This is a genomic window from Rhodococcus sp. MALMAid1271 (assembly GCF_049195265.1).
Classification (GTDB): domain Bacteria; phylum Actinomycetota; class Actinomycetes; order Mycobacteriales; family Mycobacteriaceae; genus Rhodococcoides.
Genome location: NZ_JBMIRQ010000126.1, coordinates 54992 through 137099, shown reverse-complemented (window position 1 = coordinate 137099; position 82108 = coordinate 54992). Strand labels below are relative to the sequence as shown.

General features: G+C 63.9%; 86 protein-coding genes and 2 pseudogenes (1 of these 88 only partly in view). 42 read left to right on the top strand and 46 right to left on the bottom strand.

Translation table 11 applies throughout. The features are described from left to right. Positions 1–974: 974 nt before the first annotated feature. From ACOQFP_RS24835 to ACOQFP_RS24805, 7 genes are all read left to right on the top strand, one after another. Entirely contained in the window at positions 975–1763 is a 789-nt protein-coding gene (locus ACOQFP_RS24835) for a ParA family protein (protein WP_037107062.1), read from the top strand. After that, on the top strand, positions 1763–2113 hold the full coding sequence (locus ACOQFP_RS24830; RefSeq protein WP_037107059.1) for a hypothetical protein: 351 nt from the start codon (positions 1763–1765) through the stop codon (positions 2111–2113). Before ACOQFP_RS24835 ends, ACOQFP_RS24830 begins: the two co-directional genes overlap by 1 nt. Continuing rightward, the gene (locus tag ACOQFP_RS24825) at positions 2110–2985 is read left to right on the top strand and encodes a DUF2637 domain-containing protein (RefSeq protein WP_052059186.1); all 876 of its coding nucleotides are present in this window, start codon (positions 2110–2112) and stop codon (positions 2983–2985) included. Before ACOQFP_RS24830 ends, ACOQFP_RS24825 begins: the two co-directional genes overlap by 4 nt. 439 nt (positions 2986–3424) lie before the next feature. Beyond that, positions 3425–3991 (top strand): hypothetical protein, encoded by a 567-nt coding sequence (locus ACOQFP_RS24820; protein ID WP_094650936.1) that lies wholly within the window; start codon positions 3425–3427, stop codon positions 3989–3991. A gap of 176 nt (positions 3992–4167) precedes the next feature. Beyond that, positions 4168–4473 (top strand): hypothetical protein, encoded by a 306-nt coding sequence (locus ACOQFP_RS24815; protein ID WP_037107053.1) that lies wholly within the window; start codon positions 4168–4170, stop codon positions 4471–4473. A 109-nt stretch (positions 4474–4582) separates the two neighbouring features. Next, positions 4583–5116 (top strand): DnaB-like helicase N-terminal domain-containing protein, encoded by a 534-nt coding sequence (locus ACOQFP_RS24810; RefSeq protein ID WP_037107051.1) that lies wholly within the window; start codon positions 4583–4585, stop codon positions 5114–5116. Positions 5117–5445: 329 nt separating this feature from the next. Further along, positions 5446–5781, top strand: coding sequence for a hypothetical protein (locus ACOQFP_RS24805; protein ID WP_037107045.1), 336 nt, complete (start codon positions 5446–5448; stop codon positions 5779–5781). A gap of 206 nt (positions 5782–5987) precedes the next feature. On the opposite strand, the gene ACOQFP_RS24800 is transcribed toward ACOQFP_RS24805, so the two are convergent. The 8 genes from ACOQFP_RS24800 to ACOQFP_RS24765 all read right to left on the bottom strand — a co-directional run bounded on the left by ACOQFP_RS24800 (position 5988) and on the right by ACOQFP_RS24765 (position 14542). Beyond that, a complete protein-coding gene (locus ACOQFP_RS24800) occupies positions 5988–6245 on the bottom strand; it encodes a DUF4229 domain-containing protein (RefSeq protein WP_052057734.1) in 258 nt (85 codons plus the stop codon). 116 nt (positions 6246–6361) lie between these two features. After that, complete coding sequence (locus ACOQFP_RS24795) at positions 6362–7324, bottom strand: cytochrome c oxidase assembly protein (RefSeq protein WP_421585789.1); 963 nt, start codon at positions 7322–7324, stop codon at positions 6362–6364. A gap of 10 nt (positions 7325–7334) precedes the next feature. Continuing rightward, a complete protein-coding gene (locus ACOQFP_RS24790) occupies positions 7335–7934 on the bottom strand; it encodes a copper resistance CopC family protein (RefSeq protein WP_421585788.1) in 600 nt (199 codons plus the stop codon). Between the two features lie 94 nt (positions 7935–8028). Further along, positions 8029–9801, bottom strand: coding sequence for a cytochrome c oxidase subunit I (gene ctaD, locus ACOQFP_RS24785; RefSeq protein ID WP_421585787.1), 1773 nt, complete (start codon positions 9799–9801; stop codon positions 8029–8031). A gap of 84 nt (positions 9802–9885) precedes the next feature. Continuing rightward, positions 9886–10842, bottom strand: coding sequence for a M56 family metallopeptidase (locus ACOQFP_RS24780; protein ID WP_206498359.1), 957 nt, complete (start codon positions 10840–10842; stop codon positions 9886–9888). Beyond that, on the bottom strand, positions 10839–11192 hold the full coding sequence (locus ACOQFP_RS24775) for a BlaI/MecI/CopY family transcriptional regulator (protein ID WP_032382574.1): 354 nt from the start codon (positions 11190–11192) through the stop codon (positions 10839–10841). Before ACOQFP_RS24775 ends, ACOQFP_RS24780 begins: the two co-directional genes overlap by 4 nt. Positions 11193–11217: 25 nt before the next feature. Then, a complete protein-coding gene (locus ACOQFP_RS24770) occupies positions 11218–12015 on the bottom strand; it encodes a M23 family metallopeptidase (protein ID WP_421585790.1) in 798 nt (265 codons plus the stop codon). 502 nt (positions 12016–12517) lie between these two features. Next, the gene (locus ACOQFP_RS24765) at positions 12518–14542 is read right to left on the bottom strand and encodes a cytochrome c oxidase assembly protein (RefSeq protein ID WP_121872701.1); all 2025 of its coding nucleotides are present in this window, start codon (positions 14540–14542) and stop codon (positions 12518–12520) included. 191 nt (positions 14543–14733) lie between these two features. Between ACOQFP_RS24765 and ACOQFP_RS24760 the strand changes: the two genes are divergently transcribed. Further along, positions 14734–15657: a cation diffusion facilitator family transporter gene (locus tag ACOQFP_RS24760; protein WP_121872700.1), complete on the top strand. Its 924-nt coding sequence runs from the start codon at positions 14734–14736 to the stop codon at positions 15655–15657. Positions 15658–15834: 177 nt separating this feature from the next. Here ACOQFP_RS24760 and lspA read toward each other — a convergent pair whose 3' ends face one another. Continuing rightward, complete coding sequence (gene lspA / locus ACOQFP_RS24755; RefSeq protein ID WP_259468030.1) at positions 15835–16401, bottom strand: signal peptidase II; 567 nt, start codon at positions 16399–16401, stop codon at positions 15835–15837. A 106-nt stretch (positions 16402–16507) separates the two neighbouring features. On the opposite strand from lspA, the gene lnt (ACOQFP_RS24750) reads away from it, so the two are divergent. The 3 genes from lnt (ACOQFP_RS24750) to ccsB (ACOQFP_RS24740) are packed head-to-tail and all read left to right on the top strand — an operon-like array spanning position 16508 to position 20741. Further along, entirely contained in the window at positions 16508–18121 is a 1614-nt protein-coding gene (gene lnt / locus ACOQFP_RS24750) for an apolipoprotein N-acyltransferase (protein ID WP_121870986.1), read from the top strand. Positions 18122–18148: 27 nt separating this feature from the next. Then, on the top strand, positions 18149–19774 hold the full coding sequence (resB, locus tag ACOQFP_RS24745) for a cytochrome c biogenesis protein ResB (protein ID WP_183130250.1): 1626 nt from the start codon (positions 18149–18151) through the stop codon (positions 19772–19774). Positions 19775–19778: 4 nt separating this feature from the next. Continuing rightward, positions 19779–20741, top strand: coding sequence for a c-type cytochrome biogenesis protein CcsB (gene ccsB, locus ACOQFP_RS24740; protein ID WP_121870985.1), 963 nt, complete (start codon positions 19779–19781; stop codon positions 20739–20741). Between the two features lie 9 nt (positions 20742–20750). Here ccsB (ACOQFP_RS24740) and ACOQFP_RS24735 read toward each other — a convergent pair whose 3' ends face one another. The 3 genes from ACOQFP_RS24735 to ACOQFP_RS24725 are packed head-to-tail and all read right to left on the bottom strand — an operon-like array spanning position 20751 to position 23697. After that, the gene (locus ACOQFP_RS24735; RefSeq protein WP_259468029.1) at positions 20751–21092 is read right to left on the bottom strand and encodes a DUF3703 domain-containing protein; all 342 of its coding nucleotides are present in this window, start codon (positions 21090–21092) and stop codon (positions 20751–20753) included. Positions 21093–21098: 6 nt separating this feature from the next. After that, the gene (locus ACOQFP_RS24730; RefSeq protein ID WP_121870984.1) at positions 21099–23306 is read right to left on the bottom strand and encodes a heavy metal translocating P-type ATPase; all 2208 of its coding nucleotides are present in this window, start codon (positions 23304–23306) and stop codon (positions 21099–21101) included. After that, positions 23299–23697 (bottom strand): ArsR/SmtB family transcription factor, encoded by a 399-nt coding sequence (locus ACOQFP_RS24725; protein WP_121870983.1) that lies wholly within the window; start codon positions 23695–23697, stop codon positions 23299–23301. The genes ACOQFP_RS24730 and ACOQFP_RS24725 overlap by 8 nt, the downstream gene beginning before the upstream one ends. Before the next feature lie 136 nt (positions 23698–23833). On the opposite strand from ACOQFP_RS24725, the gene ACOQFP_RS24720 reads away from it, so the two are divergent. From ACOQFP_RS24720 to ACOQFP_RS24695, 6 genes are all read left to right on the top strand, one after another. Next, a complete protein-coding gene (locus tag ACOQFP_RS24720; protein WP_032370897.1) occupies positions 23834–24493 on the top strand; it encodes a DsbA family protein in 660 nt (219 codons plus the stop codon). Next, positions 24468–25115, top strand: a complete 648-nt coding sequence (locus ACOQFP_RS24715; RefSeq protein WP_421585786.1) for a vitamin K epoxide reductase family protein — start codon at positions 24468–24470, stop codon at positions 25113–25115. The genes ACOQFP_RS24720 and ACOQFP_RS24715 overlap by 26 nt, the downstream gene beginning before the upstream one ends. 55 nt (positions 25116–25170) lie before the next feature. Continuing rightward, on the top strand, positions 25171–25800 hold the full coding sequence (locus ACOQFP_RS24710; RefSeq protein ID WP_121870981.1) for a TlpA family protein disulfide reductase: 630 nt from the start codon (positions 25171–25173) through the stop codon (positions 25798–25800). Then, a complete protein-coding gene (locus tag ACOQFP_RS24705; RefSeq protein WP_121870980.1) occupies positions 25797–26429 on the top strand; it encodes a TlpA disulfide reductase family protein in 633 nt (210 codons plus the stop codon). Before ACOQFP_RS24710 ends, ACOQFP_RS24705 begins: the two co-directional genes overlap by 4 nt. Beyond that, a complete protein-coding gene (locus ACOQFP_RS24700; RefSeq protein ID WP_135047279.1) occupies positions 26426–27259 on the top strand; it encodes a cytochrome c biogenesis CcdA family protein in 834 nt (277 codons plus the stop codon). The genes ACOQFP_RS24705 and ACOQFP_RS24700 overlap by 4 nt, the downstream gene beginning before the upstream one ends. A 99-nt stretch (positions 27260–27358) precedes the next feature. Then, on the top strand, positions 27359–28600 hold the full coding sequence (locus tag ACOQFP_RS24695) for an Nramp family divalent metal transporter (protein WP_206498352.1): 1242 nt from the start codon (positions 27359–27361) through the stop codon (positions 28598–28600). 226 nt (positions 28601–28826) lie between these two features. Here the strand turns inward: ACOQFP_RS24695 and ACOQFP_RS24690 are convergent, their stop codons facing one another. From ACOQFP_RS24690 to ACOQFP_RS24680, 3 genes are all read right to left on the bottom strand, one after another. Beyond that, positions 28827–29726 (bottom strand): nucleotidyl transferase AbiEii/AbiGii toxin family protein, encoded by a 900-nt coding sequence (locus ACOQFP_RS24690; RefSeq protein WP_206498351.1) that lies wholly within the window; start codon positions 29724–29726, stop codon positions 28827–28829. Next, positions 29723–30769: a type IV toxin-antitoxin system AbiEi family antitoxin domain-containing protein gene (locus ACOQFP_RS24685; protein ID WP_219520307.1), complete on the bottom strand. Its 1047-nt coding sequence runs from the start codon at positions 30767–30769 to the stop codon at positions 29723–29725. The genes ACOQFP_RS24690 and ACOQFP_RS24685 overlap by 4 nt, the downstream gene beginning before the upstream one ends. 518 nt (positions 30770–31287) lie before the next feature. Next, positions 31288–32067, bottom strand: coding sequence for a hypothetical protein (locus tag ACOQFP_RS24680; RefSeq protein ID WP_219520308.1), 780 nt, complete (start codon positions 32065–32067; stop codon positions 31288–31290). Between the two features lie 533 nt (positions 32068–32600). On the opposite strand from ACOQFP_RS24680, the gene ACOQFP_RS24675 reads away from it, so the two are divergent. Further along, complete coding sequence (locus ACOQFP_RS24675; protein WP_206498896.1) at positions 32601–32828, top strand: hypothetical protein; 228 nt, start codon at positions 32601–32603, stop codon at positions 32826–32828. On the opposite strand, the gene ACOQFP_RS24670 is transcribed toward ACOQFP_RS24675, so the two are convergent. From ACOQFP_RS24670 to ACOQFP_RS24650, 5 genes are all read right to left on the bottom strand, one after another. After that, on the bottom strand, positions 32804–34078 hold the full coding sequence (locus tag ACOQFP_RS24670) for a hypothetical protein (protein ID WP_141215153.1): 1275 nt from the start codon (positions 34076–34078) through the stop codon (positions 32804–32806). The genes ACOQFP_RS24675 and ACOQFP_RS24670 overlap by 25 nt on opposite strands. Before the next feature lie 125 nt (positions 34079–34203). After that, a complete protein-coding gene (locus ACOQFP_RS24665; protein WP_032400201.1) occupies positions 34204–34551 on the bottom strand; it encodes a helix-turn-helix domain-containing protein in 348 nt (115 codons plus the stop codon). After that, entirely contained in the window at positions 34551–35681 is a 1131-nt protein-coding gene (locus ACOQFP_RS24660; protein ID WP_241258386.1) for a tyrosine-type recombinase/integrase, read from the bottom strand. Before ACOQFP_RS24660 ends, ACOQFP_RS24665 begins: the two co-directional genes overlap by 1 nt. A 77-nt stretch (positions 35682–35758) precedes the next feature. Next, positions 35759–36223 (bottom strand): VOC family protein, encoded by a 465-nt coding sequence (locus tag ACOQFP_RS24655; protein ID WP_052047650.1) that lies wholly within the window; start codon positions 36221–36223, stop codon positions 35759–35761. Between the two features lie 148 nt (positions 36224–36371). Beyond that, positions 36372–36695, bottom strand: a complete 324-nt coding sequence (locus ACOQFP_RS24650; RefSeq protein WP_037190622.1) for a hypothetical protein — start codon at positions 36693–36695, stop codon at positions 36372–36374. A gap of 145 nt (positions 36696–36840) precedes the next feature. Between ACOQFP_RS24650 and ACOQFP_RS24645 the strand changes: the two genes are divergently transcribed. The 3 genes from ACOQFP_RS24645 (at position 36841) to ACOQFP_RS24635 (ending at position 41072) form a co-directional block, all read left to right on the top strand. Next, entirely contained in the window at positions 36841–37344 is a 504-nt protein-coding gene (locus ACOQFP_RS24645) for an ArdC family protein (protein WP_421585785.1), read from the top strand. A gap of 238 nt (positions 37345–37582) precedes the next feature. Further along, positions 37583–38614: a tyrosine-type recombinase/integrase gene (locus tag ACOQFP_RS24640; RefSeq protein ID WP_421585784.1), complete on the top strand. Its 1032-nt coding sequence runs from the start codon at positions 37583–37585 to the stop codon at positions 38612–38614. Beyond that, on the top strand, positions 38607–41072 hold the full coding sequence (locus ACOQFP_RS24635) for a tyrosine-type recombinase/integrase (RefSeq protein WP_421585783.1): 2466 nt from the start codon (positions 38607–38609) through the stop codon (positions 41070–41072). The genes ACOQFP_RS24640 and ACOQFP_RS24635 overlap by 8 nt, the downstream gene beginning before the upstream one ends. A 191-nt stretch (positions 41073–41263) precedes the next feature. Here the strand turns inward: ACOQFP_RS24635 and ACOQFP_RS24630 are convergent, their stop codons facing one another. From ACOQFP_RS24630 to ACOQFP_RS24620, 3 genes are read right to left on the bottom strand one after another with little or no spacing between them, the layout of a single operon-like run. Beyond that, on the bottom strand, positions 41264–41908 hold the full coding sequence (locus tag ACOQFP_RS24630; protein ID WP_421585782.1) for a response regulator: 645 nt from the start codon (positions 41906–41908) through the stop codon (positions 41264–41266). Further along, positions 41905–42888 carry a sensor histidine kinase gene (locus tag ACOQFP_RS24625; RefSeq protein WP_421585781.1) on the bottom strand — a complete coding sequence of 328 codons (984 nt, stop codon included), beginning with the start codon at positions 42886–42888 and terminating at the stop codon, positions 41905–41907. Before ACOQFP_RS24625 ends, ACOQFP_RS24630 begins: the two co-directional genes overlap by 4 nt. A gap of 10 nt (positions 42889–42898) precedes the next feature. Next, the gene (locus ACOQFP_RS24620) at positions 42899–44365 is read right to left on the bottom strand and encodes a serine hydrolase domain-containing protein (protein WP_421585780.1); all 1467 of its coding nucleotides are present in this window, start codon (positions 44363–44365) and stop codon (positions 42899–42901) included. 266 nt (positions 44366–44631) lie between these two features. On the opposite strand from ACOQFP_RS24620, the gene ACOQFP_RS24615 reads away from it, so the two are divergent. The 7 genes from ACOQFP_RS24615 to ACOQFP_RS24585 all read left to right on the top strand — a co-directional run bounded on the left by ACOQFP_RS24615 (position 44632) and on the right by ACOQFP_RS24585 (position 47773). Further along, positions 44632–44919: a hypothetical protein gene (locus tag ACOQFP_RS24615; protein ID WP_421585779.1), complete on the top strand. Its 288-nt coding sequence runs from the start codon at positions 44632–44634 to the stop codon at positions 44917–44919. 371 nt (positions 44920–45290) lie between these two features. Next, positions 45291–45527, top strand: coding sequence for a hypothetical protein (locus tag ACOQFP_RS24610; protein ID WP_032401325.1), 237 nt, complete (start codon positions 45291–45293; stop codon positions 45525–45527). Between the two features lie 45 nt (positions 45528–45572). Continuing rightward, entirely contained in the window at positions 45573–45872 is a 300-nt protein-coding gene (locus ACOQFP_RS24605; protein ID WP_032401326.1) for a hypothetical protein, read from the top strand. 71 nt (positions 45873–45943) lie between these two features. Next, positions 45944–46273 carry a hypothetical protein gene (locus tag ACOQFP_RS24600; RefSeq protein ID WP_032401360.1) on the top strand — a complete coding sequence of 110 codons (330 nt, stop codon included), beginning with the start codon at positions 45944–45946 and terminating at the stop codon, positions 46271–46273. Then, positions 46270–46434 (top strand): hypothetical protein, encoded by a 165-nt coding sequence (locus ACOQFP_RS24595; RefSeq protein ID WP_155288773.1) that lies wholly within the window; start codon positions 46270–46272, stop codon positions 46432–46434. The genes ACOQFP_RS24600 and ACOQFP_RS24595 overlap by 4 nt, the downstream gene beginning before the upstream one ends. A gap of 257 nt (positions 46435–46691) precedes the next feature. Then, positions 46692–46895, top strand: coding sequence for a hypothetical protein (locus ACOQFP_RS24590; RefSeq protein ID WP_141215061.1), 204 nt, complete (start codon positions 46692–46694; stop codon positions 46893–46895). A 77-nt stretch (positions 46896–46972) separates the two neighbouring features. Beyond that, positions 46973–47773, top strand: coding sequence for a DUF6924 domain-containing protein (locus tag ACOQFP_RS24585; protein ID WP_052061711.1), 801 nt, complete (start codon positions 46973–46975; stop codon positions 47771–47773). A gap of 51 nt (positions 47774–47824) precedes the next feature. Here ACOQFP_RS24585 and ACOQFP_RS24580 read toward each other — a convergent pair whose 3' ends face one another. From ACOQFP_RS24580 to ACOQFP_RS24545, 8 genes and pseudogenes are all read right to left on the bottom strand, one after another. Further along, entirely contained in the window at positions 47825–48598 is a 774-nt protein-coding gene (locus ACOQFP_RS24580; protein WP_141216253.1) for a hypothetical protein, read from the bottom strand. A gap of 58 nt (positions 48599–48656) precedes the next feature. Beyond that, positions 48657–49655 carry a NucA/NucB deoxyribonuclease domain-containing protein gene (locus ACOQFP_RS24575; RefSeq protein WP_363799449.1) on the bottom strand — a complete coding sequence of 333 codons (999 nt, stop codon included), beginning with the start codon at positions 49653–49655 and terminating at the stop codon, positions 48657–48659. 505 nt (positions 49656–50160) lie between these two features. Continuing rightward, positions 50161–50829, bottom strand: coding sequence for a hypothetical protein (locus ACOQFP_RS24570; protein ID WP_141215302.1), 669 nt, complete (start codon positions 50827–50829; stop codon positions 50161–50163). Positions 50830–51278: 449 nt separating this feature from the next. Next, the gene (locus ACOQFP_RS24565; RefSeq protein ID WP_032401329.1) at positions 51279–52088 is read right to left on the bottom strand and encodes a F510_1955 family glycosylhydrolase; all 810 of its coding nucleotides are present in this window, start codon (positions 52086–52088) and stop codon (positions 51279–51281) included. 383 nt (positions 52089–52471) lie between these two features. Next, positions 52472–53311 (bottom strand): hypothetical protein, encoded by an 840-nt coding sequence (locus tag ACOQFP_RS24560; protein ID WP_094656082.1) that lies wholly within the window; start codon positions 53309–53311, stop codon positions 52472–52474. A 238-nt stretch (positions 53312–53549) separates the two neighbouring features. Then, positions 53550–55892 (bottom strand): annotated as a pseudogene (locus ACOQFP_RS24555) (transglycosylase domain-containing protein). Next, entirely contained in the window at positions 55892–56722 is an 831-nt protein-coding gene (locus ACOQFP_RS24550) for a GNAT family N-acetyltransferase (RefSeq protein ID WP_363799451.1), read from the bottom strand. The pseudogene ACOQFP_RS24555 and the gene ACOQFP_RS24550 overlap by 1 nt, the downstream one beginning before the upstream one ends. 91 nt (positions 56723–56813) lie before the next feature. Beyond that, entirely contained in the window at positions 56814–57191 is a 378-nt protein-coding gene (locus tag ACOQFP_RS24545; RefSeq protein ID WP_155288774.1) for a hypothetical protein, read from the bottom strand. A gap of 115 nt (positions 57192–57306) precedes the next feature. Between ACOQFP_RS24545 and ACOQFP_RS24540 the strand changes: the two genes are divergently transcribed. The 3 genes from ACOQFP_RS24540 (at position 57307) to ccsB (ACOQFP_RS24530) (ending at position 60445) form a co-directional block, all read left to right on the top strand. Next, the gene (locus ACOQFP_RS24540; protein WP_155288775.1) at positions 57307–57474 is read left to right on the top strand and encodes a hypothetical protein; all 168 of its coding nucleotides are present in this window, start codon (positions 57307–57309) and stop codon (positions 57472–57474) included. 342 nt (positions 57475–57816) lie between these two features. After that, positions 57817–59469 carry a cytochrome c biogenesis protein ResB gene (resB, locus tag ACOQFP_RS24535; protein WP_052061714.1) on the top strand — a complete coding sequence of 551 codons (1653 nt, stop codon included), beginning with the start codon at positions 57817–57819 and terminating at the stop codon, positions 59467–59469. A 4-nt stretch (positions 59470–59473) separates the two neighbouring features. After that, entirely contained in the window at positions 59474–60445 is a 972-nt protein-coding gene (ccsB, locus tag ACOQFP_RS24530) for a c-type cytochrome biogenesis protein CcsB (protein ID WP_206498882.1), read from the top strand. A 9-nt stretch (positions 60446–60454) separates the two neighbouring features. Here ccsB (ACOQFP_RS24530) and ACOQFP_RS24525 read toward each other — a convergent pair whose 3' ends face one another. Beyond that, a complete protein-coding gene (locus tag ACOQFP_RS24525) occupies positions 60455–60586 on the bottom strand; it encodes a DUF3703 domain-containing protein (protein ID WP_080733457.1) in 132 nt (43 codons plus the stop codon). An 11-nt stretch (positions 60587–60597) separates the two neighbouring features. On the opposite strand from ACOQFP_RS24525, the gene ACOQFP_RS24520 reads away from it, so the two are divergent. From ACOQFP_RS24520 to ACOQFP_RS24510, 3 genes are read left to right on the top strand one after another with little or no spacing between them, the layout of a single operon-like run. Continuing rightward, positions 60598–60744 (top strand): hypothetical protein, encoded by a 147-nt coding sequence (locus ACOQFP_RS24520; protein WP_155288776.1) that lies wholly within the window; start codon positions 60598–60600, stop codon positions 60742–60744. After that, on the top strand, positions 60741–61373 hold the full coding sequence (locus tag ACOQFP_RS24515; RefSeq protein WP_080736598.1) for a TlpA disulfide reductase family protein: 633 nt from the start codon (positions 60741–60743) through the stop codon (positions 61371–61373). Before ACOQFP_RS24520 ends, ACOQFP_RS24515 begins: the two co-directional genes overlap by 4 nt. Continuing rightward, the gene (locus tag ACOQFP_RS24510) at positions 61370–62191 is read left to right on the top strand and encodes a cytochrome c biogenesis CcdA family protein (RefSeq protein WP_032375700.1); all 822 of its coding nucleotides are present in this window, start codon (positions 61370–61372) and stop codon (positions 62189–62191) included. The genes ACOQFP_RS24515 and ACOQFP_RS24510 overlap by 4 nt, the downstream gene beginning before the upstream one ends. 316 nt (positions 62192–62507) lie before the next feature. Here the strand turns inward: ACOQFP_RS24510 and ACOQFP_RS24505 are convergent, their stop codons facing one another. From ACOQFP_RS24505 to ACOQFP_RS24495, 3 genes are all read right to left on the bottom strand, one after another. Further along, positions 62508–63065: a DUF305 domain-containing protein gene (locus ACOQFP_RS24505; RefSeq protein WP_308051299.1), complete on the bottom strand. Its 558-nt coding sequence runs from the start codon at positions 63063–63065 to the stop codon at positions 62508–62510. A gap of 205 nt (positions 63066–63270) precedes the next feature. Beyond that, positions 63271–63693 carry a DUF6153 family protein gene (locus ACOQFP_RS24500; RefSeq protein ID WP_353806439.1) on the bottom strand — a complete coding sequence of 141 codons (423 nt, stop codon included), beginning with the start codon at positions 63691–63693 and terminating at the stop codon, positions 63271–63273. 100 nt (positions 63694–63793) lie between these two features. Then, the gene (locus ACOQFP_RS24495; RefSeq protein WP_032375702.1) at positions 63794–64741 is read right to left on the bottom strand and encodes an NlpC/P60 family protein; all 948 of its coding nucleotides are present in this window, start codon (positions 64739–64741) and stop codon (positions 63794–63796) included. A gap of 401 nt (positions 64742–65142) precedes the next feature. Here ACOQFP_RS24495 and ACOQFP_RS24490 point away from each other — a divergent pair, with 401 nt between their 5' ends. Then, a complete protein-coding gene (locus ACOQFP_RS24490; RefSeq protein WP_176457804.1) occupies positions 65143–65646 on the top strand; it encodes a hypothetical protein in 504 nt (167 codons plus the stop codon). Between the two features lie 16 nt (positions 65647–65662). On the opposite strand, the gene ACOQFP_RS24485 is transcribed toward ACOQFP_RS24490, so the two are convergent. The 6 genes from ACOQFP_RS24485 to ACOQFP_RS24460 form a co-directional block, all read right to left on the bottom strand. Beyond that, on the bottom strand, positions 65663–66391 hold the full coding sequence (locus ACOQFP_RS24485; protein ID WP_045841173.1) for a TVP38/TMEM64 family protein: 729 nt from the start codon (positions 66389–66391) through the stop codon (positions 65663–65665). An 86-nt stretch (positions 66392–66477) separates the two neighbouring features. Continuing rightward, entirely contained in the window at positions 66478–66816 is a 339-nt protein-coding gene (locus tag ACOQFP_RS24480; protein WP_032375786.1) for a metal-sensitive transcriptional regulator, read from the bottom strand. Between the two features lie 23 nt (positions 66817–66839). Further along, a complete protein-coding gene (locus ACOQFP_RS24475; protein ID WP_155288777.1) occupies positions 66840–67007 on the bottom strand; it encodes a hypothetical protein in 168 nt (55 codons plus the stop codon). 108 nt (positions 67008–67115) lie between these two features. Further along, positions 67116–69380 carry a heavy metal translocating P-type ATPase gene (locus tag ACOQFP_RS24470; protein WP_032375703.1) on the bottom strand — a complete coding sequence of 755 codons (2265 nt, stop codon included), beginning with the start codon at positions 69378–69380 and terminating at the stop codon, positions 67116–67118. Positions 69381–69409: 29 nt separating this feature from the next. Next, a complete protein-coding gene (locus ACOQFP_RS24465; RefSeq protein WP_032375704.1) occupies positions 69410–69673 on the bottom strand; it encodes a hypothetical protein in 264 nt (87 codons plus the stop codon). Positions 69674–69705: 32 nt separating this feature from the next. After that, positions 69706–69909 carry a heavy-metal-associated domain-containing protein gene (locus ACOQFP_RS24460; RefSeq protein WP_032375705.1) on the bottom strand — a complete coding sequence of 68 codons (204 nt, stop codon included), beginning with the start codon at positions 69907–69909 and terminating at the stop codon, positions 69706–69708. 403 nt (positions 69910–70312) lie between these two features. Here ACOQFP_RS24460 and ACOQFP_RS24455 point away from each other — a divergent pair, with 403 nt between their 5' ends. After that, complete coding sequence (locus ACOQFP_RS24455) at positions 70313–70552, top strand: DUF4396 domain-containing protein (RefSeq protein ID WP_032375706.1); 240 nt, start codon at positions 70313–70315, stop codon at positions 70550–70552. A 147-nt stretch (positions 70553–70699) separates the two neighbouring features. On the opposite strand, the gene ACOQFP_RS24450 is transcribed toward ACOQFP_RS24455, so the two are convergent. The 4 genes from ACOQFP_RS24450 to ACOQFP_RS24435 all read right to left on the bottom strand — a co-directional run bounded on the left by ACOQFP_RS24450 (position 70700) and on the right by ACOQFP_RS24435 (position 73891). Continuing rightward, entirely contained in the window at positions 70700–71989 is a 1290-nt protein-coding gene (locus ACOQFP_RS24450; RefSeq protein WP_032375707.1) for an MFS transporter, read from the bottom strand. Further along, positions 71986–73116: a PLP-dependent cysteine synthase family protein gene (locus ACOQFP_RS24445; protein ID WP_032375708.1), complete on the bottom strand. Its 1131-nt coding sequence runs from the start codon at positions 73114–73116 to the stop codon at positions 71986–71988. Before ACOQFP_RS24445 ends, ACOQFP_RS24450 begins: the two co-directional genes overlap by 4 nt. Positions 73117–73224: 108 nt before the next feature. Continuing rightward, positions 73225–73644 (bottom strand): hypothetical protein, encoded by a 420-nt coding sequence (locus ACOQFP_RS24440; protein ID WP_230593569.1) that lies wholly within the window; start codon positions 73642–73644, stop codon positions 73225–73227. A 46-nt stretch (positions 73645–73690) separates the two neighbouring features. Further along, positions 73691–73891 carry a hypothetical protein gene (locus ACOQFP_RS24435; protein ID WP_141215005.1) on the bottom strand — a complete coding sequence of 67 codons (201 nt, stop codon included), beginning with the start codon at positions 73889–73891 and terminating at the stop codon, positions 73691–73693. 242 nt (positions 73892–74133) lie between these two features. Here ACOQFP_RS24435 and lnt (ACOQFP_RS24430) point away from each other — a divergent pair, with 242 nt between their 5' ends. Next, the gene (gene lnt / locus ACOQFP_RS24430; RefSeq protein ID WP_080733460.1) at positions 74134–75732 is read left to right on the top strand and encodes an apolipoprotein N-acyltransferase; all 1599 of its coding nucleotides are present in this window, start codon (positions 74134–74136) and stop codon (positions 75730–75732) included. A gap of 187 nt (positions 75733–75919) precedes the next feature. Further along, complete coding sequence (locus ACOQFP_RS24425; RefSeq protein WP_176460367.1) at positions 75920–76681, top strand: M23 family metallopeptidase; 762 nt, start codon at positions 75920–75922, stop codon at positions 76679–76681. Positions 76682–76882: 201 nt separating this feature from the next. Here ACOQFP_RS24425 and ACOQFP_RS24420 read toward each other — a convergent pair. Continuing rightward, a pseudogene (locus ACOQFP_RS24420) lies at positions 76883–77322 on the bottom strand (M23 family metallopeptidase); the annotation flags it as partial. A gap of 1246 nt (positions 77323–78568) precedes the next feature. Here ACOQFP_RS24420 and ACOQFP_RS24415 point away from each other — a divergent pair. The 4 genes from ACOQFP_RS24415 to ACOQFP_RS24400 form a co-directional block, all read left to right on the top strand. After that, positions 78569–79156 carry a TlpA family protein disulfide reductase gene (locus ACOQFP_RS24415; RefSeq protein WP_421585778.1) on the top strand — a complete coding sequence of 196 codons (588 nt, stop codon included), beginning with the start codon at positions 78569–78571 and terminating at the stop codon, positions 79154–79156. A gap of 97 nt (positions 79157–79253) precedes the next feature. Beyond that, the gene (locus ACOQFP_RS24410) at positions 79254–80753 is read left to right on the top strand and encodes a multicopper oxidase family protein (protein ID WP_032375791.1); all 1500 of its coding nucleotides are present in this window, start codon (positions 79254–79256) and stop codon (positions 80751–80753) included. A 121-nt stretch (positions 80754–80874) separates the two neighbouring features. Beyond that, entirely contained in the window at positions 80875–81231 is a 357-nt protein-coding gene (locus tag ACOQFP_RS24405) for a BlaI/MecI/CopY family transcriptional regulator (RefSeq protein ID WP_032375711.1), read from the top strand. Next, a protein-coding gene (locus ACOQFP_RS24400; RefSeq protein WP_032375712.1) for a M56 family metallopeptidase crosses the window boundary here: on the top strand, positions 81228–82108 show its 5' portion. Its footprint extends 82 nt past the window's final position; the window shows 881 of its 963 coding nt (coding positions 1–881); it begins with the start codon at positions 81228–81230; its stop codon lies beyond the right edge, outside the window. The genes ACOQFP_RS24405 and ACOQFP_RS24400 overlap by 4 nt, the downstream gene beginning before the upstream one ends.

Genomic DNA, 82108 nt, shown 5'->3' with positions numbered 1-82108 from the left:
CGCGTGGTCCTTTGGTCGAGTCACTGTGAGAGGTAACTCGTTCATCACTACGCGATGGCCCACCCACAACACGGGTACGACACGCCCGAGCTGCGGCTACGCCGCCTCACCGAATGTCCACCACCCCACGGGACTTACCCTGCCGCAGCAGCGTCGTTTTCTGGCAGAGCCCGACGTAACACCAGCCTGCAGCCGGCCTGTGCACCCTTTGTAAATCCTCGGAAACCGGCCCCGAGGCACCACCAGCTCGACTGATCATCGAACCGGTGGCGATACCGATTAGCCGCGCGCCCACCGAGGCGCGGGGCTATCGGGCGTGGAGCGGACAACGTGGGTGCGGAAATTGGCTCAGGGGCCATGGGGGGTCCGGAGGGAACGAACGAAGTCCCTTGTCTTTCATACGTCACCACTATGGAGGTACCAGTTGAGCTCTCGACCCATCTGCAATGCAGACATGACCAAGTTGTCCGGCATGACGAACCGTCATTCAGGCCTCGATCTTTCAGTCCACGCCGCTCGCTTACTCATATCCGTTGTGCACGTCGATTCCGTGAAGATCCAAACAGAGCAACATATTTGGCTACTTCAGCTCAAGCGCGGCAGTTCGCCGGTGCAGGCCGCTCCCGCTAGCGGTGCGGCGGCGTTCCGCAAAACTGACGTACCTGAATTACCCGCAAAGAGTGCCTCAGATGACTCGCTGGCGACGGGCGTCATACATCCCGCAGTGGCCATACCTCCAATGCCTGCAAAGGTAGAGAGTCAAGCTCGGGATGTGTTGGTGGTAAATGCTTCTCATGCCACTATGGCGCGTCCTTCGCCTATGGCACGCGACTCACGCATCGCGCCCCTCACCTGTAATTCACCCGACACTTTTACAGGGTGCGACTCATCCCTCGGTTCCAAGGCGTGCATGACGTCCCATACCCGCAATACCGCCAGTTCGTCCCATTCATCCATGGAAAGTGAGACCCACCATGCCCGCTGACATCTTTGCGTTCTGCAACCAGAAGGGCGGCGTGGGTAAGACCACCACCGTCTTTCACCTCGCCTACGCCGTTGCCCAAGCGGGGAAGCGAGCACTCGTTATCGACGTGGATCCGCAAGGCAACGCCAGCACAGTCCTGACCAGGACCGAGCTAGAGAGCGACGATGTCGGTGTTGCCGACGTACTCGCCGAGTCGTCGAACGCGACCATCGCCGATGCTGTTGTCCCCACCATCTGGCCTGGCGTAGACCTGGTACCCACGTCGCCGGGAAACGAGTCCCTGGCCTATGTCCGCGATCAATTGGTCGTCGCCGGTGCCGGCCGAGAACGGCGGCTTCGCGACGCAATCGACGTCGTGCGAGGCGTCTACGACGTGGTCCTGATCGATTGCCCACCTAGCCTCGATCTGCTGACCATCAACGCCCTTGTGGCAGCGCGCGCAGCCGTCGTCGTGACTCAGTCCGCGCTGTTCTCAGCGAATGGACTCGCGCGGCTACTGCGCACCATCGACGCAGTCAAGCGCAGCTACAACCCGGACCTCGACATGCTCGGGGCGATCGTCAACCTTCACGAGATCGCGACAATCAGCGGTCGAGAACAACTGATCGAGATCGCCGCGAGCATCAACGTTCTCGGCGATGCCGTACCCAAACGTGTTGTCATCAAGGACTCGATGGAGGCCCAAACCAGCCTGATCGACTGGGGGACAACACAATCTCGCAGCCTGTCGACGATCTACCGCGGCACACTTTCGCTGCTCACGAGGGGACACCTGTGATGGGCCGCCCCGAACGTATGAAGAGCGCACTCGCCGGGTCGAGCCCGGTCGACCCGCCGGAGCACACGCAGCACGCACCCGACACCGTTTCGGCGGCCGAGACCGGTGCGCAACCGTCACCGGACAACGCAAAACAGAAGCGTTCGTACTACCTCTACCAGTCCACCGTCGACGATCTTCTCAACGCAGCCGAAGCACTGTCCGCAACACCCGGCGCGCCGCGGGGCCCGTCGGATCTCGTCAATGCGGCGATCGAAGAGTATTTGGAGTTGTTGCGCAACAGATTCAACGACGGTGCGCCCTTCCCGCAACGAACCGGCCCTCTCGCACGAGGACCGAGAATCCGATGAGCCGATCATATTCAGCGGCAATCCCGTTGACAACGAAGCCGTCGGATGTCGTTGCGCTGCATCCAGCGATTTTGCAGTGGGCCCTGGCAACAGCCATTGCGTTGACAGTTGGCATCGCCGGGGCGTCCTTCTGGCTCAGTTTCGCTGTGTTGCGGGATCTCGCGGTGAGGGCTGGGATAGGTCCCGGCGAAGCGTGGGTGATTCCAGTCGTGTTGGACGGGGCGATCGTCTCGACAACCGTGACAGCCATAGCGCTGTCCAACCACACGGACAACCGCACGATCAAGGGCCGTCGCTTCGTCGTCACGATCTTGCGTGTTGCCGCATCGGCGTCGATTGCGGGTAACTCGTACCACGCAGTGTTGAGTGCGACCTTGCTTCCGGCCGTCGTCTCGGCGGGTATTGCCACCATCGCACCTATTGCGCTCCTTGCGATGACCGAAGTGCTGGCCGTCATACTTCGTGCGCCTCGCGGAGCCGTCAGAGTGGAATTCGCTCCAAGTGCTGCCACAGCGGAGCGGGACTGGACAGACACCGACTTCAGCCACGAAGGCCCCAGCCCAAGCCGGGATCACTCAGAGGGCGAAGACGGCACGTGGGGAGAACACGTCGACACGGCGGACTCGCCTCGACTGCAAGTAGACGACCTCACACCGGAAGTTGCGGAAACAGCGCGGCTCCGACACGCACACCGCGAATGGTCGTGGGCACGAATCGGTAAAGAAACGGACGGCTCCGTTGCATCGACCGCGATGCGCCGATATCGGAAGTGGGAAGAAGTCACCGCGGGGATCCGCGAGGGCCACCCGGATGGGCAAGCCGAATTCGATGACACGCCAGCCAGCGAGCGTGACCGCATGTCCGCAGAATAGAAGGGCTGCCGCGATATCGAGCTTTGTTGCTCTCCGTCGCTCCCGCGCAGTCGCCCCAGGCTGTCGATGGCTGGGAGGTGGTCGCCTCGGGTGGCTCAGTCTGCGTCGAAACGTGTGCTGCCCCGGGACCACCTCCGGCGGTCTCCGGATAGAGCTCCGCTGCGCTTCGCACTGCGAAAGAACAATTTCCTTCGCACATCTGGCTCCGGTCGAGCATGCAACACCCTGACCCGTCTTACCTAATCCTGACTCCGCCTTGCTCCGGCCCGATGGGCTCCGAAAACTTTTCAAAGCGCCTGCGGCTGAAAACTTTCCGGATCAGGGCCAGGACGCCGGTCCAGTGCGCCGCCTTCTCTTCTTCGAGCCAGATGACGGCAAAAGAAATTGGCAGAGCGAAAGGGCCGGGGGAGCCGGTCCCGCAACAGAAAGAGAGCCCGACATGCCGCAGAGTACTTCCAGCACAGGACGACGGACCACCGCCGCACACAACGCCCGAACCACCGGAATTGTCACCCACACAACCGTCCTGGTCACAGGACCCCAACAGGCCACTATCACCGCCACCTCCGCAGCAACCGACGAAGCGCAGATGATCGTCGCACTAGGTCACGTCATGATGACCTTCCGCAGCGCCGAAACAGTATCCGCAGTCATCACCGGATTTGCCACCGTCCGGGCCGCACTTGCCGGAGCCGATGGACAAGCCCCCCACCCCGCCCAACCAGGCGCAGAATTCGGGGCCGCTGCGATCTCCGTCCTGTGGCTCGACAGCCCCGAACACACAGCAGTGCCGCACCACCGCTACAGCTCCGAACAACGTCGCACCATCCACTGGGTAGACCTGCACATGGGACCTGTCACGTGGCGCATCACCGACCGCATCGGGTACGACACCCTGATGGCCGAACTCCGACGCGTTCACCGTGCTGCCGTCGGAGTATTTCTCGACGGCAGCCGCTACCGTCGCGACCCCGCCAAACTCCTCGATGTCTTCGACGACGTCTAGTACCACACGTTCGGCCCCAACCCCGGGGCCGAACGTCGTTTATCCACAGGCTGACTCGACACCACAGTTATCCACACCCTCGCCTGATCTGCCTCCGCAGCGAACGCTTTGTTACGGACCTCGTGTGACGCTCGATTAGAAGCAGCTGGCCGGCACGAGCGACAAGGAACCAAACGATGATCACCTGGACCGTCACCACACACCCCGAGGACAACCCCGAAATTCTTACCGCAACCGGAGCAGAACCCAATCTCCAAGGTGCGAAACGCGCCGCCGCCGATGCCGTCCGTATCGCCCTCCTCGACGCACGCGAGCACGCATCGTCCGACAACGGAACGCCGCCGTCCTACCTCGTCACACTCGACGGCACCTGTGCCCTCATCATCGGACTCGGAAGCTGCAGGCCCGAGAACTACAACGCCGTCCTCGACAGCCTCGAGCAGTTCGACGGCACCGCACCACCGAACCTTCTCTACATCTGACCCACACCTCCGCAATGACGACCAACGCGGCATAACCAAGCACAGCGCCACCGGAGTACCGAATCCAGTTCTCCCGCAACAGACCCGCAAAGAGAAACGAGGCGAACAGATGACCCCGTTGAGAGCAGTCGAACCCACCGACGACGATCACGCTGATCTGACGGACCATCCGGAGACGGCATCGGAAGCACTGGTCATCTGCGCACTGATGTGGTTGCAGGACACCGACGAGGCCGCCCGCATTGCAGCGTCATTGCAGGCCAACGATTTCCACGATCCCGTTTATCGCGAGCTGTATGGCATCGTGCAGGGGCTGATCATCGACAACCTCCCACACGACCCCGCGAGTGTTCTGGGCGTTCTTGTCCGGTCAGGTGCCAGTGGACACCGCGGTGCACGGCTGCGTCGAACACTGACCGACGTCACCGCAGCGAACGCATGCGGAGCATCGGCAACCGACTACGCCGGCATGGTCCTGTCGGAAAGTTACCGACGCAGCTTCTTCGAGGCAGGGATCAGAATTCAGCAGATCGCCGAGGAAGCGCCGGAAGAATTCCTCTTCGACCAGCTCGTCGAAATCGGAAGGGCGCAACGTGAAGCGACAAACCGCCTGAACGCCTTCCGCAGCGGTAGCACACTGTGACGGCGCGGGAAGAGACAGAGCCGGGCCGTGAGCGGCGTCGAGCTGCCCTCGCTTCTGTCCGGTTGGCCGCCGCAGACGTCGCGCATCTAGATACGGACGAAGTCGAAAACCTCGCTGCCGGGCGTGAGATAGATGAAGCCCTGGCCGCCGGCAACACACTGAACGAAGTTGCGCGGTCCATCTGTTACACCGAGGCAGTCGCCTCAGACCTTCTAAGCAAGTTCCAAGAGTTCCGCGACAGTCTCGCGGCGCGCAACCAAATTCCCCTGTTCTGAGCAACTTTCCACGCACACCTCGCATTGCCGCTATGACTCGAAGAGGCCGAAGCCATGAATTTCATCCGCATCGACACCGACCGAGGGACCCTCTACGGGCCATCCTTCGCCGAGACGCTGACACACTTCTTCGGACAGAACCAGCACGTCGAGTGGGAATTCCACCAGCTCACCGCCGGATACTCTGATGGGCGGTGCACCGTGTCGACCGCGATCCGAGTGCATCACCGCGGACAGTGGATCGTCGCTGCTCGATCCTTCGGCTCCCGCACCGTCGACGCGATCCCCGACTGCGTAGTTCGCGGCGAATCGAATTTCGCCGCCGCACCGTTCGACGCACCTGCGTTACCTCGCTGGGTGTACGAGTGGGCGTATGACCTGCTGGTCTAATTCACGGTATAGGTCGACTGGTACAGATCGAAAGCGAAGAACTTCTCGAGTTCGTAGATGCAGAAATGCCGGGGTGCGACCAATAGTTTTCAGCGCGCGACGATCCCAAGAGGGTCACCCCGCAGAAGCGACTTCCCATTGTGAATGAGTCAGCGAACATCGCACCGAACGACGACCGGGTTTGTGTCGAAAGTTCGCACGCGGCTTCACGGTCTCTTGGTACGGGGTGGTCGTGTCGCTGGTCCTCGTCTTGTGGTGCGCTTCCGATCCACTGCATCGATGTCTTCGTTGATGGTTCGGCGAAGTTTCCTGAGGGTCAGTGCCGACAGCGGCAGGCTTGCTGCGAGTGCGATGAGAAGAACCAACACGAAGGGGATGTCGAGACTGGTCAGCGCGTCGACGGCCAAAAGCACTCCTGCGGCGACGCACACGAGGAGCAGGCGCACGACGTTGTAAGCCAGCACATGTAGGGCAAGCCGTCCTCGAGCAGTTGAGGGTGTGCGGATCAGTGGCATCTGCTGTCCTGTCGTGCGTCGTGGCTCATCGTGCTTTCCATTCAGGCCGCTAAGAGTGTCTGGCGTCATCGTCCGGTGCGGGACCGGGTTTCGGTGCCGATCTGTTTGAGGAAGTCGTTGTAAGCGTTCAGTTCGCTGTATCCGTCCTCTTCGGCTTGGCGATCCGCGACGGCCGATTCCTCTTTTTCGTCCCGGTTCCATTGAATGCAGAAGATGAGCACGACCAGTAGGGCGACCGGTTCGCCGTAGGACCACGCCAACGCTCCGGCGAGCTTTTGATCGGATACCGGATCGATGCCCCATTCCGGGGGTGGGAAGGCGAAGGTCGCCAGCATTGGGGTGCTCGACATCATCAAGATGACACCGAAGAACACGTGCAGCGGCATCTCGACGAACAGGTCGAACAACCGGCCCAGATTGCTCTGCCGAACGGGGAGGGGGCCGACGGCGAGCACAGGGATGATGAACAGCAGCCCGCTGGCGAAGAAGAAGATCTCCATCGATACGTGCCCGATGACTTTGATGGCGAGAACATCGAAGATCGACGACAGATACAGCCCGTAATAGCTGAAAAGGAACAACGGGATCGTCAGCCCGGGATGGAGAGCGATGCGTCCGGCGCGGCTACGCAACCCCGTCAGCGCCGCGATCAGTACCCACCTACCGGCTCCGTGATGCGCGGTGGCTCGCAGGAGAAGTCGTCCGGGCGAACCCACCACCAACAACGGTGGGATGGTCATCGACAACGTCAGATGCTGGAACATGAAGACGCTGAACAGGCTGTAGCCGTAGCGTTCGATCTGCAGTCCGGTCACCAGGACCAGCGCCGCGCAACCGAGCAGAAAACTCGCACTCCGCCACCGCGACCATGCGATACCTCGACCGCGGACCCGGTAGAGCCCCCAGCAGTACAGCCCGGCCATGACGACACCGGCGATCGGCAGGATCGGTAGGGGAGGAAGATCCCAGCTCAGCAACGCTGCCAGCGTCGGCGGCCCTTCCGGGGGAGCAACGGCAGCGATGATCATCGGCACCCTGTCATTGCTTGTTCTTGCCTCGGATCACCAGGGTCAGGGCGATGGCACCGAGACCGAGCACAGCCAGGCCCACGATCGAGAGCAGCATCATGGTGTTCTGTTTCGGTGGCCGGTCTTCGCTGGCGGACGGATTGTTGGGATCGTAGGGCTGCGTTGCCGTGGTAGCAGGAGTCGGCGAGGTCGAGGTCGCACCGCTCTGCGATTGCTGTGCAGCGGCGTCCTGAGGGGTGGCGGTCGCCGCAACGTCGACGGAGAAACCGTACGATCCGGTGATCGGGTGCCCGTCCGCGGAGGTGACACGGTAGCCGACGGTGTACTCCCCGTTGGGGAGTCCGTCCTGGAGCAGGACCGATACGTCGGGGCCCTCGACCGTGGCCGTTCCTTGTGCCCACTGAGTGTCGCCAGGACCCACGACGCTGATGGTCGCGAACGATTCGTTGATGTCCTGGTTGAACACCAGACCGACACCGATCGGCGCGAAGTCGAGTGTGGCATCGGCGGGCGGGTCGGAGCTGACCAGTTCGCTGTGCGCCGACGCCGGTGCTGCAGCGAACAATGCTGTCCCGCAGATCATCACAGCGATCAGCATCAGACGTTTCACGTGGGGTACTCCTCTGTATCGAGCCCGACCCAACAACTATGGGACATAGTAGTAGGGAGGGCGGTTTAGCGGTGGGTCACTTCTGCGGCGATGGTTATTTCACCGGGTCCGGCGGATCGGATCGTTCACGGCCGGCGATGGCTTCGGTGATCACTTCCGAGGGCGCGATCGAATCCGAGTGCGGGCCACCGACGTGCTGCTCGGCGCGGATGCGTTCGACCATGTGCGGATAGTGAAGCTCGAATGCCGGCCGCTCGGAGCGGATTCGGGGCATCTCGGTGAAGTTGTGCCGCGGTGGTGGGCAACTGGTCGCCCACTCGAGGGAGTTACCGAACCCCCAGGGGTCGTCGACGGTGACCACTTCGCCGTAGCGGTAGCTCTTGAAGACGTTCCAGATGAACGGCAGCGTCGAGGCTCCGAGAACGAACGATCCCACGGTCGAGACCTGGTTGAGGGTGGTGAACCCGTCGGACGGGAGATAGTCGGCGTAGCGGCGCGGCATTCCTTGCGCTCCGAGCCAGTGCTGAACGAGGAAGGTGGCGTGGAATCCGAGGAACGTCATCCAGAAGTGCCATTTGCCCAGTCGTTCGTCGAGCATGCGGCCGGTCATCTTCGGGAACCAGAAGTAGATGCCCGCATAGGTCGCGAACACGACCGTTCCGAACACGACGTAGTGGAAGTGCGCGACGACGAAATAGGTGTCGGTGACGTTGAAGTCGATGGGCGGGCTCGCCAGGAGCACTCCGGACAGCCCGCCGAAGACGAACGTGACGAGGAATCCGATGGAGAAGAGCATGGGGGACTCGAGGGTGACCTGGCCGCGCCACATGGTGCCGATCCAGTTGAAGATCTTCACTCCGGTCGGCACGGCGATGAGGAAGGTCATGAACGAGAAGAACGGCAGCAGCACGGCGCCGGTGGCATACATGTGGTGCGCCCACACCGCGATGGACAGAGCTGCGATGCCGACGGTGGCGTAGATCAGACCCTTGTACCCGAAGATGGGTTTGCGGGAGAAGACCGGGAAGATCTCCGAGACGATTCCGAAGAACGGTAGCGCGATGATGTAGACCTCGGGGTGACCGAAGAACCAGAACAGGTGCTGCCAGAGCAACGCCCCGCCGTTGGCGGGATCGAAGATGTGGGTGCCGAGTTTACGGTCGGCGAGCAGGCCCATCAGCGCCGCGGTCAGCAGTGGGAACGCCAGCAGGATCAGGATCGAGGTCACCAGGATGTTCCAGGTGAAGATCGGCATGCGGAACATCGTCATTCCCGGTGCGCGCAGGCACACCACGGTGGTGACCATGTTGACCCCGCCCAGGATGGTGCCCAGGCCTGCGATGAGCAGGCCCACGATCCACAGGTCGGATCCGATACCGGGGGAGTAGACGGCGCTGCTCAACGGGGTGTACGCGGTCCAGCCGAAGTCGGCGGCACCGCCGGGGCTGATGAACCCGGCGGTGGTGACCAGTGCGCCGAACAGGTAGAGCCAGTAGGAGAAGGCATTGAGCCTGGGGAAGGCGACATCGGGTGCGCCGATCTGCAGCGGCAGGATGTAGTTGCCGAAGCCGAAGACGATCGGGGTGGCGTAGAGCAGCAGCATGATCGTGCCGTGCATGGTGAAGAGCTGGTTGTACTGCTCGTTGGAGAGGAACTGCATTCCCGGGACGGCGAGTTCGGAGCGCATGATCAAGGCCATGAGGCCGCCGACGAGGAAGAATCCGAACGAGGTCACCAGGTACATCAGTCCGATGACCTTCGGATCGGTGGTGGTGACCATCGTGTGCAGGAACGACCCCTTGCGTGCCCCGCGGGGTGGATAGGGGCGAACCGCCGGCGCAGCCGGAGGAGATGTCAGCGCCGTCATGGAACCACCTTCGAATCGCACGCGAATTACAGGACGCGTCCGACAGCCTAGCTCAAATACTATGTTGCATAGTATTTGGGTGGGTCAGGTCAGGACGGCCGCACATGCCGCGGCGGAGATCGCACTGAGGGTGAGGATTGCCATGGCGGCCGGCACCACGAGCGGCAGTACGGCGGCGGCAGCGTATGCGCCGGGCACTGTCCGGGTCGGCATCTGCGTGCTCGTATCGAGGTGATGGAGTCGTTCGGTGGTCGATTCGCCGATCAGGCCCAGTGCCCACAGTGGACGTGCAGAATGCGCCTGCGAGACCGTCGACAGTGCCGAACGTACAGCGTCGGCGCTGGTGACCGCGGCCGCGGACCGGTCCGCGGCGACCTCGACCAGAACCCGTACCGCTGCAGGTGCTGCGGCGAACAGGGGAACGCGAGGGAACGCCGCGGCCAGGATCTCGCAGATGTTGACGATGCGGTGGTGGCGCCCGCGCAGGTGGGCGCGTTCGTGTGCGATCACAGCTCGCTGTTGATCGGGATCGAGATGGGCGAGCAGGCCTTCGGTGGCCACGACGTAGCCGGGGCGACCGTCGATGCTGTAGGCCAGCGGGAGCGGGTGGTCGAGCCACATGATCGGTTCGGGTCCGGGGTCCGTACGCGCGACGACGGCGATGACATCGCGGTGATAGTCGCGGACTTTGGACCGGGCTCGAAGCTGACGGCGAGTCGAGCGCAGGACGCGCGCCGACGCCGACGCCGCGAGGACGACCGATGCTCCGGCGACCGCTTCGCCGATCCACGGCTGGGCCGCGTGTTGCAGTGAGCCCAGACAGCGGACGGCGAGTTCGACCATGCCCTCGGCGGGCGCATGGCCGGGCCAGAGCAACACGGTCACCGCGGATCCCACGAGAAACAGCACCCCGGCGATGCTGCCGATCCATGCGGTCAAGGCGAGAGTGGGGTTCACGGTGCGGGTGAGAGAGGTCAGCGGCCGCGGCAGGGCGACGGCCGCGATGATCGCCGCGAGGAGCAACACCAGCGCGACGATCACCGGTTCACGTCCGGCAGGTTCCCCCGCAGAGCGTCGAGCTCGTCGTCGGTGACGGTTTTCGCGAAATGCATCAGGACGGCGGCCGAGTCGGTACTGGTGTCGAGGATTTCGCGCAGCGCTTGCGAGGTGGCCTCCGCGCGCGACTGCACCGGGGAGTACAGGTACGCGCGTGACTGCTTGGTCCGCTCGACCCACCCCTTCTCGTGGAGATGGGTCACGACGGTCAGGATCGTGGTGTAGGCGGGGTTTCTGTCGGCCATGAGTTCACGCAGGTCGTGGACCGACTGCGGTCGATCGCATTCCCAGAGCACGTTCATCACCTCCGCTTCGAGATCACCGAGCCTTTTCATCGCCAGTTCTTCTTTCCTCGTCGTGTCAGGTGATATCGACTCCGCGTGCCGACAGCCACGCCGTCGGGTCGGACTTGGCACCGTCGGGTTGCCACACTTCGTAATGCAGGTGGGGTCCGGTGGATTGGCCTCGGTTGCCTACCGTAGCAATGAGCTCGCCGGCTTTCACACGTTGACCGGCGGTGACGAGCGCCTGGTCTATGTGGCCGTACACCCCGATCGTGCCGTCGTCCTGACGAATACGCACCCACAGGCCGAACCCTTGCGCCGGCCCTGCTTCGATGACCTCACCGTCGGTCACCGATACGATCGGCGTCCCGATCGTATTGGCGATGTCGAGTCCGTAATGCGTTGTCCCCCAACGTGGCCCAGAACTGGAGGTCAATGTGCCCGACACCGGCACCACCGAGAGCGGGCGCCGCGCCTCGGCATCGCGTGCAGCGCGCTCCGCCGCCCGAACTCCCCCCTCGGCGAGTTGCTCGGTCATGCGCTGCGCGACCCGGCCGACATCGAGATCGGGTAACTGCAATACCTGCGGGGGTGAGGCAACGACCGGGCTCGGCGGCAGGACGCCGGCGGGAGGTCGATCGATACTCGCAGCGCTGAGCGCCACACTGTCCTGCGACCCCGTGTTCGGAGCCGTCGCTGCCGCGGAAAGAAAGGCACCGACCGCGACCGACGCAGCGATGGCGCGGCCACCTGGTTTCGGCACCCGGCGGCGATGAAGTCCGCGGCGAGCAGTTCGCGACACGGCCTGGACTACATCGCGGTCACCCTCGCCGTGCGTCGGCTCGTCCGGACCGGCCACGTGCGCCGCCCACATCGACGCGGTAGCGCCCGCGCCCGCGGTGTCCCAGGCGTCGCTGACCGCGTGAGCGGGTCCATCCGGTGCGGGCGTCTGCGCCGAGGGCGTGCGCTCGTCCTCCGACAGAGTCTCGGAGTACCCGGCATCGGCGGGCGACTCGGTCACGAAACGCGAGGGTGCGAACTCGGCCCGCCGATGACGGGGGCGATCGGTGAGCGCCAGCGGCCTGGTGCCGACGGGCATCGACATCACGCCGCCGCGCGCCGGCGCCGGCGCTGCGCAGTCGTCGTCGATCGGATCGGGTGTGCGGTGTCGGGCCAAGATCACAATCCTTGGTGGCTACGAGGCCGAGGCCTCGCTCGAGATAACGAAATGGTGACGGTCAGGCCACAGGTTACTACTATCGAGCATAGTTTTTCCATCCCGCTCGACCCGGATTCGCCCATACCGCTGGTCACGGTCCTCGGCAGGACATCCCGCGGGCTGCGGCGACCCTGACCGAGAACGGATTCTTCGGGTATCAGGGGTGATCCCGCCGAGAGGACAGGCCACCGAGCATGGTGTTGTACGCCTCGAGTTCGGTATCACCTTGATCGTCGACTCGGCGATCTCGTTGCCGTGCAGCGCTCTCGTCGGCCGCCGACCACCGGACCGCGGCGAGAACCGCGGCAGCGAGCAACGGCAACTCGCCGATGCCCCACGCCAGAGTGCCGCCGCGCCGCTGATCGGCCAGCAGGTCTGCGTTCCAATCCAGACGCAGTCCGCTGTAGAAGCTCGCTCCGAGCGCGGTCTCGAGATCGATCGTCACGACGAGGAAGAATGCGAACCCGGCCAGCGCGGTGATACTCGCGAGCAACTTCGTCAGTCCCGCGATCGGTCTCGGTACCGGGTCTTCGCCGACCGTGCCCCAGAACATCACCATCCCGACGGTCAGGAACCAGCCCTTCATCACCATGTGTGCCACATGAGAGTCGGCGACGGTGTCGAACACTGCGCCGGGGTAGAGCAGGTAGAAGCTGCTCAGAAACACCGTGGTGCTGACCCACGGGTGGATCGCGATCCGGGCTGCTCGGCTGTGCCATGCAGCCCGGAGCCATTCGCGCGAGCCCGGTGCCTCGGCTGCCGGCGCGGTCGGCAGGACCGAGGCGACCAAGGTGGCCGGTCGGCCGAGGACCAACAGCAACGGCACGGCGATGGCGACCGCGGTCAGTCCCGCCATGTGCACGCTGAACATCGCCGGGCTGTAGAGCCCGACCCCGGACGAGGTCGCCACGAGCAGCACCGCAGTGCCCGTCAACCAGCTCGCTGTCCACCGCCTCCGCCATGGCAGGCCTGCCCGCCGGCGGCGCCGCACGGCCAGCAGGTACAGGACGGCCGCGATCACCGCCGCGGAGCCGAACACCAGGTCGAAACGCCACTCGAACGCCAACCGCGCAGCGGTGGGAGGGCCGTCCAACACGTAGCCCAAGGCCTCTTCGTGCGCCTGAGGTAGCGAAGCGTCCTGCGGCGGGGGCGGGGGAGTGCGACCGAGTGCGACCGCCAGGCCCACTGTGGTGACGAGAACGAGGGTCTCGATCATCGACAACGTGATCAGGGATCTGCGGTTCTCGGGATCGTGAGCCAGAGCGCCGACCGTTCGTCGTCGCTGCATCCACCCGAGGGTCCCCACGATCGCCAGAGCTGCGATCTTCGCCAGTATCAGAGCGCCGTACGTCGAATCCCACAGCGACGTCACGGGTACTCGCACGGCAGCGTTGACCACTCCGGAGACCGCCATGATCACGAACGCAACCAGAGCGAGCGTCGAATAGCGGCGGGTCGCGACGGCGAGGTGTCCACCCCCGCGCAGCGCATGAGCGAGAAGTGCGAGGAGTCCGCCCACCCACAGTGCGGCAGCGAGGATGTGCAGAATCAACGAGTTCGTCGCGATGTCGTGATTGCCGCCGGTCGAGGAATGGCCGGTGACCGCGCGCGGGATCAACGCGAGCATCGACAGGGCGAACAAGGCGGGGGTCCACCGATGCCGCAACACCGCCGCGCATGCTGCGGCGGTGATCGCCGCGACCGCAGAGGTGATGGCCCATGCAGTGGAGGAATCGACATCGCCGATCGCACCGAGGAACTGCACCGGTTGCGCCGCAACGGATCCGACAGGTTGACCCGACGCATCCGAGAGCGTCAGCGGCACCAACGCCGCCGCGCACACCGCCCACACTGCGGAGGCCTTCGCCGCGGTGCGGACGGCTACGTACCCGTCGATGTCGAGCACACCCGACCTCTGAGGCGGAACGAGAAATGCTGCGAGGAGCAGCGAACCCGCCGCCACGACCGCGGCCACCTCGCCGATCGCGGTCAGCGCCGGAATCCCGAACGTGGTGACCGGGCCGGGATCGGGCAGACCCAACAGGACGAGCGCTTGGGACGTCGACATCGCGGCGAGCAGTGCAGCGACCACCGCGGCAATCACCGCGCACAGCACCATCACCTGCGATCCGGAGCGTCGATCCACTGCGCCGCGGGTCGAGCGGGCCGCTTCGGTGGCCATGGTGTCCGCCTCTTCCCGGTGGATCGTGTTTTCGTCATAGGCGCGAGGCAGTCCGACCTGCGCCGACAATGAACTACTACGAATGATAGTTGTACGAGTCCGGGCCGCCGGACGATCCTTCAACACTTGCATATATGCGCATATCGCAATATGTTGTCGTTCTGCGGACCGGACACGACGAAGGAGCAGCGATGGGGCACGGACACGGCCACGGGATCGAGCCGGGTTCACCGGCCAGCGCTTCCGGAAAACACCTCGGCCGACTGTGGATCGCCGTCGGCCTGGGGGCGGTCACCCTCGTGACGCAGGTCGTGGTCGGCCTGTCCACCTCGTCGCTGGCCCTGCTCTCCGATTCCGCACACGTGTTCACCGACGTGTTCGGGATACTGATGGCGATCGTGGCGATCACACTCGCGCAGCGACAATCGACCAAGGCTGCCCGCACGTTCGGGCTCTACCGAGCCGAGGTGTTCGCCGCATTGTTCAATGCACTTCTGCTGTTCGGTGTGGCCGGTTGGATTCTTTACGAAGCAGCGCAACGCATCTCGAATCCGCCCGAGGTCCCCGGCGTCCCGGTGATGGCGGTGGCCACACTCGGGCTCGTGATGAACCTCATCGCGTTCGCCTTGCTGCGCAGCGGCGCCAAGGACAGCCTCAACGTTCGGGGTGCGTATCTCGAGGTGATGGCGGACATGCTCGGCTCGATCGGCGTACTCGTCAGCGGGCTGGTCACCGTCCTGTTCGGATGGCGGTACGCAGATCCGGTCATCGCGGTCGCCATCGGAGTGTTCGTCCTGCCGCGCGCGTTCAACCTGGGCCGTCACGCCGTGCGGATACTGCTGCAGCACGCCCCGTCGGGCATCGACGTGGCAGCGGTCGAGAAGTCGTTGGCCGCCGTCGAGGGTGTCGAGGACGTGCACGACCTGCACATCTGGACCCTGACGTCCGGGATGGAGGTCGCGTCGGCGCATTTGACCGTGACCCCGGGTACCGCCTCACCGCCGGTGCTCGCTGCCGCTCAACAGGTCCTTCTCGATCAGTACAGTCTCGAACACGCCACGCTGCAGGTCGAACCTCCACGCGGTGAGGGGCGATGTCGGGAAGTGGCGTGGTGACAGGGAGCAGTCGAGGTCTTCGAAGTGGGTGAGGCGGGGTCGTGCGAACCCGCCGGCTCGGGTCACGCGGGGTCGTGAGACGGATCTGCGCGGCGCGGTCGGTGGTCCACAGGGACGTCCGTAGCGAGCACTGCACCGGCGACACGGCGAAGGAGCCGCAGACAGTGAGGTCCACGGTCAGGTGTGTGCGGCCGCCGAATCGGAACCGGGCTGCCTCTCGGCTGTATCCCGCACGAACACCGACGCACCGATCAGCACCACGACACCGCTGGTGATGTAGACATCGGCGAGGTTGAACGTCGGCCACCATCCAGTGTGGAAGTAGTCCGTGACCGCACCATCGACAAGCCGGTCGAGAACATTGGACAGGGCACCGGCGAGGATCAGTGCCAGCGCTGCCGTTGTCCACTGCTCCCCGTGCCGAGCGCTGTGCCATCCGTAGGCCGCGACCCCGGCGGTGATCGTCGCCGTGACCGACACGATCACCCATAGAGGCAGCGAATCGCCCAGGCTGAAGGCCATTCCGCGGTTGAAGGCGAGTCGCAGTTCGAGGACCGGTAGTGCGATCGGAGAGCCGGGCAACGCTTGTTGCGCCCAGTAGTCGACGGTCAGCGCGGTAGCGACCAATGTCAGCACGAGAGTCACTGTGTAAGCACGCACTCGCGTGGGAGACGTGGTGGGGGAGCGGTTCACGGATCCTCGTTCTCGGGTGTACCTCGGACGGGTGTTGCGCGTCGACGGCATGGGATCGGTCTCCACCGCAGAGTTGCCATAACTTCAAATACTATGCAACATAGTAATTGATGAACGGCAGAGACTTCTCCGGTACCGGCTGCACGCGAGTGCCGTCATGAGGGCCGCTCCTGACATCGAACCCGGACCTCGACCTCTCGGCTACGGCCCGAGCCGGGCGCGGTGGGTGACCGGCAGCAACGGAGTCCGCGCGTGGATCCGGCTCCTCGCCGTCGCGTCGTCCGGGCTGATGTTGTACGCCACGTTCCCTCCCGTCGATCTGTGGTTTCTCGCTCCCGCGGCGATTGCCGTGCTGGTGCTGGCGGTCCGCGGGCAGGGAGCGCTCGCGGGAGCCGGCTACGGCTTCGTCGCCGGCTCGGCGTTCTTCGTGCCTCTGCTGCCGTGGGTGGGGGAGTACGTCGGATCGGTGCCGTGGCTGGCGCTGGCCGTCGTTCAAGCCCTCTTCGTGGCGATGTTCGGCGCAGTAGCGGATCGGATGTCCCGACTGCCGTGGGGGCCGGTCTGGGTGGCGAGCGCCTGGGTGGCGATGGAAGCGGCACGATCTCGGATCCCGTTCGGCGGATTCCCCTGGGGCCGCATCGCATTCGGTCAATCCGACGGGCCGCTGCTGCCTCTGGCTGCGTTGATCGGCGCGCCGGGGTTGTCGTTCGTCGTGGTGCTGATCGGGTCCGCTCTGGCCGGTGCCATCGCTTCCGATCGCATCACCCGCAGAACTGCAGCAGCGTCGTGCATCGGTGCGGCCACTGCTGTAGGGGCGCTCGCGGTGGTAGCTCCACTGTTCGCTCCACCGCAGCAGGACACGGTCACCGTCGCCTTGGTGCAAGGCAACGTCCCGCGGCTCGGTCTCGACTTCAACGCCCAACGACGAGCAGTGCTCGACAACCACGTTCAGCGCACCATCGAGCTCGCCGACGACATCGACTCCGGCCGCGTACGCGCACCCGATCTGGTCATCTGGCCGGAGAACTCCTCCGACATCGACCCTCTGCGCAACCCCGATGCCGCCGCACGTATCGACGCCGCAGCCCGCGCCGTCGGAGTGCCCATTCTCGTCGGCACGGTGCTACGCCAGGGCGACGGCACCACCACGAACACCTCGATCGTGTGGGATCCCGCCAGCGGGCCCGGACAGATGCACGACAAGCGACAACTGGTGCCGTTCGGCGAATACTTGCCGATGCGCGCGATCGTCACGGCACTCTCTCCCTATGCCGCCCAAGCGGGAAACTTCACCCCGGGCCAGGGCAACGGTGTCGTCGACCTCGCCGGAGTGCCCGTCGCGGTGGCCACCTGCTACGAGGTCGCCTTCGACGCATTGCTCACCGACTCCGTTCGCGCCGGTGCCCAGCTGATCGCAGTGCCGACCAACAACGCCACCTTCGGTCGGACGAACATGACCTATCAACAACTCGCCATGTCGCGGGTGCGAGCGGTCGAACACGGGCGCAGCGTCGTCGTTTCGGCCACCAGCGGCGTCAGCGCCGTCATCGATGCACGCGGGGAGGTCGTCGAGCGCACGGAGCTGTTCACCCCCGCAGCTGTCGTCACCGAGGTGTCCCTGAGCGCCACGCTCACCCCGGCGACGATCACCGGCAGCGTTCCGGAATGGATTTCCGCCACCGGCGCTGTTGCGGCACTGGCGTTCTCGCTGCTGCGCCGACCACGCTCCACCACACCGAACACGCAAACTACTATGTCGCGTAGTATTTAGATGGTGGTCGGTGACGGGCGTGCGGAGATGACGATCGACGAACACCCCGGTGCGCACTCGCCGAGACTGGTGCGCAGAACAGTGGCGATGCTGCGCAACCGGTGGCGACAACTGACGTCGATGCGTACAGCGCTGGTGCTGCTGTTCCTCCTCGCCGCCGCAGCAATCCCCGGCGCACTGCTGCCGCAGCGCAATCTCAATACCCAGGCCGTCGATGCCTACATCGCCGCGCGCCCGGCTCTCGGGCCGGTGATGGACACACTGGAATTGTTCGACGTGTTCGCAAGTTCCTGGTTCACCGCGATCTACGTCCTGCTGTTCGTGTCCCTGATCGGCTGTCTGACTCCCCGGTTGATCGAGCACGGCAAAGCTCTGCGCGCACAACCTGTTCGAGTACCTCGAAACCTCACTCGACTACCGTTGCAGCATTCGGGCACCCTCGCCGGTGACCCCGAGAAGGTGATTGCCGACATCGCGCCGCACTTGAAAGGGTGGCGTACCGTCGTTCGGCCCGAGCCCGATGGGGCACTGACTCTCTCGGCCGAGAAGGGCTACACCCGCGAGGCCGGGAACTTGCTCTTCCACTTCTCTCTGATCGGTCTGCTCGCCGCTATCGCCATCGGCAAACTGTTCGGCTACGAAGGCTCGGTCATCGTCATCGCCGACAACGGACCCGGTTTCTGCAACACCTCTCCCGCCGTCTACGACTCCTTCCGCGCCGGCAACAGCACCGACGGCACCGGACTCGAGCCGTTCTGTATCCGGGTCAAGGACTTCACCGCCGACTACCTCGACAATGGTCAGGCCGAGATGTTCACCTCGAACATCTCCTACCAGAGCGCCGACGACATCGCCGCCGACACCTGGCGCGACTATCAACTCAAAGTCAACGAACCCCTCCGGCTCGGCGACGAACGCATCTACCTCACCGGACACGGCTACGCCCCCGAATTCACCGTCACCTTCCCCGACGGCCAGACCCGCACCGAAGCCCTGCAGTTCCGCCCCGACGACGCCACGACGTTCCTCAGCAGCGGCGCGCTGCGATTCGACCCACCCGGGGGGACCTACGCCACCGCCGACGAACGCCGCCGAGGCCAGATCGCCATCGAAGGACTCTTCGCGCCCACCGCGCAATTCAACGGAAACCTGCTCTCCTCCCGCTTCCCGGAATTGGTCGATCCCGCTGTGGCAGTAGACATCTACAAGGGCGACACCGGTCTCGACACCGGCATCCCGCAGTCGATCTTCTCCCTGGACCAGGAGATGATCAACCAGGGTCGGCTGGTCAAGCAGGACCGGGTCAACCTGCGGCCCGGAGAATCGACAACCCTCTCCGACGGCACCCTCGTCCGGTTCGACGGTGCCAAGGAATTCGCGAATCTCCAGGTCGGATACGACCCCGCGCAGCGGTGGGTCCTCGTGTTCGCGGTCACGATGATGACCGGACTACTGGTGTCCCTGGTCATCACACGCCGTCGTGTCTGGTTCCGGGCCCACCTTGGCGAACACGGTCTCTCGCGAGTGGACATGGGCGGCCTGGCTCGCACCGATCACGCCGGCTGGGGACCCGAATTCCAGACCCTCCGGTCACAGATCTGGCCGCAGACAACTTCGAGCGTCTCCGAGACCCACGACAGAGAAACGGTGTAACACCATGCCGATCGACGACACCCTCGCCCGTTGGAGCGACATCAGCTTCGAGACAGCCTTCGTGGTCTATCTCCTCGCAGCGATCGCATTCCTCGGCCAGCTCGCATCGACCCGTAGCGCGGCGCTGCACAATATGGAGCGACTGCGCACGCGGGTGATCGCAGTGACATCGACGACGCCAGGACGCATTCCCGATGCACCCCGGCGGGTTCCGTCCGAACGCATGGGCCGTACCGGACTCGGGCTGGTGATGGTGGCGCTGACGTTGCATGTCGGGTCGATCGTTCTTCGCGGGATCGCCGCCAGCAGGCCGCCGTGGGGCAACATGTACGAATTCGTCTCGGTCACCTGCGCGGCCGGTGTACTGGCTGCACTGGTGGTGCTGCGCTCCAAGCAGCTGCGCACCCTGTGGTTGTTCGTCCTGGTGCCGACGTTGATCCTCCTGTTCGTCGCTGGCACCGTGCTGTACGCCAACGCAGCACCGGTGGTACCGGCACTGCAGTCGTACTGGCTGCCGGTGCACGTCTCGATCGTCTCGCTCGGCAGCGGGGTGTTCTTGATCTCCGGGGTTGCGAGCGCGCTGTTCCTGATCCGCATGAAGCATCCCGAGGCCTCGGGGAGCAGAATGAGCCGAATCGTCGCCCGTCTGCCTTCCGCGCAGACACTGGACATCCTGGCGTACAAGACCACGATCTTCGCATTTCCACTCTTCGGCGTCGGCGTCATCCTCGGTGCCATTTGGGCCGAAGCCGCATGGGGCCGATTCTGGGGCTGGGACCCGAAAGAAACGGTCTCCTTCATCACCTGGATCGTGTACGCCTCCTACCTGCACGCCCGAGCCACCAGCGGATGGCGCAACACCCGCGCAGCATGGATCAACATCGCCGGATTCGTGGCGATGCTGTTCAACCTGTTCATCATCAACATGGTCGTCTCAGGCCTACACTCCTACGCAGGCCTGAACTGATGACTCCCGCTACGTGCCCCCCAGCGCGTCCGCAAGGTCCTGCGGAATGGGCATCGGCGACATCAGTCCCGCCTCGACCCGGCCGGTGTTACCGGCCGGGTATCGCCCCGACCACGATCCTGGAGCAGCGACCACGATCCGAATCAACTGGCCCCAGGATTCGCGCCGATCATGTTCTGTCACCGCAGCTTTCAACATCGCGGCGTGGTTGCGAGTATGCAACCACGGATAGGGCTGCGAGAGGATGTGTGCTCGTTCGAGGTGGTACCAGCGCACCTCTGTTGTCGATGCCCCTGCTGCTGCGGTCATTTCGATCTCGTAGAGCCTGCGTGCAGTTCGATCACCGCTCACAGGTCTCTACCTCTTTCCGCGGAAGAGTTCGCCGTGCGCGGGGGTCGATGTGCAGCAGGTACATCCATCCGAGCACCCGGAGCTGTCATCGTATGCTCCGATCGCCGATGGTGACGTTGTGGTGTTGGAGGCCAGTAGGTTCCCAGATGCGAGAGGTGCGGTGTTCCTCGGCGTCGGAGCCGGAGCACAGCAGGCATCCTCGAAGGCCGCTGCGGGTGCGATCGTGACGTTGAGGGCACCGGACGCCGCGGGCGGGGGCACGAACCCGTCCAAGGGAGTGGTGCGGGCGGCGCGAATCGCATTGGCTATGACCAGGACTTCGGCGAGTTCGTGGACGAGCACCACGGTGGCCAAGCCCAGGACACCGGTAGCAGCCAGTGGGACGAGCACGCCGATGATGGCAATCGACAAGGCGATGTTCTCGATCATGATGCGCCGGGCGCGTCGAGCGTGGGCCAGCACCTGCGGTAGATGCCGGAGGTCTTCCCCCATGAGGGCAACATCGGCGGTCTCGATGGCAACGTCGGTTCCCATCGCGCCCATGGCGATACCGACATCTGCGGTCGCCAAGGCGGGAGCGTCGTTGATGCCGTCGCCGACCATGGCAATCTTGCGTCCGGCCGCGATGTCGGTCAGCAGGGCCGCTTTGTCCTCGGGCAGTAGTTCGGCGTGGACGGCGGTGATGCCCGCCTGGGTCGCCAGAGCCTGCGCAGTGAGCGCGTTGTCGCCGGTGAGCATCGCAGTGTCGATACCGAGCGCGGTGAGTTGGCGGACAGCCTCGGCGGCCTCGGGCCGCAGTTCGTCGCGGACGGCGATCGCAGCGATCAGAACTCCGGCGCGTTCGACGAGAACGACTGTGGCACCGCTGCTCTGGAGACGAGCGACGTCGGCGCGGAACTCCTCGGAGCTGGGGTGTGTGTCGAACCAGCTCGGTTTCCCGAGCCTGATCGGGGCTCCGTCGAGGGTGCCGGTCAGGCCGTGCCCGGCGATGGCAGTGACATCATCGGCTGCCGCGACGGTCGATACGGAGGCCAGTACGGCGCGGGCGAGTGGATGCTCGCTGCGCGCTTCGAGCGCAGCAGCAACGGCCAGCGCGGCGTCGCGGCTGATTCCCGCAGCGGTGACGACGTCGACGACCTCCGGTCGTCCTGCGGTGAGGGTGCCGGTCTTGTCCAAGGCGACGACGCGAATGCGGCCCAGCTCTTCCACTGCTGCACCGCCTTTGATCAATGCCCCGTTGCGACTTGCTGCGCCGATTGCTGCAACCACCGACAAGGGAACGGAGATCGCCAGCGCGCACGGTGATGCCGCGACCAGGACCACCAGTGCGCGTTCGAGCCACAGCATCGGGTCACCGAGCACCGCGCCCACGCCGGCGACGAGTACGGCGAGAACCATGATCGAGGGCACGAGGGGGTGTGCAATCCGGTCTGCGAGCCGCTGGCCGGCCCCTTTGCGGTCCTGGGCTTGCTCGACGATGTGCACGATGCGAGCGAGTGAGCTCTCCGACGCCTTCGTGGTGACGGTGACCTCGATGGCCCCGCCGCCGTTGATGGCACCGGCATGCACCTCGTCACCGACACCGGCTTCGATGGGCACGGATTCACCGGTGATCGCAGACACGTCCAGGTTGGTCGAACCGCGAGCGATGGTGCCGTCCGTGGCAGCTCGCTCACCCGGCCGCAGCACCATGATGTCCCCGATCACGACATCGTCGGGGGACAGGGCCTGCTCGGTTCCACCGCGCAGGACAGATACCGTCGGCGGCACCAAGGACAGGAGTGCGCGCAGTCCGCGGCGGGTCTTGGAGACCGCGTATTCCTCGAGTCCCTCGGCGACGGAGAACAAGATGCCGAGCATCGCGGCCTCGGGGATCTGGCCCAATGCGATGGCACCGAGGAGCGCGATCGTCATCAGCGTGCCGACACCGATGCGTCCGTGTCGCAGATTTCTCACCGTCGCGGGAACGAAGGTGACGGCGGCGATCGCGGCAGCGATCAGAGCGCCGACGGTCGCAACCGCATCGGCACCCGTTCGACCGAGCACCCACGATGCGCCCAGGATGATCGCGGCGGCCGAGGCGAGTTGCAGCTCGCGGACCTGCCACAACCCCGGGAGTGCATCGGTCGGAGCCGGACCTCCCGTGCCCGCACCGTCAGCAGTGGATTCGGTGGTCGGCGCTGCCGGGGTAGGTCCGCAGCACGCGTCAGCCATGATCGACCCCGGTGACTTCGGCGGTGGCCGAGGCGGTGGGCAGTACCTCGGTCAGTGTCGCGAGCAGTCGGGTGCCGCGGTCGGTGAGCGAATACATGACCAACTTTCCCTCTCTGTTCGATGTGACGGCGTCCGCGGCTTTGAGTTTGCGGAGATGGTGGGAGACCAGCTTCTGGCTCTGTCCCACGATCCACGCGATGTCGCAGCCACACATCTGCCCGCCGGCGTTCAACGCGAGCGCGATGGTCAGTCGGGTGGGGTCGCCGAATGCTCGGGCAGCGTCGGCGACCGGTTCGATATCGCCGAGCGCGGGCAGAGTAGCGCGAACCCTCTCGGCGTGAGGGAGGTCCATACACAACAAATCGCACGAGTCCAGAGGTTCCAAGGCCATGGGCACAATCTAACAATCATGCGATCGTTAGGGAAGGTCCTTTAGTCAACGTTCGTACGATTGTTAGTGTCATAACGAGTCGAAACGCCCATATCGGGCCCATTGATCAATCCGAACGAATCGAGAAGGTAGTTGTATGAGCCGAGCGTTGAAGATTTCCTTGTCCCTGGTGATCGTGTTCGCCGCCGCGTTGGCTGTATTTCTGGTGGTGGATCGATCGGGGTCTCCGGATGCTGCCGCCGCCGAGCAGGCCGCGACCGACCCTGCCTCGATTGCGGTGCGCGAGAACAGTCATCGGTTGAACTCGGTGCCCGACGGCCGGGTCACGTTCGTGGAGTTCCTCGACTTCGAGTGCGAGGCCTGCCGATCGGCCTACCCGGCGATCGAGCAATTGCGTGAAGAGTACGGCGACCGGGTGAGCTTCGTGGCCCGCTACTTTCCGATCGCCTCCCACTTCAATGCCGAACGAGCCGCACGCGCAGTCGAGGCCGCGGCCCAGCAGGGCGGATTCGAGGCGATGTATCAGCGCATGTACGAAACGCAGGCGCAGTGGGGCGAACAGCAGGTTCCGCAGGACGAGTTGTTCCGCAGCTTCGCCGTCGAGCAAGGGCTCGACATGAGCGCCTTCGATGCCGCTTACACCGACCCTGCGACGCTCGCGCGCATCGAGGCCGACGTCGCGGACGGGATCGCGCTCGGCGTGCAGGGCACCCCGACGTTCTTCCTCAACGGCACCAAGATCGAACCGACCACGTACGGAGACCTCGCCGATGCCCTCGACGCTGCACTCGGCTGACCTCCCAGCGAACGAGACCCGACAAGGTGGATCGTTCGGCCGGAGCCTGCCCTGGCTGCTGCTGGTGGGCGGCCTGATCGGCCTGACCGCCGCGTTCGTGCTCACGGTAGAAAAGTTCGCTCTTGCGCTCGACCCCGCCTACGCCCCGACCTGCAGCATCAACCCGGTGCTCAACTGCGGATCGGTGATGGACACCCCGCAGGCGTCTGCGTTCGGATTTCCCAATTCCCTCCTCGGGATCGCAGGCTTCGCCGTCGTGGCAGCAGTGGGTGCCGCCCTTCTCGCCGGTGCGATGTTCGCGCAGTGGTTCTGGGGCGCAGTGCAGGTCGGTGTCACTGCTGCCGCAGTCTTCGTGCACTGGCTGATCGTGCAGAGCCTGTACGAGATCGGCGCCCTGTGCCCCTACTGCATGGCGGTGTGGGCGGTCACCGTACCGATCTTCTGGTACGTCACGCTGCGCAACCTCGACCGCGCCAGGTCGAAATCCGCTCTTCGGCAATGGTTTCGGGTATGGCTTGACTCGGTGATTCGCAATCACTCGATTCCGCTGACCGTGTGGTTTCTCTTCCTCATCGCCCTGATCGCGCAGCGTTTCTGGTCGTACTGGTCCACGCTCCTATGATCCGCGACGTACCGTTCGCCCCTCTGCCGCCCTCTCGAGAAAGAAGGTCACGGCGATGACGCGCGGCTGGTCGATCGTCATGCTCGTCGTTGTCGTTGCATCGATCGTCGCACTGTGGCCCCGCTCCGGTGGCGTCGAGGGCGGCCCGTCCGACGTCATCGCCAACAATGTCGCTCCGGTCGGACCCGAACCCACATTGTCCCGCCCGCCGGATGACGCGGCACGAGCAACAGCGCTACCGCTGTGTCCGCCGCCGGTACCGCGCGAAGGCGGTCCGCTGGCGGGAGTGATAGCGCGCTGCATCGGCAGCGACAGCTATGTCGATCTCGCCGATGTTCTCGGCAGCGAGGCGACGCTGATCAACCTGTGGGCATCCTGGTGCGGCCCGTGCCGCACCGAGATGCCCGTACTCGATGCCTACGCCGCAGAACCCGACGCGATCCCAGTCATCGGAATCGACGTCGAGGACCGACCCGAGGACGCGGCCGCGCTGCTCACGCAACTGGGCGTCCGCTATCCGAACTACATCGACGGCGGCAGCGTCCTGGACGCGCTCTCGGCACCGCCGGTCCTTCCCCTGAGCTTTTTCCTCCACCCGGACGGAACGATCGAGCGCGTCACCGACCCGACAGTGTTCGAGACGACAGACCAGATCCGCACTGCAGTAAAGGATTTCACCTCATGACACGTTTTTTCCCTGCGTGGGTCGGTGCGCGCCGTCAAGGCTCCACGCCCACCGCGGCAATTGGATCGATTCTTGCCGTCGTACTACTGATCTCCGGATGCTCCGACGGCGCACAGGCTGCATCCACGGGAGGTAGCTTCGACTTCGTCGCCCCCGGCGGTCGAACCGACATCGTCTACGATCCCCCCGAAACACGCGGTACCATAGGCGAACTCGCCGGCCCCGATCTGATGGAGGAAGGCAAGACGACCGCTCTGTCGGACTACGACGGCAAGGTGGTGGTGATCAATCTCTGGGGTCAGTGGTGTGGCCCCTGCCGCGGCGAAGCCGACGACCTCGAAGAGGTCTACGAGACCACCCGCGAGCGCGGCGTGCAGTTCCTCGGCCTCAACGTCAGAGATCCACAGAAGGACAAAGCGCAGGACTTCGTGGTCGACAACGACGTCTCCTACCCCTCGATCTACGACCCTTCGATGCGGACCCTGATCGCTCTCGGCGGGAACTACCCGACCAGCGTGATCCCTTCGACGCTGGTACTCGACCGTCAGCACCGCGTGGCCGCGGTCTTCATGCGCGCCTTGCTCACCGACGATCTCCTTCCCGTCGTCGAACGGGTAGCCGCAGAATGACGACTCTTCTCGCCCAGGACATCGGGTCGGCCTTCCAGAACGCGGCATCGAGCGGGCCCCTTCTGCTCGCGATCGCGGCATGCATGCTCGCCGGGTTGGTCTCGTTCGCCTCCCCGTGCGTGGTGCCGCTGGTGCCGGGATACCTGTCCTACCTGGCGGGAATCGCCGGTGCCGACGCCCAATCAGCCGAGACCCGATCGCCCGGCACCTCGACCACCGGCACGTCGTCGACGGAGCTGGCGAATCGCTGGCGTGTGGCCGGCGCAGCGTCGTTGTTCGTCGCCGGATTCACGATCGTCTTCGTCCTCGCCACAGCCTCGATCTTCGGAGTCATCGGCACCTTGCGCATCAACGAGCAAGTGCTCCAACGAGTCGGCGGCGTCATCACGATCATCATGGGTGCGGCGTTCATCGGATTGATACCCGTTCTGCAACGCGACACCCGATTCGCACCTCAGCAGATCTCGTCCCTCGCTGGAGCGCCGCTGCTCGGCGGTGTGTTCGCGCTCGGCTGGACACCGTGTCTGGGCCCCACCCTCGCCGGCGTTCTGTCTGTTGCAGCAGGAACCGAAGGTGCAACCGCAGCTCGCGGGGTCACTCTCATCGTCGCGTACTGCATGGGGCTCGGCCTACCGTTCGTCGTCCTCGCGTTCGGTTCGAGTTCGGCGATGCGCGGGGTGGGGTGGCTTCGGAGGAACTCGCAGAAGATCAAGGTCGCGGGCGGTGTCATCATGATCGCCGTCGGCATCGCGCTGCTGACCGGAGTGTGGGGATTGTTCATCGCCTGGATCCGCAACGAATTCGTCAGTGCAGTGGTCCTGCCCATCTGATCGAGATGTCGCCGAACCACCGCGCCGCGTTGCATTGTTCGGGTAGCCGAACTATATTTTCAGGGTCCTGACATACTGTTGGTGCCGGAGGGTGTGGTCATGTCTGTGCTGCAGCGCCGATCGTCTCGGCCGCCCTCGAGGTTGCGGTCGGGCCTCGTTCTGCTCGGACCCGCTTTCGTCGCAGCGATCGCCTACGTCGACCCCGGCAATGTCGCCTCCAATGTCAGTGCCGGTGCGCAGTTCGGATACCTGCTGGTCTGGGTGATCGTTGCCGCGAATGTGATGGCCGGTCTCGTGCAGTTCCTCTCCGCCAAACTCGGCATCGTCACCGGAATGACACTGCCCGAAGTCGTTCGCGAGAAGTCGAGCAGGACTGTGCGACTGGCATATTGGGGGCAAGCAGAGGTGGTCGCCATGGCGACCGACCTCGCCGAAATCGTCGGCGGTGCGATCGCCCTCTACTTGCTCTTCGACCTGCCGCTCCTGATCGGCGGCCTCATCACCGGGGCCGTATCGATGATCTTGTTGATGGTCCAGGATCGGCGGGGCCAACGGCCCTTCGAGTTCGTGATTCTCGGGCTACTCGGTGTCATCGCGGTCGGATTTCTTGCCAGCGTCGTCGTGGAACCGCCATCGTTCACCGAGGCCGCGGCCGGTCTGATTCCGCGGTTCGACGGCGCGGAAAGCGTGTTGATCGCCGCCGCGATGCTCGGTGCGACGATCATGCCGCACGCGGTGTACCTGCACTCCGGTCTAGCACGTGACCGGCACGGACACCCCGAGGCAGGGCCTGTCCGGCAGCGGTTGTTGCGGATCACCCGGATCGATGTCGGGTTGGCGATGCTGCTGGCCGGTGCAGTGAACATGTCGATGCTGCTGCTGGCGGCATCGACGCTCGGGGGCCGCGAGGGCGTCAATTCCATCGAAGGAGCCCACGCCGCAGTAGGTGACACTCTGGGGCCGGTGGTAGCACTGCTGTTCGCGGTGGGCCTGCTGGCCTCGGGCCTTGCATCGACATCGGTCGGGGCGTACGCGGGGGCGATGATCATGGATGGGCTACTACGTAAGCGCATTCCGATTCTGGTGCGACGACTGGTGACACTTGTTCCCGCACTGGCAATTCTGGCAGCAGGAGTCGACCCCAGTCGGGCACTGGTCGTCTCGCAGGTCGTGCTGTCGTTCGGTATCCCATTCGCGTTGATTCCCTTGGTGCGGTTCACCTCGGACCGCATCTTGATGGGCGGCGATGTCAATCACCGGATCACGGCATACGCGGCATGGCTCATCGCGGGAATCGTCGTCGCACTGAACATTGCACTGATCTATCTGACCGTGGTCTGACTGCACCCAAAACCGGGATCGCATCATTCCTCGGTATCGGCAGAGTCACCCTCTACCGACACCTCGCCGCCCTTTAGTAGTCAGCGGGGGAGAGGCCGCGTACCTTTCTTCCACACCAACGGGCCACAGTGCCACTGCGGCAGCGAGAGTCGAGCACTCCTGCCTCAAACGCCATGACGAGGAGTGGTTCATTTCTTTGTCTTTCTAGCTTCCCGATCCGAGCTACTCAGCCCCACTCGGCAGTGTCCGGGTCCCAAAACCCGCGAACAACCCGATTCGACAAAATTGGATCAAGGCACCGCCCTGCGGCCACCAACGCCGAGTCGAGAGTCAACGCCGAATCAGGCAATCCCGACACCGTTCGAGCAAGCGCCTCATAACCGGCAGTCCACGCAGAGGAAGGCGCGGACATGGCCGGCGGCAAGTCCAATCCCCGACGTTCGGACTCCTGAGACAGGCCACGCGCCAACACATCCGCTGCGAAATGCCAAGCAGAAATTATCAGTACCAGATCAACCAGATCGTGATACCGCGACGACGGACCACCATTCGACCCGTACTTCCCATACATCGCACACACCTTGTCGGCGATCTGCGCCGGCAACGGGTACAACGCAAACTCCGGCATCTCAGCCAGATCTTCCATGACCACGATCGGTGTCGGGGACTGATAATCGACGTCACCTACTGCAACAAGCTCAGTCGCAAGGTCTATCGGAAAAGTGAAGAGTTGCACTGCGTCGTAATAGACGTCGACCTTGAGTTTCGCGCCGTCGACACCACCAGTCATCGCAGTAGGTGCATCGCGTATAGCGAAGCGAAGTGGATCGAGTTCGCTCAGATCTGCTGCCGCCCGAAGATCTTCGACTGCCCCTTCAAGGCCCGCTGTGGTGTGCAGAAGGTCGATATCCTGGCTGTAGCGCGCATCTGGGAGCCGCACCAACAGTGATGCGCCACCTTTGAGCAACCACCGCCCCTCCTGTTGCGAGAAGATCCGCGCCAAGAACCGCTGGAGATAGAACTCCCGCCGCAAATACTCGAATGGACGCCCTCGAAGATTGGACTCTGTCTTCAGTCGGTCCGTCAGCGACCGTTGGAACGCTTTAGCTCCTCGAATTCTCGTCACTGCGTGCGCCGCTGGCGGTTGGCGGTCTTCTGGGCCTCAGCGACCACAGGCGGATCCACAGCAGCTGCCGCATCCCGAAGGTTTTGTATCGCCGGAGAAGCGGCCAGTGCCATCGATTCTCGAATACTCTGCATCGCCGGAGCATTGGCCAGTGTCACCGATTCCCCAAGACTTCGCACCGCCGGAGAGTCGACCAGTGTCATCGATTCTCGAATACTCTGCATCGCCGGAAGGACGGTCTGTGCCATTGAATTCAGAAGATTTTGCACCGCCGGAGAACTGACCACTGCCATCGAATCTCGAAGACTCTGCATCGCCGGAGAATTCAGGAAGTCGGTGTTCACCAGCCCGAGTTCCCCTTGTACGGCCAGACGCTGGCCTAGCGCACGCGTGGACTGAGGAATCCCAGCCTCGTCGAGGAAGCGACTCAGAAGACCTTCCCCATCGCCCAGCTGAACCCCGTACCTATGGGCATACGGCCGCAGCGCCTCACTCGCACTCTCCGAATCCACACGATTGGTGACAACAGCGTCGCGAACGATGCCCGCCAGGTGCCCACCATCGAGATGCCCCGCGGCGAGATCGACGATCGTCCTCAGCACCGTTGTAACCGGCAGCCCATCCGCGAGTGTCCACGCACCCCTCTCGTAGGAAGCAATGCGGTACCGAACATCGGGCAGACGAGACTGCCGCCGCTTCGCAGTCGCGAACTCCATCACATCAGCATCAACGTCGCCGAGCCCGTGAAGCCACGCAGCAGACCTGTGCGTCACCACAGCCGGAGACTCATCCCGCAGACGCTCACCCACGGTCACACTTGGTTCGATCATCATCCACGCAGCCCGGAGCTGCTCCGACGGAACGCTCGGCGCTCCACCGACCCGATAGGCGCCATGGCGGATCCGCTCCACAGTTCCAGACTTGGCCATGCGGGCAATCTGCTGTGCGGAGAACCCCAGGCCCTTTGCCTGCGCCATGGTGAACAGACCCCACTGCTCCGACGACAGATCAGCGAGGTCGAGGATTCTAAGATCGCTAGACATACGGACCACAATACCCGCCTAAGTAGCGCTTCTCCTGCAAAAGTTACCTCTTCGGTGTAACTTTTGCAGGATGATCGGGATGTAAGTCACACGTGCGAGTCAGCGCTGGACCCTCGTTCACTTCCATGTAGATAGCTAGACGTGCACCACCATATGCGCATAAATAGCACATGGTCTGCAAAAGTTACCTCAGGGTTGTAAGTTTGGCAGGATGATGTGGATCTAAGTCGCACGCTTTGAGCCCAATGGCGTCCTCGACAGCCTCGAGCGCTTCGACGGCACCGCACCACCACACCTGCTTCATCTCTAAGGCCAGGACTAAGTACGGGGCGACCCGAAACCGTTGCAACAGAACAGCTCTGTCAGTGCCCACCGCCATACTTACCGTCATGCGGATACGAACCATCGACGGACCACCACTACCCGCCGAAATCGCCGAACAGGCGGCCCGTGCGATCGCCCTCACCGCCCTGCAAACAATCGACCAAGCTCACAGTGAGCCAGCCGATAGGGGTCGATCAGGAACTACCTGTAGGCCTGTCTACTGACTCCAATGCGTCCGCGAGCCTCAGAACGTCCCTATCGCGATCGTCGAGAGCCGCGACCGCCCTCGCCGTCAAATCGTTGAAAGCGGTGCCGAATTCCTCGATCGACGAGTCTACATAGTCACGTAGTTCCGCATCCTGCAGCCTGGCTCGAACTGCGTACTCAAGATGGTCACGGGCCTGCCTCATCGCCCGGTGAACGGGGTTGAGCGGAATACGCGTCGAGTCGTATCCAGCAAGACGCAACTCAGAAGTGAAGTCATTCTTACTGTTGGCCGCAGCTACGACGTCGGCGAGATAAGAGTCGACTAAGGCCCAACTACTGTCCGGATCGGCAACAGGAAGTCGCGGTATCGCATTCTTCGTCCGCCCCACGGCACGGGCGAACTCCGCATAGAACGCCAGCATCCGGGCAAACAGTGCACCGTCCCGATCGCGCACGTTCCGAGCGTTCACCAGACGCTGCTCCGCAAGCCACTGATCACGCTTGAGCTGCAACTCATCCCGAGCCTGATCCTTCTGTAACTGGATCTGCTCGTCAAACTTCTCCCGCTCGGTCTTCATATTCTCCCGCTGACCATGAAACGCGATATAGGCCGCAGTGATCAGAAACGGCCCAGCCACGAACCCCGCGATCAACGTCGCCTGCGGCTGAGTCAAATCCCAGTCCATCAACGGACCCCACACAATTCCTCCCACGATCAACACAACAGGGACACCGAAGGCCAGCGACACACCAAGAACCCACTTCATGCCTCGGCATCATGCCTTGCTCCAACATCACCCATGTTGGTCTGTCAACATTCCACGCCACCCCGACCACCGAATTCGTCCCATTGCTGCCGCGACACCGAGCGTGGCCGGTCTCCGTTGCTCCCGCACAGTCACCGGGCGAGCTCCTCAGGTGGGAGGTGGCCCGCTGGCCGGCGGCGACGCGCGTGATGCATTCCGCCTGGCGGTGGTGCCGGCCACCTTGCGGGCGTCCCTCCGAACCGAGCTCCGCTGCGCTCCGCACCGCGAATAGACATCGATTTCTTGTCGCACATCTGGCTCCCGGCGATACTGCATCACCCGGGCCCGCCGCCTCAACCCCTCGCTCCGCTGCGCTTCGACCGAAGGCTCCGAACACTTTTCGTCCCGTGCTCGCTGCGCTCCCACGAAAACTGTCCTGCCGCGGGGTTGCCCCGTCGTTCCCGTGCGCTGCTGTCTCTCCTCACGCCAGAGGACGGCGACAAGAAATTGGCAGAGCAGGCCGGGGGACCGGTCACGAGGGAGAGGGGCCAGTCATGGCATCACGGACCAAGACCAGTGCAGCGGACAAGGCCGAAGCACGCCGCGAGCTGGCGGCATCACTGCACGCCTCGATCACGGACAAGGTAGCCGAGCTGACCAGCTCCGATACCTGGCGCGCGTACCTCGATCACGTGGCCTCGTTCCACTCCTACAGCACTGGCAGGGTTGCCGTATTCGACCCTGCGAATAGCGAGACTCAGGAGTGGCGGTCGGCGGCGTAGTTCGCCCATTGGCCGCTGGCTCGGAGCGTGTGCTGCGCGACGGTGTGTGCGTTCAGACCCAGCATCGCGGCGAGTGCGCTCGGTGGGAGCTCTCGGGTGAGGTGGGCGATGGCGGACAGTCTCAGGGCCTGCGGACTGATACCGATGCGACGCAACCGGTTACCGAGCGCCGTCGCCGTGAGTGGTATGTCAGCACGGTGACCGGGGAAGAGCCATGTCTGAGGTATCTGCTCGGCGGTTCCTGCGCGTCGTGGTCGGGGTAGTTGCAGTGCGATCTGGGCGAACGGATCCGGTAGCAGAAGCGTGTCGGCGCTGCCGAGCCGCAGTTCCACCCCGGCGTCGGTTTCGGTGACGTGGGCAGTGGTGAGTCCGGCGATACGGGTCAGTGGTTGGGCGAACAGCGCGATCAAGGCGCCGGCGAGCCGGTCGGCGGGGTCCAGAGACTCGTCGTGGACGAGGCGTCGGCAGATCTGCCACCTCTCGTCGTCGTCGGTGGGGACTTCCGCTCGGCCTCGGTAGCTCGAGGGGAGGGTGAGTGTGCGGGGTAGGTGCCGGTTGCGTCGTGCCCACGTCAGGAAGGACCGCACGCGCCAGTGGGCGGCTCCAGGCGCGCTGAACCAGGTGTCGATGTCGTGTTGTGTGCACTCGCCGAGCTCTGTCGAGCGCTGCTGCAGCAAGTCGAGGAACAGTGCCGATTGGCGAATCTGTGAGCGAGCGTTCTGGGCGCCGACATGGCCTTCCCGCTTCTCGGTCGCCGCGCGCAATCTGGGGAGTACGGCCCACTGTGTCCACCGGGTCAGGAGTGCGCGGTGGTTCGGGGTCAGGCTGCTCAGTAGTTGGGGGAGTTGGGCTTCGAGGCGGCGCAGGCTGCGGTCGAGGTCCGGGCCGAGGATGCCGGTGGCGACGAGGAGTGAGCGCAGGTGCTCGACCGACTTCGGGTGCGGGAGGGTGTCGAACGAGGTGTGTGTGAGGGCTGTGCTGCCGTCCTGGATGGAGAGCAGCAGGGGTGTGGTGCGGATCAGCCACCGGCGGGTGGTGACGGGTTCGGCGTGCAGGAGCGGCTGCCGCAGCGGTGCGAGGGGGCCGTCGGCATGAGGAGGGATTATCGCGTCGAGGCGGCGGGTCAGTGTGCACCGGTGACAGAGGGTGTCGCCTTCGGCGCCGGTGAGAGCTGATCCTGTTGCATCGCAACAGGTGCAGGTGCGACGCGCCTTCTGGCGGCACCACCGGCAGGTGTCGGCGTCGTCCAACAGTTTGTCCGGCTTTCTGCAGCCGGCGCACGTACCGCGGTGCTGCGTGGCTCGTTTTCTGCAGCGGTCGCACACCGTCATGCCGCGAACCTCGGCGGTGGTGCAGATGCGACACCGTCCTGCGATCACTGTCGCCGGATGTCGGCGCGTCGTGGTGTGCGGGTCTTGGCGCGGGTGGTCGCGGCAGCGGTGTCGGGGCGGTGTGTCGATGTTCCGGTCGCGGTCCCTGTGGCGGGTTCGGCGATCGGTTCGATGAGGTCGTTGGGTGTGCAGGTGAGGATGTCGCACAGTGCCATCAGCGTGCGCAGGCTCAGACGTTCGGGTGTCCCGGTGACCAGGCGATACACCTGTGCTTCGGAGAGTGTGATGCCCCGTTCGGCGAGGAGGGGTCCGAGTCCGGTGGTCGCGAAGATGCCCTGGTCGGCCAGGAGGCGGCGCAGATGCCACTGGTAGTTCAGCTGCGGGTGCGGCATCAGTTCTCCTCGTCGGTGCTCGCGGTGGTGAACGCCCGACTCAGTGCTCGTCGGAGGGCGTTGTTCTTGTAATCGGTGCCGACGCTGGTGTAGATCGCGGTGGTCGATCCCCAGGAGTGTCCGAGTTGTTGTTGGACGAAGAGGTGATCGAACCCGTCCTCGAGCAGATGTGTCGCATACGAGTGGCGCAGACAGTGCGGGCCGAGGTGCTTCTCGAGCCCGACGGCGTCGCGGTACTCGGCGAACCGTTGGGAGATCGACACCGCTCCCACCCGTGCGCTGCGCTCGGTGGGCCAGAGGGCGAGTTGGTCGGAGTCGTAGAGGGGCCGGATCTCGGTGACCCACTCGTCGACGGCCTCGGCGGCCCATTCCATGGTGGTCAGGACCGTGCGGCGCCGCGGCGGTCCGCCGGAGAGGGCTTTGCCGTGGCGCACCGACAGCGCCCCGTAGCGGCCGAACTCGGTGGCCGCGGGGTTGGCGGTCCAGTCGACGGTGTCGAGCATCGAGGCCTCCCGGCGGCGTAGGCCCCAGGCGTAGATCACCTTGAACAGCGTGGCGTCGCGATAGCTCGCCAGCCATCCTTTGCGGCCGGAGGCGCCGACCCGGTTCACCCGGGTGTCGCAGTAGTCGAAGAACGCCTGCAGCTCGTCGCGGGTCAGCGGCCGATTGCCGGGTCGCCCTTCATAGTCGCTGCGGTGCACGACCATGTTCCACTCGTGGAAGATCTGCACCGGGTGCACCCCGAAGTGCCGCTCACAGACCTCGTGCCACCGGTAGCGGACGTCGGAGATGTAGCTGCAGAAAAGCGATGCCGCCATCTGATACAGCCGCACCGTCGAATGCGCGGCTCCCGACTCCACCAGATGCGTCGTCCACTCCTCGACGTCCGCCGACGACCACTGCCACGGGTAGTCGTTGGTGAAGACCACCAACCGGCGCACGATCTGTGTCCGCCGCTCGATGGTCAGGTTCGCGAGCATCCGCGAGCGCTGCTGTTGCTCCCACCCTTCGATCATCGCCGCGAGCACGGTCTCCTCGGGCGCGAGCAGCGACAGACCGTCTCGCATCAGGTGATCTGCCGACCCCCCGGCGCGAGAAGCGCCGGACCCGACGGTATCCATGGCCGACATCGCATGAACGTATCATGCATCCAATGCAAGTTTCGTGATGACGCCGATGGATGCGTGGTGATCAACGGCTCCGCCGGTCAGGAAGTGGTGACAGCGTCACCGTCACCGTCGACGACCGGGCTTTCGGTCCGAATAGTGTTCGTGGAGAACGTGAGCAGGTTCCCATCGCCGTCGACGGTCGCGAATTCCGTCGTCCCCCAGTCCGTCGCGACGGGGTGGCCGGCGTCTGCCGGGTGCAGAACGCCCGCGCGCGAGAGTTCGTCGTACAGTTCCGTGATCTCGTCGACGGTGATGCGGCAACTGGCCGTTCCGGCGAGGAAGGTCTCCGCTCCGCTGCACACCGGCCACGGCGCAGGGTCGGTGCGGGTGGTCCAGCTGTCGTCGTCGGAGGCCCACAGGTGGATCTCGACGTCGTCTCGAGTGAGCTTGGCGAAGGTGGGATCGGAGTACTGCGCCGTGAAGCCGAAGGCGCGGGTGTAGACGGCGATCGCGGTCTCGATGTGCCGTACCGGCAGCGCGGGGACCGCTCTGGACATAGCCATGGGCAACACTAACGCCGGCGAACGCCACGAGGGAGTGAACGCTGCCGTGCCTTAGGGGAGTGCGTGCAGGTCGAGGTTCACTGGTCGCCGCGCGGGCGCTACCGCTCAGTGTTCGACCGGGGCGGCGGGACGCGACCCTTCGCTGCGTTCATCGTTGCAGCGCTTCGCCTTTCGATTGCAGCGACGCGGCGAGTTGGTCGACGGTCGGCAGACCCGCCAGGCCGCGGTCGGTCGAGTAGACGCGGCAGGCGAGTTCGGTCAGTTGCACGGCATCGTCGAAGGCATCGACGCCGTCGACAAGGATGGTCGGTGAGCCGGCGAAGGCCGACGCCGCTGCCTCGGCGTCGGACGAGATCAGCCGGTGACCGATCTCGATGTCCGACTGTCCGATCAGGCTGGCCGCAGCGCGAACCCGGTCCGCAGCTTCCTGCCAGTTCGGGCACCCGTCGAAGTACAAGATTTCCACCTTCATACGAGCGAGTCTGCCCTCGAATCGGATGGCGTGCCGGTGCGGCCACAACGGGCGTCGGTTCATGGTGAGATCGTGTCGGCTGCAACGGGCGGGGCGGCGATCGTGCATCTGATGCTATTCCGCATCCTTTTTCAATAATGTCCTGTTGATCCTCGCCCAGAAGCCCGAGGCAACGCAGGTCGCCGGATTCCGTGCCTGGCAGCAGCGTGGGCGGCAGGTCCGCAAGGGGCAGAAGGCGATCCGGATCTACGGCTACAGCTCCCGCATCGTCACCGAGACCGACCCCGCCACCGGCGACGAAGAGACCCGCAAGGTGCCCACCTTCCCGATTCTGTCGGTGTTCGACCACTCCCAAACCGACCCGATCGAGGGACACCCCCAGCCCGAGGAAATCGCCCAGCTGCTCACCGGCGCCGATCCGGACGCGATCTACGACCGCGTCGCCGCGATCATGACCGGGCGTGGATGGACCGTCACCCGCGAGGCGATCGCCAGCAGCGCGAACGGCTACACCACCACCGACGGCTCCCACCGGATCGTCGTCGACGCAGCGTTAGAACCCGCAGCGGCCGCGAAAACGATGATCCACGAACTGTTGACCGCACCAACGGACACGTCGACCTGGAGTTGTTCCCTCGGTTGCGGATGAGGCGCGCGGTGTCCGGTTGATGTGGGCGACAGTGCTTCCAGTCTGTGCTCAGGTCGTAGTAAGGATCGGGCCTATGGAGGGGAACAGCAGAGGAATGGATGATCGAACGAACGGGTCCCAGCAGTACCGGTTGCGGGAGGTGACGACGCTGATCGTTGTTGCAGTTGGAAGCATCGATTCTGTAGAAGGCGTGCCTGGCGTCGTTCTCCGGGATGCAGCGGATGAACCTATACCCGAGGTGAGCGATTTTTTCGCCACGATGCTGGCATCGGGCGCTAGCCCGAATTCACTTCGGTCGTACGGGTTGGCCTTGCTGCGGTGGTGGCGGTTCCTGGCGGCAATCGGAGTTTCCTGGGATCGAGCAACGCCCGTGGACGCTCGTGACTTCGTGCTGTGGATGCGGGTGGTTGGGCCCGCAGGCAAGTCGACGGGATATGCGCCTGCAACGATCAACCATGCGCTGGCGGTCGTAAAGGCGTTCTACGTCGACCGCGCAGCTGCTGGTCAGGGCCCGTTGGTCAACCCAATCCCGAGCGCGGCGCACAGAGCGGGCCGCCAAGCTCAGGCGCATCACAACCCGATGGCGCCGTTCACCGCGGGTCGACGTGCACCGCTGCGACAAAAGACCCCGGATCGGTTGCCGCGCAGCCTTCCCGACGGGATGTTCGATGCATTGTTCGCAGCTCTCGGTTCGCACCGCGACCGCGCGTTGCTCGCGTTCTACGTCTCCACTGGGGCAAGGGCATCGGAACTGCTCGGGGTGAGCGTTGACCATGTCGACCCGGGTGAGCAACGGATCGGTGTACACCGGAAAGGTTCTGGTCGATTGCAGTGGCTTCCAGCTTCAGCCGATTCGTTCGTGTGGCTCAGGCTCTACGAGCAGCAACTCGATCGGCCCGACGGCGAGCGTGCGCTGTGGTTGACCAGGCGAAGGCCGGTACGGCCACTGACATATTCTGCGGCGCGACGCATGCTTCAACGCGCCAACCTTCCGCTTGGTACGTCGTGGACTCTGCACGACCTGCGCCACACCGCAGCACAGCGCATGATCGAAGATCCGAATCTGTCGCTGACCGATGTGCAGTGGGTACTCGGTCACGCGCACTTGACGACGACGCAGATCTATCTCCGTAGCCGCACAGACGAGGTGGTGGCCAGGGTTCTCGAGCACCACCGCACGCGCAGAGATCGGCCCACAGAGATGCCGCCGGCAGCGGGTTATACCCGTGACGTCCTGGACGTTCTCCTTGGTGGTGGCCGTCGTGGCTGAACGCACCGCTTCGTCGTTGCAACGTGGTGCCAGGCCATCCCAGAAGAGCTCGGGCTTCTACCACTTCGTCACCCCGAAACTTCCCACGCCGTTCATCGAACGGCCCGTGATCTGGACTGCATCCCAGCAATCGATCGAAGAAGTTGTCGCAGCTGTGGAACGCCTGGACGAAGGTGCCTCGACGAAAGAACTGCGTAGGCGGGTACGCGAGGTAACGGGGCTGCTCGTGTGGCTGCAACAGTTCGAGGGCGAGTCCTGGCAGCAACGCTGGAGGGCCTCCGGTGCCGATACTGCTGGGAAACAGTGGTCTGATCCTGTTCTTACGCAGATGATTCCGGGTGTGCCGACCATGGACCGAGGGGCAGCGACAGGCGCAGCAGGACGGTTGATTCTTCTCGACGTGGTCCGCCCGGACTACCCGTGGCTATATGGCACTCCGTCGCCCACGCTCTACACACGATTCACGCAGGTTCGCGACCCAGAAGGCTTCGCCGCAATCATTGCCCTGTGCCGCAACGACGAGCGAGCCACGATGACCGACGAGCGGTCCGCGCTGATCCAACTCGCCCGAATGCTGATGCGCAATGGGGGCGACCTCGCAGCGGTAACTTTGACGGACTGCGTCGAGGCCTACCGGGCTCAGACCGGGTTCTCTTCGCGCCTGCACTCGCACTGGTACACGCTGCTCCGCCGGGCAGGCATTCTGTCCGTCGACAGCCCGCCGTCCATTCATGCAGCGTCGCGACGAGGACAACTCACCATCACCGAAATGGTCGACGGCTACGACATCTCCTATGAGCCTATCCGGGAGTTGTTCGTGGACTACCTGACCGAGCGATCCGCAGGACTGGACTACTCCACGATCGGACCGCTCGCCTCCAAGCTGATCTTGCTGTTCTGGCGTGACATCGAACTACACGAGCCGGGAGTCCATTCGCTTCACCTGTCCGATCGAGTTGCGCGAGCATGGAAGCAGCGTCTCACTGAAGTTCGCTATGGCAACCGACGACGGGGCGAACAACGGCAGGACCCGTACTCGATCTTGATGGCGGTCCGCGCGTTCTACGCCGATCTGTCGCATTGGGCTCTCGAAGACCCAGCCAGGTGGGCCCGATGGGCCGCGCCCTCCCCCGTTGATTCACGTGATCTGGCTGGAATGAAGAAGGCTGCACAGCACCGAAGATCGCGGATGCATCAACGCATCCGCGAACTTGCACCGCTCCTGCCGCGCCTGAGCGATATTGCCTATGCCAGACGCGTCGCGTCGGCAGCGTTGCTGGAGGCAGCGCAACGCGTTGCACCGGGGGAAAAGTTCACCGTAAACGGACATGCGCTGCGCCGGGCTGTGCTTTCGAGCGATCCGGCCTTGGGCGGAACCGGCCGGCCAGGGGTTGTCTACGTCACCACTGCCGCCACGGACAAGGATGTAGGCAGTGGACCGAAACATCACACGGCAGGACGGCGAAATTTGACGTTGGAAGCGGAAAGGGCGTTCTGGGCTTGGGCGTCGGTTGAGGTGTTTCGTCACACCGGGGTACGCATCGAGGAGATGCTTGAAATCACGCATAGATCCTTCGTTTCCTACACCCTGCCCACTACAGGGGAAGTGATACCGATGCTTCAGATCACCCCGTCGAAGACAGACAAAGAACGGTTGTTGGTGATCAGTCCGGAGCTGGCCGGCGTGTTCGCCGAGATCATCGCCTTCGTCCGCGACGGACATGAACAGATTCCACTGCTATCGCGGTACGACCACGCGGAACGTCTGCACAGCCCGCCTCTGCCGTTCCTCTTCCAACGGCGCTGGGGGCTGGTCAACATCAGCATCACGCATATGCGAATCAAGAGCTTGCTTGACGAACTCGTCGAAGTAGCCGGCATCACGAACACTGACGGCACAGCTGCACACTTCAGCCCACACGACTTTCGCCGCATTTTCGCCACCGAGGCTGTCTCTCAGGGATTGCCAGTGCACATCACCGCCAAGATTCTCGGTCACGAATCGCTGGAGACCACGCAAACCTACGTCGCCGTCTACGACCAGGACGTCATCGATCGCCACCGTGCGTTCCTCGCACGACGCCGCGCAACCCGGCCCTCTGAGGAGTACCGCGAACCAACCGACAGCGAATGGGACGAGTTCCTGGGCCATTTCGCTGCGCGCACGCTAGAACTCGGCACTTGTGGGCGTGCCTACGGCACTGGTTGCCAACATGAACATGCCTGCATCCGCTGCCCGTTGCTGCGCCCGGACCCCAACCAACGAACCCGGCTCGAAAACATCATTACGAGCCTTCGGGAACGTTTCGCCGAGGCCACCGAACGCGGCTGGCTCGGCGACGTCGACGGTCTGACCGTCAGTCTCGCTGCCGCACAACAGAAGTTGATTCAGATGCAGCGCACCGCAACCAATCTCGGTCTCCCCTCGTTTCAGGCCGAGAGAACCTCTAGGAGGTGAACCATCATGACGTCGGCACGCGCCGCGAGTCGTCGATTAGGCGAGCGACGTCCAACTCGGTGGGGACCTGCGTTATCGGGTCGAGTCGTCGTCGACGGTGGTTGTGACTTGTCGTGGAGCCATTGTTCTTAGGTGGTGGCTCCTGCGGAGGGAGACTCGGTGCAAGTGTCGGTCGTCCCATCGATTTCCCGTCAGGTCAGACCTGCCCGGCGGGCGACGATCGCCGCCTGGACACGGTTATCGGCATGGAGCTTGACCAAGATCGCGCTTACATGGGCCTTGACGGTGCCCTCCACCAGGTGCAGCCGTCGCGCGATCTGACCATTGGGCAGGCCTTCCCCCAGCAGTGCGAGGACGTCCCTCTCACGGCTCGTCAGTCGCTCGACTCTCGACTTGATTTGCTCGAGGCCGGCCAGGTCGTCACGCAGGTGGCCGATGACCCACTGGGCGACAGCAGGGGAGAGGTAGGCGCCACCCGCAGCCAGTGCGTGCACCCCTGCTAGCAGTTCACGGGGGTCGCCCGACTTCAGCATGAACCCCTGGATCCCCTCGCCGATCGCCCGTGCGACGTACTGCTCCTCTCCGAAGGTGGTGAGGATGCATGCTGCAGTTTGCGGAACGGTTCGCCCGATCTCTGCGGCAGCGGAAATTCCGTCGAGTATCGGCATGCGGATGTCGAGAAGGGCCACGTCCGGCCGATGGGCCTGAGCCAGGGCAATTGCCTCCCGGCCGTCCCGAGCCTGCGCCACTACCGTTACGGCGGGATCAGTTGAGAGCACGGTATGCACGCCGGCCAGAATCATTGGCTCGTCGTCCGCTAGCAGGACGCGGATCACCCTGCGCCTCCATGGGGGACATGCGCTATGAGCCGGAACCCTCCGTGGTGGGGCCCGGCGGACAGGGTGCCGCCGCACGCCTGTAGGCGTTCATGCAGCGCCACGAATCCCGTCTGTGACCCGGGACTGCGACGGAGCGACGTGTTGGGCGGAGTGTTGATGACCGTCACCTGAGTTTTCTCGGTGCTGCTGTCGATCTTCACGGTGACGGCGGATCCGGGGGCATGTCGTGCAGCGTTGGTGATGCCTTCCTGGACCACGCGGTGGATGCAGCTGACCACTGGGATTGCCGCGTCCTCTGGGCCGTTGCGCTCAAGGGTCACGGCCATGCCTGCCCGAGCCGCTCGCCGGACCAAGTCGGCGATGTCGGGCCTTGTCGGTCCCCAAGCCACCGGACCATCGCCGCGCAGCATTCCGATGACCGCGGCGAGCTGGGTGATCGCCGATGAGGCACCAGCCCGAAGCTCCGATGCCGCAGCTTGATGTGTTGTCGTCAGGGTGGTGTCCAATTCCATTGCGCCGGCACGCAGGGCGAGCAGGTTGAGATCGTGGCCCAGCGAGTCGTGCATGTCCTGGGCGATGCGACTGCGTTCCTGCAGGCGAGCTCGCTGGGCCGCCTGGTCAGCCAGCTCGTCCTGCTGGTGCAGGTACCGACCGCCGAGCCACGGGGCACCGCAGGCCAGGCCGATGACGACCAGGGTCACGCTCCAGGACGACCCGCTGACCACGCTGAACGCGACCGCGCCGATGGCCCCCGCCCCGAGGATCGCCGCCGCCCCGCCGACGTGGCTGGCCCGTCGACCAGCGACGCCGGCGAACACCGCGGCGACGACACACAGCGCGACTGCCCATGGCGGGACTACGTCCCTCATGCCCTGCCCAGCGCCCAGGCTGAGCATCACGCCTGCCGCCAGCCATGCATGCGGGTGATCCCCGGCCGCGAGCACCCAGTCCGGCCGACTGCCGCGCCAGCTCTTCATGGCGAGGATCCTAGACCTCAAGACGGCGGGCCACCTGCAGCGAGCGGAGCCTCGCCGCCACCACGACTACACCGATCGTGGTCGCGACCCCGAACCAGATCAGCAGGGCCGGCGAGTACAAGAACAGCTGCTCGTGGGTGAGGTCACGACCCCCACCGACCCACGACCCCAGCAGCCGGGGCAGCGCGATCAACAGCACCAGCGGTACGAACGACGCGGCGAGCCGCAGCGCGGTCGACCACCACCGGCGACGGACGGCTCGGGCAGCCCAAGCCCCGGCTCTTCGTACCGTGCGCACACCCAGCCCGATGCTGAGCAGCGTTACGGCGGCAAGCACCAGGTCGATGTAAAGCCGGGTCGCAGCGATCTGTTGCGGTTCCTCTCCTTCCACGATCGCTGCCATCCCGTCCGCCAGCAGGTACGGGCTTTCGTTGCCCAGGCCCAGGCCACTGTTGCTCATAATCGCGATGCCGTAACCCGATGGCAGCAGCATCTGGTACGCCGTGTGCGTGAACCAGACGCCACTGTGGCCCCATCGACCTTTCTGATCCTGATCCCACCCCAGGCCGTACGGCTGATCATTCGGCGTCGAGCGCATGAGGTCGATGCTCTCCGGTGTGGCGAGACGTTCACCATCGGCGGCTATTCCCTCGTTGGTCTGCATAATGAGCCACTTCGCCATGTCGTCGGCGGTCGTGATCAGTCCGTCGGAGCCACTGACGAATCGCTCGGGCTCGGTCGCGGCGACGGATATGCCGTACAGATAGGTGTGTCCCTTTGACACCCCTTTTGGCAGGTCATCGGGCGTCATGTCGATGGAGGTGCTGTCGTCCATGTCGAGCGGACCGAGCACTCGTTCGTGCAGGTAGTCGGCGAAGGGCTGCTGACTTACGACTTCGACCAGACGGGCGGCCAGGTGGTAGTTCGTGTTCGTGTAGTGGTGACGGGTCCCAGGTTCCTCTGCCAGGGTCGCGACGCGGGCCCGCTGCTCGGCAGCCTGGAGGCTGTGTGGTTGCGGCAAGCTCTTCTCGCGCAAGGTCTCGTCGCTGATGCCTGACGTCTGGTTCAGCAGCTCGCGGACCGTGATCTTCGAGGTGCGGGGGTCGTCCACCTCGAAGTCGGGTAGGTAAGACTGCACCGATTCGTCCAGGGCAACGGCACCTGACTCGACCAGTTGCATGACGGCAAGTGCTGTGAAGGATTTGCTCACCGACGCCACCGGCATCGGGGTGTCCGCCGTCATGTCTGCGCCGGTAGAGTCGTGCCCGTAACCCGCGGTCACGAGAACGTCGCGGCCGTGGGTGATAGCGATCGAGACCCCCGGGTACCCGGACCGATCCATATAATCGGTTACGTACTTTTCGATCTCGGATCGATCGATCTCGGCAGGCGCTGCCTGCGCCGATTGCATCGGCAGCAGGGCAATGGCCACCAACAGGGTTGTTCCGAGTAGGGCTCGGACAGGTCGAAGTCGCATCCTCGTACGCTACGAATTAGGTACCTCCCGCACCTGACCCGAAAGTCGGTCGGTACCCCCGACCTTCGTCAGGGGTCGGTCCCTGTATGCCGCTTTCAACGGGCGCATTTCAACTTTCAACGGGCGCATTTCAACTCAGCTGCCAAACAACTCGTTACAATCTGGTACGCCGCGCTACCGGCAATCTTCACGCCGATATCAGGCTCTGCAGCCGTGATCGGGACGACGAGTGTGACTGGTGCAGAAAAGAGGCAGCGCACGCAATCATGCACGCACCCGACCTCATCGGCCCCGAAGCCCGCAAAGACCTGCACCGGGGCCGGATGGAAGTCGAAGCCGAATCCGTCGCATACGTCCTGGCCGGGATGCTCGGACTCGACACCAGCGCCTACAGCGTCGGCTACATCGCCGGATGGGCAGCAGGAGACCCCGAGCAGGTCACCGCCACCGCGAAAGCAGTACTGACCGCTGTCCACGATCTGGCCGACGCCCTCGACCCTGCCGACGCCGAGTCGGACGACGGCGAGGACACCGGGACCGGGGCAGCCGCCTAGGTGCACCGGGAGATTCGCCGGCCGAAATGTTCCGGCCGGCGGATCAGGCCACCTACGGTGTCCACCGAATCGAGCTCCGCTTCGCTCCGCACCGTGGAAAGAGCACAGACGTTTTTTCACAGCGGTTCTGGCTACCGGCGAGCATTCATCACCCGTGCCCGCCGCCTCAACCCCTCGCTCCGCTGCGCTACGACCGAAGGCTCCGAACACTTTTCGTCCCGTGCTCGCTCCGCTCCCACGAAAACTGTCCGGCCGAAGGGTTGCCCCGTCGGCCCCGTGCGCTGCCTTCTCTCCTCACGCCAGAAACGGCGAAAAAACGGGGGGAGGACGCAAGACCGACCCGGCACCAGTTCCGAAGGGCAGCAACAGTTATGACCGAGACCACGAACACCGAGACCGTCACCTGCATCGCGGACGGACCCGACTGCACCGGCGACGTCGAATACCGGGACGCACTGTCCGGAACCGGAGTAGCGCACCCGAGATGCGACAAGCACTGGCAAGACCGCCTCGACCTCGAGGACGACCTCCGACGCCGCTACCCGGCCCACGCGCCCGCCGACTTCGACCCCACCTACGCAGGGGAGCGGTGGGACGAGGACTACTGACCCGCCACGCCCACCACCGATCGACCAGACAGAGGAGCAAAAGTCATGACCGTCAACGACAACGACGACTACTGGACCATCTACGACAAGGCCCTCGACGCGGCCGCCGAATGCCGGAGCGTCGAAACGCTGATCGACACCCTGGGCCGCTACTACCCGCCCTCATCCGGAGTCGCGTTCTTCCCCAACGGGGCCGACCGAGACCTACTCGGCACACTCACCGACGCCGGACACTTCGATACCGTCTGGATCCAAGCGGACTACCACTTCGCGCTCCGTGACGGCCGAGGAGACGGATTCACCTACATCGAAGGCGACATAGTCCGCGGAACCTCCCGACTGTGACCAACCCGCCCCAGTGCCGCATCACGGCACTGGGGCACCAACTCCGCACCCCCCTGGAAGGAAAGCCCCTGATGCCCGCTCAAGCCTGGGTCACCCTGATCGTCGGTGTCCTCGCCGTCGTCGGCGTCGCCCTGACCGTCCGCCAACGCACCGTGGCCGACAAACGCGCCCAAGCCTGGCAACGAATCACCTGGTGCCTCGAACGCACCACCAGCGACAACGAAGCCGAAGCCGCCCTGGGATGGGACATCTACACACCGGTGACCGACTCGCCGCTCATCACCCGAACCGAACGAGACGTCCTGCGCGCCGTCGCGACCCGGGCATTGTGGCGAGCACTGGCGTCACCGGCACAAACCGAGGACACTGACAACCAGAACGAGCAGGAGGACCCACGATGACCACCACCGAGAAGCGCACCACCGCAGCCCGACCACAGGTCGCGCGGGCCGCAGCACGGGCATCGGTCGCGTTGTACGAACGCGACGGCCTCGAGGTACCCCAGTGGATCCGTGACGCCGCCGAAGGGCGCCCGACCACCCCACCAGCCGAACAGCCCTGACACCGGCTCACAGCCCGTAGACCGAAAGGCCCGCACCCCACACCGGGTGCGGGCCTTCTCCATTGCCTGGGATCGGGAAAGCGTGAGGGAGCAGGGTCGGGCCACCCTGCGGGCGTCCGCCGAATCGAACTCCGCTGCGCTCCGCACTGCTACACCCCGACCACAGCGCAGACGGGCCGCTCGTGCACGCGCGGTTCAGGCTTCAACCCGTTGCAGCGCAACACAATCTGTCGGTACCCGATGCCACACTCGAAGCCATGAGAATCCGAACCATCGACGGACCACCACTACCCGCCGAAATCGCCGAGATGACCGCCCGCGCAATCGCTCTGACGCAGCTACACCACGCCGCCAGACGTTCCATCAACGGGAACAACACCGCAGTGGGTGGTCTTGACGCGCTCACCAGCGCAGTTGAATATCCGTCCCCGTCAGCTGCCGAACGTATGAACGCTGACTAAAGCTTATATGTGCGGGTTACTCAGCGAGACAAAGCAACTGGCCGTCCGATGACAGGCCGGAGAGGTAGTGTCGAGCTATGCCTACTCTCCCGGAAGGTCAATCCCTGCTCGTTCGTACCCATTTCGCCGCCGACGATGTCTGGCAGCAGATTGCAGCTGATGCCCAAGCTTCTCACCGACAAGCCGACGGAACCGAGGCACAGGCTTTCCTTACCGTGGTCGACGACAGCGAGTTCAGTGACCTGACACCAACCGATCTTGCCGAATTGATCCCGTCACCACCGCCGTATTACGTGTTTGTGGTCGACCGACAAGCGTGTGAACAGCCCGAGCATCCCGTTCTCGTCCTCGATATTGCAGAAGGCGTCGCACCTGCCTCGTTCCGCGTGATTCCCAGTCGACTCGCGGTGGTGGAGAACAACCTGTCCATAGCAAACCTGAGTTTCGACGAGCTGCGCTCCCAGGCCGACCCTGACGGGGTGTACCGCGGTACACCCGCGGAGCCGCTTCCGGCGGAACGGAGCGTGAACCATGAGGATTTGGTCGGTGCTGCAAACCGCGCAGAGGAGACACCAGTCGTTCAGCAACTACGACAAGATCTCGAGGCGAACCACGCACCCACCCTGACCGCGAGACTCAATAATGATTTGTACGACACATACACCGTATTGGCTGGTCAAACCCACCGACCTGATCTAAAAGTCGGTCGCGACGAAATGTTGGAAGTCCTCGAGCACGGGGGGAGGGGGTATGGCATTCATCTGCCCCTGATCGACAGTTACTGGACGATCTTCTTGGATCCATCGAGTTTGGATCTACAGGCCGCGATGAAAGTCTTCTATCCGCCGCAACCCGCCCCACGGCGACGCCCGGCATAACCGCAGCTCGATGGCCGGCCCCGAGAACGCCGGGACCGGCCATCGACGGTGTCAGGAAATCGCGAACTCGCTGACCTGAGTCGTTCCGTCCTCCGCGTACACGGGAACAGTCTTAGGGGCAGATCCGAACACCTCGGTGCCGTCGATGTTCTGCTTGCGCAGCTTAGAAGCTTCGGCCGGCGACGTGGCTCCGCTGTCGAGGTCCTGCTTGAGGATGTATCCCTGCACTCCGTCGGTGCCGATCGCAGCGACGAGGTCGGGCAATTCCGCGTCGGACGGTGCGGTGTCGCCCGGTCCGAAGGATTGACCCGCTGCATTGGTTCCCGACTCGACAGTGGTCGTTTCGGACTCGGAGGTGGTCGCGGACCGGGCAGCCGGGGCGGTCCAGTCCAGCGGGTTGCTCGGGAAAGTCAGGGCTTCGCGGTATTTGCTTCCATCCCATACCGCAGTGAAACCGTGACTGTTGTACGAACCTGTCCCGCAGGTCGCGGTCGTGCCCAGTGTCAGTGAAGCTGTACCGGTGGAGCTGTACTTGTAGCCGACAGCCTCACACAATGCTCCGCTCTTGAACAGTCGAGCTCGCACGCCGATGTCACCGGGTGCGACCTGCTGGCCGAAGACAGAGTAGATCTTCGACTGTGCGGTCAGGTTGGGCGAATTGATGATTGTGGAGGTGTTCAGGAACTGAACACCTGCGCCGTTACTTCCTGCTGGGCCGACCCAACCGGTGACAACGTCCGCGCTAGCAGCGCCTGGAGCGGCGAGCACCAACGCTCCTAGCAGGGCGGCGATGGTAGCTGTTTTACGTAGTGGTCGAGTTCTCATGTTCGAGGCCTTTCCGTTGGGTACCTTTTATCGGATTCTGAAGATGAAACGGGCTCGTTCAGCCGATTGCCGAAACGAAGTAGTCGTCACCGGGCATCACTCTGTTCCCGCGGTAAAATTCGACCATAAGGGTGCCTTGTTTATTGTTCTCGGTAAGAGGGACCCATCGGACGGTCGACCCGTAGCCGCCCTGCACGGTCGATGCGAAAGGGTATTCATCGCAGGATGGGTCTTTCATGTTGAGAGGTTTCTCGCCGAGTAGATCCAACCGCTGTTGTGACGACCGTGGGCATGCGGCGTCCCGATTTGCCTGATTGTCAGCAGAATTTCCACGAGTCAGCGGCGCGCCAGTACCAGGAATTCCGAAACCAAAGGCAGCCTGGCCAGCCTTAACTGTCTGAGATATGTTCGGGAACGCTGCTTGGGTGTACTGGACAGTCGGCTTCTCGTTCGGGTTGACGCAGCCGGTGCCGTAGTTGACTGATTGAGCAGCATCACACCTGAATTGCTGGCCGGTGGTGCGCGTGCGAACGGGAGTACCATCCAAGTCGTTCGCCGGCGAGTCTCCAATGTATATGAATTGAAGCGTTCGCTTGTCGAACGCGTTTGTCGCGTTTCTCGTCACATAATGCTCGTACTGCTGGTACCCAGTCCCTCCGATGACCATCGGAAAAACGTAGGCGGGATAGGTAGTGGTGCTGTCGTTGGCGAGATCGAGAACAACGAGTTGGAAAGAGTACGTACCCGGAATGGTGGTTGTTGGAGAAATCGACGAGACATCGCCGTAGAATTGGATCACGTTTTCTTTGGTCTGTGTCTGAAGAGGGCTACGGACCTGGAGAGTGACGTCGATGACCCAGTTTCCGATCGGCTCCAACGGGCCGTTAGGGAAATTGGGTTGAATGAATTGCTCGACGATGGTCGAATATGTTTTGCACGACTGAAAACGTGTTTGGAAACATATAGGACCGGATTGGCGTGCAGATATACCCGACTCCTCGGCATGCTTCTGTGTCAGCCTTTGTGCAATTTCCTCCGCTTCGGCAGGGTCGGTCACTTCGCGAGAACTCCGCTTTTCGACCACCTTCTGACCTGAGGTGGTCGTCGCTCCGGAGTCCGGTGGCACCTCGACTGGAGGCGCATTCTGGCCAGGTGGAGTGCCCTCTATGTCGCCCGGCGCGCCTCGTTTATCGACGGCACCTGAACCTCCACCGGAGCGGAGTCGCCCCCCGAGGGGCTGGGCTCGACTGGTTGCGCGCTGGCGGTGACGCTAGGTGCCGCGATGACGACCAAGCAGGTAAGACCAGTAGCCAACAACCTTGCGAACGAGCGAACTGCTGGCTTCTTCACGACTTTCTTCCGCACTGATTCCTCGTAAGGTCCGTCTGCCCAGACGCCATTACGCTTAAAAGCAGCGTCAGGCAGAATTCGGGCAGGAGAGTGGAACGTCCGAAAAAGACGTGGAGGCCGCCCCGACTACTACAAGGTGCGTGCCACAGGCGCTCGGTGAGCGTAGGCAAACGCTACCAACAGCTGGCTTGTCTTGGCAACGGAAACAGAAATTACGGAACCTGTGGTCGGAGCGTCACCAGGATTGCTCTGGAGCGGTCATCGAGGTCGATAGCTCTCGCAGACACCGACACCGCGACATAATCCGAATATGGTGTCAGAAAACGAAATTCGGCCGATTCCACAGCCCCGGCTTGCGCAACTTTCAAGGATTGTCCGATTCGGATTGCATCAGGAATGTCACCGGGGTGTAGAACCGGTTTAGCGCCGGGTAAGTGGCTTGTTTGCCATGCAATGCCAGTCGGAGCGTCGCCATACCAGTACAAAAGCTGAAGTGAATCGGGGTCAGCGATCGCGCGATACTCCGAGGGATCGGACAGCGACCGTGCAACCAGCGTATCCAGACCCGCGTTACGTCGATCGATGTGTTCAGTACCCTCCGAAGGACCAATATCCACAGACACTCCCCGAACAACCCGATGAGGTTCACCAGTAGGGCCGATGCCGTCGTGGAGAAAGTGTGCCGTGAACTGCATACGCCGATGTGCACCCGATGGACGGCATTCCACACCGACCTCTTGGAGCACAGTTCCCGGCCCACCGGAAACGAGCTGCGCCAGCACCGATGCTGTGGCGTCCCCAAGATCCAGCTTCGCCAAACCATCCGGAATCGGCCGACTCAGATCAACGCCGAGCTCAGCCCACGTCTGAGTCGCGCTCACGATCGGGCTGCGCCGGGCCACCCCTGAGGTCAAGTCCCACTCGAATGCCCACGCCGAGGGCCGATCACGCAGAGGAGCCAGACGATTAGCAACCTGAACCCACACGCCATGAACGCGACCAGACACATCGTCGGCAATCGGATCAACGCCAACCGTCCGCGAACCATGACTACACCGAACAGGGCTCCCATTTCGGCACACCTGCATGACAGCATCCAGTACGGCCTCGGAATCTCTACGCCAAGTATTTCGGTTGTCCTCATTCCTGGATATCTCGGAGTCGGACCCCGGTGTCATCGCGGGATCTCGTGGCGGGCCGAACCCCAGGGGAGGAAGAGGGAGTAAGCCGCTCAACAGCGGCAAGCGCCCGCATCAGCCGCGCGGGTGACCGCCTGCGGTCGCGTCGAAATGTCGCTATCTGTTGTCGGGCTGGTCTCGACCGGGCCGAGTTACGTCAGTGTGTACAACGCCTGGGGGCTGGCTGCGTAGGCGGTGTCGTAGTCGACCGCGGTCAATGCCTCGACGGACCCGGTTGCGGAACGCTTCTGCCAATCGGCGCCGTTGCGACTACGCCAGGCGTATCCGTCGGTGTCGATCCCCCACAGTGCATCGCCGGCACCGGCGAGCAATACCAAGTTCGGTGCGTCGAGGACAGGAGAGAATGTTCGGGCCGTGTCGGTGCTGTGCTGAAGTCCATCAGGTGTCACCGCCCATACTCCGGAGCTCGTAATCGCCAACGACGCCGCGGGCGCAGCGGCGCCGGGAGTCCAGGTGGAGCCGCTGTCGGCGGAGACGAGTAGACCGGTACTGCCATCGAATCCGACGAGGATGCGTCCATCGGCAGCCAGCGCGTGGAAGTCGACTTGTCCCTCCAGTGACCGATCCGACCACGACATTCCGCCGTCATTGCTGCTACGCAGTCCCAGTGGGTTCGCCGCCGTGCTGGATTCGCCGGGATGACCGGAGGTGAAGAGGGTATCGGTGGCCGGTACACCCGACAAACCCATGAAGTCATCGTCGGAAGAGCCGACCCTGGTCAGGTTTCCGGACGAACCGATGGCGAAGAGTCCTGTGTGGCTACCAGCGAGGACGGTGCCATCGGCGTTGACGTGCAATCCGTGCACATGAGCCAGTGAGGAGGTGAAGTCGACCACTGCCGGATCGGCCGCGCCGTCAGTCGCTGCCGGAGCGGAACATCCAACGAGGGACAGAGCTGCGATCAGAGACGGCAGCAGGATGCGGGAAAGCGAGATGGACATAAAGTGCGGTTCTCGTTCTGTCGATGAGGGCTCGGTGATGTAATCGCTTGAGCGTCAACGCCAAGTGATCTCCCGGTCAGGCGCGGTGAACATGACCGGATACGGCGGCTGAGGTGGACGTGACTGCTCGGGCGGTATGTGCGGGACGACGTAGACGCATCGACCTTCATCTCCATTCACTTAATCTCCAATCACTGAGGCGATGTACGAGCGCGGATCGTTCGGCGGCGAACAGCCGTGGCAGCGACATCGCACCGACGATCGGTATCGGCTGAGTGCGAACAATTCCGACACCTTCACCCGCCTCGCCGTGGCGAGCACTCAACTACTAACCAGCATAGTATTTCGGGCAGGTCAGGCCGAAGTGCCCATCCGGTTCGGTGTCATCGCAGATGCGCCGGTGCGTCGCCCGGGGTGATGCCGACGTGGACGTGGTCGCTGTGCACGTCGTCGGTGAAGAATCCTGGACGGTCACCGTTGAGGTCGGTCGGACCTCCGACCTCGGTTGCGCCCAGTAGGGCTGCCGCAGTGACGAATTCGGAGATCGTTGGGTTGTTGAAGGGATCGTCGACAACGCGCCGACCGTTGATTTCTCGGATGTCCACCGCTCGTCCCACTGCGTGGTTGGACAAGCGCGGGTGCGGGAAGACGGTCTGGATGTGACCGGTGTGCATCACCTGCACTGCGTAGGTGAATCGATCGGCAAGTCCGAGCATGATCTGGAGCACATTGTTGTTGATGCGTCCGGTTCCGATGTCGAGTCGTGCAGGCTCGGAGAGCGTGATGCGAGGGCTGCTCAGCACCGACGACGCAGCGGCGGTCAGTGGTACTGGGGACCCAAGAGAGGTCAAAGGGTTGATCTTTTCCACCGTCCAGGCCGCGCCAGCGGCGATGTCGCGCTTGAGCCGGATATCGAGTGCCATCTGCCGGGTCGTCTCAGCCGGCTGCGCGAGCGTGGGGCGTTGTAGGAGTTGGTCGAACAGCACGATCACTGCAGCACTCTCTGGACCGATTCCGGCGTACTGCGGATACACCACTCGCAGGGTGCTGGCGAGGGCCTCGTCGGGTTGAAGCAGTGCTGCCGTCGCCGCGACTTCGAGCGATACCCCTGCGGTGCGCAAGCTGTCGAGTACTCCTCCTCCCTCGCTCCAGCTGCCACCTGCTTCGAGGAAGCTCGTCGCTGCGCGTTTGATCTCGGGCATCACTTCGCCAGCTGTCGGCATCCACCGCCCCGGATTCACCGGGGCCGATGATCGACTGCTCGGTGCGCTCACGGCCGGGGACCGTGCGGGAGATGCGTTACTGCTCGGTGCGAGGCTGGGGGATTGTCTGTCGGCGGTGTTGATGGTGCAGCTGACTGTGAGCGGCAAAACCGCTGCGGCTGTGAGCAGTTGTCGACGGCTGACTGTGATGGCGTTTCCTTTCGTGCGCGGGGGTCTCAAGGGTGAGTGTCGTGGGTGATCACCGCGGCGGCGGTAGCGGCAGGCCGGGAATGTCGATACTGGGCGGCGCTGGCGTGGGCGTGCGGTCGGGGGCGGGGGAGCCGTCACTGATGTACAGCGTGATCAGCGATCCCGGGATCGCCGCGCCGGATGGGGATGTGCCGGTAGCGGTACCGCGAGCGCCCTGACCGGTGGTGGTGACGACGGTCACCTAGAATCCTGCTGCTTCCAATCTCGATGTGGCCGACGACTGGCTCATGCCGCTGACCTCAGGTACTTGGCCGTTGGCGGAGCCGCGGACGTATTTGTCGTCGACCGGTGGCAGCTCGATGGGGCCGAAGTTCGTGGCGATTGGGTCCATCGCGTCGTACCAGGTTCGTGCGGGTTCGTTACCGCCGTAGAGGTTCCCGGAGCTGCAGGGCCGCAGTGGGAAGGAGCAGATCTGGCCCGGTGTCGGTGAGTCACCGTAGGTGTAGACGGCGGCGGCGTAGCGGTTGGTGAAGCCGAGGAAGCCCGAGGATCGGTTGGATTCGGTAGTGCCGGTTTTCCCGGACATCGGCAGCGTCCAGCCCACGGACCCGGCCGCCGATGCCGAGGTTCCTCCGGGTTGGTCGTCCTTGCTCATCGCGTTGGCGAGTGTGTTGGCCAGGCCGGGTTCGACGACCTGCTCGCACGCTTGTTGTGTGACCGGTACAGCTACACCCTCGCGGTCGGAGATGGAGTCGATCGGGTTCGGCGGGCACCAAGTACCTCCCGAGGCGAGGGTAGCTGCGACGTTGGACAGCTCGAGCGGGTTGACCCAGGTAGGTCCGAGTGTGAACGAGCCGAGGCTTTGCTCTTTCTGGAGGTCGGCCATGCTCTGCTCGTCGAATCCAGACGAGCCGGGGAGGGTGTAGGAGCGAAGCCCTAGCCGCACTGCCATGTCGACTGTCGGTGTGACACCGACGGACTCGAGCAACTTCACGAACGCCGTGTTCGGTGATTGCGCCAGTGCGTCGGTGACCGTCAGCGCCGGTGGGTAGTTTCCGACGTTCTCCACGCAGTAAGCGCCCGCCGGGCAGTTACGCGCGCCGCCGTCGCCCAACCCCCTGACCTCGACGCGCCGGGGAACCTGCAGTGTGGCGTTGGTGCCGAGTCCGCGTTCCATCGCGGCGGCAGTGGTGAATATCTTGAAGATCGACCCGGCGCCGTTGCCTACGAGTGAATACGGTTGCGGCTGAACCGTTTCGTCGGCGTCGGCATCGAGTCCGTAGGTGCGACTACTGCCCATGGCGAGGATGCGGTGTTCGTCCTGTCCGGGTGCGACGACATTCATCACGGTGGCGACACCGTCGAGGTCGGGATCTGTGTTCGCGGTCAGTGCGGCCTGGGTCGAGTTCTGCACCGCCGGGTCGAGAGTCGTTTTGATCAGATAACCGCCCTCGTCGATCTGCTCGCGGCTGATACCGGCGTCCTCAAGATATTGGAGTGCGTAGTCGCAGAAGAACCCTCGATCACCGGCGGCGATGCATCCACGTGGGAGGGTGTTGGGCTCGGCCAGCACCCCCAATGGCTCGGATTTGGCGGCCTCGAATTCTGCGGCTCGGTTCGGGATGGTTTCGATCATGTTGTCCAAGACAAGGTTTCGGCGGCTTGTGACTCCCTCGACGTTGGTGTACGGGTTCAGTGCCGAACTGGACTGAACCATCCCTGCCAGCATCGCTGATTGCGTCGCCGTTAACTCGCTGGCATCGACACCGAAGTAGGTTTGCGCGGCGTCTTGGATGCCGAACGAGGCATTGCCGAACGGAACCAGGTTCAGATAGCGGGTCAATGTCTCGTCTTTGGTCAATTCTCTGTCCAAGGACAACGCCATTCGGATCTCGCGGATCTTGCGAGCCGGCGTGGTCTCGATCGCGGCACGCCGCTCGGCGTCGGTGTCAGCGACGACCAGTAATTGATAGTTCTTCACGTACTGCTGATCGAGTGTCGATGCGCCCTGCTCGACCTGCCCGCTGGTGGTGTTGGTCAAGAACGCTCGCAACGTTCCCTGCCAGTCCACGCCCTGGTGTTCTGCGAAGCGCCGGTCCTCGACGGAGACGATCGCAAGCTTCATCTCGTTGGAGATCTTCGCGCTCGGCACTTCGGAACGGCGTTGCTCGTATAGCCACGCGATCGGGTTGCCTGCCACGTCCGTCATCGTCGAGATGGCAGGAACTACGCCCTCGGCGAGTTCGCCGGAAACGTTGTCGTCGGTGTCAGCGGCGCGGTTCGAGACGTATCCCAGGCCACCGACGATGGGGAACAACACTCCTGCAAGCAGCACGCCTGCGAGCGCAGTGCATCCCACGAGTTCGAACACCGTTCGTCGGGTGCTTGACATCATCGTCTCGTTTCTGTCGACGGGGCAGTGCTCGCGGTCGTCCGGGTTGGTGGGACCGACAAGGGGAGCGGAGCACGGCCGCAGCGGCCGTCTAGCTCTCGCCGGTAGGTCTGCATGGTCCGGCCATCTCGATCGAGACGGTTTCCGCTTTTCTGCCATCCGAGGCGCTCGTAGAAGCCGCCTGCATTGTCGGCCACCCCGAGATCGGTGGACAGCTCGGCGCAACGTGCACCTGCCCGCGCAGAGTCGGATTCGAACCAGTCGAGCAACTGTGCACCCACTCCGATCCCTCGCACCCGTGGGCTCACCGCTATCGCAACGACGACGGCGACACTGTCGGCCGGGGGAGTCTGAGGTTCGCCGTTCGGCAGTGGGATGGGCCGAGCGCGCGCCACCGCTCTGCACCAGGGGCGAAGACGCGTACGAACGAACCGCATGGCGGTGCGCGGGCGGACTGCCATCGCCGCACCGGCGTGTGCAGCCAACGGCAGCACGGTCATCTTCTCGCGCAGTAGATCACCGATATGGGCATGGTGATCGAGGGTGCCGAGGAGGAATCCGACGACGGCGCCTTCGCTATCGGTTGCGACAAGAGCGATGGCGTGTCGTCGGTTGACGAAGCTGCGGTGCCACCGGCGCAGGAACCGTGCTCCCAGCTCGGGGAACAGGCCAATCGGTAGCTCGTCGAGGTGCAACTGCGCGCTCTGCGGTAGATCGTGCGGCCCGGCCTCGCGAAGGACGATCGCGACTCCGGGAGGAGGCGCGGCGGGGTTGGGATGAGGGAAACAAAGGTGCGGCGTAGACGATGAAACGTTGAAGAAGATATGCATGGCGTTGTCCTCGACGAGGCAGGCTCGCGCCCTCACCGCGGAGGCGGCGCGCGAGAAGAAAGGTGGACCGATCTGCGCAAACGCAGACCTCTCACACCCTCAGAAGGCATGCCGCGTCGAGCACGGACATCGGCGCAGGGGGAGAGACCGACCTCTCAGTTGGCGACGATCTCGATGCCTGTAGACCTCGAAGCTGGTGCAGTAGCACTGTCCATCCGGTCCGGCGCAGCAACATTGCCAGCCCTAGCGCAAGGATCGCCACCGCTATGTGGACGGACCCGATCAGGGATCCGTGATTGTCGTGATGACTGGACGCGCTACCGCCGATCCCCTCGTCCTGCTCCGGCGCCGACGTGTGCTCGATTTCCGGGACGCTCTCGATGACCGCAGCCAGCGGAGCGTGGCCGGGCTCTGCGGTGGTGTGTGCGACCTGCGACATCATCAGCACCGCCACTGCCGTGGCCGCCATGATGGACCAGAGCAGAATTCGGCGAATACACTCGCTCAACCGAATCGGACACACACGACGAAAATAGCAGATCCATGTCGCCGTCTACCCGCGCTAGCGACGAATACCGTGTGCGGTGACGCCTCCAGCGTTCCATGCGGGCCGCACCCTCAACTGCCAGGCATTGTTGGGTTCGACGTTGGCGCAGGGCCGTGGTGACCCAGAGGGCGGCGGGCCCGTCATCGAGCAGGTGCGCGGCGGCGCGATCCACGGTGACCAGTACATCCTCGTAGGCCAGTCGTAGTGGCGCTCGCTCATCGAGTTGGGACATCGCGACATCCTCGATCAACTGCAGAGGGAACCGCGCCGCTTCGTACTCGGCACGCAAAACAGCTAGTGCAAGTGTGCCTGATCTCACCGCACAGGTATTACTCCGCGGGATGAAACGCGTTTGGACGGCATGAGTAGAAGAACCGATCCGCGCCTACCGTGGGGCCGAAAGCGGCCTAAACCGAACCGCAGCCCGGCAGCGTTCCGGATGGACCAAGTACCACGTTTGTGGTTGCAGCACTTACCCTCTCGCCCAGGCGACTACCGCGCACAACTGCACACGGCCCATCAACTACTATGTTGCATAGTAATTGAGATGCAATCGTCGAAAGGGTGTGGCGGTGTGACAGCTGATCAAACCCCGGCGCTCACATCGCAGGGACGGTTACGCAGAGCAATCGCTGCGGTGCGCAACAGGTGGCGGCAACTGACCTCGATGCGAACGGCACTGGTGCTGCTGTTTTTGCTCGCTATCGCAGCAATCCCAGGCGCCCTGCTGCCACAGCGCAATCTCAACACCCAGGCGGTTGATTCCTACATCGCAGCGCGCCCGGCTCTCGGGGCCGTCATGGACACGCTGGAATTGTTCGACGTATTCGGAAGCTTCTGGTTCACCGCCATCTACGTCCTACTGTTTGTGTCGTTGATCGGCTGCCTGACTCCCCGAATGATCGAACACGGTAAAGCCCTTCGCGCACAGCCAGTTCGCGTACCCCGAAACCTTTCGCGACTACCGCTTCATCATTCGGGCGCTCTCGCCGGTAGCCCGAAAACCGTCATCGACGACATCGCGCCCCACTTGAGAGGGTGGCGTACTGCCGTTAGGCCCGAGCCCGATGGGGCGCTCACCCTCTCCGCCGAGAAGGGCTATACCCGCGAAGCGGGAAACCTACTTTTTCATTTCTCGCTGATCGGTCTGCTCGCGGCCATCGCCATCGGCAAGCTCTTCGGTTACGAAGGATCGGTCATCGTCATCGCCGACAACGGGCCCGGTTTCTGCAACACCTCGCCCGCCATCTACGACTCCTTCCGGGCCGGCAACAGCACCGACGGAACCGGGCTGGAGCCGTTCTGCATCAGAGTCAAGGACTTCAACGCCGACTACCTCGAGAACGGCCAGGCAGAGATGTTCACCTCGAACATCTCCTACCAGAGCGCCGACGACATCGCCGCAGACACCTGGCGCGACTATCAACTCAAAGTCAACGAACCCCTCCGGCTCGGAGATGAACGCATCTACCTCACCGGCCACGGGTACGCCCCGGAATTCACCGTGACCTTCCCCGATGGTCAGAGTCGAACCGAGGCCCTGCAGTTCCGGCCCGACGACGCCACCACGTTCCTGAGTAGCGGGGCGTTGCGTTTCGATCCACCCGGCGGGACCTATGCCACCGCCGATGAGCGACGCCGCGGCCAGATCGCCATCGAGGGCCTCTTCGCTCCCACTGCGCAATTCAACGGAACCCTGCTCTCCTCCCGCTTCCCGGACTTGGTCGATCCTGCTGTGGCAGTGGATATCTACAAAGGTGATACCGGCCTCGACACCGGCATACCCCAGTCGATCTTCTCCCTGGACCAGGAGATGATCAACCAGGGCCGACTTGTCAAGCAGGATCGGGTGAACCTGCGTCCCGGTGAATCGACGACCCTCACCGACGGCACCAACATTCGATTCAACGGCGCCAAGGAGTTCGCCAACCTGCAGGTCGGATACGACCCCGCACAGTTGTGGGTGCTCGTGTTCGCGATCACGATGATGACCGGACTGTTGGTCTCGCTGGTGATCAAGCGACGTCGAGTCTGGTTCCGTGTACTCCCGGCCGAAACAGGCCGATCGAGCGTGGAGATGGGCGGGCTCGCCCGTACCGATCACGCCGGATGGGGACCCGAATTCGAGACCCTCCGCACCGAAATCTGGACGCCGCGGACAAAGAACCACTCCGAGACCCTCGATACAGAAACGGTGTAGCGCCATGCCGATCGACGACAACCTCGCCCGCTGGAGCGACATCAGTTTCGAGACCGCCTTTGTGGTCTACCTTCTCGCCGCGATCCTGTTCATCGCACAACTCGCAACGACGCGAACAGCGACTTTGAGCCGGGCCTCGAGTCTGCATCCGCAACTGATCGCAGCGACATCATCGACACCGGGATACGTGCCGGTCCCCGAGCGAAGAGCCCCGTCCGAACGCCTGGGCCGCACGGGACTCGCCCTGGTAATGCTCGCACTCACTTTGCATGTCGGGTCGATCGTCCTGCGCGGGATCGCCACTGGCCGCCCGCCGTGGGGAAACATGTACGAATTCGTCTCCGTCACATGCGCGGCCGGCATACTTGCCGGACTGATTGTGCTGCGCTCGGAGCAACTGCGCACACTATGGTTGTTCGTCCTTGTTCCGACTTTGATCCTGCTCTTCATTGCCGGAACTGTGCTCTATGCCAACGCGGCGCCCGTCGTACCAGCCTTGCAGTCGTATTGGCTCCCCGTGCACGTCTCCGTCGTCTCGCTCGGCAGCGGGGTGTTCCTGATCTCCGGTGCAGCCAGCACATTGTTCCTGATCCGGATCCGATATCCCAACAACAACGCCGTCCCCGACAGCAGAGTGGGCCGGATCGTCGCTCGTCTCCCCTCGGCGCACTCGCTCGACGTGCTGGCGTACAAGACCACCATCTTCGCGTTTCCCCTGTTCGGAATCGGTGTCATCCTCGGCGCGATCTGGGCCGAGGCCGCGTGGGGTCGGTTCTGGGGCTGGGACCCGAAAGAGACGGTCTCATTCATCGCGTGGATCATCTACGCCGCGTACCTGCACGCCCGGGCCACCAGCGGGTGGCGTGACACCCGGGCCGCGTGGATCAACATCGCCGGATTCGTGGCCATGCTGTTCAACCTGTTCATCATCAACATGGTGGTCTCCGGACTGCATTCGTACGCGGGTTTGAACTGATGTCGCCTGCTAGCCGCCGCCCTGTGCTTCGGCGAGGTCATGCGGCACCGGTCGCGTCAATCCCGCGTCGACCCGGCCGGTGTTGCCGACCGGGTATCGACCGGACCAGGATCCAGGAGCCACGACCACGATCCGAATCAACTGACTGCCTCGTGTCCGTAGTGCATTCCGGAGAGGGAAGTCACAGTGCCCCGAGCTTCGTCACCGGCCAAGACTGGGGCATCGACCGCGTCACCGATCCCACGATGTTCGAGACATCGGCGCAGATCCGTACTGCAGCAAAGGCGTCGACTTCATGAGACTCGGCCGCCCTACGGGGGCTCGCACACGCGAACAGAGCAGTCTGCCCGCCACGGCAACGGCATCCATCCTTGCCGTTGTACTCCTGGTCTCCGGATGTTCCGCAGGCGCCGACGCCGTGCCCTCCGGAGGTAGCTTCGATTTCGTTGCACCCGGTGGTCAAACCGACATCGTCTACGATCCCCCCGAAACGCGCGGAACCATCGGTGAACTCGCCGGACCCGATCTGATGGAGGAAGGTAAGAACACCGCTCTGTCGGACTATGACGGCGAGGTGGTCGTGATCAATCTCTGGGGTCAGTGGTGCGGCCCCTGCCGCGGCGAAGCCGACGACCTCGAAGAGGTCTACGAAGCAACCCGCGAGCGCGGTGTGCAGTTCCTCGGTATCAATGTTCGAGATCCGCAGAAGGACAAAGCGCAGGACTTCGTTGTCGACAACAATGTCTCCTACGCCTCGATCTACGACCCCTCGATGCGGACGCTGATCGCCCTCGGCGGGAACTACCCGACCAGCGTGATTCCCTCGACGCTGGTACTCGATCGAGAGCACCGGGTGGCGGCAGTGTTCATGCGTGCCCTCCTCGCCGAAGACCTGCTCCCTGTCGTCGAACGGATAGCAGACGAATGACTGTTCTTCTTGCCCAAGGCGGCGTTGGCTCGACGTTCCAAAATCTGGCATCGAGCGGACCTCTGGTACTGGCGATCGCCGCATGTATGCTCGCCGGGCTGGTCTCGTTCGCGTCACCGTGCGTGGTGCCCCTGGTGCCGGGCTACCTGTCGTACCTGGCGGGCATCGCAGGTGCCGACGTGCCGTCGCTCGCCGCCGCCTCGACTGGTGAAGCACCGCCGAAGCTGGCAAGCCGCTGGCGCGTGGCAGGTGCAGCGGGGTTGTTCGTCGCCGGCTTCACCATCGTCTTCGTCCTCGCCACCGCCTCGATTTTCGGGGTCATCGGCACCCTGCGCATCAACGAACAGGTGCTTCAGCAGGTCGGCGGTGCCATCACGATCATCATGGGCTTGACGTTCATCGGGTTCATTCCCGCATTCCAACGCGACACTCGATTCGCGCCGCAAACCATCTCGTCTCTTGCTGGAGCGCCGCTGCTCGGTGGCGTGTTCGCGCTCGGCTGGACGCCGTGCCTTGGCCCCACGCTCGCCGGGGTGTTGTCCGTTGCCGCTGGAACTGAAGGCGCAACCGCAGCGCGCGGCGTCACTCTCATCGTCGCCTACTGTCTGGGACTCGGTCTACCGTTCGTGGTCCTCGCGTTCGGCTCGAGTTCGGCGATGCGCGGTGTCGGCTGGCTACGGCGGAACTCGCAGAGAATCAAAGTGGCAGGCGGAGTGATCATGATCGCCGTCGGTGTCGCCCTGCTGACGGGGGTGTGGGGTCTGTTCATTGCCTGGATACGCAATGAATTCGTCAGTTCGGTTGTATTACCCATCTGAGAAGGAAACCGAGCAGCCGCACGTGCAAGACCACGCCTCCCCAACTGCCAGTGCCGGTGGTATCGAACCCACTCTCTGTCGACGGCGCGCCCCCGCCGGGCCGCGATGACCCCATCCGAGAGCCGCCCCCTGTCCCTACCGCGGATCTGCGTGTCCCAAGGACCCCGCAGGCGGGTGCATCAGCAGGGGAGGGCATGTTTCCGGGGCCGTGTTGATCGGTGTGGCAGCTAAAAGGGCCAGGTCCTTCGAAACCGAAGGGCGGGGCTCGGTATTAGCCGAGCCCCGCCCTACGGTTGATAGTTCCCAGAATTGAGAGTTACTGGGCGAGCAAACTTTCCATTGTGGAGATTTCGCTCTGCTGCGCATCGATGATTGTGGAGGCAAGCTCCTTGGCATCAGCATTGGAGCCGTCGGCCAACTCGATCTGAGCCATCTCGATTGCCCCCTTGTGGTGCTCGATCATCATGGTGAGCCACATGGAGTCGAACTCCGCTCCGTTAGCGGCCGACAACATGTCCATGTCTTCCTGGCTCATCATGCCGGTCATGCCACCGCTCCCCATGTCCATACCGCCCATGTCCATTCCGCCCATGTCCATTCCGCCCATGTCGGCGGACGCTGCGGGCTGTCCCCATGCGGTGAGCAGGGCATTCATCTGCTCCATCTCCGGTGCTTGAGCTGCTTCGATGGCCTGGGCCAGCTCGATGACCTGAGCATTCTCGGTTCGGCCGTCGACAAGTGAAGCCATCTCCACCGCTTGTGCATGGTGGGGGTACATCCCTTCGACGAACGTGACATCGGCATCGTTGAATTCGGCCGATGCTTCGGCGGAATTCTCGGAGGACGACGAGGCCGGTGTATCGCTGCTCGACATGCCGGGCATGTTCATTTCGCCGTCGTTACTGCTGCAGCCAGCGAGAACTGCGGCGGCGACAGCGGAAGCCGCCGTTATCGCGATCGTGAAACGGGTAGATCGATTCGAACGCATAACAAACTCCTGAAATTATGGTGGGGTGGTTCGGATCGACAGGCACACTGACCCGTCGACATCTGTGTCTCACACAACGGTGAGTCACCTGTCAGATCCGAAGCACAGACAATTCGGAGAGAGTGAAAATGGTCCAGGGCGGCGGGTGCCCGGTTCGACGACGAACTGCCGACAGCCGCGCAGCGTGGACGAGAGAACCGGCGAAGCCCACAACGATTGCCCGTAAGACGGCCAACGCCGCGACAGCACCGATGATAGCCAGACACAGATGCATGACCGAGCTGTGATCGCCACAGCCGTTCCCGCAGTGTGCTGCGGAACCACTCTCCGATGCTGTCGCAGATGATGCTCCCGAATGCTCGTCGACGGCAGGTGGAGCGCTCACCGTCGAGGTCATCGAGTGTTCGCCGATACTCGTCGCCGTTGCGAACGACATCGGCGCAGAATGCATGAGAAGGACTCCGAACAGCACTATCGAAGCGCAAACAGCACCTAGGAGCCACTTCTGGTTCATAGGTTCCGTGGCTGAAGTCCTCACCGGTTCGATCTTACCGGTCTGCCACACGGGCATCCGGTCTCCTCGCAGTCGCGGCGTCCGGACCGTGGACATCGAATCAGGTGGCGATGGGCCGGTTGATTGCGGTCACTTCATCCCAGGGAACGGGCGCGACTTTGACGACGTCGCCGCCGGTGGGGGCGTTGACGTATTTCCCGTCGCCGATGTAGATCCCGATGTGTCCGATCGGTGAGTAGAGAGAGATGAAGTCACCCGGTTGCACTGATTCGCGGGAGACAGGTGTGCCCGCTCGTGCTTGGTCTGCGGCCACGCGTGGAACGGTCAGTCCCAGTTGTTTGTAGGCGAAGTAGATCAGTCCGGAGCAATCGAAGGACCCCGGCCCGGTAGCTCCCCAGGAATAGGGTTTGCCGAGTTGGTCGAGGGCGATGCGCATCGCCTCCGCTGATGTTCCACTCGCAGCCGAGACGGCGGCGGGTAGCTCGGAAGGATTCGTGGTGCCGGGGCTGACGATGGCAGCTCGATCCGCATCGGTGAGGGCGGCGAATTGGTCGGTGATTTTGGCGATCTGATCGGCCAGGTCGGTCTGGCGTTGCTCGAGGTCGCGTTGTGTACGTGCGGCGTCCGCCTCGGCTACCGCAGCGGACGCCTGTGCTTGCCGGGCTTGTTCGAGCTGGTCTCGCGCTTCGTCGTCGATCTGTGTCGAGTCGGCGAGTGCAGCGGCTCGATCGGCGAGGATCCGGTCCAACAACACCATCTGATCGAGTAGTTGCTGTGGGCTGTCCGCGACCAGAACGGCCCCGAGAGGGGATTGCGGTACACCTTTGTACGCGGCGTCGACAGCTGTGGCCAGTGCTCGACGGTTGGCAGATGCGGCCACTTCGGCTTCCCGAGCCGCCGCCGAGGTCTCGTGGGCGAATTGAACTGCGGTACTCAGTTCGCCGCGGCGACGATCGAGGGTGTCCTGCGCGGCGTACATGCTCTCGGTGAGAGTGAAGGCGGTCGCATTGAGTTCAGCGAGTTGTCGTACGGCTTCGGATGCGTTCACCGGGGGTGCAGCAGGGTCCGCCGAAGCTGGAGCATTTACCGAAAATGCCGCGGCAACAACGATGATCGAGGCGATCAGGGTAGCGCGGACACGCCGCGTCGGGCCTGAAAAAGAATGCACAGAAGAAATCCTCTGGGGTCGGTGTGGGTTCCCTGCGTCACCAGCGAAGGAAACGGAGCGCGGCGAGAGCCGCATGGGACTGTGTCCGGCCTCGCCGGTCACCATTGTCGGGTATCGGCAGTCGTAGACGGTTCCTCACGGTCGGCTGAGGCTCGCGTCGACGCTCGACGCCTGTGCCGTATGGGCGGCGAGTCGGCGTCGATTGACGCCGACTCACCGCACCTGCAAACTACTATCATTCATAGTAGATGGTGGGGTGGTATCCGCTGACCGGGAGAGGGATGACGACTGTGACGATGCGTGACTGGCCGGCGCGGCGTTGGGTGGCCGCGTTACTGGGCGCGACGGTGGCCGCGCTGGTCGTGGCGATCCCCACCGGGATCATCCACACTGCGTTCTACGTTCGAATGACCCCGGTGTTGTGGTGGAACTATCCGGTGTGGATTGCCACCGCAGTTCTCAGTGGCCTCATTCTTGCGACATACGTGAGCACTGGGCTGGCGTCGTCGGTTTCTTCCCGTGTAGGGGTCAGTGCGAATGCGTTGTCGTTGTTGGCAGTCGGATGTCCGATATGCAACAAACTGGTAGTGGTGGCGGTCGGGGTGAGCGGTGCTCTGGATCTATGGGCACCCGTGCAGCCCGTAATCGGAGTGATGTCGGTGGGGGTGATGGTGTGGGCTCTTCGACTGCGAATCCGCGGGGAACGCGCGTGCCCTACTTCTCGCGTAGGTCAGGAGTTCGGCAACTCCGCTGGCTTTGGCGGTGCAGGCGCAGCAAAATTGTAGGATTTCTCGCCACGTCCTATCCGCGGTCCGGCAGCAACAGACGACGAAGGCGACCGCTTCTCGATGCGCCATCTGCGGTGTTGGGCTGTGCCTGCGACACCGGCAGGCGGGCGTCGGCCAGCAATCCTGCCACCCCGGCGGCCACGCAGGCCGACGTCACCACTATCAATGCCGGATTCGTTCGCCCGGTCAAAGCGTCCCCGAACAGCACCGCGGCGATCGTACCGGGCAGAATCCCCACGACAGTGGCCGTCGTGTAGGGCAGCAGGCGCACCGCGGAGAGTCCGGAGCAGTAGTTGACCAGGGCGAACGGTGCCGGGGCAATGAGCCGTAAGGACCCGACGGCCAGCCACCCCCGCCGAGCCAACCGGGCATCGATGGACTTGACCGCAGGATTCGTCAGCCGCTCCTGCACCGCGGTGCGCCCGAGCGCGCGCACCAGCAGCAACGCCAGCACAGCGCTGACAGTTGTGGCGGCGATCGTGACGGCGACCCCGGTGGCGGGACCGAACAACAGTCCGGCGCTGAGGGTGAACACCGTGCGCGGTACCGGGGCAATCGTCAACACCGCCTGGGTCAGAAAGAACACCACCACGAACGACGGGCCCATCGACTCCGCCCACTCGCGCACCACAATGATCGACGGGCGGGGTACGAGGGCGGCAGCCACTGCCAGTATTGCCAGCGCTGCCACGGTGGCGAGGACTCGGCGATCGCGCAGAATCGCCGATACGGTTTCGGTCATGACGGTCTCTGCCTGCGCCGCCTCGCCGAGGTTTCCGACAAGCACGCGGGAGTGGACGGCGAGGAATGGCTTCGCACTGCCGGTGCTCAGGAGCGGACGAGCCGTGAGATCGCGTCGGTGGCCTCTTTGATCTTCGCGTCGGCTTGGGGACCGCCGGCGATGGCGGCGTCGACCACGCAGTGGCTGATGTGAGCTTCGAGCAGGCCCATGGCCACCGCCTGCAAGGCTTTGGTCATCGCCGAGACCTGGGTGAGGATGTCGATGCAGTACTTGTCTTCCTCGACCATGCGCTGCAGTCCTCGGGCCTGGCCTTCGATGCGCTTGAGGCGTTTGAGGTAGGCGTCCTTTTCGGTGATGTAGCCGTGCGCGGCGTGATCATGGCCGTCGGTCTCGGCGGGTGCCTGCGCGGCCGCGGGAGTGGCCATGGTGTCCTCCTGGAATCCGAGTGTCATGCCGAGCATCCTCGATTATGCCCGCCCGGGGTATGGCGCGAGAGGGTCGGTCCGTCGAGTCGTCGCTGGGCCGCCGCCGCAGCGCACATCACCGCGCAGCGGGCCACCGCTCGGGTCGCCGGGTGCCGGGTGATCTGCACCAAGGTCGTTGTCACGAAGGACATGGCCCTCTCCTTTCGTAGGCTGCATCGGGGTTGTAGCGGTGGGGTGGGGTGGCGCGCCTGCATGCCACGCCCACCCCAGCCTTTTGGGTGCTTGTTCTACCCGCGCGGTTATCCGGTGAGGGACTTGAACCGGCGCAACCGCAAGCTGTTGCTGACCACGAACACCGACGAGAACGCCATCGCTGCACCGGCCAGCATCGGATTGAGCAGCCCGGCCGCAGCCAAGGGGAGGGCGGCCACGTTGTAGGCGAACGCCCAGAACAAGTTGCCCTTGATGGTGCCCAACGTTCGGCGGGACAGGCGGATAGCATCCGCTGCTGCGCGCAGATCACCGCGCACCAACGTCAGATCGCTGGCTTCGATCGCAACGTCGGTACCGGTGCCCATCGCCAGACCGAGGTCGGCCTGCGCCAACGCGGCGGCGTCGTTCACGCCGTCGCCGACCATCGCCACTACCTTGCCCTGCTCCTGCAGCCTTTTGACGACGTCCACCTTGTCTGCGGGCAGCACCTCCGCGATCACTTCGTGGATGCCGACCTGGTCGGCGATGGCACGCGCGGCGGCTGCGTTGTCGCCGGTGAGCATGATCGGCGTCAAACCCAGGCCCCGCAGCTGCTCGATCGCCTCGGCGGAGGTGGGTTTGACCGCGTCGGCGACGACCAGTACTCCGCGAGCCCGACCGTCCCAACCGACTGCGACGGCGGTCTTGCCCTCGGATTCGGCTGCACGCATCGCACTTTCGAGTTCGTCCGGCAGCTGCTGCGCCCGGTCGGCGAGGAGGCGGGCCCGTCCGACGATCATTGCGTGGTCGTCGACTATGCCCTGCACCCCGAGGCCTTCGATATTTATAAACTGCTCCACCGGTGGCAGGGCTCCGACCTTCTCGCGGGCACCTTTGGCGATGGCCTGGGCGATGGGGTGCTCGGACGAATCTTCGAGTGCACCGGCCAGGCGCAGCACCTGCGCGGTGTCCTCGCCGTCGGCGGTGATCACGTCGAGCAGAGTCATCTTGCCGGTGGTGACGGTGCCGGTCTTGTCGAGTACCACGGTGTCGACACGGCGGGTCGATTCGAGCACTTCGGGACCCTTGATCAGGATGCCGAGCTGAGCGCCGCGGCCGGTGCCGACCATCAGCGCGGTCGGGGTGGCCAGGCCGAGGGCACACGGGCAGGCGATGATCAGGACGGCGACGGCTGCGGTGAACGCGGCCGCGATCCCACCGCCGGTGCCGATCCAGAAGCCGAGTGTCGCCGCGGCAAGGGCGATCACGATCGGGACGAAGACTCCGGAGATCTTGTCGGCCAGACGCTGAGCTTGGGCTTTACCGGTCTGAGCGTCTTCGACGAGTTTCGCCATCTGTGCGAGCTGGGTGTCCGAGCCGATGCGGGTCGCCCGGACCACGATTCGGCCACCGACGTTGACCGTCGCGCCGACGACCAGATCATCGGGTCCTACCTCGACGGGCACGGATTCGCCGGTCAACATCGAATTGTCGACCGCGGAAGAGCCGTCGGCGACCACGCCGTCGGTGGCGATCTTCTCCCCGGGGCGGACGACGAACTCGTCACCGACGATGAGTTGATCGGTGGGGATGCGCTGTTCGACACCCTCGCGCAGGACGGAGACTTCCTTGGCACCGAGCTCGAGCAGGGCACGCAGGGCGGCACCGGCGCGTCGCTTGGAGCGTGCTTCGAAGTAGCGGCCGGCGAGGATGAAGGTGGTGACTCCGGCTGCGGCCTCGAGGTAGATGTTGCCGGCCCCGTCGGAGCGGGAGATGGTCAGCTCGAACGGGTGTGTCATGCCGGCCGTTCCGGCGGTGCCCCAGAACAGGGCATACAACGACCACCCCAGTGCTGCGATGGTGCCCATCGAGATCAGGGTGTCCATCGTTGAGGTGGCGTGCCGCAGATTGGTGAAGGCGGCCTTGTGGAACGGCCATGCCCCCCACACCACCACGGGTGCGGCGAGGGTCAGGGAAAGCCACTGCCAGTTGGTGAACTGCAGTACCGGAACCATGGCCATCGCGATCACCGGCACGCTGAGCACCAGCGATATGAGCAGGCGTTGGCGCAGCGAGGCGGTGGGGTCGATCTCGGCTGGCCCGGCCGCGTCGGGGTCGGTGGAGGAGGCGGCGGGCGCGGGGACCGTGGCGGTGTAGCCGGCCTGCTCGACGGTGCCCACGAGATCCTCGGTCGAGACATCACCGACGTAGTCGACGCGTGCTTTTTCGGTGGCGTAGTTCACCGTCGCGGTGACACCGTCGAGCTTGTTGAGCTTTTTCTCGATCCGGTTCGCGCAGGAGGCGCAGGTCATACCACTGATGTCGAGTTCGACCCGGCCGTCGGCGGTGGGGTGGTGCGTGACGGGATTCATCGTCGCTCCTCTCGGGGTGTGGTGGTGTGTCAGTGTCCGTGCCCGGCGGGCATCGGCTCCGAGGCGGCGGGCACCGCGGCGTATCTGCTGTCGGTGACCATCAATCCTCCAGGTCTCTGATTGGCGACGGGCCCGCCCGCAGTGGACACCGCGGCGGCGTCGTGAGTCGAGGTGTCGTGTGTGTCGGGTGGTGCGGCACCTTCGGGGCCGAAGGCGTCCCCGGCTCCGAAGGCGAGCCCGAAGACCGCGGCTAGGGCGATGGTGAATCCGACGAACTTCGATGATGCGTTCATCGTGCGAATCTCCTGTCCGGGTCTGGTGTCGATCAGGAGGCGAGCTGGTAGCCGGCCTCGTCGACTGCGTGGGCGATGGCCGTCTGCTCGATCGGGGTGTCCGAGTCGATATCGACTCGGCCGCTCGCGAGGTCGACATTCACGGCGGTCACACCGGGGATGCCGCTGATCTCCTCTCGGACCGAGGAGACGCAGTGCCCGCAGGTCATTCCGGTGACGGTGACGGTGGTGTTCATCGATGCCCTTCTTTCTTCGATTCGGAATGTGATCGAGGTCGTCGCGACCCACTTACAGATTTACCATACCCCCCTACGGTATGCAACGAGATGTGCCGCACCGGTGCTACGGCATGACCCTGGGCACTGACCGGAACACCGCCCTCGGATGCGGGAGCGGCACCCAGAATCGAACGTCGCACCAGAGCCTGCATCGGCGGGCGTCCTCGACTCCGGCTACTACGAACGCGGATTACGCGCGCGCAGAGATGCCCACAATCTTCTCGATGATGTCGCTTCCGTCCTTGCCGACGTCGAATCTCGTGCGGACAGAGTGTTCTTTGGGTGATGATCATCGTCATCGCCATACTGGCCACGATCATGCTCTTCGTATACGAGCGTTCGGCCATCACACCGGTAGTCGGTGCGCAGGCAATCCATTCGGCGTTCTGTCCTGGCTGCGGTCGGCGTCGCTGCGTTGACCGTACTGGCGTTCGACCTCGGGATGGGTGGTTGGATGCTGCTGCTGTACTACACCGAGACCATGCCACCGGCCACCGATGCTGCGTTCTGGATGCTCATGCAAATCGGTATCGTCCTCGGGGTGGTCACGGGTTACCCCGTCGTCCGTCGCCTCCAACGTCACCGCAGTACCCCCGCCTGAGGTGTGGGTGGCCCGCATTCGTGTGAATGCGGGCCACCGGTCGGTGGATAGTCGTGAACGGTGCCGCGTCGATACCCTCGTGTTCGGCAATCATCGTCGAGGTCTCGGGTGTGGGCAATGCAGGCCACTTCTCGGCGTGCACTGCCGCTAGCCGGTGGCCGGTACCTCGCCGCTTTCGGTCACCGTGGTCTCGGTGGGGGGTGGGGTGAGCCGGTCGGATCGATCGAGCGCATAGAGAGCGGCCACAGATGCCGCCCCGACCAGGGTCAGTATCGCCCAGATCAGTGCACCCAGATGCGCGTCGCTGAGAAGCCCGAAGACGGCTCCTGTACCCAGGTTGCCGAGCAGGATGCCGACCCCGACGATGGTGTTGTAGAACCCGTAATGGGTGGCCACCAGCTTCCCGCCCGACAGGGTCACCACCGTGTCCATCTCGAACGGAAACACCGCGGCGGTGCCGACCGCCAACAGTGCAGCGGTGAACACCAGGGCACCGGCGGCGGCCCACCCGCCCAGCGCGGCCGGGCTCGGCAGCACGATCAGCGGGAGGAACGCCAGCGCCATGATTGCCATACCGACCACCACGCTTCGCCCCGAACCCCACCTGCGGGACAACCAGGACGTGATCCGGAACTGCCCGGCGATCGCGACCACGCCGGAGACCACGAACAACGAGGTCACCAGAGCGGTGTCGGACCTGCCGTTACCGACTACCACCGCAGCCTGCAGCGGCAGCGCAAGATAGATCTGGAACGAAAGCACGTAGGATCCGATCATCGCCAGCGCGAACAGCACGAAGGGTCGGTTGGCCATCACCACCCGCCAGTCCTCGAGTACCGATGTCGTGGCCCCGGTCGTCTCGGCCCGGTGCGCGGGGAGCGTCCAAATCTGCACGATCGTCAGAACAGCAAAAATCGCGGCCGCTGCCAGTGAGGTGACTCGGAAGTCGAGGGTGGTCAGAGCGAGACCGATCAACGGGCCCAGCAGAATCCCGGCCTGATAGAACACGTTGAACACCGCGAACGCCTCGACCCGCCGTGGCCCTGCGTCGGCGGCCAGATACGCCCGCACGGCCGGGTTGAACAGCGCACCGGCGAACCCGGTCGCGGCCGAGGCGAGCAGGATCGCCGGCAGCGATTCCACGGCCGCGAGCAGTACGAAACCGGCAACTCGCAGCAGGCAGCCGGCGACGATCAGGGGTTTGTATCCGAGGCGGTCGGCGAGGGTGCCGCCGAGCAGGAACATCCCTTGCTGGGAGAAGTTCCGCATCCCCAGCACCAGCCCGACCGCCCACGCCGCCAGGCCCAGGGAACCGGCCAGATACCCGGCCAGGTACGGCATCAGCATGTAGAAACCGACGTTGATGGAGAACTGGTTGACCATCAACACCTGGCTGGGCCGGTCGAAGCTACGGAACTTGGTCAGAAAAGTTTTCATCGAACGCTCTCGGTGGGATCGACGACGGTGGGATCGACGACGGTGGCGCACCGCGTCCACGACGTCACAGTCTCATCGGTGGGGTGGGCGATGGTCGTCGGCTCGGTCGGCGGGTCAACGTCGAGCAGGCCGTGCTCGGTGCAGTAGTCGTCGTTGTAGATGGTGTCGAAGTAGCGCTGCGGTCCGTCGGGGAAGACGGCCGCGACCCGGGTCTCCGGCGGGCTGGTGCGAGCGATCCAGCCGGCCGCGAGGGCGACGGCCCCGACGCTCCAGCCGCCGCTGGCGTGGTGCGTCGCCGCCAGGGTGCGGCACGACCACACCGCTTCGTGCGGGGCCACCCAGTGCACCTCGTCGAAGGCGGGATAGTCGATGTTGTCGGGATAGATGCTCGAACCCAACCCGCGCATGAGCCGAGTGCTGGCGGGTTGCCCGAAGATCGTCGATCCGATGGTGTCGACACCGACCAGTTTCAGGTCGGGGCAGAACTGCCGGAGCACCCGGGCCACCCCGGCGGAGTGCCCTCCGGTGCCCACCGAGCAAACCAAGGTGTCGACGCGTCCGAGCTGGGCGATGAGTTCGTGAGCGAGCGACTCGTACGCCTCGACATTGTCCGGGTTGGTGTACTGATCCGGGCACCACGACCCTGGATGTGTATCGAGGAGCTCACGGACCTTCTCACGCCGGGCCTGCTGCCAGCCGCCGTCGGGGTGCGGTGTGGTGACCAGTTCGACGCGGGCACCGTACGCGGCGAGCATCCGGTGCACGATCGGTTCCAGTCCCGGGTCGGCGACGAGGGTGACGGGGTGGTGATGGGTGATCCCGGCCAGGGCCAGACCCAGGCCGAGGGTTCCGCTGGTGGATTCGATGATCATCGCGCCGGGAGCGAGGTCGCCGCGGGCCTTGGCTTTTTCGACCATGTGCAGCGCGGGGCGGTCTTTCATCCCACCGGGATTGCTGCCTTCGAGTTTCGCCCAGAAGCCGCGGCCGGAGTCCGCGAACGGTTCACCGATCCACAGAACGGGCGTGTTGCCGACCATTGTGCTCGGTTCCGGGCAGTTCTTGGCGGTCGCCAACATGTGGCCGGCGGAGGACGGTGGCACGAGTGTGGAGCGAACAGCACTGTTCATGATGAGTAGTCCCTGTATGTGATCTGCGAGGAGCGCAGTAAGTGAGTGATGGGCAGCACGAACTGGGCCATGAGAGGAGAAGTCCTCGGATGGCCCGCGGGCTGCTGATCAGCACCTGTTGATACAGAGTTCGTTCAAGACGGTTCGGCCGTGCCGGATCGGAATGGGTAGATCCGGTGGGGCTCGCGAAATGCGCGGGGCAGACATCGCCACCAACACCACAGCGAAGGCCATCGCTGCGACCGCGGCGATGGTCGATGGGCGGGGCGGGTTGTCGGATCGGGGCATTGCGATGACGGTGTTCGTATCGTGCGCCATGTGGGGCGATCCGTCGTCGATGTGCGCGTGGTTGGGGGAGAGTTCCGCGGCGGCCTGAGACGAGGACGAAACGATGTGTACGCCGTCGCTGTGATGGTCCTGTTCCCAGGCGATGCCGCATTGAGCGATGGTGTGAGCCAACAAATACAGGACAGCGGCGACTGCGATAACCGTCCGCAGGCGCGGCGGGCCCAGCGCAGAGATTCTCACAACGCCTCGACGGTAGCAGCCGGAAACTGGGTTGGCCCAAACCCATTCAGGGTGCCCCTGATGTGCCGCCGCCGAATCGGGCGGTCACACCGCCCGCCCGCAGGCACCACATGTTTCTGGTCACGTCGAACACGGCCAGGACGATCGGGGCGGTGATCATGATGGCCGCCAGAGCAGATGCACCCGCATATGTCGGCGTGCTGCGGCGCGGTAGAAGCCAGTCTCCATCCCGGGGTCCAGCACGCATCTTGTGCGAGCCGAGGGTGGTCCGTGCACCGGTCGATGCCCGGCCACGAAGGGCACCGCGAAGGACAAAGGGCACAGCGAAGGTGCGCGGTCGATATCCCGGGGTATGCATCGACGTCGCAGAGGCGCGGTGTCGGCGGGGGAGCCGGTCCGGGCTCACCGCTGTTACTACTATCGTGCATAGTAGTAACCGAGGGTGGTCAGGTGGCGCTATGCCGTACATGAGAAAAGAGCCATGCAGGCATGCTCGATATCGAGTCCAGCGCAACAACAGTGAACCGTCACCGACGAACCCGACGTCGCCGTGTGTTCACCGCGATAGCAGGCAGGTCATCGTGTGCGGTATCTGCTGGTGTGCTGTTGTACGCGGGCTTTCCACCTCGGTCGCTGTGGTTCCTCGCGCCGTTGGGTGTCGGGGTTCTTGTTCTCGTCATCCGCGGCCGTTCCATCCGGGCGGCGTTCTTCTACGGGTATCTGTCGGGATTGGCGTTCTTTCTGCCTCTGCTGCCCTGGGTGGGTGTCTACGTCGGTGCCCCGCCGTGGCTGGCGCTCGCGGCGATCCAAGCGATAGCAGTGGCACTGTTCTGCGCTGCAGCGGCCGCAGTGTCCGGGTTGCGCTTCGAACCGCTGTGGATCGCCGCGATCTGGACCGCCACCGAAGGTCTGCGCGCACGGATTCCGTTCGGGGGATTTCCGTGGGGGAAACTAGCTTTCGCCCAAGCAGACGGCCCTCTGCTCTCGCTTGCCGCGTTCGCCGGTGCGCCCGGTGTATCTTTTGCAGTCGCAGTGATCGGCGCGGCACTGGCCAGTGTGGTCCGCCAGGTACGCCCGCCGACGCCGCGATTCGCAGTCGGGTCGGTGGCCACTGTGGTGATCGTGCCGGCTCTGGCTTTCGCGCTCACTCCCGCTGACGATGCAGGCGCAGCGCGTGCGACGGTCGCCGTTGTTCAAGGCAACGTTCCGCGGTCGGGTCTGGACTTCAACTCGCAACGTCGAGCAGTTCTCGACAATCACATCGAGCGAACAATGCAGCTCGGGGACGACATCACCGCCGGCAGGGTGCCCGCTCCCGACCTGGTGATCTGGCCGGAGAATGCATCCGATATCGACCCACTGCGCAACGCCGACGCCACTGCCGGGATCGACGCTGCAGCGCGGTCGGTCGGGGTGCCGATTCTGGTCGGAGCTGTGCTCGGTAACGACGACGGCACCTCGATGAATACCTCGATCGTGTGGGATCCGGTACTCGGACCGGGGGAGCGACACGACAAACGCAAACTTGTTCCTTTCGGAGAGTATCTCCCGATGCGATCTGTGATGACGAGGTTGTCCTCCTACGCCTCGCAGGCCGGTAACTTCGTTCCCGGGTCGGGCGACGGTGTCGTCGATATCGCCGGAATTCCGACGGCCGTCGCCACCTGTTACGAGGTCGCGTTCGACGAGCTGGTCACCGACTCCGTGCGTGCGGGGGCGCAGCTGATCACGGTCCCCACCAACAATGCGACGTTCGGGCGCACCGATATGACCTACCAGCAGTTGGCGATGTCGCGGCTGCGGGCGGTCGAGCACAACAGGACTGTTCTCGTTGCGGCGACCAGTGGGGTCAGTGCCGTCATCGACCCACAGGGGAAGGTCGCAGATCGTTCGGGCTTGTTCGCTGCGCAGACGTTGGTCGCTGATGTTGCCCTGGAAACGAGATCGACGTGGGCGACAAAGCTGGGACCGCTTCCGGAGTACGCCGCGGTCGTTCTTGCTGTCGTGGGGTGTGCTCTCGCATGGAGAAGGCAGCGTTCGCCGGCCGATGGTCTCCGACCGTCGACGTCCGGTGCTACCGCGCTGTGAGGCACGAAACCACTGCGGGGGACATCGAACTACTAACCATGATAGTAATTACCCCACTCGTCGTGTATCTTTTCGTTATCGCGTCGTGATCCGTTCGATACATCAGTGAGGTGCGCACGTCGATGATTACGCCTCGCTCCATTCGATTACCGAGGACTCTGCTGTGGCACAACACCGTATGACCCGCATGACCGACCGACGTCGACAGTTGTCGGACTGTGACGTGCCGGGAGTGGCGGTGACGCCGAGAGGGCGGCATCGCGCTCGGGCGCGCGCCACCGAGCGCCGCGGCAGTGTCGCTGTCGGTATTGCGGTGGCAGCGGGCGCTCTGGTCACGGCGGGTGCCCAATATGCGAGTCCCGCCCAGGCGCAGGCAGTCCCCGTGCACGAAGCGACACCGATGCAGGACCCGGTGGCCGAATACTTGCCTCAGATCCTCGCCATACCGGAGATCTCCAATATCAACGATGCGATCGAGCAGTTGGCGAAGGGGCAACGAAGGGCAGAGGAGAGCGCTGCGCGTGATGCAGCGGCGCTGCGACCACTGTTCGTTCGTCCGGTCGCCGGGACCCTGACCTCGGATTTCGGTCCACGATGGGGGACTACGCACACCGGGCTCGACATCGCCAACGCTATCGGAACTCCCGTCTACGCGGCAGCCGACGCTACCGTGCTCGACTCCGGTCCTGCAGACGGTTTCGGCCTCTGGGTACGTCTTCAGCATGACGATGGAACGACAACGGTCTACGGGCACATCGATCAAACCTTGGTGACCGTGGGGCAACGAGTGCAAGCCGGTGAGCAGATCGCCACTGTCGGCAATCGTGGCCAATCGACCGGGCCTCACCTGCATTTCGAGGTCGTCGACGCGGCGGGGAGCAAGGTCGATCCTCAGGAGTGGCTCGCCTCTCGGGGTGTCGCGCTGTCCGACGCGGCTGTTCGGTCGTAGGCCCCCGTTTCACCTCTCGGGCTCGCAGTAGGTACGGCGAACTTACCGGAATGCGGGCGATCGTACTGCGCGCCCGCTGAACATGTCGAGGCACCGAGGGTTCAGGTCTGATGGTGAAAACGAGACCGCAGAGACGCATCCGAAGTCAGTGCAACAGTGCGGAATTCGTTCCCATCGGCGGGCCGTGCGGTCGAGGCTCGACTACGAGTCACGGTCCGAACCGGTGATGGTGGCTCCGCGTTCCGCGAGCCAAAGTCTGGGGTCGACCTTGTTATGCCGGCGGGTGTGTCGACCTCGAAGTGCAGATGTGGACCGGTGGAGATACCCCGGTTTCCTACCGTCGCAATTTCTTCACCAGCAGTGACGCGTTGACCTACGGTCACGAGGTTGTCGTTGTTGTGCCCGTAGGTCGTTACGGTGCCGTCATCGTGGCGTATGCGCACCCAGAGTCCGAAGCCCTGGGCCGGTCCTGCGCTGATCACGTCGCCGTCCGCAACGGCGACGATCGGTGTACCGGTGGAGTTGGCGATGTCGATTCCTTGATGGGCGCGGCCGTCGCCGAAGGTCGAGGTCAACGTTCCTGTTGTCGGCGCACGATACTTTCCGTTGCTCGACCCTGTTGTGCCGGTAGGGGATTGCGGGGCGGCCGACGGATGATCGCCCGCCTCGGGTGTCGTGGTTTCGGGTGTCGTTGTTTCAGATGACGTGCCGGGTGCCGACGTTTCAGGCACAGTGGCGTCGGGTTCGAGCGCGGGCAGTTCGGGCGTCGACGGGTCGGCGGCCGACTCGGGGTCCTGAGTGTCCTGAGTGTCCTGAGTGTCCTGGGTGCCTTGGGCGGTCGGTTGTTCGGTCGAGGGCTCGGCGTTCGACCTGCCGGGTGGGACCGCCGCATGTCCGCGCGACGAGGTGTGCGGGGTGGCCGGATCGTGGGGAGTCTCGGCGGCCGCGAGTGTGGATGCAAGTGTGGCGACGTCCATCGACGACACCAGTCGGGGGAGAACTGTGGGGTCGATGTCGTCGATCGGCGCGAGACAGGGGATCAGTCGCGAAAGGGCTCCCGTTGGTCCGTCAGCTGTATCGGTGGCTCCGATCGTGCCCACGAGGCAGGAGACGATGCGGCTCTGTGGGCCGGCCAGGTCGTCGAGAGCGCCGTTGGCGCGAATCTCGCGTAGTGCGCCGACGACGAGATCGAGGACCTCCTGTTGGACGTGCGGGTCCGATTGGGCCTGCGCGGGGAAGGCAGGCGGCGGCGCAGCCGGATCGGCGTCCGGGGCTGCAGACGCCGTGGGTGCCAGCGCGAGGATGCCTCCCACGAACGCGGTACCGACGAGGATGCGAGTACCCCACCGAGTTCGGTGCGCCATGTACGAGGACGAGGGCAGAGGTCTCATGTCGGTGGTCCTCCTGGACGGCAACTGCATACCTGGCAGTAATTCAGGTCGCCTTCGAGTCAAGGCGACACGCCGCATCACTATTACACCCTTTCCGCACAAGCACCATCAGTCACAGTGAATTACATCGGTAACATTCGCACCCTGCGACCCATTTCGATCGTCGGGTTGTTTCTCGGGAGCCGAAGTTCATGTACGTAATATCTTCTGCGCCAGAAGGACTCGGCGTCGCTGGACGGCCTTCATCGTGCGCCTCGATGGGGACGGTCGTCTTCGGCGAACGGCCGGAGAGCTGTGTGCTGGCACTGTGAGGCCCGAGGGTGAAGGGGCCGCGAAAGCGTTGACGGCGTGCAGGATCCACGTTGCTACTATCGAAGATAGTAGATCGTGTAGTATGACGCTGACAGACCGGAAGACATCGTCGAGGTGAACGAGACAGAGGTGCAGGGTGCAGCGGGTGACGACACGCTGGTCCCTACTTGCGATCATCGTCATCGTGACAGTTGTTGGAGCGCTGGCATTGTGGTCTCGAGATCCCTCGACCCAGTCGGTGGGGTCCGCAGGATCGGCACCTCACGTCGAGGACGAGGATCTCCCGTCGGCAGTGATCGCTACCCGTGCTGCCCTCGAGCCGTGCCCGACCTCGTCGCCGGTTCCGTCCCCCGTAACTGGCGAGCTCGTCGGTACGTCCGCACGATGCTTGGGAACGTCGGACTTATCCGATCTGGGGACCTCCCTGGCTGGGCAACCCACATTGCTCAATGTCTGGGCGTCGTGGTGCGGTCCGTGTAGACAGGAGATTCCGGTTCTGGCCCAGGACGCCGCAGAACCGGATGCGGTTCGGGTCGTCGGTCTCAACGTCCAAGACGATGCCGATGCGGCATTGAGCCTGCTCACCGAGCTGGGAGTGCACTATCCCTCGTTCGATCAGGCCGACGCGGCGTTGCAGACACTTGACGCGCCCCCTGTCCTGCCCCTGAGTTTCTTGGTCCAGAGCGATGGAACGATCGAGCGCATCACCTCGACGCCGGTGTTCTACGACCCGAGTCAGGTGCGGGAGGCGGTAACAGCGCTTGTGCGCTGATCTCAGCACGAGCACGAGCACGAGCACCAGCACCAGCAACGCGGCGAGGATCGAACGCCCGCCGGCGGACGGACTTCTACAGAATTGGGAGATGTGTATGACCAGGCAGCGGGCAGGTGCGTTCTCGCTCACGCGCCGCAACTTTCTCGCGCTGAGCGCGGCCGGAACGAGTGCCGTCGTGTTGGCGGCATGCGGCAATGGCTCGTCCGCAGCGACAGTTGTCGGACCGGACTCCGATGTGGTGGGACAGGCCGAGGACGCGCGGCGCTCGGCCGTCGGCAGACAAGTCGATATTTCCTTGAGAGCTCAGTCGAGCACGATCGACCTCGGCGGAGTGCAGGTACAGACCTGGACTTTCGGCGACAGACTCCCCGGTGCCGAGATTCGCCTGAGCCGAGGTGATGTGTTGCGCGCACAGCTCGACAACCGCCTCGAGCAGGAGACGACGATCCATTGGCACGGAATCGCCTTGCGCAACGACATGGACGGAGTGCCGGGCCTGACTCAGCCGGCTGTGGCTTCCGGTGACTCGTTCGGCTACGACTTCACCGTGCCCGACGCGGGCACGTACTTCTTTCACCCTCACGTCGGTACCCAACTCGACAGAGGACTGTATGCACCGCTGATCGTCGAGGACCCCGCCGACGGCTCGGACTACGACCTCGAAGCCGTCCTGGTCCTGGACGACTGGCTCGACGGGGTAGCCGGCGACCCCGATCGAGAACTCGAACGGCTGCGCAGCGAGGGCATGTCGATGGGCGGCATGTCGATGAGCGCGCCCACCGCCCAGTCGCCTCTCGGTGGCGACACCGGCGACGTGAGCTACCCGTACTACCTGATCAACGGCAAGATCGCCGCCGACCCCATCGTGCTCGGCGGACGGCCGGGCCAGCGGCTGCGCCTGCGCATCATCAACGCAGCTGCCGACACGGCCTTCCGTTTCGCAGTGGGGGGGCATCCTCTCACTGTTACTCACAGCGACGGATTTCCGGTTCAGCCCGAGCAGGCGCAATGCTTGTTGATAGGGATGGGAGAGCGTTACGACGCAATCATCACCTTGCAGGACGGGGCGTTTCCGATTGTCGCCGCCGCGGAAGGTAAGGACGGGAGCGGGTTCGCTGTGTTGCGTACCGGGCCAGGCGCCGCGCCGCAGTCCTCAGTCCGGCCTGCCGAACTCTCTGCAGCCCCGGTGATGGCTGATCAACTGATGTCGCTCGATACGGTCCGCTTGTCCGCACGCGAGCCGGATCGCACGTACGACATCGCTCTCGGGATGGAGATGGGCGGGTACACCTGGACGCTCAACGGTGAGACGTACGAGCAGCACACCCCCCTCGACGTTCGCGAAGGCGAAAGAGTACGACTTCGCTTCGTCAACGCCACCACGATGTTTCATCCCATGCATCTGCACGGACACACCTTCGAGGTTGTCAACGGTGCCGGATCAGGCCCCCGGAAGGACACCTCGCTGGTCTTGCCGAACCAAACTGTCGAAGTCGACTTCGACACCGACAATCCCGGCCAGTGGCTTCTGCACTGCCACAACCTCTATCACGGGGAAGCGGGAATGATGACATCGGTGTCCTACCTGGCGTGAGCCTACGGCCGCATTCGTATTCGAGGCATGCAAACCTCTCGGACCAGGGTGCTCGCTACCGAAGGATCACGTAGCTGGCTCGTTCGACGGGATAGAGTGAACACGCGCCTAGGAGGCACTCATGCAGGGTTTGGGAGAGCTCGAAGCTCTGGTGATGGACGTGGTGTGGAATACCAGCGCCGCAGTCCGGGTTCGTGATGTCATCGATCAACTCGAGGACGGTCGAGAACCGGCGTACACCACGATTCAGACGGTGCTCGACAATTTGCACCGTAAAGGCTGGGTACACCGACAACGCAACGGACGGGCATATTGGTACGAAGCCACCCGAAGCAGGGAAGAAGCCGCCTCCGACGCCTTGCGAATACTTCTCGAATCGACCGGCGACCCGACGAGCGTGCTGCTGCACTTCGCCCGCGGCGCTTCCGATGACGAATCGAAGGTGCTCACCCGCGGTCTGAAAGAGCGTCAGAGGTGACTGCCGTACTCCTGTGGGCCCTCGGTGGGCTGTTGGTTGCGGCTGCCGCGCCATTGCTGATGAGGTCGATGATCGACAGAGGTATCGATGCGCACGTCACGCTCTTGACGTGGTCGGCGCTCGTTGTGGGCACCTTGGTCAGCATTGCGGTACCGGTCGTGCTCAGTGCGATCCCCAGTCATGGGGGCGTGACGACCCTGGTCGACATCGCACACCAATGCTGGCTCGCCCTTCAGGGCGACATACCTGCCCGCGTCGAGGCCATCGTCGGGGTTGTCGGGATTGCGATGTTGGGCTGCGGCGCAGTCCGCTGGATCGTCCACCTGAGGCGCGCAGTGTGTGAGCGACGGCGAGTGTACGAGCGGCACATCGATCTGCTGCGCATCATCGCTGGAGGCGTCGGGTTTTCCGGTTCGAATCAACCCGCGTCGACCTTGTGGCTTCCGTTGGACAGTCCTCTCGCGTACAGCGTCGCGGGACGACCGGCGATGGTCGTGGCCAGCGAGGGGCTGCGTACGCAGTTGACGCCTGCTGAAGTCGAGGCGGTCCTCGCACACGAACGTGCACACATCGATGGCCGGCATCATCTGCTCGTAGGCATTGCCGAGTCGGTGGCCTATGCGTTTCCGTGGCTACCGATCATGCGAGCGTCACCTTCGCTCGTGCGCGCTCTGGTCGAACTCGACGCGGACGCCCGCGCAGCCCGCTCGCACGGACGAGACCCCGTGCGGCGCGCTCTGACTTCGCTGCGCCCGCACCCTGTTCCTCTGCCCGCCCTCGGTATGGTTTCCGATGCCACCGTTGTGCGGCTCGATCGTCTCGCCGTGGACCGAGTGATCCCGCATGCTCCCCTCCGGTGGGCGCGGGCGTTCGTAGC

Excerpts from the sequence above, each read along its gene's own strand:
- ACOQFP_RS24835 (WP_037107062.1), top strand. The coding sequence starts at position 975 with ATGCCCGCTGACATCTTTGCGTTCTGCAACCAGAAGGGCGGCGTGGGT.
- ACOQFP_RS24830 (WP_037107059.1), top strand. The coding sequence starts at position 1,763 with ATGGGCCGCCCCGAACGTATGAAGAGCGCACTCGCCGGGTCGAGCCCG.
- ACOQFP_RS24825 (WP_052059186.1), top strand. The coding sequence starts at position 2,110 with ATGAGCCGATCATATTCAGCGGCAATCCCGTTGACAACGAAGCCGTCG.
- ACOQFP_RS24820 (WP_094650936.1), top strand. The coding sequence starts at position 3,425 with ATGCCGCAGAGTACTTCCAGCACAGGACGACGGACCACCGCCGCACAC.
- ACOQFP_RS24815 (WP_037107053.1), top strand. The coding sequence starts at position 4,168 with ATGATCACCTGGACCGTCACCACACACCCCGAGGACAACCCCGAAATT.
- ACOQFP_RS24810 (WP_037107051.1), top strand. The coding sequence starts at position 4,583 with ATGACCCCGTTGAGAGCAGTCGAACCCACCGACGACGATCACGCTGAT.
- ACOQFP_RS24805 (WP_037107045.1), top strand. The coding sequence starts at position 5,446 with ATGAATTTCATCCGCATCGACACCGACCGAGGGACCCTCTACGGGCCA.
- ACOQFP_RS24795 (WP_421585789.1), bottom strand. The coding sequence starts at position 7,324 with ATGATCATCGCTGCCGTTGCTCCCCCGGAAGGGCCGCCGACGCTGGCA.
- ctaD (WP_421585787.1), bottom strand. The coding sequence starts at position 9,801 with ATGACGGCGCTGACATCTCCTCCGGCTGCGCCGGCGGTTCGCCCCTAT.
- ACOQFP_RS24775 (WP_032382574.1), bottom strand. The coding sequence starts at position 11,192 with ATGAAAAGGCTCGGTGATCTCGAAGCGGAGGTGATGAACGTGCTCTGG.
- ACOQFP_RS24770 (WP_421585790.1), bottom strand. The coding sequence starts at position 12,015 with ATGTGGGCGGCGCACGTGGCCGGTCCGGACGAGCCGACGCACGGCGAG.
- ACOQFP_RS24765 (WP_121872701.1), bottom strand. The coding sequence starts at position 14,542 with ATGGCCACCGAAGCGGCCCGCTCGACCCGCGGCGCAGTGGATCGACGC.
- ACOQFP_RS24760 (WP_121872700.1), top strand. The coding sequence starts at position 14,734 with ATGGGGCACGGACACGGCCACGGGATCGAGCCGGGTTCACCGGCCAGC.
- lspA (WP_259468030.1), bottom strand. The coding sequence starts at position 16,401 with ATGCCGTCGACGCGCAACACCCGTCCGAGGTACACCCGAGAACGAGGA.
- lnt (WP_121870986.1), top strand. The coding sequence starts at position 16,508 with ATGAGGGCCGCTCCTGACATCGAACCCGGACCTCGACCTCTCGGCTAC.
- resB (WP_183130250.1), top strand. The coding sequence starts at position 18,149 with ATGACGATCGACGAACACCCCGGTGCGCACTCGCCGAGACTGGTGCGC.
- ccsB (WP_121870985.1), top strand. The coding sequence starts at position 19,779 with ATGCCGATCGACGACACCCTCGCCCGTTGGAGCGACATCAGCTTCGAG.
- ACOQFP_RS24730 (WP_121870984.1), bottom strand. The coding sequence starts at position 23,306 with ATGGCTGACGCGTGCTGCGGACCTACCCCGGCAGCGCCGACCACCGAA.
- ACOQFP_RS24725 (WP_121870983.1), bottom strand. The coding sequence starts at position 23,697 with ATGGCCTTGGAACCTCTGGACTCGTGCGATTTGTTGTGTATGGACCTC.
- ACOQFP_RS24720 (WP_032370897.1), top strand. The coding sequence starts at position 23,834 with ATGAGCCGAGCGTTGAAGATTTCCTTGTCCCTGGTGATCGTGTTCGCC.
- ACOQFP_RS24715 (WP_421585786.1), top strand. The coding sequence starts at position 24,468 with ATGCCCTCGACGCTGCACTCGGCTGACCTCCCAGCGAACGAGACCCGA.
- ACOQFP_RS24710 (WP_121870981.1), top strand. The coding sequence starts at position 25,171 with ATGACGCGCGGCTGGTCGATCGTCATGCTCGTCGTTGTCGTTGCATCG.
- ACOQFP_RS24705 (WP_121870980.1), top strand. The coding sequence starts at position 25,797 with ATGACACGTTTTTTCCCTGCGTGGGTCGGTGCGCGCCGTCAAGGCTCC.
- ACOQFP_RS24700 (WP_135047279.1), top strand. The coding sequence starts at position 26,426 with ATGACGACTCTTCTCGCCCAGGACATCGGGTCGGCCTTCCAGAACGCG.
- ACOQFP_RS24695 (WP_206498352.1), top strand. The coding sequence starts at position 27,359 with ATGTCTGTGCTGCAGCGCCGATCGTCTCGGCCGCCCTCGAGGTTGCGG.
- ACOQFP_RS24685 (WP_219520307.1), bottom strand. The coding sequence starts at position 30,769 with ATGTCTAGCGATCTTAGAATCCTCGACCTCGCTGATCTGTCGTCGGAG.
- ACOQFP_RS24680 (WP_219520308.1), bottom strand. The coding sequence starts at position 32,067 with ATGAAGTGGGTTCTTGGTGTGTCGCTGGCCTTCGGTGTCCCTGTTGTG.
- ACOQFP_RS24675 (WP_206498896.1), top strand. The coding sequence starts at position 32,601 with ATGGCATCACGGACCAAGACCAGTGCAGCGGACAAGGCCGAAGCACGC.
- ACOQFP_RS24665 (WP_032400201.1), bottom strand. The coding sequence starts at position 34,551 with ATGCCGCACCCGCAGCTGAACTACCAGTGGCATCTGCGCCGCCTCCTG.
- ACOQFP_RS24660 (WP_241258386.1), bottom strand. The coding sequence starts at position 35,681 with ATGTCGGCCATGGATACCGTCGGGTCCGGCGCTTCTCGCGCCGGGGGG.
- ACOQFP_RS24655 (WP_052047650.1), bottom strand. The coding sequence starts at position 36,223 with ATGGCTATGTCCAGAGCGGTCCCCGCGCTGCCGGTACGGCACATCGAG.
- ACOQFP_RS24650 (WP_037190622.1), bottom strand. The coding sequence starts at position 36,695 with ATGAAGGTGGAAATCTTGTACTTCGACGGGTGCCCGAACTGGCAGGAA.
- ACOQFP_RS24625 (WP_421585781.1), bottom strand. The coding sequence starts at position 42,888 with ATGAAGAGCTGGCGCGGCAGTCGGCCGGACTGGGTGCTCGCGGCCGGG.
- ACOQFP_RS24620 (WP_421585780.1), bottom strand. The coding sequence starts at position 44,365 with ATGCGACTTCGACCTGTCCGAGCCCTACTCGGAACAACCCTGTTGGTG.
- ACOQFP_RS24615 (WP_421585779.1), top strand. The coding sequence starts at position 44,632 with ATGCACGCACCCGACCTCATCGGCCCCGAAGCCCGCAAAGACCTGCAC.
- ACOQFP_RS24610 (WP_032401325.1), top strand. The coding sequence starts at position 45,291 with ATGACCGAGACCACGAACACCGAGACCGTCACCTGCATCGCGGACGGA.
- ACOQFP_RS24605 (WP_032401326.1), top strand. The coding sequence starts at position 45,573 with ATGACCGTCAACGACAACGACGACTACTGGACCATCTACGACAAGGCC.
- ACOQFP_RS24600 (WP_032401360.1), top strand. The coding sequence starts at position 45,944 with ATGCCCGCTCAAGCCTGGGTCACCCTGATCGTCGGTGTCCTCGCCGTC.
- ACOQFP_RS24595 (WP_155288773.1), top strand. The coding sequence starts at position 46,270 with ATGACCACCACCGAGAAGCGCACCACCGCAGCCCGACCACAGGTCGCG.
- ACOQFP_RS24590 (WP_141215061.1), top strand. The coding sequence starts at position 46,692 with ATGAGAATCCGAACCATCGACGGACCACCACTACCCGCCGAAATCGCC.
- ACOQFP_RS24585 (WP_052061711.1), top strand. The coding sequence starts at position 46,973 with ATGCCTACTCTCCCGGAAGGTCAATCCCTGCTCGTTCGTACCCATTTC.
- ACOQFP_RS24580 (WP_141216253.1), bottom strand. The coding sequence starts at position 48,598 with ATGAGAACTCGACCACTACGTAAAACAGCTACCATCGCCGCCCTGCTA.
- ACOQFP_RS24565 (WP_032401329.1), bottom strand. The coding sequence starts at position 52,088 with ATGTCCATCTCGCTTTCCCGCATCCTGCTGCCGTCTCTGATCGCAGCT.
- ACOQFP_RS24560 (WP_094656082.1), bottom strand. The coding sequence starts at position 53,311 with ATGCCGACAGCTGGCGAAGTGATGCCCGAGATCAAACGCGCAGCGACG.
- ACOQFP_RS24550 (WP_363799451.1), bottom strand. The coding sequence starts at position 56,722 with ATGCATATCTTCTTCAACGTTTCATCGTCTACGCCGCACCTTTGTTTC.
- ACOQFP_RS24545 (WP_155288774.1), bottom strand. The coding sequence starts at position 57,191 with ATGGCGGCCACGGCAGTGGCGGTGCTGATGATGTCGCAGGTCGCACAC.
- resB (WP_052061714.1), top strand. The coding sequence starts at position 57,817 with ATGCAATCGTCGAAAGGGTGTGGCGGTGTGACAGCTGATCAAACCCCG.
- ccsB (WP_206498882.1), top strand. The coding sequence starts at position 59,474 with ATGCCGATCGACGACAACCTCGCCCGCTGGAGCGACATCAGTTTCGAG.
- ACOQFP_RS24515 (WP_080736598.1), top strand. The coding sequence starts at position 60,741 with ATGAGACTCGGCCGCCCTACGGGGGCTCGCACACGCGAACAGAGCAGT.
- ACOQFP_RS24510 (WP_032375700.1), top strand. The coding sequence starts at position 61,370 with ATGACTGTTCTTCTTGCCCAAGGCGGCGTTGGCTCGACGTTCCAAAAT.
- ACOQFP_RS24505 (WP_308051299.1), bottom strand. The coding sequence starts at position 63,065 with ATGTCGAGCAGCGATACACCGGCCTCGTCGTCCTCCGAGAATTCCGCC.
- ACOQFP_RS24500 (WP_353806439.1), bottom strand. The coding sequence starts at position 63,693 with ATGAACCAGAAGTGGCTCCTAGGTGCTGTTTGCGCTTCGATAGTGCTG.
- ACOQFP_RS24490 (WP_176457804.1), top strand. The coding sequence starts at position 65,143 with ATGACGACTGTGACGATGCGTGACTGGCCGGCGCGGCGTTGGGTGGCC.
- ACOQFP_RS24485 (WP_045841173.1), bottom strand. The coding sequence starts at position 66,391 with ATGACCGAAACCGTATCGGCGATTCTGCGCGATCGCCGAGTCCTCGCC.
- ACOQFP_RS24480 (WP_032375786.1), bottom strand. The coding sequence starts at position 66,816 with ATGGCCACTCCCGCGGCCGCGCAGGCACCCGCCGAGACCGACGGCCAT.
- ACOQFP_RS24475 (WP_155288777.1), bottom strand. The coding sequence starts at position 67,007 with ATGTCCTTCGTGACAACGACCTTGGTGCAGATCACCCGGCACCCGGCG.
- ACOQFP_RS24470 (WP_032375703.1), bottom strand. The coding sequence starts at position 69,380 with ATGAATCCCGTCACGCACCACCCCACCGCCGACGGCCGGGTCGAACTC.
- ACOQFP_RS24465 (WP_032375704.1), bottom strand. The coding sequence starts at position 69,673 with ATGAACGCATCATCGAAGTTCGTCGGATTCACCATCGCCCTAGCCGCG.
- ACOQFP_RS24460 (WP_032375705.1), bottom strand. The coding sequence starts at position 69,909 with ATGAACACCACCGTCACCGTCACCGGAATGACCTGCGGGCACTGCGTC.
- ACOQFP_RS24450 (WP_032375707.1), bottom strand. The coding sequence starts at position 71,989 with ATGAAAACTTTTCTGACCAAGTTCCGTAGCTTCGACCGGCCCAGCCAG.
- ACOQFP_RS24445 (WP_032375708.1), bottom strand. The coding sequence starts at position 73,116 with ATGAACAGTGCTGTTCGCTCCACACTCGTGCCACCGTCCTCCGCCGGC.
- ACOQFP_RS24435 (WP_141215005.1), bottom strand. The coding sequence starts at position 73,891 with ATGCGTGCTGGACCCCGGGATGGAGACTGGCTTCTACCGCGCCGCAGC.
- lnt (WP_080733460.1), top strand. The coding sequence starts at position 74,134 with ATGCTCGATATCGAGTCCAGCGCAACAACAGTGAACCGTCACCGACGA.
- ACOQFP_RS24425 (WP_176460367.1), top strand. The coding sequence starts at position 75,920 with ATGACCGACCGACGTCGACAGTTGTCGGACTGTGACGTGCCGGGAGTG.
- ACOQFP_RS24410 (WP_032375791.1), top strand. The coding sequence starts at position 79,254 with ATGACCAGGCAGCGGGCAGGTGCGTTCTCGCTCACGCGCCGCAACTTT.
- ACOQFP_RS24405 (WP_032375711.1), top strand. The coding sequence starts at position 80,875 with ATGCAGGGTTTGGGAGAGCTCGAAGCTCTGGTGATGGACGTGGTGTGG.